The organism is Streptomyces sp. 2323.1, from assembly GCF_900221035.1.
Taxonomy (GTDB): Bacteria; Actinomycetota; Actinomycetes; order Streptomycetales; family Streptomycetaceae; genus Streptomyces; species Streptomyces sioyaensis.
The window spans coordinates 4,118,498-4,230,801 of sequence record NZ_LT907981.1 but is presented as its reverse complement, the minus strand read 5'-3'; the positions used below and the strand labels follow the sequence as shown (position 1 = coordinate 4,230,801).

The window sequence follows — 112,304 nt, the reverse complement described above, 5'->3', positions numbered from 1 at the left end:
CGCCGAGCCACCCCCGACCCACGCCCCCACACGCCGCCACACAGCCTCGCGGGCATGCCAAATGCACCACGAGGTGGCGATGGGGTAGAGTGTGCGACGATGTTCCGCTCTCGATCAGAGCCGGAATCACGCGGGTGTAGTTTAATGGTAGAACATGAGCTTCCCAAGCTCAGAGCGCGGGTTCGATTCCCGTCACCCGCTCCATAGTTGAGGCCCAGGTCAGCGACCTGGGCCTTGTTTGTTGTCTAGACCGCGCTAAGCGTCGCGCACCAGATCCGCACCAGAAGGCTCACCGGAAGGCTTTTGGCGGGCCTTGCTGCGGGCGGCCCGCACAAGGTCGTCCAGGCCGCTCGCGACTTCCTGTTGCCGCTCAAGGTCCGAGTGCTGGTAGATCAGTGCGGCCTTCTCCGACGACTGGCCGGCACGGACCATCGTGTCCTTGAGGGTGGCGCCGGATCGGGTCGCCAGGGTGTTGCCGGTGTGACGAAGGTCGTAGAAGCGGAAGCCCTCCGGCATGCCGACGAGCGCGCATGCCTTGCGCCATTTCCGCCCGAAGGTGGACCGGCGGAACGGCTTGCGCTTCTCCCCCACGAACAGCAGTCCGTCCGGCCCCTTCGCCGCATACCAGTCGAGATACCGCCGAAGGTCGGTCCGCGGAAAGGCCGCCCGCGCCGTCGCTCTGGGCATCCCGGTGACTGTGCAGATGCACGAGCCGCCGAAGTCGAGGACGGATTCTGAGGCCTGCGACACCTACCAGCTACGCGACCTCAATCCCACCCACACCCTCCTCGTGGCCAGTTGGTCCACGCCGCACAGTGACCATGCGCCCGTGCCCGGACCGGTAGCGACGCGTGCCCCGTCACGCCGGAGCCGGAAACCGACGCACGTCTTGGCTGTGTCGACTACTTCGGGGGGCATTTACCAGTGTTCCCAAGAGGTTATGGGGTGCCGGGCAGTTGATCAACATCGTGGAGCTCTGCTGTCGCTCGGGCGCACGAAACGCACTCGCGGTCGGACAGTGATCAGGTTGCAAGGAGAAGCGCTGCGCCATTCGGGCGACATCTGGGTCCTCCCTCTATCCGGGGCCCGCCGGTGACGCCTTGAATAGCAATAGTGAGTCCGGAGGTCGCCCATCCCTCTCGGGGACTCATGTTTTTGCCGGTTGGCCGATAGCGGTCAGCGGCATTGCCTGATGGGCGCTCCTTGGACGGCTGGCCAGTTGCCCCTCCCAGCTGTTGGCTGACTACCGGTCAGCCTTTGGGAGCACCTGCCTGGATCCACGCAGACCTAGATCGCGAGGGCTCAACATGGGCAAGGGTTTTCAGCCGAAAAGACATCAACTGCTTTGAGTCGTGGTGAGTGGAAATCAACTCACGCTGCCGCTCCGCTGAATCCGACAGTACCCGTATTGGCGGATCCCATCCAAAGCTGGGCTCCACCGACCGCTAGCACGCCCAAGTCACCGACTCGGGCGACAACTCCGCCGGTTTCCAGGCTCCCCCTGTTCTCCATCAGACCTGGCTGCCGGACACCTCGGCGTCCAGTACAGGCGACGATCCGGCATCAGTCGACCTCCGGTACGGCGTCGCCAGGAGCAGGCGGTACGGGCGCCGACGCCTGAGTGCGCTCAGGCAGCTGTGGCGAGTGCGCTCACCACGCTCGGTCGAAGCCTTCATGTTCATCCCGGCGCGCAGCACATGGCACAGCTCACCCGTGCCCAAGGCGCCGGTCGCAGCGGTGCAAGCGCGCCGCTCTCCCACAGTTCCAGGGCGGCATCAGGGCTGCCCCGGAAGCCTTAGGAAAGGAAACCCACGATGGCAACACTTGTACCTCTGGGTACCGCTGCCACCTTCGGGGTGCTCGCCAACACGGCGATCACCAACACCGGCCCCACCGTGGTCGCCGGCGACCTCGGAGTGAGCCCCGCCGGTGCGGTGACCGGCTTTCCTCCCGGAACGGTCACCGGAACCATCCATCTGAACGACGCTGCCGCGGCGCAGGCCCAGGCCGACCTGTTGACCGGGTACGCCAACGCGCTGGTACAGCCGGTCACGGCCACTGTCCCGACGGAACTCGGCGGGACCACCCTGACCCCCGGCGTGTACAACTCCGCCTCCGGCACGTTCGGCCTCAACGGGACACTGATCCTGGACGCTCAGGGCAACCCCAACGCCGTCTTCATCTTCAAGACGGCCACCACGCTCATCACGGGAGCCGCCGGCAACGTCAGCCTCATCAACCAGGCAAAGTCCGCCAACGTCTTCTGGCAGGTAGGCAGCTCCGCGACACTCGGCGCCGGCTCCACCCTGAGGGGCAGCATCCTCGCCTTCACCTCGATCACCGCCACGACCGGTGCCATCGTGGACGGCCGGCTGCTGGCCCTCGGCGCCGCCGTCACGCTGGACTCGAACGCGGTCACCGTGCCGCCCCTGTCCACTTGCTCGGTGGTGGTCCAGCCGGTGGCCGGGCCGGTGGTCGTCGGGCAGCCGACCCCCGTATCCGCTGTGGTGACCTGCAACGGTCTGCCGGTCTCGGGTGCCTCGGTCACCTTCAACGGGGGTGCGGTCCCGGTGACCGCCACCACCAACGCGGCCGGTATCGCCACCGGATCGCTGACCTTCAACACCGCCGGGCCCGCCACGGTCACCGCCACCGTCACCGCGGCAGGCACCGGCTGCGCGTGCACCGGCGTCGTCTCCGCGCCCCTCCCCATCACCGTCACTCCGCAGACGGGCCCGCTGAGCGTGTCGCCCGCCTGCTGGCGGGTCAACCTGCCCTTCCCGATTCCGAGCCTGTTCGTGGCAACGTTGACGGCCACCCTCACGCCGGCGCAAGCGGGAGTCACGGTCACCTTCTACGTCTCCGGCCTGCCGGTGGGCACCGCGGTGACCAACGCCGCCGGTGTCGCCACCCTCAACGCCGGCCTGTCCATCCTGCAGATCAGCGCCAGCTCCTACACGGCGGTCGCCACCGTCGGCGGCGTCACGGTCCAGGCGACCAACACCCTGAGGCCCTGCTTCCCGCCGGTGTGACCGGCCGGCGCCCGATCGGCCGGGGCCGCATGACGGGCCCTGCTGCCGGTACTCGCGCACAGGTCTGGTCACGCAGTGCAGCCCCTGACCTGACGGCCTTCCGGTAAGCGGCCGGCCCCTCAAGGGGGTCTCCCTCAAGGGCTGTCCCCCGTCGTGGAAGGACGGGGGACAGCCCGACTCAAACTTACCGGTGAGCCATTCGGTACCACGCCCGTCGGCAGGACGGAGACAGGGACGGACAGCCCCAAGTGCCGGTGGTGCGTGGACGGCTCACAGGTGAGGACCGGGGCCGGTGTTTGCTCCGGCATCGGCCCCGGGACAGCCGAGCGGCCGAAGCCACACCGCACTCAACGGCCGGCCACCCATCACCCGCGTGAACAACGCTCCAGGTCAATACACCTAGGGCCTGTCCGGTGGATCAGGGTCGAGCCACCTGATCATCGCCGAGCCCAGGGGCGCGCTCACGGCCCGCGGCACGGTCGTCCGTGCCATCGGCGCGCGGTCCAACGCGGCGGTCTTGGTCAGCATCGGCAGGGGGTGGTGCCCAAGCGGCGCACGGCCCGCCTCCACGAACGCCTGGTCTCGCGGGGTCGGTGGCCGTCGGCCGGAGTACGGTGAACACATCGGGATATTCGAGCGCTCCCATCCTTGCCGGAGTCGGAAGGCCGGCGGCCCGGCCAGGTCGTCTCTCGCCCGTCGGTAGCTCGCCGCGGACAGCACGACAAGGGCGATGAGGACGCCAATCCGTTCCATGACCGGCGGCGGTAGGTGTGAGCTTTCGCCTCGCCCCCTGGGCACCTCGCCTGGCAGAGAGGCCGGCATGAGACCGATGGACGAGGTCTGAGGAAGCCGGGCCTCAGATACGCGGCTGCGACCGAGTCGGCTCCTCGACCAGGCGTCCCGGCCCCCTCGGCCACGATCAGCACGGCGCAATTTCCCCAAAGGTGGCAGTCATGGCATCACTAGCCGACCGGAAGGCGTACCGCGAAAAGATCATGCAGGCGCTGTACGAGGCCACCGAAGGCAACCGCCTTCTGGGCGTCACCGGAGCGAAACTGCTCCAGGAACTCGCGATCTCCGAAGAGGATCTGGCGGCCGCCTGCGCCTATCTGATGGGCGAGGACCTGATCACGGTCGACTGGGCCTCGGGCAATACGCCGGACATGGTCACGCTGACGCACCAAGGCATTCGACGCATGGAGGCTGAGGAAGAAGCGCACGGGTGACGCAATGCTCAGGCGGCGTCCGGACCGTTCGACTGCCGCATCGTCCGTAAAGCCGAGCGATGCGGGTGGGGCCGGGCGGACGAGGAAGTCACGGTCCCGGTCTCATGTGCGGGCCCCGGATGAGACGGCACGAGGAATCTGTCCAGTGGACGGCAGCGCGTGCCCTTACCGGCGGAGTTTCGGAGGATCAACCCATCCGGCCGTCAGTGCTCGGGCTGTGCGAGGGGTACTGGTGAACCATGGCCGGCACCTTCACCACCCGCACGATCAACATCACAACAGGCTCCACCGAGACCCTGCACGACCTGACGAACGCATGCTCCGCGTTCCTCCGGGAGGCCGCTCACGGGCGAAACGGACTGCTGAACATCTTCACCCGCCACGCGACGTCCGGACTGGCCATCATCGAGACCGGCGCGGGCAGCGACGATGACCTGCTGGCGGCCCTCCGCGACATTTTTCCCGCGGACGACCGCTCGCAAGACCGCCCCGGCAGTCCTGGCCTCAGCAGCGCCCCCATGCTCCCGGCTCTGGTCCCACCACACGCCACGTTGCCCGTGGTCGACGGTGAGCTTGAACTGGGGGCCTCGCAGTCCGTCGTGCTGGTGAGCACCGACCGGGTCAGCCCGGAACGCCAAGTCCGGCTGTCATTCCTCAGCTGACCACGCGCCCCTGCACCTGGTCTTCGTCCCCTTCGACGAGGCGATTCTCCGGCCGTCCACCCCAAGATCTCCTGTGCCGTTCACTCCGTCGCTCCGGATCGGTCCGGCGGGCCCTAACGGGAGTAAGCTGAAGCTACCGAGGGCACTCCGTACACCAGCTTCCATGCTCGTGTCGTTTTCGGCGATTCACGACACCGGGCCGGTTGCGGTCGGCCCGGGGCAGGGTCCGCGTCATGACCACGACCATTCGGTATCCGCCTGCGGTCGAAGACCGGACCGCCGCTTCGCCGCCCCTCCGACTCATGCTGGCGCCGGCCGGTACAGCTCCGGCTCTGCTCGACGGTGCGTGGTGGCCCCGCTCCCGTGACCTCACGACGGAACTGCCCGCACTGACGGCCGTCCTCGACCCGCTGTGGGGGCGGATCACCCACGTCACGGTGAACCCCACGTTCTGGCCGGTCATCCCACGGAAGGTGCCCGTCGACGGGCATGTGGTGGGTGTCGGCTGGTTCAAGGCCGAGCAAGATCCCCACAAGCTGCTGCTGCTCTCCTACACCGTCGGCCGCTGGGACCTCCTGGTGATCCCGCCGGAGACCAGCCCCGCCACGGCCGCCCGGCTCATGGCCGAGGCCGCCGATCCGCTGGGCACCCTCACCGCGAGCGCCCTGATGGACGAAGCGGAGCAACGCCGGCTCGCGGAGGAGATGGAGCTGTCCCTGGTTTCGGTCTGGGACTCCGAAGGCGGCCATGGCGCAAGGCTGCCGACCTCACGTTCCCCCGCCCAAGCACTCGTTGCTCAGGTACCAGAGGCGACGAAAGGTATCTGAGTGCCGTGTCAGTCATCGCGAGTGTGGCGTCGATCCCGCAGCCCGCTCCGGAGGAAAGCCCCGGACCAACAACCTGGGGCTTTCTCTTCTCCGGATCTTTCCACCGCATGCCGTTCAGCCAGGTGCCCTGAAGGAGTCTGACACGCCGCCACTGGCTCAATGAGCCCTTTGGCCCGGTTGGCTGGGTCACGCTGTGCGAGTCGATCACGGTGGTTTCCGGAGCCCGTGTGCACAGTCGCATGAGGGGGCCTGCCGCTGGGTCCTTGCGCGGCCGGCGGCCGCCGAGCAGGGCGTGAACCTGTGCTCCAGATCCTCGCCGAGCGGGAGGAGCCGAAGGGCCGCAGCGGACTCGAACACTCCGACCGTCGAGTGCGGCAGGGCCTCGTTGCCTCCCGTCTGCGCTCAGTCATGCGCGGACCGGCTCACCTTCCCCTCACCCTCATCGAGACCCGCACACAGTGCTACCGGAGCCAAGCCACCGAAGTCGAACGCCAGGCCTCCCGGTGACTGACCCATTGGAGACGGCCGGCCCGGCGGGTGAAGTCGCAATGAGGCTGCTGGTGAAAGGGCATGGGTATGGCGGCAGGTGAGCAGCAGGCGGGCAAGGGCGCAGTGGACCGCTCGGAAGGGTTCGGCGAGCGACTGCTGGGAGTGCTGCTGGATCGGGCGCACGAGATGCCGCCGCAGTTGATCGCCCCGCTGATCGCGGAAGTGGTGGCGAGGGTCGGCGGCCGTAACGTCTCGATCCTCCTCCAGGACTATGCGCAGCTGCTGCTGGTGCCCCTGCCAGGCAGGCGGCTGACCGTCGGCCGGTCCGAGCTGATCGGTGAGTCGCACGCGGGCACAGCCTTCCTGTACGGGGCCCCTGTCGAGGTACCGCAGGACGACGGCGTTCGGATGTATCTGCCGTTGCTGGACGGCAGCGACCAGGTGGGCGTGCTGGCCCTCACCCTGGACACCGTCGATGACGATGACCGGCGCTTGTTGCGCAGACTCGCCGGCCTCGTCGCCGACATGCTGGTCACCAAGCACAGCTACACCGACCAGTTCTTCCTGGCCCGGCGCCGCGAACCGATGAGCTTGGCCGCGGAGATCCAGTGGTCCCTGCTACCGCCGCTGGCGATGTCCGTCCCGCAGGTCGCGGTGGCGGGAATCCTGGAGCCCGCCTACGACGTCGCCGGCGACAGCTTCGACTACGCCCTCAACGAGGACATCCTGCACGTGGCCATGGTCGATGCGATGGGCCACGGCCTGGATGCCGCCACCATGGCGACCGTCGCCATCGGCGCCTACCGGCACGCCAGACGCGCCGAAGTCGGCCTGTCCGAGATCTACGCGTTCATGGACCGGGCCATCGCCGAGCAATTCGGGCCCGACCACTTCGTCACCGCGCAGATGATGCGTCTCAACATCACAACGGGCCACCTGCAGTGGGTCAACGCGGGCCACCCCGCACCGCTGCTGATCCGCAACGGCAAGGTTGTCCGGCAGCTGGAGAGCCCGACCACCTTGCCGGTCGGCTTCGGTGGTGAAGAGCCCCAGATCAGCGAGCAGTTGCTGCAACGCGGCGACCGGGTGCTGTGCTTCACCGACGGCCTGATCGAGGAGCACGAAGCCGGCGAGGAGCAGTTCGGCGAGGAACAACTCATCCACTGGGTCGACCGCATCGAGCACACGGAGAAGGGAGTGCGGGCGGTGGTGCGCTCGCTCTCCCACACCCTGAAACAGGAGCGGGGCGGGAGCACCAGCGACGATGCGACCCTCTTCCTGATCGAGTGGCGCGGGGGCGCCGCCGACCACCTCGCCGTCCTGGAGTGAGCCGACAGCCACTGCTGACGGCGCCGTGGCGCCGGCGCCCCCAGAAGCAAGTCTTTCACCCGGGCTCCGGCCGCTCCATGTTCTCAGGCTGCAGTGGCCCCCCGCCCTTGGCCAGCCGCCCCGTCACTTCGGCCAGCGCGGCGGCCAGCCGAGCGCGCACGGTCCGGGAGTCGCGGACACTGCGGCTGTTCTCGATGTGCAAGAAGGGGACGCCACTCTCCGCCGCCGTGCCGGCCTGCACGTTGGTGGTGCCTTCCAGCCGACCGCAGTCCTGGTCCCACGCCCGGCACACCCTGAACCCGGCGGAGGACAGCGGGCGCGCCGCCTCGCGCACCCTGGGGCCTGCCTCGGCCGGCCCCGCTGACACCACCACGTCGCTGCCCGGCAAACTGTCGTCGGCGAAGCCGTGCACCTGAATACCGGGGATCCGACGGGCAGCCAGCGCGGCGCACACGGCGTTGAAGACTGAGTCCTGGCGGTGCGCCACATCTGCCGAGTTGCCGCGGCCCGAATCGCGGGTGGTGCCCGCCAGCACCAGGACCCCGCCGGGGGACCGGGAGAACAGCTCCGCGCCGAGCAGTTCGGTGTGCTGGTCCGAAACCGGGTGCGGCACCTGTGCGCTCCATTGCACGCGCCGGCTCAGATCGACGAACACCTCGCCCCAGCCTCGCGGTTGCACTCGCTGCCCGGTGGCCTCGGCGACCTGGGCGACCATCCGGTGCGAGCCCGCCAGACGCACGGTGCGGACCGTGTAGCCGGCCTCGGACAGTGGTTCGCGCGCCGCGTCGAGTCTGCCGTCGACGATGTCCGTGATCCCCTCGCTCACCAGCGCGCGTTCGGCGGCGTCGGGGATCCGGTACTCGTGATCAGAGGGGAAGTGCCGGATGTAGCCACGGATGTGCTCCTCCAGGTCGACCGTCGCCGCGGCGGCCGGGGGCCGGTGCGTGGCTCGGACCGCGAGGGTGATGAGCGTCGCCGCCACGCCGAGGACGAGTAGTGCGGCGAACGCGAGGAAACGCCGGTTCCGCAGCCTGCGCACGGCCCGCTTCACGGCAGTGGTAAGGACCACCGTTTCACCTGTCCTTTGCTCTCAACACCCGGATAAGTCCCGCCATCTGTAAGGGAGTAAGGATCGTCTGGGAAGGTTGATCGCCAGCACCACTGCCTGATCGTCACCCGCCCTCTGCGGGACAGGCTGGCTGCAGACATGACCGGGGGGCTTGCCGTGTATCGACTGTGCCGCTACTTCTCCGCAGCGGTGCTCCTGTTCTACGGGTTTGCCAAGATCAACGGCGCCCAGTTCACCGTGCTCGACTCGGAGCTGGACAAGCCGATGGGGAAGGTGTCCGGCTTCTGGCTGACGTGGCACTATTTCGGCTTCTCACCCGTTTTCGGAGCGGTCATCGCCCTCGGCCAGATTGTGCTCGCACTGCTGCTCTGCTGGCGGCGTACAACCCTGCTGGCCTCCTGTATTGGCCTTGGCATGATGACCGTCATCCTGCTGATCGACGTCACCTACGGAGTGGACTTCCAGGGGACGGCCATGGCATCGCTCACGGCCGCGTCCCTCGGCTTCATCGTTGCTCAGCATCGCGGGGAGCTCCTTCGGCTGTTCTGGACGGAGCGGATGGCGGAGCAGCCACCCACACCGCGCAGCCGCCGAGTAGCCAAAGCTGCTGCCCTGACGGCGCTCCTCGCTACAGCAGGAGCCGGAAGCTACTGGATCGCCAACGAGAACAACCGCCTACCGACTCCGCTCGACGGGGCTTGGAGTGTCACAGGGGGCCGGTACCAATCCCCGGGAACGGATCAGCCGCTCGACAAGGTGTACTTCGAGCGCAATCGCGCCTACATGGCGGTCTTCCGATTTGGCGACCAATCGGCACAACATCACTTCGAGGTCGACCCCTCAACCAAGACACTGAAAATTTGGGAGCATTGGCTCCACAAGAGCGATCCAATATTTGCAGGCACATATAAGTTCAGAGGCGATGACCACCTGCTGATTGAAGGACACTTCAACAGGAGCGGCTCTCCAGCCCAGCTGGAGCTGACACGCGCCCCTTCCACGCGATGAGCGCAGCCCGTCCCTCACACACCGCGGGGTCCCCCACAGCACGGGCATCGCGCGCTCGCCACGGGCCTGAAGTGCAGTGGCCTGACCCTCCAGCCCGTACAGGGCGAACGGCCCGATGCGCGGGATCAGCTTCGCCTCGTACCAGGCACGGCCCTTGGCCTTCTCGCCGATCCGGCGCGTGAGGTACCCGGCGGCCAGCGGGATTCCCAAGAAGATCAGCACGCTGCGGGCGATCTCCCACACGGACACGCCCCCAGGCTCTCGGCTCTGCTCGAGCAGGGAAGACCCCGTCTCGCCGGCCTGCTCAAGGCCGAGCCACCCGGGCAGCACGGACAGATAGAACCAGCCGAGCGCCGAGAACGCGATCACCTGGAACACCGAGCCCAGTTCAGCAGCAGCGAGGGCAGCAGCAGGCGGCGGATTGGGGACTCCCCTGCTCGACCGGAGTCGAGAGCTTGGGGACGGGTGACGGCGTGGAGCCGGTCGTAGCGCACCTTGGCGACCATCCACGTCTTCCACGTCGAGGGTGCGGGCGGCGGCCACGCCCCAGGCAAGCAGTTCATGGCCATCAAAAGCACGCGCGGCGTCCACAAGGAGCACATGACACTGCCCGTCCTCGACGGCGACGACCCCTTCGAACCACGACGCCTGCGCCCGCGCGGAACCTAGGCCCGCGTATGCGTCGTCGGCGCCATGAGCGCCCCGCTCGGCGGCGACCGGCTGCGGATCCGACGCGGCGGGCGCCGTGAATACAGGGCGTGAATGCGGGCAAAGCGTGACATACAGGACCTTGCCTTTATCGCCTTTTGACCTCTGGAGATAACCAGGTACTGTGCAATGCATGGAACCTGACATCGCAGGTAAGCCCGCCGCAGGCAAGGCGGAGAGCCAGCTCCGCAAGGGGGTGCTGGAGTACTGCGTGCTTGCGATCTTGCGGGAGGGCCCGCGCTACGGCGTGGAGCTGCTCGAAACCCTCGGCGCGGTGAACGGCATGGTCACGAGCCAGGGGACGATCTACCCCTTGCTGTCGCGGCTGCGCCGTGACGGACTGGTGGAGACCCGCTGGCAGGAGTCCCCCAGCGGGCCCCCGCGGCGCTACTACGAGCTGACACCGCCGGGGCATGCGGCGCTGAAGGAGTTCACCGCCATCTGGCCGCACTTCCGTGACGCGGTCGACCACTTCATCACCGTCTGACAGGAGACCACCATGACGATCACCGAGCACCCACTGGTGAAGAACTACCTGGCCACCGTGGCGCGTGAAGCGGCCGCACTCAGCCCGGAACGCCGCAACGAGCTGCTGGCCGACCTGGAGGAGCACATCGCCGTGGCCCTCGCGGAGGAGTCCGCCTCCGGCGACGACGAGGTCCGCACCGTGCTCGCACGCCTCGGCGACCCGCGCACGATCGCGGCGACCGCGCTCGGCGAGGCGCCCCCCGCTCCGCGAGTGAGCCGGGTACCCATCGTCGTCATCCCGATACTGCTGTGGATCATCGCTCCCCAGACGGTCTTCGCCCCGCCGATCGTCGTTCTGGTGCTTGCGGTCGCCCTGATCGGCACGCTCTGGTGGCTGTGGACCGCGCCGCAGTGGCGCAACCGGGACAAGGTGATCGGAACGGCGCTCGCCCTCGCGCCGCTGCTGTTCTGGGTGGTGCAGTTCGTGGTCGCCGCAAGCGGGCTGCACCTCGGCCTCGGAGCGTTGTTCATCCCGGTCGGCCTGGCGGCCCTGGCCCTCCCGACCGCCGCCTGCGTCTATCTGATCTGGGCGGGGTGGCGTCGGGCGTGACGGAGATCGACCTGCTGCCGATCGGTACGGCCGTGCTGCGCTTCCTCGCACCGGCCGACCCACAGACGCCGGCGACGGTGGCTGCGGCCGATGGCTCCCGCACAGGTGGGTAACCGCCTCTCGCCTCCCCCCACACACCTGGTGCGCCACTCGCCCCAACCACCAGTCACCACACGTCGGCCCGACCGACGAACTCTGAGAAATCCCCACCCCAGCAAGAGGAGAGAACAATGCACACGCATCTCGCACACCAGATGGCCCTTGCCCCTACGGGCGACATCGTGTTCGGCTGCGCAGCAGCTGCCGCGGCCCTCGGCGTTCTCGCGGTGTACTTCAGCGGCCTGCTCAGCATCGTCAGGTCCGACCTCACCGGCGGGATGAAGCTGGTCTGGGTCGTTTTCGCCTTGGCGGCTCCCTTCCTCGGGAGCGTGCTCTGGTTCTTCATCGGCCGCCCCGATGCCCAGCGCCGCGCAGGCATCGTCTGAGGGCGCGCCTGTCCCCAATCGTTATGCGGGACTAATGGGATGAGCGATGTACTCCACGACATAAGGGTTTTGGGATGTCTTGACGGACTCCCGAGGTCACAGGAAGCTGAGCCGCCCCCCACGGCAACCCCTCCCCTTCACCGTTGGACTGCCCATGCGATCGCTTGTTTCCGCAGGCACACTCACGGCCGCCGTGGCCGCGGCCCTGCTGCTCTCCCCTTCCGCTTACGCCACCGCCCCCGGCGACAACGGCACCGTGAAGATCCACGACGCCAAGACCGGTGAGGAGCTCCGTAAGAACGAGCCCCACGTGTGCACCTTCTATCTCGACGCCTTCGGCTTCGACGGCGCCCAGCAGGTCGACTGGCACATCGAAGCCTGGGCCCCGACCGCCGACGTCAAGGGCGCGACCGTGAAGTCCGGTTCCCTGACGCTCGACGGCGAGGGACACGGCCGTACGCAGGACCAGTCCCTGCCCGACGGCCACTACAAACTTTTCTGGAACTTCGACGGCGAGCACGGCCGCGCCAAGCACAAGGTCTTCTGGACCGACTGCAAGGACAACTCCCAGCCGGGCGGCGGCAAGCCCTCGGCATCCACCAGTCCCTCCGGCACGGCGCAGCCGACCGCGGCGCCCACCTCGTCGGCCCCCGCGGGCACCACCCCGACGTCCCCGGCTTCGACTGACTCCCCCTCGTCGGCACCGTCCGCGCCGTCCGGCGGCGACCTCGCAGAGACCGGCAACGACGCGCCCGTCGGCCTCCTGTCCACGATGGCCGCCGCGCTCGTCGTGGCCGGCGGCTACCTCGTGATCCGCCGCCGCAAAGCACAGCAGCACTGACACACCGGTGCCCCGTGCTCGTACCGAGCACGGGGCTCACCCGCTCCATAGTTGAGGCCCAGGTCAGCGACCTGGGCCTTGTTCTTGTCCGGCGGGACCCGACCCTGAGACCCGTACTACCCAGCAGCGGGGCGATTCCCGCTTCCGCAGCAGGGCCAGGGGGGACGGAGCGCCGCAGCGCCCCAGTCCGGTGCCCGGAGGTGATCAGAGGCTGCGTACCCGCCCGGCGATCAGGTGTCCGGCGAGCAGATAGATCGCGGCAGGCAGACCGTAATTGAGGGCGACGCGCAGCCCTTCGGTGTCCATGGTGAAGATGTCCCGCGCCCACCAGGCGAGCGAGTCCGCCATACCCTTCACGAACTGGACGAAGACGTTGCCCTGGTTCGCATCGAGCAGGTAGAGCACGATCCAGAGCCCCAGGAACGCGGCGGCCATGTCGGCAATCGTATGGATGATCAGGGCCGCCCGCTGTGCGGCGGTGCCGCCACGGCCGCCGCGGTACCGATCATTTACGGGCAGGGATTCGGGGCTGTGGCTCATGGGAGTCGCAATCTGACGTACGCAGCGCATCGACGGGGACGGAGAGCGATCGCGGCCAGGGCGGCCACCCCCCACAGGAGTCACCCTGGCCGTGATCACACACGGGGGCGCTCGCGCGCCCGTATGCAGTTCTGCGCCGCAGGATGCTGCCGCGTTACCCGGCCAAGCGATACGTCCGATACGCGCGGACATATGTGCTCTTTCAGACGCCTGGTCGTGCGGGTGTGACAACCGATCAACCGGTGACGCAGGAGGAGTAGCCGACTGGTCATCGGCGGACGCGGATCCGACGTTCCCCCCGTGCCGGCGGATCCGCCACACGGCGCGGGCGGTGCCACCTCCCCCCTCGGCCCCGCCCGCGCCGGTCAGCGCTCGCCGGTCAGTGCTCGCCGGTGACGGTGACCGGGTCGTCGTTCTTCAGCTGGTCCACGAGCTGCTTGACCTTCGGCCGGTCCCACTGGAGGTTGCCGCCGACGCTGCCGGAGACCGGCATGTTCATCGACTTGCCCTCGCCGCTGTTGACGTCCTTCATGGCGAAGAACATCTTGCCGAGCAGGTAGGGGTTCATGTCCTTGTCGACGACGAGGGTGTCCAGGCCCGCGCCCATGACCGGGTAGAGCTCGAAGGGGTTCAGGACCGTGGCGGGCGAGGCCGCCTGGTTCGCGAGCGTCGAGAGGAACTTCTGCTGGTTCTTCGTGCGCTCCAGGTCGCTGGTGGCGAAGGCGTGCCGGGTACGGACGAAGGCGAGCGCCTGGGCTCCGTCGAGGGTCTGCTTGCCGGCCTTGAAGTCGGCGCCCGACCACTTGTCCTGGAAGCCCTTGTCGAGATTCATCTCGACGCCGCCCATCGCGTCCACCATGTTCGCGAAGCCGGTGAAGCCGATCTCGGCGTAGTGGTCGATGTGCAGCCCGGTGTTGTACTCGACCGTGCGGACCAGCAGTTGCGGACCGTCGAAGGCGTAGGAGGCGTTGAGCTTGTTCGCGCCCATCGCGGGCTTGATCTTCCCGGACTCGGAACCGCGGAACTGCGGGATGGTCACGTTCGAGTCGCGCGGCAGGGAGATCAGCGTCGGGCCGGCTGCGCCGACGTGCAGGATCATCATCGAGTCGGTCCGCTGGCCCGCCTCCGCGCTGCCGCCGGTGTGCAGGCTCTTGCGCTGGGCCGCCGACATGCCCTTGCGGCTGTCCGAGCCGACGATCAGGTAGTTGGTGCCCTCGCCCGCGGCCGGGCGGTCGATGACCTTGCTGAGGTCGACCTCCTTGCGCAGCTTGGAGTCCGCCCAGAAATACGTGCCGGCCGCCACCACGAGCAGGATGACGAGGACCGATATCAGAATCCGCTTGAGCTTGCCGCCCCGGCGTGGGGCCGGCCCGTACTCATATGGCCCGCCGTCTCCGGAGTGGGGCGGCGCCGCGGAGCGCTGGGTGGGAATGCCAGGGGCGGAATTCGGCGGGCGTGCGGCATGTGCGGGCTCATACGGATCCTGGAAGTCGGCGTACCTGCCGTGGTGCCTTGGATTCATGCCCGGCAGTGTGCATTCTCCGGTTGTCCCGTACGCAACCCAGGGAACGACTCAGGGAAGACTGTTTCCGACCTGATGCACAGCGCCCGAGGGAACCGGCTGCAATGTCCTGCCAAATACGCAAGGGGGCGACTGAACGGGCAGCCACGGCCGATTACGAGAATTCGGGCAAGCGGCGGAAACCGGCGCCCCCTTCGCTCCCCGGCTCAGCGCATCACTGTCCGGCTCGGCACCCTCACTGCACGACTGTAGAAGTGTAGAACGAGTGCAGAACGAGTACAGAACGAGTATGCGGCGCCGATCGGCGGCCGGAGCGCGTATCGCGATTTCCGGGAAATTCGCCGCGCAGGGAGAGGGGAACTTGGGGCGGGGCGGGGCAGCGGGGCAGTCGCCTCGGCGCTCAGGGGACACGGGCCGTCTGCGCCCCGCGAGCCCCCTGAGCTCGGCGGAAGCACCGTCAGAGGCGGCGCAGCCAGGCGGCTGCGCCATGCCCGACCGCGAGGTAAACCAGGGCGGGAAGGGCGTAGTTGAAGAGCACCCGCAGCCCTTCCGTCTCCATGATGAAGATGTCCTGCGACCAGCCGGCGAGCCAGTCGGCCACACCGTGCACGAAGCCGACGAAGACATTCGCCTGATTCGCTTCGAGCAGATACAGCAAGATCCACAACCCGAGAAATACCGCGGCGACATCCGCGAGGCTGTGAATGATCAAGGCGAGTCGGTTCGCTCCGACGCCTTGCTGGTTTCCTCGCCAACTCTCCCTGGTGCGGGAGGTGGTGTGCGAAGCGGAGTGGTACGGGTCGGCCGGGGCGGGATGGTGCGACGCGGGTGAATTGCCAGGATACGGAGCGTGCGCCCCGGCATTCGGCAGCGGAGCCGTATCACCGCCAGCCGGCGAGTGTGATCCGCCGTAGTGGGGAGAGTGTGAACTGGAGCCGTATGGGCGATTTTGCGATATGCCGTCATTGGGGTAAGTCACGGTGCCGCGCATTGCCCGTTGAACGATTCCAAAACTCCCTTCACCGCTATTTCACATCGAACTCCTCGGACCGCCACTGCGCAGTCGACGGACCGATGGCGCGGGCGGCCGGGGGGACCGCCCGCGCCACGCGCGGCCACTTGAAGCGGGGGGACCGCAAACATCAAGGCACCGCGCGGCCGAAAACGATCGGCACCACCCCCTGCGGCGCGCCGGGCGAAAGTGTCACACCCGGCTGCGGGTGCCTCGCAAGCAGGAGCTCAGGCGCGGGGCAGAACGGACCGCACCGACTCCGGTGAGCGGCCCAGCACTGCCGTGCCGTCGTCGGCGGTGATGATCGGCCGCTGGATCAACGCGGGGTGGGCGGCCAGCGTCTCGATCCACCGGGTGCGGTCCGCCGCTTCGCGCGGCCACGCCGCCAGGCCCAGTTCGGCGGCGACGGGTTCGCCGAGGCGCGTGATGTCCCACGGCTCCAGGGCCAGGCGCCGCAGGACCGCTTCGAGCTCGTCCACGGTCGGCGGCTCCTCCAAGTAGTGCCGCACCGTGTACTGCGCGTCTTCCGCATCGAGCAGCGACAGCGCGGACCGGCACTTGGAGCAGGCGGGGTTGATCCAGATTTCCATGGGGTCGGTGTCTTTCGGTTTCGTCCGGGCGAAGCGGCGCCCCGCCCGGTGGGGTCAGGTGAGGCCGGCCAGGGCCAGGAATTCGCTGCGTGAGCGCGCGTCGCTGCGCAGGGTGCCCAGGAGGGTGGAGGTGAGGGTGCTGGAGCCGGTGGCCTGTACGCCGCGCAGGGTCATGCAGGTGTGTTCGGCTTCGATGACGACGCCCACGCCCTTGGGCTCCAGTTGGGTCTGCAGCCAGTCGGCGACCTGCTTGGTGAGGCGCTCCTGGACCTGCGGACGGCAGGCGAAGTGCTCGACGACACGGGCGAGTTTCGACAGGCCGAGGATGCGGCGGCCGGGCAGGTAGCCGACGTGGGCGGTGCCGACGAACGGCAGCAGATGGTGTTCGCACACCGAGCGCACGGGGATGCTGCGGGCCAGGACGAGCTCGTCATAGCCCTCGTCGTTGGGGAAGGTCGTCAGGTCGAACGGGCGGGGGCTGAACAGCTCGGCGTAGGCGCGGGCCATGCGCCCCGGCGTTCCGTGCAGGCTCTCGGTTTCGGTGCTGATGCCGAGGGCCTGCAGGAACTGTCCGGCGGCGCGCTCCGCGGCGGCCAGGTCGATCCCGTCGGTTTCCTGGGCGACGCGCAGCGCGGGCTGCGCGGGTACCGGTATCTCAGGATCGCCGGATGCCAAATGCAGGGCGGTCTGGGGCTGCTGGGTCATGTCAGCTGCCGCCGATCCCGAGCGCGGTGAGCAGGACCAGGACCACGGTGACGACGGCGAAGAGGCCGTGTCCTACGACCACCGGTACGGGGAAGTACCCTTCGGCGGGCTCGGACTGCTGCCCCGCGGCGGCCGCGGCGGCGGCTGCTGCGGAACGTGCCCGGTAGACCGGGATCCAACGCGCCAGCATCGTGAAGCCGAGCAGGGCGACGGGCACCAGCAGGCCGAAGGCGGTCCAGGCAAGGACGTCCTTGTCCGTGATCACGTAGCTGATCCAGACGACCAGGCCGACCGCGGCGAGCGCGAAGTGCCCGAAGAGTACAGGGACCGGCAGGCGGCTGTTGCCGGCCTTGGCACCTCCGCGGGAGAGCCAGGTGCCGAGCATGTAGAAGCCGCCGAGAGCGGTGATCACCCAGGTGATGAGTGCGGCGATGTCCATGAGGACTCCTCGTAGTGCAGTGGATACCCGCTGTGGTCACAGCTGTTTACGTGGCCACGCTGGTGGAGGTGATCAGTCGGTAGGGCCTGGCGGGGCGTGGGTGGGGACGAAGCCCTCGGCCTGGGTGGTCTCAGCGGCGACCCGCACGCCGTAGCGGTAGGCAAGCTTTCCGCCGAGATGGCCCGAGAATCCCAGGGCCACGAGGCTCACGGCGTTCAGCGCGAGCATCCCGCCTCCCACGCCGGCGTCGGAGCTGTGACCGGCGTGCCGCCACAGGAAATTGGCGGCGTAGGCGGCGGTCACCAGCAGGTTCAGCGTCATGTGGACGAGGCCGACGCGGAACGCCCGGGTTCCCGGCGGGATGGCGAACAGGTCCAGGAAACCGACCAGGGCCGCGGCCAGCGCGCCGATCACCCCGAGCGCGATCAGCCACATCGCCCCGCGGACCAGGAAGTCCGGGTCCCGGACGAGGTGCGAGGCGATGTCGAAGACCAGGCTGCCCACCCATGCCCCGATCGGGACGGTGACCAGGATCGGATGGAACGGGTGCCCGTACGGTCCGGCCAGCGCAGGGCTCACCGGTCGCTTGGCGCGTTCATGCGACACATCCACCATGCTGACCACCTCCAAGTTTCACCAACAAATCTTGGTCTTATTCGTCGGAGGCGTCAAGGTGCCCAGCTTCGGCACCGTGCCGAACGGGGATTCGTCGGTTGCACCTATCGGTGTACGCGTTACCGTGAGGACGTGACCTCTGACGAAATGCCGCAGACCCCCGCAGGTGACGCGGCGATCGAGTCCGTCAGCGTCCTCGGCGAGGACTCCCGGCGGCAGATGTTCGCGTTCATCCGGCGTCAGCGCCGCCCCGTGACCCGGGACGAGGCCGCCGCCAGCGTGGGCATCTCGCGCAAGCTCGCCGCCTTCCACCTCGACAAGCTCGTGGACGCCGGCCTGCTGCGCGCCCGGTACGAATCACCCGGCGGGATCCGGAAGGTCGGCCGCCAGCCCAAGGTCTACGAACCCACCGACAGCCATATCCACGTCAGCATCCCCGACCGCCGTCACGAACTGCTGGCCGATCTCCTGCTGGAGGCCGTCCTGACCGAGGACGACGGCGAATCCGCGACCGACGCCGCGGTGCGCACAGCCGGCCGGCGCGGCCGGGAGCTGGGCGAGAGCGAGCGGGAGCAGACCCGCCCCGGCCGGCTCGGCGCGGAACGTGGCCTGAGCGTCTGCGAGCGGATGCTCGACCAGCACGGCTTCGAGCCGGTCCGCGAGACCCCCACCCAACTCCGGCTGCACAACTGCCCGTTCCACCCCCTGGCAGCCAAGGCGCCCGAGCTGGTGTGCGGCATGAACCATGCCTTCATCGCCGGCTACCTGGAGGGCCTGAAGGTCAGCGGCGTGCAGGCGATCCTCGCCCCGCGCCCCGGGGAGTGCTGCGTACAGCTGGGCCCCACCAAGGGGTGAGGGCCAGCCCTCGCCCCGTATCCACGGACGGCGTCGGCCGAAAGTTCGCGGCTAGACTCGGCCCATGACTGAGTTGGACACGATCACCAGTAATTCCGATCCTGCGGTGCAGCGCATCATCGACGTCACCAAGCATTCACGGTCCAACATCAGGACGACGTTGATCGAGGACACCGAACCGCTCATGGAATGCCTCCGGGCGGGGGTCCAATTCATCGAGGTCTACGGGAGCGACAACACTCCGTTCTCCCCCGAGTTGCTCGATCTGTGCAGGCAGCACGAGGTGCCCGTCCGGCTCGTCGACTCCTCGATTGTCAATCAGTTGTTCAAGGGGGAGCGGAAGGCCAAGACATTCGCCATCGCCCGCGTTCCCCGCCCGGCCAAATTCAGCGATATCGCGAAGCGGGACGGGGACGTCGTCATTCTCGACGGCGCGAAGATCGTCGGGAATATCGGGGCGATCGTGCGGACCTCGCTCGCCCTCGGGGCTTCGGGAATCGTGCTCGTCGACAGCGATCTCACGAGCATCGCCGACCGACGTCTGCTCAGGGCCAGCCGGGGTTATGTCTTCTCGCTCCCCATCGTGCTCGCCAGCCGCGAGGAGGCCGTCTCCTTCGTCCAGGACAGCGGCATGCGCTTGATGGTGTTCGAGGCCGACGGCGACCTCGAGGTGAAGGACCTCGGCGACGACCGCGAGCGGCTGGCCTTGACCTTCGGCAGCGAAAAGGGCGGCCCGTCGGACCTGTTCAAGCAGGCGTCCGCAGCCTCGGTCTCCATTCCCATGGCCAGCTCCACCGAGTCGCTCAACGTCTCCGTGTCGGTCGGCATCGCGCTGCACGAGAGGGCGCAGCGGAATTTCGCCGTCAGCCGGTGAGTCGCTGCTGCCCGAGCAGCTCATCGAGGTCGTCGGTACCCGCGTGCAGAAAGCGTCCGGCGAGCGGATCCAGCTCGCCACGCGCCACGCGGAGCACCGCCGCCACGAAACGGGCGGGGTCCGTCCAGTCCTCGCGGCCCGCACAGACGGCCATGGAGAGCGTCATATCGGTGCGCACCATGCCAGGACTGATGTCGAAGAGGTGGACCCCGTGTTGCCTGAGCGGGTCGGCCACGACCGCGGCCAGGGCCAGCAGGGAGGCCTTGGAACCGCTGTAGGCGGAGTAACGGACGTCCCCCTTCACCGCGAAGATGGAGCTGACGTTGACGATCCGGCCCGACTGGCGCCGGATCATCTCCTGGCCCACCGCCTGGCACGCGTTGACGGTGCCGCGGACGTTCGTTTCGAAGACCTCCCACCAGTGCTCGGGATCGGCTTCCCAGAAGGGAGTCTCGCCCTGGTCCACGAGCCCGGCGTTGTTCACCAGCAGGTCGACGGGCCCCAGCGTGGCATGCACCGCCCGGGCGGCTTCCTGGATCTCTCGTGGGGAACGGACATCCGCCACGCAGACGGTGGTGGCGGCCCCGTGCCGTGCGCAGGCGCGTGCGGTGTCGTCCAGCCGCCGCCGGTTCCGCCCGATCAGCCCGACCGCCATGCCCGCTTCGGCGAGTCCGACGGCGAGGATGCGGCCGAGGCCGCGCCCCGCGCCGGTGATCAGCGCTACCTGCCCGCGCAGGGAGGGGGATCCAGCGCTCACCGGGCCGCCTCCACAGCGAGCTCCCCGAGGGCGCCGGCACCGCTCATGATGGCCTCGCGATCTCGCCAGTGCGCCCAGAACGCGCCGGTGTACCCCTGCCTGTTCAGGCTGGTGAGGAACGGGTTGTCGGCGTAATTGTTGTCGTTCTCACTGCTGCCGGAGATCGTCGGCAGCATCACTCGATAGTATTCGGATTTCGGAATGTGGTCCCAGAGGAAGTCAACCGAGGCCCGCCAGATTCCATTGGGGCTGCCCACCGTTCCCGGAGCTTCCGGGAGGTCCGGAGAGAAGTAGCAGACCAGCCGGAATTCCCCGGATTCGTCGAACATGAACTGCCGTTCGTACTCGATGGGGCTGCTGCATTTCCTCAGCGGCTTCAGGACGATCGGCCGGGTCGCGTTGTTGGACTGCAGTCCGGGGACCGTACGGACCCCGTCACACTGCTCGGCCAAAGAGATCGCCAGATCCATATAGGGAAACAGCCGAAGCCCGAGGCTGAAGCCGGTGACCGTCGCGTCCAGCGCCATCATCCGGTCGACGCACTCGCGCATGGTCTCAAGGTTTTCTCCCGGCATGCCGAACAGCGCCTCGACCATCGTCAGCATCCCGTAGCGGTGGCTGAGCTCCACCAGCCGTACCGTGTCGCTGAAGTCGTAGTAGCGCGTGCCCTTCCCGGTCACCTTCCAGCCGTCGAGCATCTCGGGGCGCACATGGTCCGCGCCGACGTTCACCCCCGCACAGCCGGCGGCCGCCAGCAGCTCCGCGTATTCCTCGTCGAAGGGCGCGGGCTGGCAGTAGACCCAGAGCCGGAGGTCGCGCAGCGGACTGGCCATGTCACCCTCCCGGCGCCTGATGATCTCCCGCAGCAGGCTCTTGCTGTGGGAGATCGAGAGGTTGAATTCGCTGTCCGTGGTGTGCAGGTCGTAGATGCCCTGGGCGGTCAAGGACTCCATCTCGTCCACCACCGCGGCCACGCCACGGCGCGCGAACTGCGTGCCCTTGGCGTCCGGCTCCACGCACTGCGTGCATTTGTAGACGCAGCCGTTCTTGGTCAGGATGCTGCCCAGGCCCCCCTCCCGGTAGTAGCGCAGGTTGTCGATCTTGTACGGCTCGCCGGACCGCCGGGTGTAGGAGCGTTCGGTCTCCGCCTGCCACGCCCGGCTCTCGTAATGGCCGACGGCGCCGTACGACAGGGGCGCGGGGGCCGCCAACGGCACGGGAGCGGCTGCCGTGCGTGAGTTCAGCACGGGCGGGGGCACCCTGGTGACCTGCCCGGGGCCGTGGTTGATGAGCAGTCCCGGGATGTGGTCGGCACTGCGCCCCTCGAAGAGGGCCTGCGCCAGGTCGCAGATGATCTTCTCGCCCGGTCCCTTCACACCGAAATCGACATGGAAGTAGTCGACCAGGGCGAACGGCATGGTCGAGAACCCCACGCCACCGGCGATGACAGGAGCCGCGGTCAGCCCGCGGACCTCGTCGATGACCGCCTTGTACCCGTCGATGAACGGGCGTTGCTCAAAGGCGTACACGGTGTCGGTGTTGCGGCAGGTGACGCCGACCAGCAACGGGCGGCTGGTTCGGAAGTACTCCCGGAGCGTTTGTTTCCAGTCAGCCACATGGAACGTCAGGTCCAGTACGTGCGTTTCGAATCCCGCGGCCTCGAGCGCCGTGGTCAATACGTCCAGCGCATAGGGCGCGATAGGCGGATAAATTTGGTTGGGGTTGATCAGCGTAATGATGCCTTTGTGTTCCATTGGCTTCCTTCTTACGGCCGGGCGCCGGCGCCGCCCGCAGTCGATACGCGCGGGGGCTGGGAGGTCTCCAGGACGTACTCGGTGACGTGACCGTCGGGGTCGGCGTCGATGGGGTCGGGCAGCGGTTCGGTGAAGGTCAGGGTGTCCCCTGGGGCAACCGCCGCGGCCGGCCAGCACAGGGGCTGGGACAGGTCGACGTAAAGGGGCTTACGGATCCCCGCGCCGGAGGCGGAACGGGCGGCCATCACCGGGCGTTTGTCGGCCCGGCCACGCACCACGTCCCAGGGGTCCGGGAGCGTCGTGGTGCGCAGAAACGACCGTCGGGGCACGCCCGTTCGCGCGCACCAGCGATGCCAGGCCAGTGCCCCCTGGGCGGTCCCCGCCGGCGTCCCGCTGGGGAGCGCAGCACCAGGGACTTTCCAGGTGCGCCGGCTCAGGACGAGGCGCCCCAGGGTCAGCCGCGGGTAGTGGCGGACGGTGGCCGAGGACTCCGGCTCCGCCAAGGCGTCCACGTGATCCCACAGCGCGAGCGTCGCGCCGGACGCCGGCCCGAAGCGGCTCAGCCACCGGTACAGCCCGGGCGCCACGGTGGCCAGGGTCGAGTTGTGCGGGACCGGAAACAGCGGTCGTCCCGGGAAGCGGTCGCTGAACAGCAGCATCCGGCCCCCCACCGCCTGCGCGACACAGGCGGACAGGTCGATGCGGGCCTGGGGGTCACACTCCAGCGCCCGTCCCGGATAACTCAGCGCGGCGGGCAGCAGCAGCGGATGCTCGTTGACCGTGGCCCCGAGCAATGCGGAGACGTCGACCGGGACCCCGCCCTCCTGTGGCGTCTCCGCGCTCGCCGCCCACGCGCGCAACTCGGCGATCCGGGACGTGTCGAGGTCGGCGGCGACCCGGGCGGCAAAACGTCCATAGCCGGTGCCGACTCCGTTGACCACCACCTGGTCCCCGGCGAGTTGTACCGGCCACGCCGCGCACGCGAGGTCCATGACGGCGTCCGGCAGCCCCGCCGCCACCGCGTCCAGCAGGCCGGGATCGCATCTCACCTCCGCGCCGGGCCGGCCCGCCGCCGCGCGAAGCCCGTCGAAGAGCCGCTGACGGAGTGCGAGCACCGCCGCCAGCTCCTCGGCTCCACAGTCGACGAGCAGGGCATCGGCTTCCTTACGGCCCGCGTCGAGGAACCACTCGTACGCCGTCGGCACGGGCACCGGATCCGACCCGAAGCGACGCCGGAACGCGATCACGGTGGCCAGTTGGAAGGGCAGCTCGAAGCTGAGCAACGGCACGATGCGCTGGACCCGGCCCAGGTCGGCGAGCACCTCCGGGGAGGTCCGCAGGATGCCGTCGTCGGCCCGGACTCCCACGACGTCCTCACTGACCGCCGCACGGTCGGCCGTCCGGACGCCGATCCCCAGGGTGTGGGAGAGGGCAGCGATACCCTCCTTCGCGCTGCGCAGTGCGGCGGTGCGCGCCGCACCGGCGGTGGCGCACGCGTCCTCCGCGTCGCGCAACGCGCAGAGCGCGTCGTGCACGTCCTGGGCACGCCGGGCCCCCTCCCCCTCGGAGCCCGGCGCCGGGGCCGTGGCGCCGGCCACCGCGCACAGCGTCCGGCGGCCGTGGGTCGGCAGGCGTGGTCCGGCCTCCAGCAGCCCGCGCTCGATGAGGCGGGCAAGAGTGTCGGGCAGCGCGCCACCGGGCGCGACGGTGTCCAGGCGGACCGGGTCCCGTAACTGGTGCAGCGTGCCGGCAAGCGCCGCTCCGCACCGCGCGGACAGCACCCGCTCGGTGCCGTTCGCGCCGTTCACCAGCCAGGTCACGCGCAGGCCGTCGGGGTGTTCGCGGACCGCCGCGCTCGGGTTGGCGGTGAGCCACAAAAGCTCCGGCCGCAGGCTCCGGTAGCCGCCGGTGGCGATCCACTGCCGCACCCACTCGACCACGGCGCGATCCACCCGCACGTGGCTGCGCGGCGGGGTCGTCGACGCACCCCGGAAGAGCATGTCGGTGGTGGCGAATCCGGCGAACGGCGTGGGCTTGGTCGCGGCGCGGTGCACCAGGCGAAGCAGCGTGAGGGCTCTGCGCCGGGTCTTCTTCCCCGCGGTCGCCGCCAGCACGCCGACCGGTCCGGCGGCCAGCAGGCCGGGCACCGACAGCTCGACGGACCAGGCGATGTCCGGGTCGCGCAGCACCGCGTCCACGGTCGCGCCGGCGGTCCGGGCCAGTGTCTCCAGGGCCAGGCCGAGGTCTCGTTCGGACGTGTCGCGGGAGGCCAGCGTGCGCGTGTACTCCGCGATCCGGTCGGCGGTGGCCGCGTCCACCGGCAGCCCCGTCGGGAGCGGCCGGGCGTTGAACGCGGCGCGACGCGCCCGCAGCACGTCCCGGCGCTGCTCCGCGCGCACCGTCGGCACCAGCGTGCCGAGGTGGTCGGCGAGCACGGCGCCACGGCTGTGCGAGGCGTCCTCGGCAGCGGCCCAGGCTCCGGCCGCCTGCCACACCCCGTCGCTGCCCAGATCCCTCACGACGGAACCCGGCAGCCGGCACCGCCGGCGCACCGCGACCGGGCCCAGGGTGACGCGGTCGGTGGCCGGTGGTGCGTCGTACCCGCTCACTGCCGCCATGCGATCTCCAGCGGCAGGCTGTCCAGTCCCCGGTGGAGGAAGTGCGGCGTCCATGCGGGCTCGGCCGCGAGCCGGAGCCCGGACCACCGCCGGCCGACCGCTTCCAGCAACACCCGGCCCTCGGTGCGCGCCAGGTGCGCGCCGAGGCACACGTGGCGTCCCTCGCCGAAGCTGACCCCCGCGTGGTCGGCCTTCGCGTCGCTCGTGAGCAGCTCGTGATTGGCCGCGCCGAGCATCACCCTGATCATGTCGCCGGGGCGGATGCACTCCCCTTCGAGGGTGCATTCCTCCTGTGCCACCCGGACGGTGAACGTGAGGGGGGATTCGCCCAGCAGGAGCCGGTCCACCTCTGCCGAGGTGTCCACCTCGCCGGCCGACAGGCCCGCCAGCAGCCCGGGGTGGGTGGCCAGGCGCAGCAACAGGCCGCTGAGCATGTTGCGGGAGGTGTCGTGGCCGGCGATGTAGAGGCTGAAGACGTTGGCGAGGACCTCGGTGTCGGACAGCGCCTCCGACGTGTCCCGCGCGTCGACGGCGAGTGCCAGTACGGAGTCGGGCATGAGGCGGTCCGGGGTGGCCATCCACCGCTTGACGAGGTGGCCGAGTTCGTCCACCCGCGTCAGCGCCTGGCCGACCTCGTCCCCGGAGGGCTGCCCGGACGCCACGCCGCCGCCCCTGCTGATCACTCGGCAGAGCTCACTGACCTCGTCGCGGTCGCCCTCGGGGATCCCGACGAGGTCGCCGATCACGCTCACCGGCAGGCGCGCGCTGATCTCGGCGACGCCGTCCATGGTCGGACACCGTTCGGCGTCGTCCAGGAGCGCTGCCATGGCGGCCTCGATCCGAACGGTCCGGGCGCGGACCGCCCGAGGGGTGAAGAGGCGTCCGAGGAATCGGCGCAGGCGGGCGTGGCGGTCTCCCTCCGAGGCCAGCAGCATGCTCTGGAAGAAGCCCGCGTGGCTGCCGTTCTCCGACCACTCCGACTCCGGTGGCGGGCCGGGCAGGCGGAAGCGGGGATCGCGCAACACGAGACGCGCGAGTTCGTAGCCGGTCACCACCCAGGTCCGGTCGGGTCGGCTCCACACCAAGGGGCCCTGGCGGTGCATGCGTTCGTAGAGGGGTGCCGGGCACCTCAGCAATGCCTCGGTGACTGCCGCACGAGTGGGTCCGGTCGTCATGCCATCACGTTCTTTCTCAGCGAAGCACCTTGCCGCGTGCGTCATAGGCGGCCTCGTCGGCCGGCCGGCAGACGACCTGGTGCGGTGTCACGGGGGCGGGAAGTCGTCGGCAGGCGTCGCGGACCCGGTCTTCGGTGACGTCGCCCATCGCGATGACGGTCAGGCGATCGCCGGACCGGGAGCGGTCGACGGATACCGAGGCGTCCTTGACGCCGGGCAGCGCCCGGACGGCGGCGGTGATCTCCCGCGGGTAGACACTGACGCCGTCGACCTTGACCAAGTCGTCCTTGCGGCCGTCCAGGACGAAGCCGCCGTCGGCCGGATGGACGAGATCACCGGTGGTCACCGCGCCGTCCGGCCGGGTCGTCAGCCGCCCCCCGGTCACCGCGAACCGGGTGTCGGGGCCCCTTGTCCACAGCGTGCCGACCCCGTCCGGCCCGATGTCCTCCAGCCACACCGGCTTGCCCGGCAGCGGCGATCCCACGTAGCCGTCGTCGTGCACCGCACGGTCGACGGTGACGAGTCCCGTTTCGGTGGAACCGAGCATCGTGAGGAACCCGCTGCCGGGGAATCCCGTGCTGATGCGCTCCGCCCGCTCCGGGGTGAGGCCACCGCCGGCGGGGACGAAACACGTGTCGGAGAAGGTGCGTTGCCCCGCCGCTGTCCGGGCGCCCAGCACGGCGAGCGCCGGCGGCGCCAGGCACACCCCCGGCCGCCCGGCCAGCTCGGGGATCGCCGTCTCCCACGCACTCGGCCGGAACAGCACCAGGTCGCGGCCGAGCAGCACGGCCGGCGCGACCACCATGTAGAAGGCAGCCGCGAAATCGATCGCGGCGCACGTGGCGAACACCTCGGCCGCGGCGTACTCCGGCATGCCGTCGACGTACAACTCGACTGCGGACGCCACCCCGTGGGGCCGGCCGAAGAGCAGTTTCGGCCGCCCGGTGGTGCCCGACGACGCCGTGGCGTAGGTGGGGCCGTCCACACCGGGCGGTGGCGCCGCATGCGGCCCGGCCACCAGCAGTTCCCCGTCGCCCACGGCCTCGGGCCCGGCGGCGCCCCACTGAGCGGGGTCGCCCAGCACCCAGCGGGGCGCGGGGTCCATCAGGCCGAGCGCGAGCAGCCCGACGATCGACCGTTCGCCGCCGTTGGAGGGCACGACCCATCCGTGCGGCACCTCGGGAAGTGTTGCCACCAGCTCCTCGGCCCGCGCCAGCAGCGAAGGCCAGGAGTGACGTCCGCGCTCGGTCACCACCCCCGCGTGGGAGCCGCGCAGCACGGGTTCGGCCTGCTTCAGCCATGCTCCGAGATCGCCCATGTCACCCACTCCCTGATGGTCGTCGGGCCCCGGAGTTCCTCGGGGACGATCACGCCGTTCTCCTTCAGCACCACGAACGTCACTTCGCGCTCCAACGACGTCAGCGGCCGGTCGAGGTCGTCCTCTTCGAGTGCTTCGGTCAGCACGCGGGTGAGCGCCGCACCGTCGGCCGCCGGCGGGGAGCACACCACGCGGAGCCGCCGTGGCATGTCGAAGCGGATGTGCCGGACCCGCTCGATCTCCTCGTCGGCCGGCGCGGCATCCGGCGCGAGGTGGTGCAGCGCCTGGAAGAGCTCCCGCGCCTGGTGGCGGGCGAGTCGGGCGCCGAGGCAGCGGTAGGCACCCCACCCGAAGGAGAACAGCGCCCGGCCGGCCACCGGGTCGTCGTCCAGCCGATTGGCGTCCGCGACCCGGACCGAGATGACCTGGCCGGACCGGAACTCGTGACCGTCCAGGTGGAACGGCTCTTGGACCACCCGCTCCAGCGTCTTGAGCGGGGGCTCCGCACGGAGGGCTTCCTCGATCAGATCCTCCCGGCTCACGGCGTCGGCGAGCGCCCCCGGCGTGCCGAGGATCCGCACGGCGGCGTTCCCGAGCATGCCGGCCACCGTTTCCAGGGAGGCCTGCACGAGCATCACGGCGTTGGCCTCGATGTCCTCGTCCGGCAGGTCCAGCGTCCCGGCGTGCCAGGCGCCGAGCACCGAAGCCGGGGGCGCGGCCGCCCGGGCGGCCGCGACGATCTCCCGGACCCGGACCAGCGCGGCATGGCCCGCACGGACCGCCTCCGCGGGGTCGTCGAGCCGGGCGGCGTAGGCGACCAGCGCGACCTGCTGGCTCAGCTTGTGCAGCCGCCGGTAGTCGTCGTCCCTGAAGCCGATGAGCCGCGCCCCGATGCGGACCGCGTACGGAAACGCCACCGAGGTCATGAACTCGCCGCCCCCGGCCGCCGCGAACCGGCGCACGATGTCCTGGGCGGCCGCCCGCAGGTCCGGCGTGAGGGCCTCGATCGCGTCGGCATCGAAGAATCCGCCGAACGCCTTGCGGAGCACCTGGTGGCGTGCGGGGCCGGTCTGCAGCATGACGCGTTCGGCGAACGCGGCGATCTCGTCGACCTGGGGGCGCAGCTCGTCGGACAGCTTCGTGACGAGGTGGGCCATGACCGGCTGCGGTTCCAGGACGCCCAGCCGGTGATCGCCGAGCAGCCGGACCGTCAGGGAGCGACTGCTGACCACCCAGCCCAGGCCATTGGGCAGGGGGCTCAGCCCCTCGGGAGTCTCCGCGGGGGCGGTCGAGGCTGCGGTCTCAGGGGAATGGGTGCGGCTCATGCCGTACCTCCTCGATGGGGAACTCAACGGGGCCCATGCCGTTCCTGGCCCGGAACGCCTGCAGGGTCCGGGGCGGCGGCAGCCGTCGATGCCGGTGGCCGAAGGTCATCGGCACCGTCCCCGGCACGATCGCCTTCACGCAGCTCAGGCCCAGGCGATCCAGTTCGCTGGTGGTGTGGTCCACGACGAAGACCTCGTGTCCGTCGCGCCGCGCTGCCGCGAGCATCGCGGCGAGATCCGCTGCGACGTCGCCGGTCGGCTGAAGGGAGGTCACGGCGGGCGAAGGGGCCGGCGGTGTCCCGTCCAGGAGGAAGGAGAACCGCGGCCGGGCCCCGGGCAAGGCTCCGACCAGGGCGTGGTCCTCCATGCGGCGCACGAGATCGGGGGCGCCCAGAGCCTGCTCCAACTCGGGGCGGCGGCGCTGGTATTCCACCGTGATCACCGGCGCGGCGGCGGCCATCTCGTGGACGGCCCCGAGCAGCGCCTTCTCCACCGTGAGTCCCGAGCCCGCGGTGACCAGCGTCGCCGGCCGCTCCGGATCGGGTGACGTCGAGACGAGCAGGGCCACGGGGACGTCGAAGGCACCGAGGGCCCGAAAGGCCCGAAGGTCACGGCCGGTACGGTGCCGCACCGTCTGCACGGCTCGGGCGGCTTCGCCCGTCAGCCGGCCGAGGTCGATCTCCGGCAAGGGCGTCCCGGAGTACCAGGCGCACAGAAAGGCATCGCGCTCGGCCACCTCCAACAAGGCGGCCAGCAGGGCCTCTTCCACCCCGGATCCCAGTGCGCACCCGTTGGAGTTCTCGTAGACGAACCTCGGGCCGGTGTCCGGGCGCCTGGTCGCGCCGTAATACGCGACGTGGAACGGCACCAGCGCCGGCCGTCCGGTGTGCGCCGAGTACGCCTGGGCCCACCCCGTCCGGGTGTCCGGCGTGAACGGCGTGTACTCGAATCCGGGCTGCTGGTACGCCTCATCGGGGTGCAGGAGCAGGGAGCGGGGGTCGACCGCGTCGTCGAGCTCGGCGAACGCAGCGAAGCGGACGGGGTCGCGACCGCCGCAGTGCCACCCGGCGTACCGCTCCAGTCCTTCCAGGATCGCTGCGGGCCGCGCCCCCGCGTAGTCCTCGGCCCGCCCGATCGCGACCTCGTCGAATCCCCAGACGGTGGGCACCCGCACCTGCGTCGACGGCAGGGCGGCCCGGTCGCCGACCGCGGCGGACCTGGTGATGCCCGACCACGCGTCGAGGTACTCCTGCTCCAGCCGGTCGGCGTACCGGGCGGCCGGGACGCGTCGGGCCGAGCCCACGCCGGTCGTGGGGAGGGGCCTGGAGAGGTCGGGAAGCGGTGGCGGCAGCGGGCGGCGGGTGCCCAGGCAGTGCGGTGAGGTGCACAAGGTGTGCGGGAGCGCCGGGTGCCAGTCGCCGGTCAACCGCGCGGGCCCGACCGCGAAGGCGGCCTCGACGCCGCGCGGGGACGCGCCGGCGGCCAGCCGCTCCGCCTCGGCCCGCACCACAGCAGCCACCAGGCGCTCGACTCCGGGCGGCAGCCAGCCGCCGCGCCGTGCGGACAGCCGGCGCGGGACGGCCTCTGTCCCCGTGGGAACGCCCTCGGGACCGTCTGCCGCCCGTACGCGCAGCGCCAGGCACTGCGGGCACCCCGGGTGACCGGGGCGCATCACCGGGCCGACGACGACGCGGCCGCGGAGCCCGTAAACGGGCAGGACGACCGTGTCCGCCGCCGGGAGGTCCGAGAGGTCGGCATCCCAGTCGAGGTTCACCACGACGACCGGGCGACCGTCCCCGGCCGCGGGCACGCCGTCCCCGGCCGCGGGCACGCCGTCCACGGCCGCGGGCACGCCGTCCACGGTGCGGACCTCGACGGCGTCGCCGACCAGACGGCGCAACTCCGCCGCGGGGTCGTCGGGGAGGCGCGGCGCCCGGCTGGGCGACGTCAGCGTTTCACTCATACCGCGTGTCCCGAAGCCAGGACGACCCCGGTCAGGTCGGCGGCGACCAGCGGCGGGAGGGCGGCCTCGCGCCAGGCCAGGCCGAGCGCGGACGCGATCTCGTCGACCCGGCGCTCCGCCGGGACCGTTCCCGTCCACGCCGTCACGGCCGGCACCTCGTCTTCTTGCCCGAGTTGTCCCAGCGCCAGTGCGGCCATCAGTGCGCGCTCCTCCGCCTGGTCGGGGTCGAAGCCGGTCCGGGTGACGGTGCCGTCCACCCGGGCCCGCCACAGTCCGCTCGGATGGCGCCCGGTGCTGAGGTCGACGTCCCTGCCGGCCAGTTCGGCCAGCGCGCGGGCCCGCTCGGAGCGGACCGTGCCCTGCCGGCGTTCCGCACCCGCGTCGTCCAGTGCCGCGTCGTCCAGCGCCGCGTCCGCCCAGCGGAGCAGGGCGCGGGCACGTGCCTCGCCGCTGTCCTGGCCCACGCCCACGACGGCGTCGCCCTCTGGGGGAAGCGTCGCCTCGACCGCGGTCAATGCGGCCTCGGCGCGGGCGTCGGCCACGGATTCCGCCACGATGACCGGGCCGCCGGCCGAGCCGGTCGGCTCGTCGCGCCCCGGCGGGTTGATCCGCAGGCGCAGCGCCGTGAGGGGGAACTGCGGAAGCTGTTCGGGGGTGCAGGAGAACAGCGGGCCGAAGCACCGCGCACCGAAGACCGATTCGGGGTACCGGGTCCGCCGACGGGCCGCCGGAGCGATCGACGGGTCCGCCGGGCCGGCGTGCACCGCATGCCCGGGGCACCCGGGGTCCGGATCGACGTCCGTGCGCCAGATGCTGAGCCGGGTCAGGTCCACCACCACGCCCTCACCCAGCACGGCGTCGTCGCCGCCGGCGACGTACTGGAACACCTCCTGTGCCAGCACGGTGGCCGCCACCGACACCGGTACGTGCCCCAGCCCGTCGGACTGCGGCAGCTCGACGGCCTGGTGGGCCAGACGCCGCCAAGCGCAGCGTATGCAGGCCCGGCCCGACCGGGGCACCTGCCCCTTGAGGAGCATCGCCTGGCCGCGGACCAGCGCTGCCCAGGCGCCACTGCCGAGAGCTTCGGCCCGGTCCAGCAACCGCCAGGCATCGTCTTCTTCTCCCGGGGAGAAGACCCCGATCACGGTCCGTCCTTCGAGGTCCCCGTCCGGACCGGACAGGCGTATGGGCGCACCCTGCCGGCCGAAGTCCTCCGCGAGCTCCTGCAGTTCCTTCTCCGGGGCCGTGTCCAGCAGCATGATGTCGCCGAAGCCGGTCTCCATCAGCGTCGTCGCCAACGGCCCCACCCGCTCGACGGGGCCCGCCACGGCCAGCGGGTGCCGCCGGGCACGGGCGAATCCCTCCGCAGGACGGGGAATGAAGTGGCGCAGGAACTCCGCCTGTTGCGGGAAGAGACGGGCCGACTCCGGGTCGTCGGACCCTTCCTCGACGGGTTCCCGCCGCAGCACCTTCCGCTGCTCCAACGCCTTCAGGAGGGTGTCCACGAAGGCGGCCTGCTCGGGCTTGAGCGCGCCGAGGAGCTCGTCGGGCACCACGCCACGGTCCAGGAGGGGGGCGAGTTTCTCCACCCAGGTCGCGACCGTCTTGCCGCTCAGGGTGAACGATCCGTCCGTCGTACGGATCCACACCCCGTTCGGCACCGGTACGTAGTAGGCATCGGCGCGCAGACGCAGCACAGTGCCGGTCATATCCCACCCCCGTCGCCCGCCGGTGCGGCGAGCGGACTCAGACTGTTCTCCAGATACAGGCCCCGGCGGTAGCCGCCCACGGGGACCATCAGCAAGGACGTCAGGCGTCGGGCCCCCAGTCCGAACGCCTCGTCGAGCACGCCGCTGACGAAGCCCAGCACCGGGTGTGCGGACCTGCCGTCCCGCGCCGCGCACACGGCCAGTCGCTGGGCGAGGACGCCCGCCAGCAGATGCTGGGTGCGGTAGCCGACCGGACCACTGGCACCGCGGTGCGGCTCGGTGGCACCGACCATGACGGCGATCAGCGGTGCCTGCCCGACGTTCATGTAATGCGCGAACATGCTCCGCTGGACCACTGGCCCGAAGTCCCCCTCGGCAAGCCGGGCGAGCCGGCGGCCGTCCTGGTGCGGCACGTAGGCCCCCGGGGGCACCCCCGGCACGGACCGGACGACCAGCACGCACCGCGGGTGCGTCAGGCCGTTGCCGTCCCCGCTCCCGGTCGCGTCGCAGTCCAGCGGGGCGAGCACCGTGGTCAGCCAGTCCGCCAGGACGTCCGCGGGGAGCGGTGAGCCCCGGAGCTGCTCACCGAGGGCCGACCGGGCCCAGGAGTCGGCGACCGACACCGGCCGTCCGGATACCGCGGGCAGCTCCGCGTCCACCCGGTCGGCCACGTCCTCCAGCGCGACGGGCGGGAGGTCGATCGGCCGGCCGGGGCGTCCGGCCGCCAGGCAGGCGGCGTGCATGCGGCGGGTACCGGTGGTGGGGCCGGGAGGCGCGGACGCCCCCAGCCAGCGGGGCCGTCCGACCGGAGCCGCCGCGCCGACGGCCCGCCCTCGCTCCGCCTCGGCCGGGTCCCCCAACGCGATGTCCACCACGGCCGGGGCGGCCTCTTCCTCGGCATCGAGCCCGAGAAGGTCCGTGATCCGCCGCTCGTCCACGCCGAACGCCACACGAGCGCGCAGGTTCCACGACCGGGCGGCGAGCGCGAACTGACCGACCACCGCCCCGGTGTCCATCGCGCCGAGCCGGTAGGAGAAGTCGCCGTACTTGAAGTAGTTCTTCCACAGCGGCTGGGTGAGGACGATCCGCACGCTTCCCGCCGGGGGCGTCAGCTCCGTCGGCGGCCGGCCGCCGGCCAGCACCGCCAGGGCATGGCGCACCGCGTCGTAGTGGTACATCCCTGCGTCCAGGCCCTCCGTGCCCGCCGTGACCACGTAGCACTCGGCGGGGTACGTCACTCCGCCCGAGGGCATGGCGCGGCGGAGCTGGTAGTGGGGGTTGCGGTGGACCGGCGTGGGCTCCTCGGGGCTGCTCTTGGCGATGCCGTCGGGATACCACCGCACACCGGTCAGGCCGTAGCCGGCCTGGAGCAGCGCGCCGAGCCGGGTGGCCGGGTCGGACGCGGCGAACGCGGCTTCCCCGGCGGGGCCACCGGCCGCGACCGCCCGCGACATCGTCGGCAGGTCCCGCCGGGGCAGGTCGACGTACCAGCGGAAGGGGCTGGGGATGTTCCGCCAGTCGATCTGCCAGTGCTGCGGGTGGACCTCCTCGTAACTGCCGCGGAGCCTGCGGACGAAGCCGTCCACGCCCGCGTCGTCGAACGGTCCGCTCTCCGACGGGTCGCCGGAGAGCGGCGGTGCGCCGGTATCGGCCGCCGTCATCCGGAGACCTCGGCTTCCGGCTGCACCGACCGGATGAGCTCTGCCGCGTCGAGGTCGTACTCCTCCTCGAAGGCGCGGGCGATCAGGTAGAAGAGCGTGTACCGGTCGGCCAGCAGGAAGCCCAGCCGGTAGAGGTGCCAGTTGGTGTACGCCTGGGCCAGCCGGGAGGCCAGGAACCGGCGATCCTCGCGGATCATGCCCTGGTAGTACGTGTTGTCGGCGATGGCCCGGTGGATGCCGGCCACCGGGGGCTCCGGCAGGTCGGCGAGCCATTCCACCTTCGGCCTGCGGTAGAGGCCGTCGGGCGACGGGGTGAGCTTGGCCGTTTCGGCCTTCCGCGGGGTGGCGTAGAGGTAGAAGCGGCCTTCGTCGAAGCCCTTCCGGATGTCCGGGAGATAGCTGCGCAGCCGCACCGACCACTCACGGGCCAGTTCGGGGACGTCGGCCAGCTCACCGTCGGGGTCCTGCATCTGCTCGACCAGGTCGCGCAGGCGCGGCCGCAACAGGTTGCGGTTCTGCTCGTACCGCTGGGCGTGCTTGGCCCGGGTGCCCTCCGGGTCCCGGATCAGCAGCATGTAGCCCTCGAACGTCGCCAGGTAGGAGAGGTAGCCGGCCTTGAAGCCGAACTTGGCGACGGGCGGCGGCAGATGGGGGGCGAGCAGCAGGCCGCTGCAGACGAGGAAGTCGAAGGCCACGGCGAGGCGGAGCGCTCGATCGCCCCGCGTGGCACGGAGGGTCCGCAGCGCCAACGGAGTGGTCTCGGTCCAGAACGCCTCCGCCAGCCCCAGTCCGGCTTCGCCGCCCAGCCAGTCGTGCTCGTGGTTGTACGGCTGGTGCTCGAAGGCGTCATCGGTTCCCGCGGGCCCGATGTGCTCCATGATCCGGGACTTCAGGCGGCGTTCGACCGACGGGCTCTCCGTCGCGAAACGCAACCGCAGGAACGGCCGGCCGCCATAATTTTCCCGCAGGTAGAACCACGACGCCGTCTCGCCGAGCGCCACCGACTCCTCCAGCGTGGGCGCGGCCACGTCGAGAAGGAGGTCTTCCTGCACCGACCACGGGACGCTGACGGTGAGATCCTTTTGTTCACTGCTGGACATGGCACTCATCCCTGTCGTCGTGTGCCGCCGGGCCAGGCTGGCTCGCGCGCTGCTCCTCCGCCGCCCGGCAGGCCAGGTAGGCGACGAAGCATTCGCCCTGCGGGCGGACGTTCATCCTGTTGTTGGTGGTGTGGAGGTACTGGCTGACGAGGGCCGCGAGCGCCACCACGGGGGGCGCCGAGCGGTCGGTCTCCGCCGGCCACACCCGCCCTGCCGCCACGAGCGGACGCAGCCGCTCGATGGCCTGGGCGAGCGTGCGCTCCCACCGCTCGCCCAGTCCCTTGCCGATGGGTTCGCCGGTGTCCAGGCCGGCGATGAGCTTCGCGTAGTCCGCGCGCTGCAACTGGTACTGCTCGTCCCAGGCGGCAAGCAGGCGGTCGTCGGAGACGTAGGCGGCCCAGCGCTCGTGATAGGTGCGGAGGAAGAGGGCGCGGTCGTCCCGCCCGAAGCCCAGCGCCCGCGAGGCCAGGAGCAGCAGTTGGAGGGAGACCCCCAGGCGCGCCCGGTCGTTGCGGACCAGCCGGAGCACCTGCCCGGTCAGCAGCGAGCTCGCGTGGAAGACGTCCTCCGCGATCTCGACGCCTTCCGGTCCGCCGTACTTGGCCGTCTCGGGCCGGTAGGCGATCCAGCGGACCGTGTTCGGCGGTTCCGGGGTCCGCACCAGGGCGTCGGAGGCGTCGCCGTGCTCCAGCTCGCTGAGGTGGCGGAGCGCTTCCCCCAGCCGCACCGGATCCGTATCAGCGGGGCCGGGATGCCGCTCCAGGTAGTCGACGATCCGACGCTCGACCTCGGCCCGGACGTCGTCGTGCTGCTCCGGTGGCACCTGCATCCGGAGCCGGACGTGCGGGCCGCGCTCCCAGTGGCGCAGGTAGAAGTGGCGCTCCAGGCGTCCCGCGCGGCGCAGGTCGTCGACCATGGGCAGGAGGAGATCCGTGAGCAACGGATCGGTGTCGCCGTGGTGGAAGACGTGGCAGGACAGCCAGGAGTGCGCAGTGTGGGTACTCACCGTGCCCCCTCAGTGGTCTCGATGATGAACTCCTCGGTGAGCCGGTCGCCGTGGCCCTGTGCACCGTCGTCGCCCACCGTCGGCAGGCACTCCTGGAACGTCATGTCGCCCTCGCACCGGCGCAGTGCCCGCTGCCAGGCGCGCACGCTGGTGACGCTGGTGAAGTCCAGGAAGGTGGGCTTGCGTTCGGCCGAGGTCGGGAAACGTGCGAGCGTCTTCGCCCAGGTGTGCTGCTCCTCTTCCGACACCGGGACGAGCGGATCGGGGAGGGTGAACCCGCGGTAGAAGACACGGTCCGGGAGCCCCAGCGACTCCCGCCAGCGCCGCACCTCCGCGAACGCGTCGGCGCCGTTCCGGGTGGCGACGTCCGGGAGCCGACCGGCGGGCACCTTCCAGGTCCGGCGCGCCAGGACCAGGCTCCCGGAACGGACCCGCGGGTAGTGGCGGACGGTGTTCGGGTCACCCCGGCGCTGATCGACCCGGTCCCACCAGGCGAGGTTGGCCAGGCTGCCCGCGCTGAAGAAGCTGAGGAACTGGTAGAAACGCGGCGCGAGTTCGTTGAGCAGGAAGTTCAGCATCACCAGCCGCAGGGCCGGGCCGTCCTTGCCCCGGCGGAGCAGCAGCCGGCCCGTGCCCTCGTCGAACTCGACCCAGCACTCTTCCAGGGAGATGCCGGGGTCCCCGCCCCACTCTTCCGGGGTCGCGCAGGGGTAGCGGAGGTAACTGCCCAGGAGCGCAGGGTGCACATTGGCATTGATGCCGAGCACGGCCGAGAGGTCGGTGAGGGGCGCGGAAGCGCGGTCGTCCTGGGCGATCTCTGCCCTGACCAGCTCGCCGAACCCGCCGTCGCCGGCTGCGGCGTAGGAGGGGAGGAACCGTGAGAGGGCACGTCCGAAGCCGATCGAGCCGCCGTTGACGACGAGCAGTCCGCCGTCGGGGGACGCCTGGTGCTGCACGTTCCAGCTCGCTCTGGACCACCGGGGTATCCACGGCGGAAGGTTCTCCGCGAGCTCCGCGGCCCGCTGCGGATCGATCACCGCTTCGGCGCCGTCGTCGGGGCAGGCCAGCTCGAACACCGCGTCCTGCAGGGTGCGCAGTTGCGTCGGCATCGGGGCGGAGACATCGGTCAGCCGCTGGGTGAGCAGGAGCTGCACCTTGGCCGAGGACAGCGCCGCGAACAGGGTGAGGAGCCGATGCGGGCCGGGACCGAATCGCGTCCTGACCACGTCGGCGACGATCGCCCGGACGTGGGCGGCGTCGTCGAAGAGCGGAAGCAGTCGGTGCCAGTGGGACAAGGCGGGCAGGTGCCGCTGCCATCGGTCGGCGGCCTCGGTGCGTGGGCGGGCCACCACCGTGTCCTCATACAGGAGCGTGCGTGCCGCATCGATCGGTGGAGTGGCGACGCCGCACCGGTCGGCGACCTCGGCGACGTGCCGCTTGACCTGGGCGATGAGCTCCTCCCGCCGGTCGAGCCCGGCGGTCTCGAACGCGGACTCGGCGGCGGCCATCCGGTCCACACACTCCCGGAGGCCGGCGTCGCCGTCCTGGGGAAGCAAGGCGACCAGCCGCGCCATGGGGTGCGGGTGCTGGTCCCCCACCCCCAGGTCGCGGGCGAGGACGCCTTGCTCGATCAACGCGTCGAGCTCGGTGTGCACGGCGGTCGGCGCCGCGTCGGGAAGCTCGGCGCACCGTGCCCGTACGTCCCGCTCGGGTACCGGGGAGTCCGCCGACAGCGCCAGGAGTTCCGTGACCACCGCACTGGACGGGACCCGGACGAGCCGCTCCTTGGCGGCCGGCTCGTGGGTGCCGTCCCGGCCCCGGAGGAGGAAGACGACCCCCTCGCCCGATGATCCCACCACCGGTGCCCGGCGCAGAACCGCCGCGGACCGGAACGCGGGATGGCCGGCGAGAGAGCGTTCCACCCAGCTCACGAGCTGGCGGGGCAGCCGGCAGACGGACACCTGCGCGCCCGCGTCGAGCGCTGCGGTGGGCGCGTCGGCCGCCGCGTGCTCCTGGAGGAGCACCGGTTGGGTGTGGACCAACTGGCCGAAGGGGGACGGTTTGAGAGCGCTCCGCGTCAGCAGGTTGATCACGGTGGACTCGGTCATCCGGTCCCGTTTGCCGTGCGCGGTGCCGTCGGCGACCGCGGTGGCGTAACGGTCCATGTTGTGCAGCAGGCCGTCCGCGCTCAGCTGGGCACCCGCGCGCAGGGAGCGGTCGAGGGCCGCGGAGGCGAGCACCTTCTGCTCTGCGCGGAGCGCCGCCTCGTACGCATCCTCCAACCGGGCAGTGAGGTCGTCGCGCGCAGCGGCCAGGGCACGCAACTCCGCGGCACCGGCCACGCCGGCCCCACCTGAGGGGGCAAGGGCGTCGAGCGCGGCCGCCGGCACGTCCGCCGCGCGGTGCAGGCGTCGTCGCAGCGCGAGCACGGCGCGGCGCTCATCGCGATCGGTCAGGACCGGTACCAGCGAGGTGAGTTCCTCAGCCACCCTCGGCGCCCGGTCCTGCCAGTCGCGCCGCAACTCCCTGAGCTCGTCGCAGAGGCGGGCGACCTCGCGCGAGGAGAGCTGAGCGACGACATCGACCGGCTGCGAGCAGACGCGCACCACGCCGTATCCGGCGTACTTGATCTCCGGGCTAGACATGGGCTGCTTCCTCGGCTTCCCCGGCTTTCCCGGCTTCCGCTGCAGAGACGTCAGAGTGCTCGGCCCGGTCGGCGGCGCGCCGCCGCTCATGGAAGGCGGTGCGCCCGGCGTCGATGCGCGCGGCGAACTCCTCGACGGTGGCGGCGAAGACGCGCGGCGCATCCACCGGCACGACGTGTCCCGCCCCGGCAACGACCGCGACGTCGGCGCCCGCGGCCGCCGCCGGACCGATCGCGTTCCGCTCGTTCTGCAACAGCGCCCCGTTGACGAGTTGGACCGGGGTCTCGGAGCGCTTGAGGTCCTCCACGTCGGGCAGCCGCAGGCACCCGTCGGAAAGCTCGTCGAAGGTCGCGGTGAGCAGCTGCTCCCACTTCTCGCCATGCAAGTCGGCAAAGTGGTTGCGGGAGCCTTGCTGGTGCGCCGCCATCCTGGTGAAGCCCGCCAGCCAGCGATTCAGCGTGTCCGGCGACACCAGGAACGAATACCCCGACATGACGACCCCGGCCACCCTGCTCGGAGCTCTCTCCGCGGCCCGGAATGCCACGGCGGCACCCAGGTAGGAAAGCCCCACGACGACGGGCGGTTGCGGCTGTTCGCCGATCGCCTCTCGGACGCGGTCTATCGCCGCCGCGGCGGGGTGCGACGGGACCTCGCCGCCGGCTCCGTGGCCCGGAAGACGTATTTCGGTAACGGAGTGACTCCACCAACGCCGGCACCCAGCATAATGAGCATCCTCCGTGCCCAATAGACCGTGCACCAGGATTACGGGTCGCACGTGATACCAGCTTTCTGTTACCGGAAGCAGAGCATGGCTGGTCAAAGCCGAATTCATATCCCGGCGCCGTGACGGTACCCCGTCCGCGCACGCCAAAATCACGCTCCATGCCCGGCCTCGCCTCGACCGAATTAATGGACCTGGTCTCGGCCACATGAATGGCCGGATAAACAGTCGCCGCAGGGCGTAAAAGGGAATGCTGAACACAGGCTGGACCTCAGTGGTCCCCGGACGCCGTGATCAGGCATAGTAAAGGTGGTGACAGGGGCCGCCGGCCTGGCCGCCGATCGGCTCCCGTATCGCCCTGGCACGGGAATATCACCCGAGCCGGAGCCCCGGACCTGCCCGATTGGAGCGGGCAGGTCCGAGGGCGCCGGGGGGCGGACCCCGCGTCGGTGATCAGCTCAGGAGCTGCATCTACCGGAGCAGATGCAGGTGGTGCACGAGACGGAGCTGATCAACGTGACGGCAGCCCTCGCCGTCGAGCAGCGTCTCGTCCGGGTCTCGCTGATCTCCAGAGCGCCGGCATCCAGGCCCGTCAGGCCTTCCACGCCGACATCCTGACCGACGGCGGCAACAGTGCTCATGCCGTCCACCCCTCCTTTTCCTCAGCCGCTGGGCCCTCGGGCCTGCCAGATTGGAGCAGGCAGGACCGAAGGCCGCGGGGTCAGACCCCGCACAGCGACGTGGTTCAGGAGCTGCAGCTGCAGGTGCAGATGCAGGTGGTGCACGAAGCGGAGGAGACCATGGTCACGGACAGGTCCTCGCCGTCGAGGAGCGTCTCGTCCATGTACTCGCTGATCTCCAGGGCATCGACATCCAGGCCCGTCAGGCCCTCGACACCAATCTCCTGGCCGACGATGGCGGCAGTGCTCATGCCGTTCACCTTACCTTTCGGCAAATTTGCGGTCGCGTCGATCGCGCCGCACGCAGCCGGCCACGGAAAACTAAATTTGCAGCCGGCCCCCCGGGACTCTTGTCACCCGGCTGAGGCCGACCATAAGCATCGGGACTTCTGACGCACAAGGGGGCTATCCCGAACATGATGATGTGACGCACGCCACATCGACAAAATCCTCCGGCAGCCCCCAAGAAGATCACTTTGAGGTGTTAGATTCGCCTCGGTGATGCGTTACTTCACGTCGTTGATTTCGGACGCATTGGCACCTTGAAGCCCGGAGGGCATCGGTGCCACACTTGGGGGATCTGCAATGAAAGTAGCTAGTTGTTCAATACCGGACGACACGGCTCTCGCGCGATTCCGTGACAGCGGGAAATACACCCACGCCGAAGCAGCGGAATCATTAATTCCGGACCAGGAAAAGGTTGATGCGAGAGAGCTCGCCCGACTGGCCATGGACCGCCCCAGCCTGACACCGGAGCGGGCGTTCTGGCTGGTCGACCTCTGGATCCGCGTCCAGGCCCTGGTCTTCCGCCCTTTCGGGGTCAAGCCCAACACCATGCGCAGCACGCGGGACCAGCCGCTGCCCAAGGTGGGCGAACACCTCGGCCCCTACGAGGTGTTCGAGGCGAGCGAGCGCGAAGTGCTCCTCGGCGACATGGACAAGATGCTCGAACACCGGATGTCCTTCATCGTCGACGGCGGCAAGGCGTACATCGGTGTCGTGCTGCGCACCAGGAACAAGGCCGGCGAGGCCTACTGGAACCAGTTCCGCCACAACCAGACGCAGATCCTGCACTGGTCGCTCCGTCGCGGACTGTCCCGAGCACTCGGGGACGACGACTACGCGGCCGAAGCCCATTGAGGCAGCCGCGGACCGGTGGTGCCCCTTGCCGGGCGCGCCGCCGCCCGGCTCCGGCGAGAAGAGCACGATGTCGAGTTTGATCGAGACCGCCCATTGGATCGCCTGCGCCAGGGCAGCTGAATCGCTCCGTCCCGACCGGTTGTTCCAGGACCCGCTCGCGGTGGAGTTCGTCCGTCGCACCGAACCGGACCTCTACGCTCAGCTGCGGTCCGAACCGAGTTCCCGCTACGACGTCCTCGCCGTACGGACCACGTTCTTCGACGAGTGCCTGTTGCGTGCCGTGACCACCGGTCCGGCCCGGCAGGTCGTCGTGCTGGCCGCCGGCATGGACGGCCGGGCCTTCCGACTTCCCTGGCCACCGGGCGTCACCCTCTATGAAGTGGACCTGCCCGAGGCGGTCGAGGAGAAGGCCGCCTTCCTGTCCCGCACCTCCCTGACCGCCGACCGGTGTCACCGGGTCGCGGTCGGTGCCGACCTCAACGCCGACTGGTCGTCCGCGCTGGTCGACGCGGGGTTCCGCAGGGACCTCCCCACGGCGTGGCTGGCCGAGGGAGTGCTCTACTACCTGACCGAACCGCAGGTGAATGCGGTGGTCGACCGGGTGACCGAGCTCTCCGCCGCCGGCAGCGCCTGCTTCCTGGAGCAGGTCAACACCGACCTGTACCGCGCACCGTGGATGCAGGAGTGGCTGCGGAAGATGCGGGACGAGGGGCGTCCCTGGCGGTCCGGTGTGGCCGACCCCGAGGCGTGGCTCGCCGACCGGGGCTGGCATGCCGTCGTGCGGGAGCCCTGCGATCTGGCCGAGGCGGCAGGGCGGCTGGTCCCCAGGACACCCCCGCGCGGCACCCCCGGAGCAGCCCGTACCTGGCTGATCTCGGCCGACCTCGCGGACCCGGCACCCTCCGGGTGAGCACCCCTACAGCTGGAGTCTTTATGCGACCTCTGATCACCCAGCCGACACGGCAACGGTACGTCGCGATGGCAGAGGAGCTGGCGACGGCCTTCCGCGAGCGGGCTGCCGAGTACGACCGGAAGGCCGAGTTCCCGCACCGGAACATCGACGAGCTCCGGGACGCCGGCTATTTGGCCTTGACCGTCCCGCAGGAACTCGGCGGTCTGGGCGGCACCCTCGGCGACATGGCCCTGGCCCAGGAGCGGCTGGCCACCGGATGCGCCTCCACGGCGCTCGCCGTGAACATGCATCTCTCGATGGCCGGCCAGATGGCCAGAAACTGGCGGACCACGGGTGACGAGCGCGCCCGGCGGATGCTCATGGACATCGTCGACGGACGGGTGCTCCTCATGGGGGCCACCGCGGAGCCCGGGCACGCGCTCGTCCGGAGCACCGGGGCCAAAGCCCGCAAGGTGGCCGGCGGTTACCTGGTCACCGGGGACAAGACCTTCGGTACCGGCTCGGCCGTGATGACCCACATGACGTCGATGGCGGAGTACCGGGAACACCCGGACGGTCCGCACGTCCTGGTGTTCCGCATTCCCGCCGACAGCCCCGGCGTCCGTGTCCTGGACGGCACCTGGAACACCTCGGCCCTCCGGGCCACCCGCAGCGAGAACATCGAACTCCGCGACGTCATGGTGCCGGAGGAGAACGTCCTGACGAGCTTCCCCGTCGGCACACTGGACGGGTCGCTGCTGCAGACCGTGTGGGGCTGGGCCATGCCCACGTTCGCGGCGGTCTATCTCGGCGTGGCCGTCGGAGCGTTCGAGCAGTGCGTGCGGGACGTCCTGAGCCGTGGCTGGGAGGACCGGCCCTACGTGCGGGCGGAGATCAGCGAGTGCGAGGCCCTGCTCGAAACCTCCCGCGCACTCATCGAACGGACCACCCGCGAGGTCATGGGCAACGGCCTGTGGAACGACCTGAGCATCCAACAAGGCACGGCACGCGTCGTGTTGGCCAAGACCGTCGGCACCAACCACGCCGTGGAGATCGTCGACCGGGTGATCAGGATCATCGGCACGCCGGCGCTGCGGCCCGGCTCGCTGTACGAGCGGGCCCACCGGGACGTGCGGGCCGGGACCATGCATCCGTACAGCAACGCCGACGCATGTGACCTGATCGCCGCGACCACGCTCGGTGCCGAGGTGGCCCCGACACACCCGCCCCGTCTGGACCGGCTCGCCGAGCCGACTCCCGACGGCAATCCCTGATCAGTACACCGGAAGGCGACCACCCGTGGACCGAGAAGCCGCGCTGCACCTCATGGACCATTTCCTGGCGGCGTACAACGAAGGAGATCCGGAGCACTTGGACCGCTGTCTGCATCCGGACTACCGGCACCCCAACCCGGCGGTCGAGCGCGGTATCGAAGGGATGCGGGGGGCGGTCCGTCGCTGGGCGGCGTCGGTGGAGGATCTGCGGCTCACCCTGGACGACCTCGTCGTCGAGGGGGACAAGGTCGTCGCACGCATGACCTTCAGCGGCCGGCAGGTCGGCCCGATCCTGGACATCCCGCCGTCCGGCAAGCGCTTCTCGGTGGGGCTCATCGACATCTTCCTCGTCGAAGACGGCCTGTTCGCCCAGCACTGGGACGAGATGGACCTGCTCGGGCTGCATCGACAGCTCGGCGCGCTGCCGGCCTGACGGGCGAGGGGAGGAAGAGACGATGTGTGGAATCGCGGGCTGGGTGGCCTTCGAGCGGGACCCCGGCGCAGAGCGTGCCGCCGTGGAGGCGATGACGGACACCATGGCCTGCCGGGGCCCGGACGCCGGGGGCGTCTGGTACGGCAGCCACGTCGCCCTGGGGCACCGGCGGCTCGCCGTCATCGACCTCGTGGGCGGCGCGCAGCCCATGACCGCTGAGGAAGACGGCGAGGTTGCCGCCGTCATTTCCTACAGCGGAGAGGTCTACAACTTCGCCGAACTGCGGAATCAACTGCGCTCGGCCGGCCACTCGTTCCGGACCGCCAGCGACACCGAGGTCGTGCTCCGCGCCTACCTGGAATGGGGGACCGACTTCACCCGGCACCTCACCGGGATGTTCGCCTTCGCGCTCTGGGACGCACGCCGCCGGGAGCTGCTGCTGATCCGTGACCGGCTGGGCATCAAACCGCTCTACTACTACCCCACGCCGGACGGCGTGCTCTTCGGATCCGAGCCGAAGGCGATCCTGGCCCATCCCGAGGCACGGGCCAAGCTGAGCTCGGCCGGCCTGCGGGAGCTCATGACGTGGGTGAACACCCCGGGACACGCGATCTTCGACGGCATGTTCCAGGTGCGTCCAGGACACCTCGTCCGGGTCTCCCGCGGGAATCTCACCGAGACCGCCTACTGGGGTCTCCCGGCACGCCCGCACGACGATGACTTCGACACCACGGTCAGCCGGGTGCGTACCTTGCTGCAGACGGCCGTCACAGGACAGACCGTGGCGGACGTTCCGCTGTGTTCGTTGCTGTCGGGCGGCCTGGACTCCAGCTCCGTGGCGGCGTTCGCCGCGGAGGCGTTGCGGCCGAGCGGAAAACCCCCTCTCCAGTGCTTCTCGGTCGGCTTCGCCCCGTCCGGCCGCGAGGCGATGCCGGTTTCCGGTGGGTCCTCTCTCGCCGACGACGCCGGCTATGCGGCGAAACTGGCCGGCCACATCGGCGCCCAGCACGAATCCCTCGTGCTCGACGCGAAACTGCTGTCCGATCCCGCGGCCCGCGCCGCCGTGCTCCGTGCCCGCGACCTGCCACAGGGCCTCGCGGATATGGACACGTCCTTGTACCTGCTGTTCAAGTCGATCCGGCAGCGTTCCACGGTGGCGCTGTCCGGCGAAGGCGCCGATGAACTCTTCGGTGGCTACCCCTGGTTCCACGATGAGCAGGCGATCCGTGCTCAGACGTTCCCCTGGATGCACGCGGCCGGCGCCGGTGCCGCCCAAGGCCCGGCGTTCCTCGACCCCGCGCTGCCCGAACGTCTCTCACTGGACGAGTACCGCGCCGACAGTTACGCCGCAGCGGTCGCCGCCGTCCCCGTCCTGCCCGGGGAGCCGGAAGATGACCGGCGCATGCGCAGAGTCAACCACCTCTTCCTCACCCGCTTTCTTCCGATGCTCCTGGAGCGCAAGGACCGCATGAGCATGGCCGTGGGCCTGGAAGTGCGGGTGCCCTTCTGCGACCACTCCTTGGTGGAGTACGTCTTCAACGTTCCGTGGTCGATGAAGTCCTTCGACGGACGCGAGAAGAGCCTGCTGCGCTCGGCCATGGCCCCCGACCTCCCCGAGCCCATTCTCACCAGGAAGAAAGAGCCCTACCCGACGATTGCCGATCCGGCGTACGACCAGCTGCTCAAGGGCAGGCTGGGCGACCTCATGGACGATGCCGGGGCACCGGTGCGCGCGCTGATGGACGAGAAGAGCGCCGCGGCGGCCTTCACCACCGTGCAGAAGGCCTCTCCGGAGGAACTCCGCTTTCTGCGGGTCGGGTTCGAGTCACTGATAAAGATCAATGACTGGATGCGCGACTACCAGGTCGAACTCGCCGAATGACGCCGCACGCCGGGCCGACGTGCGCACGGCGGGGACCGCACCGCAAGGAAACAACGCCAACGAAAGGGGAGCGAGAGCGATGTCCGAGGAGACAGCGCGCCGGTTCGCCGGTGTCCGTCACCCGATCCACACGCACATATGGCCGCATCCGACGCCCAGGTACCTTGCGGTATTCGTCCACGGCTACGCCGACCATGCCGGCCGGTACGGACATCTGGCGAGCGCCCTGAACCGGCACGGCGCCGCGGTCTACGCTCCGGACCACATGGGAAGCGGGCGGTCGGACGGCGAACGCGCACTCGTAGCGGACTACGACGAACTCGTCGACGACGTCGGCACCGTCCTGGACCAGGCGCGCGGCGATCACCCGGGCCTCCCCGTCGTCATGATCGGGCACTCGATCGGCGGGATGGTGGCCGCCCGCTACGCGCAACGCCACCCCGACGACCTTTCCGCACTCGTCCTCGTCGCGCCCGTGCTCGGCTCCTGGCACACGGCCACGTCTCTCCTGGCCTTCGACGACATTCCCGAAATGCCGATGGACGTCGGCTCGGTGATGTCCCGGGACCCCGCCGAGGCAGCGCGTTACAACGAGGACCCGCTGATCTGGCACGGAGCCTTCGTGCGGAGAACCCTGGAGTCGGTCGTCACCTGCCTGGACCGGATCAACGACGGCGGAGGCCTGTCCTTCCTGCCGACCCTCTGGCTGCACGGCGACGCCGATCCCCTGGCCCAGCTCGAAGAGACCAGAAGCGGAATCGAAAAGATCCGCGGTTTCCACCTCACGGAACGGGTCTACGACGGAGCGCTGCACGGCATCTTCCACGACTCGGACCAGGACCGCGCCCTCGCCGATACGACAGCGTTCCTCGACGACGCCCTCACGGTACCTACGCACCCCTGAAGTCCGCCGGACAGCGGCACGATCATCGAGGAAGGAATGTCATGACGCGAGTCGCTGGCCCGGCACATCCCGAAGGCAAGCATCAGCTTTCCCTGAACGAGTTGCCGGCCGTCCCCCTCGCCAACCTTGAGGACATACTCCGGGAGTCACTTCACGGGGCGAATCGCTACCCCGACCCCTTCTCCCGCCAACTCACCGCAGCGATAGCCGACCTCTTCTCCGTACCGGATCACGAGGTGGTCGTGGGCCCCGGCTCCGCCGCGATCCTGCAGCACGTCATCCAGTGGGCGGCGCCCCGGCGTGGCGACGAGGTGATCTACGCCCGGCCGGCCTTCGACGCCTATCGCCTGGTCGTGAGCTCAGCGGGAGCCGAGCCCGTGGAAGTTCCGCTGAAGGAACACCGGCACGACCTGTCGAGGATGCTGGAAAGCATCACCCCCCACACCCGCGCTCTTGTGCTGTGCAATCCGCACAACCCCACCGGGACCGCAATCGACGCCGCCGCCATGCTCTCCTTCCTCCGCGAGGTCCCGGAGCACGTGGTCATCGTCCTGGACGAGGCGTACCACGAATTCGCCAGAGGCCAGGACACCCTCAACGGGCCGGAGGTGTATCACGACCTACCCAATATGGTGGTTCTGCGGTCCTTCTCGAAGGCATACGGGCTGGCCGGACTGCGCGTCGGTTTCGCACTTGCCCCGCAGGACATGGCACACACCTTGCGCAACAGGCTGTTGCCGTTTTCGGTGAGCACGATCGCGGAAGCCGCGGCACGAGCCGCCCTCGCGCGCAGGCCCGAGGTCCTTCGGCAGGTGGATCGCGTCATCGCCGAACGAGGCCGCCTCGTCGAAGGGCTTCGCCACCAAGGCTGGGACGTCGCGCCGTCCGCGGCGAACTTCTGCTGGCTGCCGCTGGGTTCCAGATCCCCTGCGTTCGCCGCGGCGGCAGCTCGACAGGGGATTCTCGTGCGGGCCGTCGGAGAGGAAGGCGTGCGCATCACGGTGGGCGAGCCGCAGGCAACTGACGCGTTGCTGCGATTCACTGCTCAATTCGCCGCAGAGTCGGCAGGGTTGGCGTCGGCGTGACCCCGACCCTCGGCTGACCCGATTCACGCAGCGCCATCAGCACGAGAGCGACGCAGGCCGCGCGCGTGCCGGTATTCGCGCGTGAGGATCTTCAGCACGGCGGGAACGGCGGGGCGGGCAGGGGCCTTCAAAAGCCCCGGGCCCTTGGCCCCGGCCGCTTTCGTGGTGGCCTCTTCCAGGGCTATCAGGGCCCGGACGAAGGGGCGGTTGGCGGGCGGCAGGAACCCGGTGACATGGCGGCTGGCGGCCAGGTCGGTGCGGGCCTGCTGGAGGAGGTGCCGCAGCAGCGCGCGGACTCCGGGGGTGTCCTGGGCCTGTATGAGGTCGGTACGGGTCACGCCGTGGCTCAGCAAGGTGTCCTGAGGGATGGTCAGCCTGTCGTCGGCCAGGTCTTCGGCGAGGTCATTGACGAAGTCGAGTCGCTGGCTGCCGTCTATGTAGGTGCGGCAGGCAGCGAGGTAGCCGGCGGGTTCGTCACCGGGCACGAGCAGGCCGGCGACCAGCATGAAAGCCGGCAGCGAGTAGGCGTCGAGGTAGCGCTGGTAGTCCGACTCCGTGGCGAAGCCCGTGCATTCGAGGTCGGTGGAAGCGGTGCGGAGAAAGGCCCTGACATGCCCGAGGAAGCGGGGGTGACAGGCGCCGGTGTGCAGGAGCGGGCGGATCACGGGGTGGTCGCTGGCGCCGATGGCGATGGCCTCGTTCACCTCTTCCTCCCATGCCGCGTAGGCGGCAGCGCGCTGGGGCAGCGGGCCGCGGTCGAGGAGGTTGTCGGTGTGGTGCATGAAGGCGGTGGCCGCGATCAGGTGGGGCGCCAGGGGACGCGGCAGGAGCAGAAGGACCGCGATATAGGCCGCGCGCTTGTAACGGGCTACCAGCGAACGCTGCCGGGTGAAGTCCTCGCGCAGCTGCGGGTCATGAATGCCCGCGGCATCCAGCCTGGTGGTCCACATACTCATCCGGCGTTCCTTTGTGGTGCGGGGGGGCAGTGCTACGCAAAGGTAGTGCTCTGCGCCACCGCAGGCACTTCACGGGCTGCCTCGCCCGCCCACCGCCACGCCGCCGGTCCGGCCCGGGGCCCGGGCCGGACCGGCGGCTCTCCCTAGTGCGCCTGGATCGACTCCAGCATGTTCAGCCGTGCGGCCTTGCGGGCCGGCCAGATGGCCGCGAGGACGCCGATCAACAGGGCCAGCGCGAGGAAGAGGCCGAGCTTGGCCCACGGCAGGGCCGTCTCGTACGTCGGCATCGACGAGGTCATCAGATGGCCGCCGGCCCACGCCAGGAAGGTGCCCGTGCCGATGCCGAGGAGCGCGCCGAACAGCGAGATCACCACGGACTCCAGGCGGACCATCTGCTTGATGCCGGAGCGGTCGAGTCCGATGGCACGCAGCATCCCGATCTCCCGGGTGCGTTCGATGACCGACAGGGCCAGGGTGTTGATCACACCGAGGACCGCGATGACGACGGCCATGCCGAGCAGCCCGTAGATCATGTTGAGGACGGTGGTGACGTTCTTGCGGGCTTCCTTGGTGATCTGTTCCGTGTTCTGGACCTTGAGCAGCGGGCTGTTGCCGAGCGCCGCGCGGAGGTCGCGCTCCAGTGAACCGGCCTTGCCGGGCTCGGCCTTGACCAGGATGCTGTCGATCTTGTGGGTGGTGGTGTACGGCAGGACGTCGTGCAGGGTGCCCAGCGCCTGGACCACCGCGGGGTTCGCCTCGTACACGGCGACGATCTTCAGCTTCTTCGTGGTCGGGTGCTGTCCGGGCTCGGTGGTGTCGGTGGCGGCGGCAAGCGTGTCGCCCACGCCGAACCCGTTCTTCTCGGCGAACTCGTCGGACACCGCGACAGTGCCGGCGCGGATGCCCTCCAGTGAACCCTCGCGGAACGTCAGGTCCGAGACCTTGGCAAAGGCTGCCGGGTCGGTACCGGCGATCCCGGCGAACTGACCGCGTACCTGGAAGTTTCCGCCGGTGAGGGGCGCGGCGGTGGCGACTCCCGGCACCTTGGCCACCTTGGCCGCGTCGGTGGGCGCGAGGCCGGTGTAGTTGCTGTTGCTGACCTGGTAGTCGGCGGAGGTGCCATGGGTCGCCTCCTCGTCCATGGCCTGCTGAGTGGAGTGTCCGCCGACGGTGAGACCGGTGATCAGGGTGAGTCCGATCATCAGGGCCGAGGCGGTGGCGGCGGTACGCCGCGGATTGCGCAGCGCGTTCTCCCTGGCGAGCTTGCCGCTGACGCCGAAGAAGCGGGTGGTGAACTTGCCGGTCAGGGTGATCAGGGGGCGGGAGAGCAGGGGGGCCAGGACGATCACGCCGCACAGGGTCAGTACGCCGCCGAGCATGGCGATCAGCAGGTTCGACTTGTCGGTGGTGTCGAGCGTGGCGACATAGCCCATGACCGCCATGCCGAGCCCGGTCAGGAGCGTGCCGAGCACATTGCGGACCAGCAGGGTGCGGGCGGGCGGCGCGACGCCGGCACTGCTGAGCACCTCGACCGGTGCGATCTTCGCGGCCTTGCGGGACGGCAGCCAGGCGGCCAGGACGGTCACCACGACGCCGACCGCCAACGACGCGAGCACGGCCTGGGGCGAAATGACCAGCGGGCCGTCGGGCAGCCCGGCGTCTCCGACATTGAGCAGCGGGTGCAGAGCGGTGGCGATCCCCAGGCCGAGCGCGAATCCGGCGGCGGAGGCCCCGAGCCCGACGAGGGCGGCCTCGATGAGGACGGAGCGTACGACCTGGCGGCGCGAGGCGCCCACCGCCCGCATCAGCGCGATCTCACGGCTGCGCTGGGCGACCAGCATGGTGAAGGTGTTGGCGATGATGAACACGCCGACGAACAGCGCGATGCCCGCGAAGGCCAGCAGCGTCTTGGTCAGGAACTCGGTGTCCGCGGTGATCTGCGCGGACTGTTTGGCGGCCAGGTCGGCGCCGCTGGTGGCCCTGGCCCCGTCGGCGGGGAGCAGGGCCTGCACCCGGGCGGTCAGCGCACGCTCGTCGGTGCCGGGCTGCGCCGCGACCGCGATCTCGTGGAACCGGCCCGGGGTGAGGAACAGTTTCTGCGCGGTCGTGGTGTCGAACAGCGCCAGCGTGCTGCCGGCCGCCACCCGCGGGTCGTCGGTGGTGACGATGCCGACCAGTTTCTTGGCCAGCGCGGGCCCGTCGGTGGCGAAGCGGACGCTGTCACCGATCCGATAGCCGGCCTTCTGCGCGGTCTTGGCGTCCAGGGCCAGCTCGCCACCGCCGGCGGGGGCCCGGCCCTCCTTCAGCGGGAAGCGGCTGTCCTTGCCGTCCTTGCCGGGCTGGTAGTTCGTGGCGAGGTGCTGTTCGGGGTTGTCGGCGTTGACCGGGCGGCCGTCCTTGGCGGCCAGGATGGCCTCACCGTTGACGGTGGGGCGTACGGCAGTGACTCCGGGCAGCGCGCGGATCTTGTGGGCAAGGGCGGTGTCGAGCACGGTGGTCGGCCTGGCCTGCCCGCCCTCGGCCGGGCCGCCGGCGGGTACGGACTCCGGTTCGGACATCTGCGCCTGCACGGCGACGGCGACGTCCTTGAGGCTGACGGCGGAGGCGTTGCGGAAGGCGTTGGCAGTGGTGTCGCCGAAGACGAGCGTGCCGGAGACGAAGGCGACGCCGAGCAGGACCGCGAGCGCGGTCATCATCAATCGGGCTTTGTGCGCAAGGACGTTGCGCAGGGCTGTACGCAGCATGTGGTGGTCCTGGAGGTGCGCGATACGGAATCGCGAGACGGATGAGGGGGCGCGGCGTGGGAGCCGGCGTCAGCTCGTGCGGCCCTTGGTGTCGAAGCGCCGCATCCGGTTGAGGACGTCTTCGGGCGTGGGGGCGGCAAGCTCGTCGATGAGGCGTCCGTCGGCGAGGAAGACGACACGGTCGGCGTAGGAGGCGGCCACCGGGTCATGGGTGACCATGACGACGGTCTGCCCGAGCTCGCGTACGGACTCCCGGAGGAAGCCCAGGACTTCGGCGCCGGAGCGGGAGTCGAGGTTGCCGGTCGGCTCGTCGGCGAAGATGATCTCCGGTCGGCTCGCCAGCGCGCGGGCCACGGCGACCCGCTGCTGCTGGCCGCCGGAGAGCTGTGCGGGGCGGTGCCGGAGCCGTCCGGACAGGCCGACGGTCGCTACGACCAGGTCCAGCCACTGCTGGTCGGGCTTGCGGCCGGCGATGTCCATCGGCAGCGTGATGTTCTCCAGGGCGCTCAGCGTGGGCAGCAGGTTGAACGCCTGGAAGATGAAGCCGATCTTGTCGCGGCGGAGCCGGGTGAGCTGCCGGTCGCCGAGGCGGGAGAGCTCGGTGTCGCCGATCCGGGCCGAGCCCGCCGAAATGGTGTCGAGACCTGCCATGCAGTGCATCAGGGTCGACTTGCCGGAGCCGGACGGACCCATGATCGCGGTGAACCGGCCGCGCCCGAACTCCACCGACACCGAGTCCAGCGCCACGACGCGGGTCTCGCCCTCGCCGTAGACCTTGCTCAGGTCGGCGGCACACGCGGCGGCCCCGGCGTGGGCCGGGGCCTGGGGAGTTGTGGGGGTGGTGGCTGCCTGCGACATGTCTACTCCTGGAAGGGGTGCTCGACTCGCTTCCATCGTGGTCGCGCAGGCGGCCGGATCCGTCGCTCTCAGGTGGGGGATCAACGGCCTGCCGAAGGGCGGAATCGCCGGGCGGGCGTAAGCCCCGAGGCAGACCCCGCCTCTGCCCAAAGGATGACCTCGCGGGTGCCTGAGGGATGACCTCCGCCTCGTCAGACGGCCCTTAGGCCCTGACGCGGTCCGCACCGCCCTGTGGGGTGGCCGTCCGGAAGGCGCGGGTCAGGTGGTGCTGGAGCCGGACGTGGCGGAACTGGTAGACCGCGCCGGCCTGCCGCAGCACGCCGCGCCGGTGGGCGTCCGCCAGGAAGGCGCTCACGTTCCAGGGCAGCCTCCCGGTCAGCGGCAGCCAGATGCGGGAGAGGGCCACCCACTGCCCCCAGGCGGTCATGCTGAGTGCGTACGCCAGCCCGCCCCCCAGACCGCCCACGAGCCCGAAGGCGACCCAGCTGGCGATGTTGAACCAGCCGCTCCAGTACAGCACCCCGCCCATGACCCCCAGGACGAGTGCGAGCACGAGCAGTTGGAAGAGCGCCGTCGTCCGGTTGGTGTGCAGCAGGTCAGGGGGGCTGACGACGGTTTCGATGTCGATGGGGCCTTCCAGCCCGGCCATCAGCACGTACGCGAGACCGGCCGACAGGCCGTACAGGAGCGCGGCGTTGAGGCCCTGGTCGAACCTGGTGGCGAGGAAGGCCGTGACCGCGCTCCCGGGCGAATCCCGCACCGCGACCACGAGCGCGAACTCCAGCGCGGCCATGAGCCAGGTCAGGGCCCCCAAGCCGAATCCGCCCGCGAGCCCGATCGCCATCCGAGGGGCGAACTCCTTGCGCATCTCCGTCACGCCGCCGAGCAGCCGTACGCGGACGCGCGACGGCTCACATGCCGCCTCCCCGTACCTGTACCCGTACACGATCCCGAAGGCCAGAGCGGACATGGAGGCGAACGAGAACCCGTTCACGAGCCCGTTCATGAGTCCCATCACGGGGCCGAACCCGAACGCGAACCAGGTCACGCCCCACATCACCAACCCGTCCACGAGCCCGAAGGCCAGACCGGCCACGAGCCCGATCACGCACCTGCGCGACGAAAGACTCAGGCTGTCGCCCAGCTGCCACCAGGCGAGATCGCGGGTGCCGGGACGGTCCGGGTGCGGGGCGAGGTCGCGGGTGCCGGGTCCGTCCACGTGCCGGGCGAGATCGCGGGTGCCGAGCCGGTCCAGGTGCTGGGCGAGGTAGCCGAGCCAGTGCAGGACGCGTGCACGGCGAGCGGGGGACTGATCCTGGTAGAGGGTGGGGACGAAGTTGTCCAAGAGGTGGTCTTCAAGCGCCTCCCGCGTGCCTAACGGGCTCTCCAGCAGCTCGGACGGCGTGCGGTCCGGGGTGTCGCTGTAGAGGATGCGGGCGAGCGCGACCATCAAGGGAGTCGTCAGCACCGCGGCGAGCGCGGCGCCGGCCGGGTCCTGCGGATGCTCGCGCAGGGACCTGAGGACGGGCTCCCACACGGTCGAGGTGGGCGTCGCCTTGCGAGCCGTGCGCGGCAGGTAGTGCTCCAGGTCGGCCGGGGAGAGGTCGGTCAGTTCGACGACCGCGGCAGCGGTGAGTGCCTTGGTGTGCTGCACGGCGGTGGCGTACTCGTCGCGACGGCTGGTCAGCAGCAGATGCATGGCCGCGTGGCCGTTGAGTTTCTCCAGCGCGCGGCGGTGGAGTCCGTCGGCGATCTCGTCGAAGCCGTCCAGGACGGGCAGGATGCGGTCACTTTCGACCAGCTCGGCAGCGAGCGTCGAGGCGCCGGGGCCGGGGCTCATCACCGCCAGTCCGGGGTAGTCACGCTCCAGTTGGCCGGTCATCCAGCGGCGCAGGGGCATGGCCGGGTCCCACGACGCGAGGCTGAAGATCACCGGCACAGGTTCGGCCGAGGCGGTCCGGGCCTTCAGCAGATCCAGGACGAACCGTATGGCCAGAATGGATTTCCCCGATCCCGCCCGGCCCAGCACCACCAGCCGTCCGGACGGGATCCGCCGGTACACGTCCACGATCTCGTGCAGTTGACCGGCCAGGGGCAGGGGGCCGGGGACGGGGAGCGCCCCGGGCCGGGCGGCGCAGATGTTGGACCAGTGGTCCATCAGCGCATCGGACGCCAGTTGCCAGCGGACCGGCAGCGGGATCGGATCCCGGACCTTGCGCTGTTCCTCCTCGTCCCGCCACTGCTTGCGGACCGACTCCGCGAGCCGGTCCGCGGCATCGTCCAAGGTGCCCTTGAACGTAGGGGGCATCCGGACGTCGTTGAACGTCACCTGTTTGATCACGTCGGCCATGAGCGCGTGGCCGTACGTGATCCCGCTCAGCTCGTTGTGTGTCCCGCCCGCGCGCAGTGCCGGCCGGCCCGCCGGTGCGCCGCCGCCGATTCGCCGGCGGCGCACCTCACGGACGACCAGCACCACCGCCAGAGCGAGGACGACGGCCCGGCCCCACGGCGCGTACCGGGCCGGGACCAGACCGTTCCCCGCCACCACGATGCCGCCGGCCAGCAGCAGCACCCGCACGACAGGCACCATCGCGCCGAGCGCCGCCGTGGCCGGTGACGGCCGTTTCATGCCGCTGCCCCTCCGCCGTGGAGCGCCGCCGGCCGGCCTTTCGCACTGCTCACGGGTGCCGCAGACGCTTCATGATCAGCTTCACGTAGTCGTTCATGTCGGCCTGCAGGCACGGGAACTGGGCGTGCTTGCCGGTGCAGCCCTTGGCCCACCTGCTGCCGTCGCCGTAGTCCACGAAACGGTACGGAATGCCGGCCGCCTTCAGATGCTCCGCCATCGTCGCGGTCGTCACCTGCGCCCCCTTCTCGAACGCGGCCTGGATCGGGTTGTCCAACAGGTTGCCGCCGTCGCCGGTGTACAGCGCGACGCCCATACCGCGCAGCGCCTTCACATGATGGGCGGGGCTCGCCTCGTTCCAGGCGCCGTCCAGGGGCCACAACGGCGACCCGAACCACGCGTCGGGTGCGGCGTACGGCTTGCCGTACGCCGGAACCACTCCGCTGCCGACCACGGCGCCGCGCCCCCAGGGAGACTGGAGGTCGAGGTCGGCGGAGAAGCTGCCCGCGTAGCGGAACAGGTCCGGCCGGTCCTCTGCGTAGTGGAACGCGCCGAAGCCGCCCATCGAGTGGCCGACGATCGCCCGGCCCGCCTTGGCGGCGATGGTCTTCAGGTTGGCGTCGATGAACGGGATCACCTGCTTGAGGTGGAAGGTCTCCCAGTTCTGGGGGCCGCGCGAGCCGGGGTTGCGCCAGTTCGTGTACCAGCCGTGGCCGCTGCCGTTCGGCGTCACGGTGATCAGCGGAGCTCCCTTGGTCGCCTGTTCGGCGATGGTCTTGGTCCACAGGGAGTTCGGGCGGTCGCCGGCGCCGTGCAGGTGGTACAGCACGGGATAGCGGGTGGCGGCGGCACCGTTGTACCCGGTCGGCAGGGTGACCATGAGGACGTGCTCACCCGAGACCTGGCCCTCCATCGCGTCGTAGGCCGGGACCTTCCGGGACTTCACCGTGATGACGAACGTGCGCTTCTCGGGGCCCGCCCACTTCGGCTGGCTGACGACGGTGAGGCCGAAACCGTCCGCGAAGTGCGGTGGTGCGGTCGCGGCCTGCGCGGCGGGCGCGGCCGGCCCGACCATGCCGAGCGTGGCGACGAGGCCGACCAACGCGGCACCCCAGCCACGTAATACGGCCCTGGACAGGATCTTCATACGCTTTCCCCCGTTTTCGAATGCGGACCCGCGCCGCGAGCTGAGCGAGCGGATACGGATGAAGGCGCCCACCCACGTGGTGCGCCCGGAGACACCGGAGTGCTGTGCAGTGCTGAGCAGTGCAGTGGAGCGGAGTGCTGTGGAGTGCTGTCAGTGCAGTGGAGTCTGTGCAGCGTTGTGCGGTGGTGCGCAGTACTGGGGTGCCTGGACAGATCTGATTTCAGATGGTGGAGCGGTTCGATGAGGGTGTCAACCAGCCCCTATGCCAGGGGAATTGGCGTTCGAACGGAACGTGATGCCGGCATCCGGTCGGCCGGAAGTTCCCGGCCCGGGCCGCTCGCCGGGGCTCCACCAGGGCATTTCCACGAATCGTGGGCGAGTGCAAAGTGCGAGGCGCAGAAATAACTCCGCAGCGAGGCCATTCACCAGTACCGCGACACCACCTGGCGAAGACCGTGACAGCCAGCAGAAGCCACAGCTCAGTGCATGTACAGGTCATTTGGAGCCCAACAGGCCGCTTGGCGCCAAGAATTCACGCCGGAGAGAAGTCACAGCAAGCTCATTACCCTTAAAGCAATGACATTTCGGTCATAGACCCTATACGCCGCTGTTACACAACAGCGACTCGCCTGATGGGTTCGCCTCGTAGCTTATGCCGTGTTGCTGCATATACCGGACAGGACGGTTCATGTGGCACAACTAGTAAATTCCTAGGTTTACGCAGGAGGAACCCCTACATGCGCACCAGGCTCCGTAGCAGTCTCGTACGTACCGCCGCCATTACTGCCGTCGCGGGTGGTGCGGTCCTTGCGCCGACTGCCTCCGCCATGGCCGACGATGCAACTCCGGCACCGAAGTCCTCGACCAGCACCCCGGAGGCCCAGGCAAAGGCAGAAGCCGACGCGAAGGCCAAGGCCAAGGGCAACGCCGGCGCCAACTCCGAAGCCGGCGCAAAGGCAGAAGCCGACGCAAAGGCCAAGAGCAACGGCAACACCAGCTCCGAAGCCAGCGCTAAGGCCGAGGCCGATGCCAAGGCCAAGAGCAACACCCACACCAACTCCGAAGCCAGCGCAAAGGCAGAAGCCGACGCAAAGGCCAAGAGCAACACCCACACCAACTCCGAAGCCAGCGCAAAGGCAGAAGCCGACGCAAAGGCCAAGAGCAACACCCACACCAACTCCGAAGCCAGCGCAAAGGCCGAGGCCGACGCAAAGGCCAAGGCCAACGGCAGCGCCCACGCCGGCTCCGATGCCAGCGCAAAGGCCGAGGCGAACGCAAAGGCCGAAGCCGGCGCCAGGACTTTGGTCACCACCAAGGCCGTCTCCGAGGCCGGCGCGAGCGCCAGCTCGAGCGCCCACGCGAGTGCAAGCGCCAACGCCAACGTCTCCGTCAAGGTCTACGTCGATGCGCACGGCCAATACGCCGCTGAGCTGTGGAGCAAGGACGCCAAGACCGGAAAGACGGTCAAGTGCGGCACGATCGACAAGGCCGGCCAGACCGTTACGTGGAAGAACGCGCAGTACACCCTCAAGGCTGACGGCAGCATCGTGAGCGCCACCGCCAACGGCAAGAAGGTCACGCACCAGCTGACCCGGTCCGAGGCGAACGCTGCCTCCAAGGCGCAGGTGGCAGCCAAGGCCAAGTCCCGCGGTTCGGCGGTTGTGCCCACCGCCGGCAGCAAGCAGGTCAGCCAGGTTCCGACCGGCTCCGTCGCCGCCGGTTACGAGCAGCCGGCCGACAACGGGGGCAGCAGCCTGATGGGGGTCGGCGCCGCTGCCGCCGCGTCCGCGGCCGGTCTGGGCTTCGTCCTCAAGCGCCGCATAGGTGCCGGCCAGGCGGGTTGATCAGCAGCATCGAAACCAGAGCGTGAGGAGCTAACCGACCGTGCTTTCCCTAGGTAACCTCCCGCAGGCTGTCAGGACAGGCTTCCTTGCGCTCGCCGCAGCCGGAGTCCTGGCGGGAGCCTCCGGCTGTGGCACAGCCGATGCCAAACCCGCCCCAGATATCAGCGTGAAGTCCACTACCGGTCAAGCTCCGCAAAAGCCGGCCAAGCCGCTGAGCAAGTCCACACCGGTCAGCCTGGATATTCCCGACGCCAAGGTGAAGGCGAACCAGGTCCTGCCGCTGGGCCTGGACAGTTCCGGTCAGCTGCAAGTCCCGCCTGCTTCGCAGGGAAACCTTCCCGGCTATTACACCAAGTCGGTCACCCCCGGCGAAGCGGGACCGGCCATCATGGTCGCCCACTACGACACCGATAAGGGCCCGGCGCTGATGAAGAACGCGGGGGACATCAAAATCGGCTCGGAGATCAAGGTCGGACGCCAGGACGGAACCACGGCAACATTCAAGGTCCGACAGATCCAGCAGGTCGGCAAGGACGGCTTTCCCACCCAGAAGGTGTACGGAAAAACGGACCGCCCCGAACTACGACTGATCACCTGCGGCGGCCCCATCGTGAAGGGCCATCGCGCCGACAACATCATTTTCTACGCCGACCTGGTGACGTGACGTCAATCGGAGCCCTGACGGCCCACCATGAGCTGCCCCGCCACGATCTTCCCCGCACGGGACACATCAGGTGAACCCGACATCCGGCGACACAGTCCCATACTTCCGCGGCCTGGCAACCCTGCGCATTCTCTCCGCAGAATGGGCACGCGCCCGCCGCTGAATCGCGTTTCACGGGGAGTGCGCCCGCCGAGCTCCGCTTCCCGCGGTCGATATGCCCTTTGAGTGGCCCCGCCGGCACCCCGCCACAATCCTTGGCCACCCAAAAGTAGGTGAAGGAGTTGTCACCGTCCCGTCGAAAATGCTGCTTGCCGACATCACGTGATACCCGACCGTCTACGGAAATAACCGACGGGTCCGGGATCGCCGGGCCGCCCGTGGGCGTGGTTTGATCTCGCGGCAATCGGAAGTTGCAGATCCGCTTCCGCTTCCGGGTATCAGAAGTCGTCAGAACGGCAGGGTCACTTGTCGCGTCGGTCGGCCGATACCGCTCAGGATCACCACGAACCACGAAGGGAAGGGCCAGTCATGCGCAAGGACTCCATGCCCCAGAACGAGGTCCACGAGATCGCCGACAGCGAGCTGGACAACGTCTCCGGCGGAATGCTCGGTGCCGGAGGAAACCTGACGGGCGACGGAGCCCCCTCCCTGCCCGGTCTGCCGGCTCTGCCCGCCCTGGGCGGCTCGGTCTCCGGCGGCGTGAGCGGCCAGATAGGCCCCGTCTCCGGCCAGGCAGCTTTTTCCGGCGGCGCCGGCCTCTGAGCCTCTCCACGAGGTGACCCCCGGGTTGTTATTACTCGCCCTTCGGGTCCAGCCGCATTCCAGTGGGGTGGTCATGGGCCCCGGAGCCGTCGCTCCGGGGCCCTTGGCCTGCCACCCGACCGCCGCTTCAAGGGCTGTTGACCCGCTATCAGGCCGAGGCGCCTGACGCTGCCGGCCAGCTCGGTGGCAACCTGCGCGACCGCACGCGTGCGCGGACCGACGGGAGGGTGGCGCCGGAACAAAGTCCGCACAGCGCCCCGGCACAGCCCCGCTAAGGTCGTCGGAATGAACCGTACGGACCGGCTGTACGCGCTCGTCGAGGAATTGCGCGCCGCCTCGCCCCGGCCGCGCAGTGCCCGGTGGCTCGCCGAGCGCTTCGAGGGCAGCAAGCGCACCATCGAGCGCGATCTCAGCGCGCTCCAGCAGTCCGGTGTGCCGGTCTTCGCGGAGCAGGGACGTACCGGGGGCTACGTCCTGGACAAGGGACGCACCCTTCCACCGCTGAACATCACCCCGGCCCAGGCCACTGCCCTGGCCGTCGGACTGCATGCCCTCGGCGGGACCCCCTTCGCCGCGGACGCCCGCGACGCCCTGCGCAAGGTGCTGGCCGTGATGCCGGAACCGGAGCGGGCAGCAGCCAACGAGTTCGCCGCGCGGGTCCAACTCCTGGTGTCCCCTTCGCCGTCACCCGAGGTGCCGCGCGTCCTGCGGGACGCCCTGTCCGCCCGCCGCGTGCTGCGGCTCGTCTACGCGGACGCGCGGGGCGCGACGACCGACCGGCTCGTCGAACCGCTGGGGTTCCTCGGCGGCGAGCAGTGGTACCTCATCGCCTGGTGCAGGCTGCGCGATGCCGTCCGCGGTTTCCGGCTCGACCGGATCCAACAGGCCCACCGGCTCGATGAGACCGCGCCCCCGCGGCTGGTCGACCTCGCGGAACTGGACACCTTCGGCCGGGAGAAGGCCGGTCTGAGCGAGGTCGTAAGGTCCGGTTAATCACCGACGGAACGGTGTCGCCGGAGCGCTGGAGAGTGGTGCCCACAGCAAGCGGAGGGCCGGCCGGCCCCAGCGGAAAGGCACCCCCATGACCACGCACGCCCCGACGACCGATCTGACCCGCGACCACGCCAGCAGCCTGTTCGACCAGTGGACGGCGCTGTGGAACGGCGAGTTGGCGCTCGCCACGCGGATTCTCACCCCCGGCTTCCGCATCGGCTTCGGAGGCATCCCCGCCGGCGACACCGACGCCTTCCACGGGCCCGACGACCTCGCCCCCTACATCGCCACGTTCCGGGACCGCTACCCCGCTCCTGGCCCGCGCTACGCCGTCGACGGCACCCCCGTCGTGGACACCGGGACCGGACACGTCGTTGCCCGGTGGACCGTCGACGTGCCGGACCCCGAGGGGACCGTCGTCACCAAGAGCGGCATCGACATGCTCGCCCTCGACGGCGGCCGCATCGCCAGGGTGTGGTCGATCACGGGCGCCCGCCGCTTCGCGCCGTGACCGTAGGGCGGCCCCGGCCGGCACGGACGCACGTACCGACGGCCGCCGTCCGTGCCCTCCGGAGGGACACCTCAAGGGTTCCGCGGGTCACCTGATGGCCGGTCTCCGCTCGGCCCGGGCGTCAGTCCGCGGCGGGGCCGCCCTGGTCCGTGCCGAGGGGCTCGGTGACCGGCTGGGCCCGTCCGGTGCCGGTGTCGATGAGGATCTGCCGGGCCTGGTCGGGGTTGTCGGCCCGGACGGCTCTGGCCATCGCGGCGCGTGCGGCGGCGGGCGTCGCATGCGGCGGGACCACCAGCAGCGAGAAATAGTCCTGCTCGCCACGGGTGATGAGGACGGTGTCATCGCCCACCGGGAACGAGTCGATGTGGACGACCCGGTCGTCGATGACCAGACGGGTGGGGAGGGACTCCCAGGCGTCGGCGTCCAGGCCGACGCGGGTGACCGGGCCGAGGTGCTCGGTCAGCGCGCTGATCAGGCCGGGCAGCTCGGCGGCGATGTCGTGGGAGCGCGGCCACCACGCTCCGTCGAGAATGCCCTCGCGGGCACGGGTGGTCTCCAGCCTGAGGAGCGCTGTCCCGGCCCGCACGGACGCATGGAACGCGTCGGGCAGCTCGGCGCCGTGGGAGATGTCGGACTCGGCCATGGGTGGGTGCCTGTCTGCGGGAGACCGGACGTCCGCCGGCGCCGGGCCGGCGTCGGCGTGACTGGGCAAGCCGGCGGCCTCGTCTTCACGGTACTCCGTGACGGCCTCGGCCGGTGCCGCGCGGCAGGCCATCTGCCCTGCTCAGGCCACAGACCCGGACGTCTCGGAAGGCGTCGGGAACGGTGCCCGGAGTAGGGTGAAAGCACCGGGAGCGCTTCGCGCACCGGCTCCCCCGTTGGTGTCGTTCCCGGCGAGCAGCAACACCGGGACGCGGTGGCCGCGAGCCCGGGGACAGGTCGCCGTATGACCGAGCAGACCAGCAGCGAGAGCACCGTCCGTGCCCGCCGGCGCGCTGCCTCGGCCCGGCCGGCGCGGCTTTCTTTCCCTCCCGATGGCGTTCCCGGTTCCGCTGCCCGGACGCCGCTCGGGGTGCCGTCGGCACGAAGGACGTGAGCGCATGGAGACAGTTGTCACCGTGGCGGCCATCCTGGCCCTGATCACCGTGGTCGCGTACCTGATCAACCTGCGCAACGGGCAGCAGGACGGCCCGGCGCGGCACGTCGGACGGGGCACGGCGGCCGCCCGCAGCGGGGCCCGGCCCTCGCGCGGGGGCCGGAACGCAGCGCGCCGACGGGCAGCCGGGCTCGGCGAGCCGCCCACGTTCCCGCCGGGAGGCGCACGATGAAACCCACCCAGCCGCTGCCTCCTGCCGGGCAGGCCGAGGTCCGTATCGTCGCGGCGACGCCGGAGGTCGCCCGCATGATCGCGGAGGCGCTCCGCAGCCGCTTCGCCGCCACCGAGCAGCGCAGCTACCCCGCCGGTGGCGAAGGCGCGACCCGCCTGCACCTCACGGTGGACACCACCCACACCGCGGAGCCGCCCCGGTCCTGGCTGGTGACCAGCAGGTCTTCCGGGTCCGACCGCCTCCAGGCGGACGAGATCTGAGGATCCGGTGCCGGTCGCGGCCGGGCCGCCCGCGAGGCGCATGCCGTACCGAAACGAGGAGCGAGCGGCAGCCATGGCAACACTGCACGAGCGGAAGAGCTACCGCAGAGCGGTCTTGAATGCGCTGTACCAGGCGACCGAGGAGAACCGTCCGGGCACCACGGGGTCCAAGCTGCGCGAAGACCTCGGCCTGCCCGAGCAGGACCTGGCCGCGGCCTGTACGTATCTGGTGGGCGAAGGGCTGGTCGAGGTCGACTGGACGACGCACCACACGCCGGCGATGGTCACGCTGACGCATGAGGGCATCCGGCAGATGGAGGCCGAGGAGGAGGAACGGGAGGCGCGCGCGGAGCACGGCTGACCAGGCGGCCGTGCGCGCAGCCGCGGGGCCGCTCTCGCCGGCCCGCCGTCCGCGACGGTCAGAACTGGAAGCCGGGCAGTTCGGTGGACTCCGGCGGCGTGGGGGCGGGGGCGTTCACACAGGTGAAGCCCAGGCGGGTCAGCGCCCTGGTCATCTCGCCCGCCGTGAAGTCCCGGCGGTCCTGCCGGGTGATCACCGCACCGACCTGCTTGACGGGGTAGGTGCGGCGGCCGATGACCACACAGGGGCCGAGGGCGGGCTCCGGCGTGATCCCCGCCATGAGCTGTTCCACCTCACTCTTGACGAAGTCGAAGGGGAAGTGGGCGATAACGCATCGCATGGTGCCTCAACAGGGTTGAAGGGACGGCCCGGCGCTTCCTGCCGGGTCCGGATCAATGCGGCCGCTCATGGCGTGAGCGGCCCTGAAGGACGGGTTCATGCGGTCGCGCCGCCGCGGGAACGGTCCCGCGGCGCGGCCGCCCGCCCGTACGCCGACACGGAGGAGCGACGCCCCCGGCCGGAACCTCCCCGCCGGCGGCGCGAGGCCGTGGTGCGCGGCGCGTTCTGCTGCGCGGCCGGGGCGGCGAGGGTGACGGGGATGCCCGAGGGGGCCCGGGCGCCGGTGATCCGGCTCAGTTCGGCCTCACCGGAGCGCACCTTGGCCGTCTGCGGGGTGATCCCGGCGTCGGCCATCAGGCGGTCCATCTCGCGGCGCTGGTGGGGCAGCACGAGGGTGACGACGCTGCCGGACTCGCCGGCCCGCGCGGTGCGCCCGCCGCGGTGCAGATAGTCCTTGTGGTCGGTGGGCGGGTCCACGTTGACGACGAGATCGAGGTCGTCGACGTGGATGCCGCGGGCCGCCACGTTGGTGGCGACCAGCGCCGTGACGTGGCCCTCCTTGAACTGGGCCAGGGTGCGGGTGCGCTGCGGCTGGGACTTCCCGCCGTGCAGCGCGGCGGCCCGCACGCCGCTCTTCAGCAGATGCCGGGTGAGCCGGTCCACCGCGTGCTTGGTGTCGAGGAACATGATGACGCGGCCGTCACGGGCGGCGATCTCGGTCGTCGTGGCGTGCTTGTCGGCGTCGTGGACGTGCAGGAGGTGGTGCTCCATCGTGGTCACCGCCCCCGCGGAGGGGTCGACCGAGTGCACGACCGGGTCGTGCAGGTAGCGGCGGACCAGGGCATCGACATTGCGGTCCAGGGTGGCCGAGAAGAGCAGCCGCTGACCGTCGGCGGGCATGAGGTCGAGCAGCGCGGTGATCTGCGGCATGAACCCCATGTCGGTCATCTGGTCGGCCTCGTCCAGCACGGTGATGGCGACGCGGTCCAGCCGGCAGTCGCCACGCGCGATGAGGTCCCGCAGCCGGCCGGGGGTGGCGACCACGACCTCGGCGCCGTCCCGCAGGGCACCGGCCTGACGGCCGATCGACATGCCGCCGACCACCGTGGCCAGCCGCAGCGCCAGGGCGCGGGCGTAGGGCGTGAGCGCGTCCGTCACCTGCTGGGCGAGTTCCCGGGTGGGGACGAGGACGACGGCCAGCGGCCGGCGGGACTCCGCGCGCTGTCCGGCGGTACGGGCGAGCAGGGCGAGGCCGAAGGCCAGGGTCTTGCCGGAGCCGGTGCGGCCCCGGCCCAGCACGTCCCGGCCGGCCAGCGAATTCGGCAGCGTGGCCGCCTGGATCGGGAACGGCACGGTCACGCCCTCGGTGCCGAGCGCCGCGAGGAGCGGCCGGGGCATGTCCAGCTCGTCGAAGGCGGCGACGGCCGGCAGCGACGGGGTCAGGGACGCCGGGACGCTGTACTCACTCTGCGGCCCGCCGGAGCGGCCTTTCCGGCCGGCCGAAGGGCGGGAATTCTTCCCGCGGGTCGATGTCTTTGCGCGGTGGGGCGTCTTCGAACGCTCCCGGGCGGTGGGGCTGCCCTGACCCGTGCGGGCGGGGCGGCCGTTCGTACGTGCTGCGCGGTTCATGGTGAACCTTCCTCGGTCGAGAGCGACACGTACGAGGAATCTCGGCCCTGCGGACCACACGGAGAATCGCCAGACGAGTCGAACAAAATATGAAACAGGTCCGGCTGCGAACGAGGTTTTCGAGGGATGCGCGCCGGGAATTCGCGGAATTCAGCGCAGCGGCCCGTCCGATGACTTCGGAAGGCGGGCTTCGAAAACGGGACTCGAACGGCAGGACTCGAAAGCCGCGACGTCGGCAGGTAATGGCCGGATACGCCGTCCCCGCGGCGGCCGTCCTCGGTAGCCGTCCTCCCGGACGGCGGACGCCGCCCGGAGCGGCACGGCTGCGCGGGCCGCGAAATGACAAGCGCTGGGGCCCGCACCCAAGGCGCGGGCCCCAGCGTTGCACGCTTCAGCTTCAGGCGGGAACGATGTTCTCCGCCTGCGGGCCCTTCTGGCCCTGGGTGACGTCGAAGCTCACCTTCTGGCCCTCCTGCAGCTCACGGAAGCCCTGGGCGGCGATGTTCGAGTAGTGGGCGAACACGTCAGCGCCGCCACCGTCCTGCTCGATGAAGCCGAAGCCCTTTTCCGAGTTGAACCACTTCACGGTGCCAGTAGCCATATCTTAATTTCTCCTTCGGGGAATGCTTTGGACCCGCACTGCGCGAGCCTCGCGTCGCCGCGATGATTGCCCCACCCGGAAAAATTCCGGCTACACAAAACGCTCCCACCGGCTCAGAGCCGACCGAAGCGTTGAAGATTTTGGGAACCACAACTGCAACTGATATCGACAGTAGCACGGCTCATACAACGCCGCACAGAGGTTTCCCGGCCGACCGGCCACGAGCCCGGAAGCGGCGCCCGCACACCCGTAATTTCTCCCGTCGCGACATGAGATATTCATCGCCATTCGACGCCGAATCCATGTACGCCACCCCCGCAGCCCAGGCCCCGACCGGCCCAAATCTATAGCAGCCGCAATAGACATTCTTCACCGCCAGCGGATAAGCTCGGGCGCGCAGCGCGAAGTCGTCCGGCAGGACGGCCACGGACTGCGGAGAAAGCACTGCCTGGCAGCAGGGCCACGGAGTGCGCCCCCGATCCCGGACGCGGCTCCCCGGGCGGACAGGCGGAGACCGACCCCGGTGGGGCCTGGGTGCACACGGACCGAGGCCCTTCGATGCCCAGGACGAAGGGTGCGCATGGCTCCGGAACCCCGGCCGAACGCCGCCGACCATCTCGACGACGACGATTACCCCGCCTACACCATGGGCCGCGCGGCGGAGTTGATCGGCACCACGCCCGCCTTCCTGCGGACACTCGGCGAGGCCCGGCTCATCACCCCGCTAAGGTCCGAAGGCGGCCACCGCCGCTACTCGCGCTATCAGCTGCGCATCGCCGCCCGCGCCCGCGAACTCGTCGACCAGGGCACTCCGATCGACGCCGCCTGCCGCATCATCATCCTCGAAGACCAGCTCGAAGACGCCCTGCGCCTCAACGACGAGCTGCGCCGGCGTGAGGGTCGGTCGGATCGGGCGGCTGGGTCCTGAGGTCAGGGGTTCGGGGGCTGCTGACGGGCGGGGCGGGGGCTGCTTGACCGTCGGCCCGGGCGGGCCCTGACGGCCGGTTCGAGCGGCGGCTGACGGCCGGCGCCGGGAACGCGGGGTCTCCGTGGCGCGAGGAAGCCGTGCGGATGGCCGAATTGACGTGGTTCCCGGGGCGCGATTGCCCAGGGACGCGGTTTCCGTCGGATGCGAATGCTGGGGGACACGGTTTCCGAGGGGCACGGGGCCGGCGGATGCGGTTCCCGGCGGACGGACTTTCCGGTGGACCCCTTTCCGATGGGCGCAGCTTCCGGTCTCGCCCTGGTGGCTCCTTCCCCTCGATGTCGCTTCGCCCCCGGCCCGGCAGCGAAGTTTTTCCGCAGCTCCTCCGGATTCCGCCGTGCGTGACGATTCCTCAAAACCCCTATCCTGTAAGCGATTCCCGCAGCTGTGCCGGGTTTTATCGTGGCGAGGCCGGGAAGATCATGTAACGCACCGCGAGGCTGCGGCAGGCCCACTCCCCGGCGGGGCGGGCGGGCACGGCCCCGGATACGGCCCCCGTCGTGCACGCCCCGGGAGCGGGCAGCCTCCCCACTCACCGGAGCGAATTCTCCGCTATGGGGCGGACATCCGGGAAGTGAATTGCCGTCCCGTATAAGGGGGATCGGCCGACGTCGCCAATTTCCTTGGCGCATCCCGGTATTCGTCTGGACATGTCCGGAGCGGAAATACCGGCAGGTAAGGAACCTGCACGGAAGCGTTACAAGCTCTACTTGTTGCCTTTCCGTATGTGCCGTTAGCGTTACTGGCCGCTCGATCCCGCGTGCGAACGTGAAAAAACGTCGCCGGCGTCCCTGGCGGCGCAGCCAGCACAGAAAGATCGCAGATGGATTACTGCTCGTCGTGCCGTCGAAATCTCAATGGGGCGCTGGTGTGCCCGGGATGCGGTGATTACGCCCCCGACATCGCCCCGCCGCTGACCCACCGCCGCAATACCTCCCAGCTGGATGCGGCCGCCGCCGCTCCCTCATGGGAGGCCTGGCCGATGCGGGAGGATGATGACCCCGCCTCGTTGTCCGGCCTCGGTGCTCCGTACGCCGGCTACGCGCCCGAGGGCGACGCCGCGTACGGCGCGTCGGAGGCGGCGGCCGAAGGAGCCGGTACGGCCGGCGATCACGAGGGCGGCGCCCCCGACGGGCTCGGCCGGGCGGCCCGGCGCCGGCAGCTGGCGCGCTGGAAGAAGTACCGCCGGCGGGCCGCGGCCGCCACGGCCCTCGCCCTGGTGGGCGGCGGCCTGACCGCAAGCCTCCTGCAGCACAAGCCGGCCACCGAGCACGCCCAGGCGGCCGCGGCACCGGATCCGACGGACGCGGCCACGCCCCGGACGATGAACACCAGCGCGTCCTCGAAGGAGCCGGACGGCCATCCTTCACGGCATCACGACAACCGCCCGTCCAGGAGTTCTGCCAGCCGGCACCCCACCGTGGCCGGCACGCCGTCCGCCGCCCCGACGAGCCCGCGGCCGGCCACCACCACCGCTCCCGCGCCCCGGCACTCCGCGGCCCCGCGCGCGACCCCGCACACCACCTCCGCGCCGGCCGGGACGCCGCACGACAACCACGGCGCCGCGGCAGCACCGAAGACCACCCCGCCCCCGTCCGACTCCCAGCCCGGTACGGGCACCGCGACGACGAGCCCCGCACCGACCGCGCCGACGGCCGACCCGACCTCGCCGACCTGCCTGCTGGGAGTGGTGTGCGTCGGCTGACCGCTCCGGCGGCGCCTCGGCGCTGCTAGGACCTGATGGCGAAACTTCGGCGTTGCCGCTGGTCCCAGCCTGTACGCCCCTATGTGCCCTTGCGGGGCGCCCTCGTGTGAGTCACCGTCACATTTGGCAGTTGCCTCTGACAGTGCCACGAGTGGGGAGACGCCGAGCTGCGCCAGGGCGATCGCCATCTGCTGTGGCACCACCATGAACCGCTTGACCTGCCGGATGCTCGGCGTTCGGCCTAGGTGTGCTGTCCAGTGGTCCCGGTTCAGCGGGCGCGGCGGCGGCCGGCGGGTGCGGCTTCGGCCGGTTGCACCGCTGCGTGCGGGCCGGCGGACGGGGCGGGCGACGGCGGACGGGTGCGGGACTTGAGTACCTGGACGCCGATGGCGAGCGGGACGCCCAGCAGCAGGACGTAGAAGACGCCGATCTTGCGCACGTCGTCGAGGAAGAACCAGAGGGCGGTCAGGGCGGTGAACCAGAAGGCCACCAGGGCGAATCCGCCGGCCCGCTCGTCCCGGTACCCGGCGGCCAGGCACAGTGCGGCCGCCACACCCAGCATCAGCGCGAGGATGACGTAGTGGGTGTCCCAGCCGATATAGCTGCGGGCGAGTTCGGAGAACACCGCCACGGCCTCCGCCACCGGGCCCCAGGCCACCGCGCACGCCAGCCGCGCCGACCAGAGCAGCAGCACGCCCCCCGCCACCGCGGCGAGCAGGGCGACCCGGGAGAACGCGCTGCCCTCCAGCACGTCGCTCCGGGAAATCACCAGCGACAGCAGACAGCCGAGCAGCGCGACCGCCCCCTCGGCCGTCGGCCGGAACACCACCCGGCCCGGTCGCCGGCGGGCGGGCTGCGGCGCCGGCACCTCGTCCGGGGGCGCGGGCGAGGCGACCACTCCCGCCCGGGGATCGCGTGCCGTGGGTGTCGGGACGGGGGCCGGCGGGGTGGCCCGGGCCGCTGCGCTCAGTGCCGTACGCATCGCGGCGGCATCGGCGAAACGGTCCGCCCGGTCCTTGTGCAGCGCCCGGACGATCACCGCGTCCACGGCGGGCGGCAGTTCGGGGCGGAGGCGTGACGGCGGCACCGGGTCCGCGGTCAGATGCTGGTGCATGACGGAGAACGGGGAATCGCCGGTGTACGGGGGACGCCCGGTCAGCAGCTCGTAGAGCAGACAGCCCACGGCGTAGAGGTCCGTACGGTGGTCCGTGTCGCCGCCCTTGATCTGCTCCGGGGCCAGATAGGCGGGGGTGCCGACGGCCACACCCGTCCCGGTCAGCCGGGTGGCCACCTCGCTGAGGGCCTTGGCGATACCGAAGTCGACGACCTTGATCCTGCCCGTATCGGCGAGCATGACGTTCGCGGGCTTGATGTCCCGGTGCACGATGGCGTGCCGGTGGCTGTGCTCCAGCGCCTCCAGCACCTGCCCCACGACATCGGCCGCCTGCGCCGGCGGCAGCGCCCCGCCCTTGAGGACGTGACTGAGGGTCGTGCCCTCCACGTACTCCATGACCAGATAAGGCTCGGCGACACCGCCGGAAGCGTCCTCGCCGACATCGTGCACGGTGGCGACGCCGGGGTGGTTGAGCGCGGCGGCGGCATGCGCCTCGCGCTGGAAGCGGGAGAGGAATTCGGGCTGCAGCGCCAGTTCGGCGGAGAGGGTCTTGACGGCGACGGTACGGCGCAACCGGTGGTCGTGCGCGCGGTACACCGTTCCCATCCCGCCGTGCCCGAGCTGCTCCACCAGCTCGTAGCGCTGCCCCAATATTCTGTTCTCCACCGGGTTTCCTCCACGGACCGCCGACGCCGACACGCCGGAAGACGCCCCTGAGTGCGGGCGGGTTCCGCCGCGGCACGACCGCCCGGCCCGCTCCCCCGCCTGCTCCGGCGCCAGCCGGACTAGGGCGTGTCTTTTGGATCAGCCCGGATCAGGCCGCGGCGTCTGGTGCACTGCGTTCGCTGCGCTCACTCCGTCTCGGCTCTTCATTCGCTGTACGGATGCCGAGCTGCATCGCAAGGCGGAGCGTCGCCCTCGGACTGGGTGTCCGTGGGTGATGCGACAACGCCGCGAGGTGCCGTGCCAGACGCCGCGGGCCCGGGCTGATCCAAAAGACACGCCCTACGCCTCGTCCCAGGTGACGGGGAGCCGTTGGACGCCGTAGATGCCCATGTGGGGGCGGAGCGGCACCTCCTCGGGCGGGACCGCGAGCCGCAGCGTCGGGAACCGGCGGAACAGTGCCGGAAACGCGATCCGCATCTCGACCCGGGCCAGTTGCTGGCCCAGGCACTGGTGGATGCCGTGGCCGAAGGCCAGATGCCCGGTGGCCTTGCGGTGCAGATCGAGGGTGTCGGGATCGGAGAACCGGGCCGGGTCGCGGTTGGCGGCCCCCACCGCGAGCGTGACGGTCTCCCCTGCCTTGATCAGTTGGCCGTCCACCTCGACGTCCTCCAGCGCTGCCCGTGCCCCGGTGTGGGCGATGCTCAGATAGCGCATCAGCTCCTCGACCGCCTGGTCGGCGAGGCCGGGGTCGGCGCGCAGCGCGGCGGCCTGCGCGGGGTGTTGCAGCAGGGCGAAGGTGCCGAGCCCGAGCATGTTCGCGGTGGTGTCGAGGCCGGCGGCCAGCAGAAAGCTGCCGATGCCGGCGAGTTCGGCGTCGCTGAGGTCGGTGGTGGTCAGATCGCTGAGCAGATCGTCGGTGGGGCGGGCGCGCTTGGCCGGGACCAGTTCCCGGACGAAGTCTCCGAGGGCTTCGAAGGCGGTGAGCTGGTCCGCCACCGTCGCATCCACATCGCTCACCGCCGCGGCATGCCGCTGGAAGGCCTCCCGGTCGGCCTCCGCAACCCCCAGCAGTTCACAGATCATCAGCGCCGGTACGGGGTGGGCGTACGCCGCCACCAGGTCCACCGTCGGTCCCTGGCGCTCCATGGCGTCGAGGTGCTCGGCGGTGATCTGCTCGACGCGTGCGGTGAGGGCGCGCATCCGGCGGACGGTGAACTTGCCGGCGAGCAGCCGCCGGTAGCGGGTGTGCTTGGGCGGGTCGATCCCCGTGAGGTCGCCGGCCGGTGCCGGGGGCAGGGCGCCGCCGGGCCCGCCGTCGAGGAGCGGGTAGTGCATGAGCTCGTAGCGGGAGCTGAAGCGGGTGTCGGCCGCTATCGCCCGGACCGCGGAGTGGCTGGTGGCGAGCCAGCCGACGTGTCCGTCGGCGTAGTGCAGCCGGCTGAGCGGCCGTTGCTCGCGGAGCTGGGCGAGTTCGGCCGGCGGATCGAAGGGGCAGCCCGCGGGGCGGGTCAGCGGCAGCGAGACGGGATCGAGGAGCGGTGTCGCCTCCCCCGGTGTGCGCTCGGGTAACGGTGCCGGCGGTTCGTACTGCATGGCGTCCTCCGGTGCGAGGTGAGGTGAGGTGAGTGGACGTCGCCGTAGGACTTGGTCAGTCGCGCCGGAGATCGTCGACGTAAGGCGTGAGGTTCCTAACGCCATAGTGGCACCATCATGGCGCCATTTCAAGACCCCATGGCACATGCATGGCGCCATGGGGTCGGAACGGCAGCGCACACCGGACGCCCCTTCGCGGGCCCGGCACCCGGGAGCCCCGCCCCGCGGCTCGTTCGTGTGTACGAGCTATGGTGTGCCGCAATCTGTTCCGGTGCGGTGAAGGAGACCCGCGGTGTCCGATCTTGGACGACTCGTGGCCGACCGGTACCGGCTCGTGGAGCGCGTGGGCCGCGGCGGCATGGGGACGGTGTGGCGGGCCGAGGACGAGGTGCTCGGCCGGCCGGTCGCCGTGAAAAAACTGCATGTACCGCCCCACCTCGAGGACGACGAGGTGCGCACGCTGCACGAGCGCACCCGCCGCGAGGCCCGCAGCGCCGCCCGGATCACCCACCCCAATGTGATCGTGGTGCACGACGTCGTCGACGACGAGGGCCTGCCGTGCATCGTCATGGAGTACATCCCGTCGATGACGCTGGGCGATCTGCTGAAGCGCGACGGTGCGCTGCCGCCCGGCGAGGCGGCCCGGATCGGCTGCGGGATGGCCGCCGCGCTGCGTGCCGCGCACGAGGCCGGGGTGCTGCACCGGGACGTCAAGCCCGCGAATGTGCTGCTCGGGAGCGCGGGGCGGATCGTCCTCACCGACTTCGGGATCGCCGTGCAGTCCGGCACGCCCTCGCTGACCAGGACCGGTGAGCTGGTCGGGTCGATCCCGTACCTCGCGCCGGAGCGCCTGCGCAGCGGGACCACCGAGCCCGGCCCGGCCTGCGACCTGTGGTCGCTCGGCGCCACGTTGTACGAGGCCGTCGAGGGCCGTCCCCCGTTCCGGCGGGACACCGCGATCGAGATGGCCTACGCCACGGTCGTCGAGGCCCACGACCCGCCGCGCAACGCCGGCGGCCTGGCCCCGGTGATCGAGGGCCTGCTGGTGAAGGACCCCGGGGAGCGCATGGCCGCACACGAGGCCGAGCGCCTCCTCGGTCAGGCAGCCGCCGCGCCGGCCACCGGCGCCCCGCCCGCCCGGACCGACCACACCCAGCCGTCCGCCCTGCCCGACTCCCAGCCGTCCTCCCGGACGTCCGCCCTGTCGTCCTCCGAGCCGCTCGTCCGGCTCCACCACGCCCAGGACCCGGCCCCGGCCCGGAAGGGCAGCCGCGGCCGGCGGGCGGTGCTGTGGGGCGCCGCGGTGGTGACGGCCGGCGCCTGTGCGACGGGCGGGGTGCTGCTGTGGCCCCGGGGCGGCGCCGGCGCCACGGACGCCCGGCCGCCCAGGCCCGCCACCAAGGCGGCGAGCCCCAGCTTCTCCCCGGCGCCGTTGCCCGCGGGATACCACCTCGAAAAGGCGGGCCCGGGCTTCTCCCTCCCCGTACGGAACGGCTGGGCCCGCCAGGACCCGCCCGGCGGTGAGGTCGCCTACGTGGACCCGACCGGGCTGGTGGGCCTGCGGATCAACGTCGCGGAGTTCGCCGGATCCGATCCGGTCCGGCACTGGCGGGAGACCGAGGAGGCGCAGACCCGCCGGGACAACCCGGGCTATGAGCGGGTACGGATGGACGCCACGACCTTCCGCGGGCGGCCCGCGGGGTACTGGGAGTTCACCTTCCAGGGCCGGGCGCGCGGCTACCGGGCGGTGGAGCTGGCATTCAGCGGCACCGACGGCACCCAGTACGTCATCTACCTCTCCGCGCCGGACACTCAGTGGAATCAGTACCGGCCGGTCTTCGACAACGCCGTCAAGGGAATCCGCCTGAGCGCATAGCCGCCGGCGCCCCCGCACAGCGCGACGAGGGTGAGCACCGCACAGACGGGATGGCACCAGCCGAGCGTGGCGAGGTACCAGGGCCGGCCGAACTGCGTGATGTCCGGCTGGGCCAGCTCCAGCCAGTGGATGGGGTACCCGGCGAGGACGGTGCACCAGGCCAGCAGGGCCGCGGTGTGCGCGGCTGTCCGGCGCGGGGTGTGGGCCAGCCACAGCACGGCCGCGGCGGCCCAGACCCAGTGATGGCACCAGGAGATGGGGCACAGCAGCAGGCCGGAGAACTGGACGGCGAGCAGCGCGCCGAGCCGGTCGCCGCGGCGGGCCGTGCGCACCACGGCCGTCAGCGCCAGCAGCACCGCCGGGACGGCACAGAACCACCAGGGGGCGGACCAGCCGACGTCATGGCCGAGGGTGCGCGACAGGGCCCCGCGCAGCGACTGGTTCAGTACCGAGCCGACCGGCCCGACGCGGGCGGCCGCGCCGACCTCATGGAGCCAGAAGTCGGTGGCGGACCGCGGGGCCGCCCACCAGCCGGCCGCGACCGTGGCGAGGAACACCGCGGCCGACCACCACACCGCCGACCAGCGCCGGTGCGCCAGGAAATAGAGGCCGGTGACCGCGGGGACCAGCTTGATGCCCGCGGCGAGGCCGACGCCGAGGCCCGCCGTCGCCGCCGTACGCCGCCGGACCGCGTAGCCGACCAGCGCCGCCAGCAGCAGATTGACCTGCCCGAACGCGAACGTGACGGCGACCGGTTCGGTCCACAGCAGGGCGGCGCTCCACAGCAGCACCCGGCGGCGGTGCCGGGCAGCGGGCGCGGCCGGGTCGGCCAGCCGCAGACAGCAGTGGACCAGCCCGCACAGCGCCGCCATCGAGGCCGCGGTCCACACAAGGCTCGCCACCGGCCAGGCGACCCCGCCGAGCGGGAGGAAGAGCAGGGCGGCGAAGGGCGGATAGGTGAACGGCAGCGGGAACAGATCGGGGCCGGGCAGATGGAGGCGGAAGGCGTACAGATCGCCGGTGCCCAGATGCGGGGCCGCGGCCCGGTAGACCCGCAGATCCACCATGCCCGTCCGCAGGCACGCCGGGATCCACATCAGCAGCAGCAGCGCCGTGGCGGACAGCAGCAGCACCGCGCCCGGACGGCGGACGAGCAGATTCCGCGCCGCCTCGATACGGCGCCGGCCCGGTGCCGTGCGCAGCTCGCCCGCCCCGCCCGGAGGGACGCGGACCGCGCGGCTCACGCTCCCCGGCCCGTCTGCCGGCCGGGCTGTGCGAGGCGGTCCGCCGCACGGTGGCCCGCCGTCCCGGCCGCCTCGTAGACGCTGACGGCGAAGGGCCGGCCGGTGCCCCGTTCCACGTGCTCGGTGACCCGGCACAAGCCCGCCACCTCGATGTACGCACAGAATCTGCGGGCCTCCGGCCAGGGGTGCACCAGGACCAGCAGCCCGCCGGGCGCCACGGCCGCGGTCAGATGGGCGCAGGCCCGCCGCAGTTGCCGGGGCCGGCCGAGGTAGTACAGCAGCTCGGCGCAGAAGACGAGGTCGTAGCGGTCCGCCGGCGGCGCGGTGACGATGTTCAGGCGCACGAACCGGGGGGCGGGGCCGGGGACGGGCGTACGGGCCCGGGCCAGGGCCCGTTCCGAGATGTCCGCGCCGGTGACGTCGGCGTGCGGGTAGGCCGCCGCGAGGCGATGGGTGAAGGCGCCCTCGCTGCACCCCACGTCCAGGATCCGCCGGTAGGGACGCGCGGGAAGCTGCCCCAGTGTCGTCGCGTACTTGAACTGCTCGTAGTCGTCCACGGCCAGCCCCCACGGGTCGGGCCGCCGGTGCCACCAGTCGAAGTACCAGTGCAGCAGCCGTCCCTGGCCACGGACGCCGAGGAGGGAGAGCGCGGCGAAGAGCGTGCGGTGACAGCGGTCGAGGACCCGGTGCATGAAAACCTTCCGGCCGTTGTGGTGGCCGCGCTCCCCGGCGGCCGCCGGGCGTAGGGGGCAGCTCGGCGCGTCAGCGGGTGACGTCGTCGTAGGCGTGGGCGAAAGCGTCGGTGACCACCGGCCAGGTGCAGTGCACCGGCTCGGTCTCCCAGTTGTGGGCCGCCAGGCTGCGCCGTGCCCCCGGCGTACGGGCCAGCCAGAGCACCTCGTCGGCGAGGGCGAAGGCCGAGTGGCCGCACAGGGCGCCCTCACGGTTGTGCCGTACGAAGTCGGCGACACCGGTGTGCTCCCGGGCGAGGACCGGGAGCCCGCTGGTGCGCGCCTCCAGGGCCGCGATCCCGAAGGACTCCCGGCAGGACGCGTTGACGAACAGGTCCGCCTCGGACAGCAGCTCCCGGACCTCCCGGGGCTGCAGACGGCCCACCAGGCGGATCCAGCTGTCCATCCCGTGGCGGCGCAGATAGCGCTGTATCGGCCGGAGGCTCGGCCCGGCACCGGCGAAGGTGGCCCGCAGCGCCGTGCCCTGCCGGGACATCCGGGTGTGCGCGGAGTGCAGCGCCGCCAGCAGCTCCATGGGTTCCTTGCGCGGGACGAGCCGGCCGACGGCGACCACGTGCACCCGGCCGTCCTGCCGCTCCACCTCGGCGCGGGTGCGCCACCACGCGGCGTCGATACCGTTGGGAATGACCCGCGGGGCGAGGTCCGGAAGCGCCTGCCGGACCAGCCGGGCCGCCGATCTGCTCACCGTCGTCACGGCGACCGGAGCGGCGGGGCCGTGCCCGGTGCGGCTCAGCAGGCGGTACATGCAGCGCACCACGGGATCCCACATGCTGTGGATGGTGGCCACGGCCGGGATGCCCCGCCGCCGCGCGCAGGCCAGCGCCGCCCAGGCGAACGGGGAGGCCGCGCCCAGGTGCACATGGACCACCCGTGGGTGACGCCTCGTCAACAGCCGGTCGATCGCCTGTCCCGCCCTGGGGTGAACGGGCAGCTGCCCGGGCAGCCGCGCGGTGATCCGGTGCACGGGAAACGGCCATGGCGCCTCCGGGTCCCCCGAAGCGGCGGGCGTCGCGGTGGCGACCTCGGTGGCCAGACCCGCCCGGTGCTGCGCGGCGGCCAGGGCGGCGACCTGGATCTCGATACCTCCCGTCCGCGGCGCAAAGCAGTCTGAAATGTGAAGGATCATGGCTGCACTTCCGAAATCTGGCGTGAAGTCCACCAGTATGGGGTGGTACATCATGCTTCGTGCGACATACGTGTTTGTTCTTCCACGCCCATCCGGACGACGAGGCATTGCTGACCGCCGGCACCATGGCGGGCCTGGCCCGCCGGGGCCACCGCGTGGTGCTGGTCCTGGCCACGGCGGGCGAACGCGGCCTGACCTCGGCCGCCTTGCAGGACAGCGGCCTGGGCGGGGTGCGCCGCGCGGAGGCCCATGCCTCCGCGCGGATCCTGGGCTGCGCGCGGGTCGCCTTCCTCGGGTACGCCGATTCCGGGCACTTGGGCACCCCGGCCGCCCCCGCCCCCGGCGGCGCGCAGCCGTTCGCCTCGGCCGACGTCGGCGAAGCGGCCGGCCGGCTGGCCGCACTGCTCACCGAGGAGCGCGCCGACCTGCTGACCGTCTACGACCCGGCCGGCGGCTACGGCCATCCGGACCACGTACAGGTGCACCGCGTCGGCTACCGCGCCGCCCAACTGGCGGGCACCCCGGTGGTCCTGGAGGCCACCGTCGACCGGACCCTGCTGCTGCGCGGACTGCGGGCGGCCTCCTGGGTCCACCGCTTCCCGCCCGAGTTCGACCGGGACTCCTTCCGGCAGGCGTACGGCGCCCGCGCCGACATCACCCACCGGATTCCGGTCAAGCGGTACTGGCGGGCCAAGCGCGCCAGCCTCGCCGCGCACCTCAGCCAGGCGCAGGGCGGTGACTCCGAACGCACCCTGGCCGCCCTGGGCCGGCTGCCCGGGCCGGCCTTCCGCCAGGTGCTGGGCACCGAGTGGTACATCCAGCGCGGGCTGCCCGCCGGGCCCGTCCTGCGCGATCCACTGGCCACACTCGCGGACACCGCGCCGACGGCAGCGCGCCGATGAGGCGGCGGGCCGTACGCCTGCCGACGCTCGCCGTGCGACTGCTGGGCCTGCTCTCCTCCGCCACCGGCCTGGTGCTGCTGGCGCTGGCCGTGCCGAAGGCGGCGGGCACCGACTGGGCCGCGGTCCGGGGCCAGCTCGGACACCTCAGCGGCCCCGAGCTGGCGCTGATGTGTGCCTCGGCGGCCGCCACGCTGTGGAGCTACACCTACGTCCTCACCGCCGCGCTCCCCGGGCTGACGCAGCGTCAGGCGCTGTTGGTGCACTGCACCGGCAGCGCCGTCAGCAATCTGCTGCCGCTCGGCGGCGGTGCGGGGGTCGCGGTCACCTACGCCATGACGCGCCGCTGGGGGCACCCGCCGCGCGCCGTGGCGGTGTGCGTGGCGCTCACCGGGGTGTGCAACGTGGCCGCCCGGCTGTTCCTGTCGGCGGTGGGCGCACTGTTGTTGGCCCGGACCGCGGTGCCCGGCATCGGCTGGGCGGCGGCCGCCGGCGCGGTGGTCCTCGTGCTGCCCGCGGCGTACGCCGCCGTCCGGCCTGCCGTACGCCGCCGGGCGCACCGGGGCCGCCGGCCGGGCGCACCGGCGGGCGCGGCGCGGCGCCGGATCACCGCGCACGCCCGGCGGCTGGCGGCCGGCGTGCGCGCCGGCCGGGACGTGCTGCGCCGGTCCTGGCCGCAGTTGGTGTGCGCGATGGCCGCCACGCTGGCGGCGCAGGGCGTGCTGTTCCTGGTCTGTCTGCAGGCGGCGGGCGCCCGTACGGGGGCGGGGGACGCGCTCGCGGTGTTCGCCGCCAGCCGGCTGCTGACCCAGATCGCGGTGACGCCGGGCGGGATCGGCGTCACCGAGTGCGCCGCCGCCGTCGCGCTCGTCGCCCTCGGCGGCGCCCCCGCCGCGGTGGCCTCGGCGATGCTGCTGTTCGCCGCGTTCACGCATCTGCTGGAGATCCCCCTGGGCGCGCTCACCGGCGCGCTCTGGCTGCTGCGCCCGGGAGGACGGCGGCCGGCGCCCGCACCGGCCGCACCCTAGGCGCCACTACAGCCAGCGCCAGCCCCGCCCCGACGGCGGCCGCGCATCCGCTCGCCCACGTGGGCCCCTGCCCCGAGGGCATCACCACCAGCGTCAGCGCCACGACTGCCGCCTTCGCGCCGGGCCGCGCCAGCCGCCGCCAGTCGGCCGCCGCCAGCGGCACCAGCGCCCACAGCACATACCAGGGCTGTGCCACCGGTGCGGCGACCACCAGCGCCAACAGCCCGGCCCCCGCGGCCCGTTCGGCACCGGCGTGCGGGGCGCGCCACACCCAGTAGCCCACCGCGGCCAGGCCCCCCAGGAGTCCGGCCAGCCGCGCGGCCGTCATCGCCCCGCCCGCCGTACCCCACCCGAGCCCCTCGGCGAGCCACCCCAGCAGATGGCCGGCGTCGGTGCTCAGGGACAGCACGGTGTGCACCGCGGCGGGCGTCCGCAGGGTCCACAGCCACCCCCACCCCTGGCCGCACACCGCCACCCCCGCCACCAGCGCACCGGCCGCCACCCCGGCGAGCTGCGCCGCCTGCCGCCACCGCTGCCGCGGCCCGTCCCGCCCGGCCACGGTCACCGCGGCCGCACACAGCAGCGCCACCACGGCGGGGGCCTTCACCAGCACCGCCGCGGTCAGGACGGCGGTCCCCAGACACCAGCGCCCACGGCGGAACGCCAGCAGCCCGGCGAGCACCAGCCCGAGCATCAGCGCATCGTTGTGCGCCCCGCCCACCAGATGCAGCAGCACCAGCGGGTTGAGCGCCCCGGCCCACAGCGCGCCGGCCGCCCCCGGACCCAAGGTGTCCGCCAGCCGCCCCAGGGCCCACACCAGCAGGCCCACTCCGGCCAGCGCCACCAGTCGCAGCCCCAGCACCGCGGCCACCACGTGCTGTTCTCCGGTGACCGCCACCACGGCGCGGGCCGCCGCGACGGACAGCGGGCCGTACGGGGCCGGCGACTGGTGCCACATCCCCGGGACGTTGGCCGCGAGCCGACCGCCCAGCGCCGCCGGGCCCAGCGCGTACACATCCAGGCCGCGGCCCGCCAACGCGCCCTGGGCGAGATAGCTGTAGGCATCGCTGCTGCCCACCAGCGGCCCCGGCACCAGCGGCAGCGCCCAGCACCACAGCGCCGCCCGTAATTGCCGCCGCTCGACGACCGCACCGGACGCGAGGCGACTGCCCAGCTGCCACCAGGCGGTGAGCAGCAGCACCAGCCCGGCGTAGGAGGCGGCCATGCACATCCAGGTGAGCGACTCCCCGCGCCGGCCCCACACCCCGTCCGGCACTCCCGGCGGCAGCGCCCCGGCCGCCCAGGCACCGGCCCCCAGCAGCACGGACCCCAGCGCGCCCAGGAGCACGCTTCCCCGGACGGTGATCCCTGCCACGCTCATCCGGCCAACCTAGAGCGGAGCAGGGGCCGCGGCGGCGCACCCGGCCGGGCAGGTCGCCCGTCCGAGGGCGAGTTCGTGGCGGCCGCGCCGGACGGGGCGCCGTCCCCCCCACCCCCGAACCCACCCCCCGCCCCCTCCCCCGAAGGGGGAGGAGGGGGAGGGGGCGGGGGAGAGCTCTGGGGAGAGCATTGAGACCGGACGCCGCAGCGGCCGGACGCCGCAGCCGTCGGACGCCGCAGCCGTCGGACGCCGCAGCCGTCGGACGCCCGCCGGGCGCAGCGGTTCAGTCCGCGCAGTGGGTGTCCTGCTGCGGGCGCCGGCCCGTCGTCAGGAACGCGGTCACGGTGCGGTCGCCGCAGGCGTTGCCGTTGCCCAGGTAGGAGCCGTGGCCGCCGTGGCCGACGGTGACCAGACGGGTCCGGCCGCCGAGCGCCTGACGCATCTTCAGGGCGCCGGCGTACGGGGTGTAGGGGTCCCGGAGGTTCTGGATCATCAGGAGGTTGGCGGGGCCGTCCGCGGTGATCCGCGTGGGCTTCCCGGCCGGCGCGTCCTTCCAGAAGGAACAGGCCGAGACGTTCGCCGGCATCCCGGCCGTGAGCGGGTGCCGGGCACGGTCGGCGGCCACCGCGCGCCGGTAGGCGGGGACCGACGCCGGCCAGCGCACGTCGTTGCAGGTGGCCGCCATCACGCCGGACGCGTCCTGGTCCGGCAGCGGCCCGGCGAGGGCGGCCGGCAGCACCGGCTCGGCGTCCGGGTCGCGGGCCGCCTGGACGAGCCGGGCCACCTCCTCGAAGAGGTCGTTGCCGGCGAGGGCGTTCTGCATCGCCTGCCGCAGCCGGTTGCCGGTCAGCGGGACGCCCGGCGTGGTGGACTGCTTCGGCGCGCGGTCCAGCTCCGCCGCCAGCGCGAGGAACAGCGGCCGGACGTCCTCGGCCCGCCGGGCCAGCCGCAGTTCCTTGCGGGCCGGGTCCGCCGCCCAGGCCGCGAAGTCGGGGAACCGGTCGTCCGCGCCGACCGACGTGTTCGCCAGCCACCCCCGCGCCACCCGGGACGGATCGGGGTCGCCGCTGCTGTCCAGCACCCAACGGTCGGTGTGCTGCGGGTACTTCTGCGCGTACACCGCCGCCACATAGGACCCGTACGAGGAGCCCCAGGCCGACAGCTTCTGCTCGCCCAGGGCGCGGCGGAGGCGGTCGATGTCCCGCACCTCGTTGGCCGTGGTGATGCTGCGCAGCACGGCCCCGCCGTGCCGGTGGCACGCCTCGGCGATCCGCCGGGACCGGGCGACGTTCTCCGTGATGTCGCCGTCCGCCCGCGGCCAGGACCGGAGGGTGACCAGGTGCCGGTCCGCCGGGTCGAGCCGGCAGTTCGCCCGCGAACTGCCGCCCACCCCGCGCGGATCGAAGCTGACCAGGTCGTACGCCCCCGCCATCGCCGTGCTCAGCGCCGCGCCCTTCTCCGTCATCCGGCGCAGCCCGGATCCGCCCGGCCCGCCGGGGACGACCAGCAGCGTGCCCCGGCGCACCGCGGGCCGCTCGCTGCGCACCCGGGTCACGGCGAGGCCGAGCTGCGGGCCGCCGGGGTCGCGGTAGTCGAGCGGGACGGGCAGGGTGGCGCACTCCTTGCCGGCCGGGTCGTGGGGCCCGGCGCACGGCCGCCACTGAAGCGCGGGGGTACGGACCCCGGCGGCGCCGGCCGGCTGTGCGGTGGTCACGGTGGCGGCGAGGGCCGCGAGACAGAGCGCGAGCACCCGTGCCCTGGGGGCGTAAGTCGTCATGAGGCAAGGGTGGTTGACCCCTTCACCCCTGCCCATCCGGCAGTCCACAGCTCCCGGGGTGGGGTTGACCTCAGCACACGGGGGACGAGGCCCGCGCGGTGGCGGTGCTCCGCTGCCGCGTTACTCGCCGATGCCGATCAGCGCCAACGTGATGTTGTCGGGCCCGCCCGCCTCGATGGCGGACTTCCACAGTTCGAAGGCGGCCCGGCCGCCGGTGTGCTGCCGCAGCAGCTCCTCGACCTCGTCCTGGGGGACATGGTCGGTCAGGCCGTCGGTGCACACCAGATAGCGGGCGCCCGGGGCGAGCGGCGCGGTCGCGACGTGCGGGACGACGGCGCTGAACTCCCGTGCCCCGCCGAGCGCCTGGGTGACGAGGGAGGTGGTGGTCCGGCCCGGTGCCGGCGCCGGGCTGTCGTCCACGCTCACCTGGCACAGGCCGTCCGCGGTCGCGTCCAGCACCCGGCTGTCGCCGACGTTGAACACCAGCACCGCATCGTCCCGGACGACGGCGCCGGCGACCGTGGTGCCCATGGTGCGCAGCTCCGGGTCCCGGTCGGCGGCCGCATACACCGCGTGGTTGCAGAGGTTCAGGGCGTCACGGACGGCCTCCTCGCTGTCCAGTGACGGCCCGAACGCCGCCAGTTGCCGCACGGTCAGGGCGCTGGCCACCTCCCCGGCCGGCTGCCCGCCGATGCCGTCGGCGACCGCGACGACCAGCGGGGTGCCGAGCGGGAACACCAGGGTCTGCGGGTTCTCGGTCACCGTGCCGCAGAGCGTCCAGGGGCCGGCCACCAGGCTGTCCTCGTTGTGCTCACGGACCAGTCCGGTGTGGCTCAGCGCGGTCACGGTGACGTACTGCATGGACGCGTCCCGACTCCGGTGCTCCGCCACGGCGGGCCCGTGGCATGCCGTGCCCCCATTGTCGCGCCGCCGCCCGGCCCCGCGCGCGCTGCGCCGTACCCGCCGGTCAGCGGGTGTCCTTGCCGCTCAAGGTCGAGCGCTGCATCAGCCGGGAGACGTCCTTGCCGGTGGCGATCCCCACCAGCCGCCCGTCCTCCACCACGAGGATGCGCGCCCCGGTCCGCAGGCTGATCCGGTCGAGCGCCGTGCTCAGCGGCTCGTCCGGAGCGGCGACGGCGCACTGGGACAGCGGGATCGCCACCTCCCGCACCCGCAGGCTCTCCCGGCTCGCGGCCGGGACCGACGCCAGCCGGCGCAGCTGCACGACTCCGCTGGGGCGGCCGTCGAAGTCGACCAGCGGCAGCGCGGAGTACCGGGAGTGCACGGCGACCTCGTCGATGAAGCGCTGGACGGTCAGCCAGTCGGCGCCCGTCGTCACCGGGCTGGACATCGCCTCGGCCACCCGTACCCCGCGCAGCGCGGTGTGCAGCGCGGCACGGCGCCGTTCCGCCCCGGCGACGACCATGATGAACAGGCCGACGAAGACGATCCACAGCCCGCCCGGCGCGCCCCGCAGCACGGAGATCCAGCCGGCGGCCACCAGCAGCAGCCCCATGATCTGCCCGCCGCGGGACGCCGCCAGATCCGCACGGTCCCGGTCCCCGGTACGCCACCACAGCACGGCCTGCACCACCCGGCCGCCGTCCAGCGGCACGGCCGGCAGCAGGTTGAAGACGCCCAGGAACAGATTCGCCCAGCCCAGCCACGCCAGGACGACGGAGGGCACCGCCCAGCCGGACAGCCCGTGCAGCCCGAATCCGGCGCCGAGCGCGATGCCGCCGATGACCAGGCTGGTGAGCGGCCCGCTGACCGCCACCGCGAAGGCCGCCGCCGCGCTCTGCGGCCGCCCCATCCGGGTGGTGCCGCCCAGCGCCCACAGCGTCACGTCCTCGACGGAGATCTTCTTCCGCAGGGCGACCGCGGCATGCGCCGTTTCGTGCAGCAGCAGGCTGCCCATGAGCAGCGCGGCCCCGACGACCCCGGCGAGGGCGTAGACGGCGTCCGAGCGCCCCGGCGTCCAGACGGGCAGGCCCTGCCGGCCGAGTCCGTACGCGAACAGGCCCACCAGCAGCGGCACGCTCCAGTGCATGCGCAGCGGCACCCCGACCACACGTCCCACCCGGACCGAGCCGTTCATCGTCGTCTCCTGCCGGCCCGGCGCCCGGCCCCCGCGGGGCAGGCCTCGTCGGCCTGCGCTCCGGGAAGCGGCCGCCCGGCCCTCACCTCACCATTGTCGCGCGCGGAACCTACGCTGGAGAGACGGAAAGCTTGGCCGGCCGTCGGACGGTGGCCCCGTCCGCCGGCACATCACCGCGGGAGGTGCGACATGGGGCACAGCCACCACTTCCACCTGGACCAGGGTGACCACTCGATCACCGTGAACGTCGGGCCCGGCCGGGCCGGGGAGGTCGAGCTGCTGGTCGACGGCAAGGTGGTCGCCTACCAGAAGGAACACAGCGCCGGGATGAACGTCCTGACCGGCGAACTCCCCGAGGAGCCCGTCCACCCCTTCCGGATCCTGCTGCGCCAGCCGCATCTCGTCCCCTCCATGCCCCGCTGCACGCTGGAGCTGGACGGTGTGGAGCAGCCCATGCCGGAGCGGCTCGTCCTCTGAGCGCACCGCCGGGCGGCCGTCCCGGCTCGTCCTCCGAGCACGCCGCCGGGCGCCCGTCGGACGACGTCCGCACGTGTTGGGCCACCCGGCTGATTGTGGCCGCCGAGCGTTTTGTTCCCCGCGGGTTGAACGACGGTGCGGGACGTCAACGGCAGGACGATACGTCTGGCATCGGACGGACGCGGAGGCGAGGAGCGACGTGAGAAGAATTGCGCAGGCAGGGACCATCGTCGGGGCATGCGGACTGGTGATGCTCGGGGGCGGCGTCGCCCAGGCCGTGTCCGTTCCGGGTGAGTCCCTGCTGTCGGCCGTGGCAGGGGCCGACGTCGGCACCGTGGCCGGCATGATCTCCGGAGTCATCTGCAACAACCGCCTCGCCGACTTCAACTACAAGTCGCCGGTGTTCCGCTCACCGCATCCCTGTATCAACGGACCGGTCCACAGCGGCAACAGCCTGAACAGCGGCAACTTCCTCAACCACGGGAACCCCAACAACAGCGGCAATCTCCACAACACGAACGGGTCCACCAACAGCGGCGACAGCGTCACCGGCGCGTCGAAGGACAGCGGCAACAACCTGCAGCGCATCCTCAAACTCCACTGACCCGGACCGGGCTCCGGCCCGGCCATGGGCCGCGGTCTTCGCGAGCCGACCCCCGATCGCCCGGCGGCCTCCGCCGGGCGATCGCCGTTTCCGGCCCCGGTACTGACGCGCGCGCCCGGCCCGCCGCACCACGACTCCGGCCCCGGACGAGCCGGGGCCGGAGGGCGTGGCGGATCAGCGTCGGATCACAGCCGCTGCTTGCCGCCGCGGCCGATGTGCTGCTGGTTGTTGCTGGTCTTGTTCTCGGCTCCGGTCGTGCCGCCCGCGTCGTCGTTGGTGTTGCCGTTGACGTTGGTCGGGCTACCGCTGTTGCTGATGTTGCCGGACAGGTGGACGTTCTGCGAGTTCCGGACGTTCCCGCTGTTCAGCGGCCCGTTGATGCAGATCCTGGAGCGGCGCGAGCAGTTGAACCCGGCGTGGAAGCTGGCAAAGGTGTCGCTGTTCCACACGCCGCCCCCGTCGTCGAACGGCCCGTCCCATGCCTGGGCGGGCGATGCCCCGCCGACGGCCAGGAGCAGACCGCACGCTCCCGCAATCACGTAATTGACCCGTGCCATGTTCTTCACTGTGTGCTCCTGCACCTCGCGGTTGGTACCCCGCGGTCTTGCTATCGGCCCTGCCCCCATCCACCAAGCCTGTGCAACGGCCCGTCCCGCGCATTCACTCTGACCGATCACCGGATTCACCGTGACGGCCCTGGGACGGCACACCAACGGACGCCGGGGGCCCTGCCGTCAGACCGGCAGCCACAGCCGCTGGTCGGGATGGATCAGGTCCGGGCCCTGTCCGAGGGTGTCCCTGTTCAGCTCGTACAGCGCCTTGGTGCCGCCCGGCGCGTGGGTGCGTGCGGCGATGACGGAAAGGCAGTCACCGGGGCGCACCACATAGCTGGGCGCGGCGGGGCCGGCGACGGACCTCAAGCTGCGGGCCGGGGTGGCCTGCGGGCGGGCCCGAGCGGCCGAGGCGGATTCCTGGTCTGCGGGGCCGGAGCCGCCCTCGGTACGGTCGCCGCCCGAGGTCACCCGGGCACAGTTCGGCCAGGCCGACAGGCCGCGGTCGCGGACGATGCGCTCACCGACGGCGATCTGCTGGGCGCGGGTGGCGAGGTCGGCACGCGGGGCGAAGCGCTCGCCTCCGTACGCGCGCCAGGTGGCGAGGTCGATCTGCAGCCCGCCGTGGTAGCCGTTGCCGGTGTTGATGTGCCAGCGGCCGCTGCTCTCGCAGGCGGCGATGCGCTCCCAGTCGGGCGCCGGTGGACCGGCGGGCGCACCGGTCGCCGCGACGCCCCGGCCGGCGAGGCCGAGGACGCCCAGCGTGACCAGCAGCACGGACAGCAGCGTTTCGACGGACCGTTTGGCAAGGTGCGACGGCATGACGTTTTCCTCCGCTGTGCTCCGGCAACGCCGTGGCGGAGTGACTCGCCACGACCGGTGGGCACGCACCAACAAACCCGGCAATATGGCTTTTGGCGTGCTGAAGGAGCGCGACATGCACGTGTTTCACCCGGGTGGCCACGCACGGGCCCGGTTCGGCGGGCGGCAGGCGGACAGCCGGGGTGCCGCGCGGCGACGGCGTCTCGTACGGGGTGCGGCGGCCCGGCATACGGCCGGGCATCGAGCGCCGCGACGGCACCGTCGTGTACCCGTCGTGGACCCGTCGTGGACCCGTCGGGCGCAACGGCAGCGAGGTACGCCGAGGCTCAACCTCGGTGTACCGCATCGCACTTCACGCGTGCGTCGAGAGCACGGCCCCGTCACCTGACGGCGGCGGCTCACCGCGCACAGGCGGAGTCCGCACAGCCCTGCGCGGTCATGCCGTCGACCACTTCCCGCTCACCACCCACGGAAATCCCGCTACGCATGCGCTGCGTGCGGTTCTCGGGCTGGAGCTGGGAGGGTCCGGGACCGGTGCCCCGTGGGGGCTGGGCCGGAGAACTCCGGGCGTGGTACGGGTAGTTCAGGTCTGCCTGCGGACCGGCTGTTCCGGATGGACCAGCGTCTGCGGATGTTTCACGTGGAACATGTCTGCGTCGGTGTCAGTTCCTGCGTCTGCGTCGTCGGTTCTGCGCCTGTGTCGGTTCTGCGCCTGTGTCGGTTCTGCTTCCGCTGCCGGACCGCTCCTCGGCGCGGAGCTGTCACACGCCTTGCCCGTCCCTTGTCAGGGCGTCAGGGCATCAGGCCGTCAGAGCCGTCAGAGCCGTCAGACCGACGAATTCTCGCGTCCAGATCGGCTGTCGCTGGGTTCAGATGACGCCGGCCGTGTGCGCACGATTGCGGGCCGCCGGGATAACCGCGCCACGCGCGTCGGCATCGGCAGCGCTCGCGGTGGCGGTCGCGTTGGCCGTCACGGTCCCGTCCTGGTCGGCGCAGGCGTCGGCCGTCAGTGGCGCAGCGGTGTAGGTGCGCCGGCTGCGCATGCCGGGTGAGGTGCCGTGCGCCTCGGCAAGGATGCGCTGCTTGATCGTCGGCGGCAGCTCGGGCCGCGGGAACCTCCGCCGGGCGTAGCCGGCCTGGCCGTACAGCGGTACACCGCGCGGAGCGGGCACGGACGGTGCCCCCGCTCCTGGACCGCGGTCCGGTGCGCCGCAGCCCACCGCCTTAGGGACCTCGGCGCCCGGGGCCTCGGTGCCCGCGCTCTCCTTGCCCAGGGTCCGCTCGTACAGTGCGGCGTCCCGGCGTGCCGCCGAGGCGGCCGCGGAGACACCCAGTGATGCCAGCAGCTTGCCGAGCACGGCAAGGCACACCGCCCAGAACTTCATGACCTTGGTCGCAGCCATGGCCCCTCACTTTCGGTCAGGATCTCCCCGAGAGATCCGTTGCGTCTGCTTCCTTCGTGCTGTGGTGCATCGCTCCAGAGGCGCCGCTTCCGGTGCACCGCTCAGATGGCGTCGCTTCTGTTGCGTTTTCTTATGATGAGTACGCAATGGGAGGATTCACGGACCGACGCCCCCGGATCGGCGTTCTTCTGATGAACACCACCCGTACGCAGTAGCCACGGCCGTGGAGAGGCGAGGAACAGCAGGTCGCGGGCCCCGGCCGGCCGGGGTTTCGGCCGCTTCGCAGCGCCGGCCGAGGTGCCGGCGGGTGCGCCGGGCGGATCCCTGGGGTAAGGCCCGGGCTCAGGCCGGTGTCAGCTCGCCCGTGCGCGCCATCTGCGCCATCATCCGCACGCCCGCCGGCTCGGGGATCCCGGGCGGGATGATCAGCAGGTCCCAGCGGCCGTGGCCCATCGAGACCAGGCAGACGGTGTCCGGGCCGGGACGGCCGGTGGTTCTGCGGAGGCGGACCACATGGCCCTCGACGAGGATGTGGGCGGGGAGCGCGGGCCAGGCCTTGCCGTTCACCGTGGCGTGGGTGATGCGGGGCCAGTCGAAGGGCAACGCGGTCAGCAGCTCGGGGAGTTCGGCCAGCAGATCGGCCGAGTGCGGCCACCAGACCCCGTCGATGCGCCGCGCCGTATCGGTGTGCGGGGCGAAGGTCAGGCGGGCGACGGGCGGGGGCGCGTGGTGCCGGTGCGGGGCCGGGTGGGGGTGGTCTCCGGCGACGGCGGTCATGTGGTGCTCCCGATGCGGCGGGCCGCCATCCGTGCCGGGTCGGGCCAGCGCACGTCCCATACCCAGCCGAGCCGCTCGAAGAGCCGGATGACGGCGGCGGAGACATCGACCTGCCCGCGGTCGACGCCGTGCCGGGCGCAGGTCGGGTCGGCGTGGTGCAGGTTGTGCCAGCTCTCGCCGAACGACAGCAGGGCCAGCGGCCACAGATTGGTCGCCCGGTCGTGGCGGCGGGTGCGGAACGGCCGCTCACCGATGACATGGCAGAGCGAATTGACGCTCCAGGTCACATGGTGCAGCAGCGCGATCCGGATGAACCCCGCCCACAGCAGGGCGGTCAGCGCGGTGACCCAGGTGCCGCCGAGCGCCCAGCCGAGCGCGAAGGGCAGGCCGAGGGTGAGCAGGCACAGCACGGGGAACGCCCGGTCCACCGCCCGGATCCCGGGGTCGGCGAGCAGATCGGGCGCGAAGCGGCGGTGCGAGGTGGGGTCGTCGCCGAAGAGCCAGCCGATGTGCGAGTGCACCAGTCCGCGCAGCTGACCGCGCAGGCTGGTGCCGTAGCGGTACGGGGAGTGCGGATCGCCGGGACGGTCGGTGTAGGCGTGGTGGCGACGGTGGGTGGCGACCCAGTCGATGACATCGCCCTGGAAGCTGAGCGAGCCGGCCAGGGCCAGGGCGATCCGCAGCGCGGGGGCGGCGGTGTAACTGCCGTGGGTGAGGCCGCGGTGGAAGCCGACGGTGACGCCCAGACCGCTGATGACGTAGAAGACCACCAGCAGCACGAGGTCGGTGAGGTGGACGACGCTGCCCCACAGGAGGGGGATCCCGACGGCCAGGCCGACGAAGGGGGCGACGACGATGATGCCGGTCACGGTGACGTACATCCGGCGGCCGCTGCTCGGTGGGGACTCGGCGCCGCTGTCGGGGAACGGCGAGGTCCCGTCGTAGTCCCGAGCCGGCGGGAGGCCGCGGGCGGTGGACGTCACAGGTCGCTTCCCGCCTTGCCGGAGGGCGGCGGTGGACCGGCGATGTGCGCTCCGGGAGGGGGAGCACCGCCCTGCCTGAGCTGTCTCCGCAGCCGCCTCGACCGTTTCCAGTCCGCGTACCGGTGGTGGGCCATCCGCCCGGTGTTCTGCGCATTGAGCCGGGCGAGGAACAGCACTCCCAGCGCGACCAGCGCCAGCAGCACGACGACGGTCCACAGCGTCTGCATGGTGCTCACCTCGCCGAATACCTCGGTCACCCGCGGCATCCCTCGGTGGTCCGGTGCTTTCACGGTACCCCGAGTGGGCGCAGTGAATCCCTGTACGGGCGCCTATAGGAGGCTCTGGGCGGTTATCGCCAGGCATGGGCTGCATTCCGGTCGCTCCGGCAAAATCTACAGGGGTGTAGAAGTACGCTGAGGGGACCTGCCGCGGCGGGCTCCGGCCGGGCGGCGCCACCCGGCCGGATCCGGCCGCTCAGTAGGATGCTGCGGCGTCCCGGACCTCGGGACATCCGGCGCGACGGGAGGCGACGGCATGGGCGGGAAGTCCTTCGGAAGGCCGCCGGGCGGTGGGGGGAACCCCGGCCGGGCAGCGCCGGAACCGGAGGAGTTCGACGGTGGACGCGAGCGCGCCCGCCGTCGCGGGCAGGGGCAGCTGGAGGCCCAGGTACTGGCCGCGCTGCACCGTGCGCCGGGCCCCGCCGGCGCCGCCTGGGTGCAGGAACGGCTCGGCGGCGACCTCGCGTACACGACCGTGATGACGATCCTGTCCCGGCTGCACGCCAAGCAGGCCGTCACCCGCGAGCGGTCCGGCCGCGCCTACCTCTGGAGTCCGGCCGCCGACGAGGCCGGGCTCGCCGCCCTGCGGATGCGCCGCGTCCTGGACGGCGAACCGGACCGGGACGCCGTCCTGACCAGCTTCGTCTCCACCCTGTCCGCGCAGGACGAGCAGCTGCTGCGCACCCTCCTCGACCGCGCCGCGGAAGCCGCGGAAGAGGTCCCCGCCACGGCCCGGACCCCCGTCCCGGACGACGCCCCGGCCGCTCCCGCCGGGTCCGGCCCGGCCCCGGGACCCACCCGGCACCACCCCTCGGACGAAGCACGCGGAGGCTGACCGGTGGGCGTCTTCGTGTTCCTGCCGCTCGTCCTGCCGCTCACCGCACTGCCGATCGCCCGGCTCGCGGAACAGCATCTCCATCCGCGGGCCACCACCCGGCTGCTGACCCTGCTCGCCGCGGTCCTCGGGCTGTGCAGCACCTTGTGCCTGGGGCTGCTGGTGGTGGTCGGCACCGCCCAGCTGCCCGGCAATCCGCTGCCCGACGGCTGGTCGGACCCGGAGGTGCGGGCCGCGGTGCCGTTCGCCGAGGTCGCCGGCACCGCCGCGATCCCGCTGCTGACCGCGGCGCTCACCGTGTGCGGCGCCGCGCTGCGCCGGCACCACCGCATCCGGGCCCGCGTCCACCACGCCCTGGACGCGCTGCCGGCCGGCGCCGACCCTGCGGTGCTGCCGGACGACGATCCGTACGCCTACGCCGTGCCCGGCGCCCCCGCCCGGCCCGGACGCCCCGCCAGGCCCGGCCGGATCGCGGTCTCCCGCGGGATGCTGCGCAGCCTGGACGAGGACGAGGTACGCGCGCTGTTCGCCCATGAGCGCGCCCATCTGACCTGCCATCACCATCGTGCGCTGCTCGCCGTACGCTTGGCCGGCTGCGTCAACCCGTTGCTGCTGCCGCTGCGTTCGGCGGTCGCCTTCGCCACCGAGCGCTGGGCGGACGAGGAGGCCGCGCAGGTCGTGGGCGACCGGCGGCTGACCGCCCGGGCGGTGGGCCGGGCGGCGCTGGTCGCGCGGGCCGCTCCGCATCCGGAGCTGGCGCACTTCGCCGGGCCCGAACCGGGGCCGGTGCCGCGGCGGGTGGCGGCGCTGCTCGGCCCCGTGCCGCCGGCCCGCCCCTGGCCGCCGACGCTGACCCCGGCGGGCCTGGCGGCCCTGGTCGCCGCGGCCGGCACCGCCGCCTCCGCGCTCTGTGCGCTCAACGCAGCCGTCGCGCTGTTCGTAGTTCTGAAGGCGGCAACGCCGCTCTGAGTGCACACTGACCCATGACCCGTACCGGGCAGGCACGGCGCACAGCGCGGTGAGCCGCCCCGTACCCGGCAACTTCTACACGACTGTAGAACTTCCCGGTAGAGTTGCGCGCACTGCGCAACAGGCGCGTCCAAAGGGGGAGATGGCGACGAGGTGCGGACTCCTGACCTGGGAATGCCCGCCTCCAGAGGCGGAGGTGCAATGGGTCTATCAGCCGGTGGAGGTCCAATACCCGGACGGCGGATGGGCATTGGGCCGGATCAACGCCTGGTGGACGGACGGGGCGGGCGTGTTGTGGTGCCGGCTGCGGACCCTGCCCGGCGGTGCGTGCCCGCAGTGGCTGCGCTACGACCCCGAGTCGATCCTGCTCCTGCCCAGCACCGGCCTCTGACCCGCTCCTCCCTGCCCGCCCCGCCGGCCCGTCCGGCCGCCGCGAGCGCCCCCTCCCCCGTACGGCATCACCCGCATCAGCAGCATCAGAAGGACCAGAAGGGCCACCGGCGTGCATGACAGGCAGAGGCACCAGCAGACGGCCCGGCGGGGCACCGGCGGCGCCCCCGGCGCGCCCCCTGCCGCCGGTGACGGCTCCCGCGGGCCCGACAACTCCCGTGCGTCCGGCGCCTCCTCGCGCCGTAAGCCGGCCGGCCCGGCCGACGGATCCCGCGCCGGCTCCCGGAGAGCGGGCCGGCCGGACAAGGTACGGATGACCCGCCGCGGCCGCATCGTCGTCTGGACCGGCGGCGTGCTCGGCGTGGTGCTGCTCGGCACCGCCGGCGTCGGGGCGTGGGTCTATCAGCACCTGGACGGCAATATCCACGGCGTGGACATCGGGATCGACGGCGCCCGGCCGGTCAACCTCAGCCCCGGCTCCAAGAACATCCTGGTCGTCGGCTCCGACAGCCGGGCCGGCGCCAACGCCAAATACGGCCGGGGCCTGACGACCATGCAGTCGGACACGCTGATGCTCGTGCACATCGCCGCCAACCGGAAGTGGGCCACCGCGCTGTCCTTCCCCCGGGACTCCTGGGTGCAGATCCCCGCCTGCACCCGCGGCAACGGCTCCCAGTCGTCCCCGCACCACTTCAAGATCAACGAGGCGTTCTCGATCGGCGGGGACTCCGGCGACATCACCAAGGCCGCGGCCTGCACCATCAAGACCGTCGAGAAGAACACCGGACTGCGCATCGACCACTTCGCCTCGGTCGACTTCCAGGGCTTCAAGGGCATGGTCAACGCGCTGGGCGGCATAGAGGTCTGCCCCAAGCACGCCATCCACGACAAGAAGGCCCATCTCGACATGGACGCGGGCTGCCAGAACGTCCGGGACGAGAAGGCGCTCGGCTACGTCCGCACCCGCTACAGCGTCGGCGACGGCTCCGACCTCGGCCGGATCGGCCGCCAGCAGGAATTCATGAAGGCCCTGGGCGCCAAGGCGCAGGAAAAACTCACCAGCCCCGGCGAGCTCTACGACTTCCTGGACTCGGCCACCAAGTCCCTCACCACCGACAAGGCCCTGGACGGCGTCAAGCCGCTCTACGACCTGGCCTCGACCGTCAAGGACATCCCCTCCGACCGGCTCACCTTCGTGACGGTCCCCAACTACTACCGCGAGGCCGACGTCCCCACAGACAAGGCCAATGTGGTCTGGCAATACCCCCAGACCAGCCAGCTGTTCAGCGACATCGCGCACGACCGGGAGCTCGGCGCCGCCGGGAAGAAGAAGCTCGCCGAGGCCGCCAAGAACCCGGTGACCGCCCACTCCGTGCAGGTCCGCGTCCTCAACGGCACCGGCATCCCCGGCCGGGCCGCCTCCGCCGCCGACCAGCTGCGGGGGCTCGGCTTCACGGTCATCGCCACCGGCAACGCCCCGTCGACGGACAAGACCACCCTCAGCTACCCGGCCGCCCTCAAGACCCAGAGCGAGGTGCTCGCCGCCCGCCTCCCCGGGACCAAGGCCACGGAGTCGGCCCAGGCGGCCCCGGGCGCGGTGACGCTGACGATCGGGCCGGACTTCCGGGCGCAGGAGTAGCCAGGCCCCGGCCGGACCCCGGCCGCTTTTGCCGTTCGGGTCCGCCGGGCGCCACAGCGGGCGCGCCGCCGTCCGTCAGGCGCGCAGCCGCTCCACCGGCCGGGCCGTGTGCACCTCGATGTCGTGTGCGGCCCGCTGCAACAGCTGATGGCTGAGGTCGGACATCGCCCGTGCCACCGCCAGCTCGTCGCCGATGTCGGGGACGTTCTCATCGGCGGGATTGCAGCGTGCCGTCCCCTGGCCGACGAGCTGCCCGCCCTCTTTGCCCCGCAGCCGGGCCTCGGCCCGGACCTCGCTGTCGATCTCGGTGATGCTGATCTCGGCGTTCCATGTCTTCGTGCCGGTCACCGGAAGCCTCCTCGTACGCCCCCCAAGCAGCACATGAACCGCCCCCACACAAATCGTCGCACCGGCCACCACCGGCCGCACCTGGGGCGGTACCTGGGGCGATCCGCACCATGATCAGGGGGTTTTCCCCATGGTGGGGCCGTGTCCCGCCGCTCTAGCCTCACGTCGGGCACTGGACGGGCGCACCGCCCGCCGGACCAACTACCGACCACTTCCGGGGGAATTCATGCGCATGCGGGTCCGCTTCACCGCCGTCGTCGCGACGGCCGGCATCGGGATGTGCGGCCTCAGCGCCTGCGGACTGGTGCCCGGCAAGACCTTCCGGGACGACGCCGAGGTCGCGAAGAAGATCACGTCGATCCGGCTGGACAACACCTCGGGGGGCCTCACCGTCCACGGCGGCAAGGGCGGCGGCGCGGTCTCGGTACACCGGTCGGTGACGTACCACGGCGACCGGCCGCAGGGCGCCACCCACCGGATCGAGGACGGGGTGCTGGTGCTCGGCGGCTGTGGCGAGCACTGCACGGTGGACTACACGGTCCAGGTACCCGCGGGCCTCCCGGTGAGCGGGGAGACCGCGGACGGGGGGATCGACCTGTCCGGCGTCGGCGCGGTGCAGGTGACCACCAGCAACGGGGGGATCGACCTGGACGGCGTCACCGGCCCGATCGACGCCACGACGACCGACGGCGCGATCACCGGACACGGGCTGTCCGGCCGGCAGATCGCGGCCGAGACCTCCAACGGGGCGATCGACCTCACCCCGGCCACCGCACAGAGCGTCCGGGCGAAGACGTCCAACGGCAGCATCACGGTGACGGTGCCGAAGGCCCACTACCGCGTGTCCGCGGAGACCAGCAACGGCGACAAGCACCTCGGCGTCGTCCAGGACCCGGCGGGGCGCTACCGCCTGGACCTGACCACCAGCAACGGGGACATCACCGCGAAGTCCGCCTGACACCGGGGCCGTTGGGCCGGCGGGCGGGTACGGGGTCGCCCCGGCCCCCCGGCCGGGGCGGCCCCGCGCCCGGGTCAGTCCTCGCCCTCCAGCTCCCCTTCGGTCTCCAGGAACGCCTCCCGCAGCGCCGCCAGCGTCGCGGCGTCCGGCTTCTCCCACATCCCGCGGGACTCGGCCTCCAGGAGGCGCTCGGCGATGCCGTGCAGGGCCCAGGGGTTGGCCTCCTGGAGGAACGCGCGGTTCTCCGGGTCCAGGACGTAGGCCTGGGCGAGCTTGTCGTACATCCAGTCGGCGACCACGCCGGTGGTGGCGTCATAGCCGAACAAGTAGTCCACCGTGGCGGCGAGTTCGAAGGCGCCCTTGTAGCCGTGACGGCGCATCGCCTCGATCCAGCGGGGGTTGACCACCCGGGCGCGGAAGACCCGCGAGGTCTCCTCGACCAGGGTGCGGGTGCGGACCGTCTCGGGCCGGGTCGAGTCACCGATGTACGCCTCGGGCGCCTTGCCCTTGAGCGCCTTGACGGTGGCGACCATCCCGCCGTGGTACTGGAAGTAGTCGTCGGAGTCCGCGATGTCGTGCTCGCGGGTGTCGGTGTTCTTGGCGGCGACCGCGATGCGCTTGTAGGCGGTCTCCATCTCCTCCCGGGCCGGGCGGCCTTCGAGGCCGCGGCCGTAGGCGTAGCCGCCCCAGACGGTGTACACCTCGGCGAGGTCGGCGTCGGTGCGCCAGTCGCGGGAGTCGATCAGCTGGAGCAGGCCCGCGCCGTACGTCCCCGGGCGGGAGCCGAAGATGCGGGTGGTGGCGCGCCGCTCGTCGCCGTGCGCGGCCAGGTCGGCCTGGGCGTGGGCCCGGACGAAGTTGGACTCCGCGGGCTCGTCCAGACCGGCCACGAGCCGTACCGCGTCGTCGAGGAGGCCGATGACGTGCGGGAAGGCATCGCGGAAGAAGCCCGAGATGCGCAGCGTGACGTCGATGCGGGGGCGGCCCAGCTCGGCGAGCGGGATCGGCTCCAGGCCGTTGACCCGGCGCGAGGCGTCGTCCCAGAGGGGGCGGACACCCAGCAGCGCGAGGGCCTCGGCCACGTCGTCGCCGCTGGTGCGCATCGCGCTGGTGCCCCACAGGGACAGGCCGACCGACTGCGGCCAGTCGCCGTTGTCGCTGCGGTAGCGCTCCAGCAGGGAGTCGGCGAGGGCCTGGCCGGTCTCCCAGGCGAGGCGGGAGGGGACGGCCTTCGGGTCGACGGAGTAGAAGTTACGGCCCGTCGGCAGCACGTTGACCAGGCCGCGCAGCGGGGAGCCGGACGGGCCGGCCGGCACGAAACCGCCGTTCAGCGCGTGCACCGCGTGGTCGATCTCATCGGTGGTGGCGGCCAGCCGCGGCACGACCTCGCGGGCGGCGAAATCGAGGATGTCGGCGACCGCGGACGGGTGGCCCGCGGCCACACCGGCCACCGCCGCCGGGTCCCAGTCCGCGTCCTCCATCGCCTGCACCAGGCCGCGGGCGGTGTCCTCGGCCGCGTCGGCGGTGGTACGGGTGGCCGCGGACTCGTCCAGGCCGAGCGCCTCGCGCAGACCGGGCAGCGCGGACCGGCCGCCCCAGATCTGCCGGGCGCGCAGGATCGACAGCACGAGGTTCACCCGCGCCTCGCCGGTCGGCGCCCCGCCCAGGACGTGCAGTCCGTCGCGGATCTGGGCGTCCTTGACCTCGCACAGCCAGCCGTCGACGTGCAGCAGGAAGTCGTCGAAGCCGTCGTCGTCGGGGCGTTCGTCCAGGCCCAGGTCGTGGTCGAGCTTGGCGGCCTGGATCAGCGTCCAGATCTGGGCGCGGATCGCGGGCAGCTTGGCCGGGTCCATGGCGGAGATGGCCGCGTACTCGTCGAGCAGCTGCTCCAGGCGCGCGATGTCGCCGTAGGACTCGGCGCGGGCCATCGGCGGGACGAGGTGGTCGACGAGGGTGGCGTGCACCCGGCGCTTGGCCTGGGTGCCCTCGCCGGGGTCGTTGACCAGGAAGGGGTAGACGAGGGGGAGGTCGCCGAGGGCGGCGTCCGGGCCGCAGGCGGCGGACAGCCCGGCGTTCTTGCCGGGCAGCCACTCCAGGTTGCCGTGCTTGCCCAGGTGGACCATGGCGTCGGCGCCGAAACCGCCGTCGTCGGCGGAGGCCGCGATCCAGCGGTAGGCCGCCAAGTAGTGGTGCGAGGGCGGCAGATCGGGGTCGTGGTAGATCGCGATCGGGTTCTCGCCGAAGCCACGCGGCGGCTGGATGAGGATCAGCAGATTGCCGCGGCGCAGGGCGGCCAGCACGATGTCGCCCTCGGGGTTGCGGCTGCGGTCGACGAACATCTCGCCGGGCGGCGGCCCCCAGTGCTCCTCGACGGAGTCGCGGAGTTCCTGCGGGAGGGTGGCGTACCAGCGCTTGTAGTCGGCGGCCGGGATCCGGACCGGGTTGCGGGCGAGCTGCTCCTCGGTGAGCCACTCCTGGTCGTGGCCGCCGGCCTCGATGAGGGCGTAGATCAGCTCGTCGCCGTCGCCGGACACCAGGCCGGGGACCTCTTCGGTGCCGAAGTCGTAGCCGTCGGCCTGCAGGCGGCGCAGCAGTGCGACGGCGCTGGCCGGGGTGTCCAGGCCGACCGCGTTGCCGATCCGGGAGTGCTTGGTCGGGTACGCGGACAGCACCAGCGCGAGGCGCTTCTCGGCGGCCGGGATGTGGCGCAGCCGGGCATGGCGCACGGCGATCCCGGCGACCCGGGCGGCGCGCTCGGGGTCGGCGACGTACACCGGCAGACCGTCCTCGTCGACCTCCTTGAAGGAGAACGGGACGGTGATCAGCCGGCCGTCGAACTCGGGGACCGCGATCTGCGAGGCGGCGTCCAGCGGGGAGAGGCCCTCGTCGTTCTCCTCCCAGGCGCTCCGCGGCCCGGTCAGGCACAGGGCCTGGAGGATCGGGACGTCGAGCGCGGCCAGCGCACCGGCGTCCCAGGCCTCGTCGTCCCCGCCGGCCGAGGCGTCCGCCGGCTTGCTGCCACCCGCGGCGAGGACCGTGGTGACCAGCGCGTCGGCGGCCCCCAGGGCCTCGATCAGCTCCGGCTCGGGAGCGCGCAGGGAGGCGACGAAAAGGGGCAGGGCCCGGCCGCCGGCCGCCTCGATCTGCTCGCACAGGGTGCGGACGAAGCCGGTGTTGCCGCTCATGTGGTGGGCGCGGTAGTAGAGCACCGCGATCAGCGGGCCGCTGTCGTTGCGGGAGTCCCACTCCAGCGGCCCCCAGGACGGGGCGGGCGCCGGCGGCTCGAAGCCGTGGCCGGTCAGCAGCACCGTGTCGGAGAGGAAGCGGGCGAGCTGGTCGAGGTTGGCGGGGCCGCCGTGCGCGAGGTAGGCGTGCGCCTCGGCCGCGATGCCCACCGGGACCGTGGACTGCTCCATGAGCTGAGCGTCGGGGGCCTGTTCACCGGTGAGCACGACGACGGGGCGGTGCTGGTCCTCGGCGAGCAGCAGGTCCAGGCCCTCCTGCCAGGCGCGGATGCCGCCCAGGAGGCGTACGACGACGAGGTCCACGCCCTCCAGCAGGGCCGGCAGCTCGGCGACGTCGAGGCGGGCGGGGTTGGCGAGACGGTACGGCACCGGGCCCGTGGCCGCGCGGGCGCTGAGCAGATCGGTGTCGGAGGTCGACAGCAGCAGAAGCATGCGAGCGCAGGCCTTCCTCGGGGTGTCCGCGCCCCGGGTGGTCGTATGGACGGCGGGAGTTCCTGACTCACCCGGCACCTGCCGGGTTCACAGTGGCGGGACCGCGCCGGATTTGCACCGGGCTTCCTCCCTGGGGTCCACGACCCCACGCCGTCGCTGGCGTCCGGCGGATCAGCCGACCCACCGACCTGCATAGTAAGGGCTGGACCCGGGGGAGGTAAGCGGGCCTTTGCGACGGGCGGCCCGGGGTGGCCGCGAGGGGGTCCGGGGCACGGTTCCGGCGTGCACCGTCGTAGGTATGCTCGCCGCCATGCCGCCCTCCCCCTCGATACGCCCCCAAGGGGCCGAACCGCCCATACGGGACCGCGGTGACGCCTGCCCGGGAGCGCTGCGGCTGCACTCCGCCGCCGACGGGTACCTAGCCCGAGTGCGGCTGCCTGCCGGTGACTTGACGGTGCGTCAGGCAAAGGCGCTGGCCGACGCCGCCGACCGCCTCGGCGACGGCCACCTCTCCCTGACCTCACGCGGCAACGCGGAGCTCCGCGGCCTGCCCGACGGCTGCGGCGCCGAGCTGGCCGCCCTGCTGCGCGACGCCGGACTGCTGCCCTCCGCACGCCACGAACGCATCCGCAACATCCTCGCCTCCCCCTTGGCCGGACTCGACCGCAACACCCCTGCTGATGTGCGCCGGTGGGCCCGTGAGCTGGATGAACTCCTCTGCACGAGTGAGCGGGCGACCGCCCTCTCGGGCCGTTTCCTCTTCGTCCTGGACGACGGGCGGGGCGATGTGGCGGGCCTCGGCGGGGATGTGAGCTTGGTCGCAGAAGCGGACCGGGCCGGGGAGTCCGCCGGGTCCGGGGGCACCGCGCTGCTGCGGGTCGGCGACGATCCGGCGGCGCTGCGGATCGCCGGCCCGGACGCCCCGCGCGCCGCGCTCGCCGCCGCCGAGGCCTTCCTGACCGCCGCCGAGGCGAGCGGCAGCGGCGCCTGGCGGGTCCGTGAACTGCCCGCCGAACAGCGGCTGACGGCCCGGGAGGTGGCGGCACACCTACACGAAACCGGCATCACCCCCACATATGTGACGCAGCCACCGGCACCCCTCCCCTCGCCCTCCCCGGACTCCTCGGCCCCCGGCATCATCGACGGCCCCGACGGCACGGCCTCGCTCTGCGTCCTGGCGCCGCTGGGCCGGCTGACGGTCGCCCAGTGGCGTCTGCTGAGCGCCGTCGCCGCCGACGACGGCTGCGGCGCGCTGCGGCTGACCCCCTGGCGTGGCATCGTCGTCCCCGGGCTGCCGGCCGGCACCGCCGCCTCCCGGCTGTCCGCGCTGGCCGCCTCCGGCCTGATCACCGACCCGGACTCCCCCTGGCACCGCCTCGGCGCCTGCACCGGACGCCCCGGCTGCGCCAAGTCCCTCACCGACGTCCGCACCGACGCCGCGGCCGCCGTCGCCACGGGCGCCCGCGTCCCCGACGCCCTCGCCGTACCGGACGGCCTGCCCGTCCACTGGTCCGGCTGCGAACGCCGCTGCGGCCACCCCCACGGCGCATGGGTGGATGTGCGGGCAACAGGGGAGGGCTACCGGGTGGCGGTCGTCCGGCCGGAGCCCGCACCGGCCCCCGACGACGCCCCGGCGCCCCCGGCACCACCCCCGCAGCACCCGGCCCCACCAGGCCGAAGCCACACCCCATGAGCCAGCCCACAACCGACAACCCCGAGGCCACAGTGACCGCGTTCGACTACGAGAAGGACGGTGCGGCGATCTATCGCCAGTCCTTCGCCACCATCCGCGCCGAGGCGGACCTCGGCGGGCTGCCCGCCGACGTCAGCCAGGTCACGGTCCGCATGATCCACGCCTGCGGCATGGTCGACCTGGTACGCGATCTGGCCTTCACCCCCGGCGTCGTGGCGAGCGCCCGCGCCGCGCTGCGCGCCGGCGCCCCGATCCTCTGCGACGCCAACATGGTCGCCAGCGGCGTCACCCGCAAGCGGCTGCCGGCGGACAACGAGGTGCTGTGCACCCTCGCCGACCCGTCGGTCGCGGACCTGGCCGCCCGGATGGGGACGACCCGCAGCGCCGCCGCCCTGGAGCTGTGGCGGGACCGGATGGACGGTGCCGTGGTGGCGTTCGGCAACGCCCCCACCGCCCTCTTCCGGTTCCTGGAGATGATCGAGGAAGGGGCGCCCCGCCCGGCCGCCGTCATCGGCATACCCGTCGGCTTCATCGGCGCCGCGGAGTCCAAGGACGCGCTGATCGCCCATCCGTCGAAGCTGGACCACCTGGTGGTGCGCGGGCGCCGGGGCGGCAGCGCCATGGCCGCCGCCGCGATCAACGCCCTGGCGAGCGAGGAAGAATGAGCGTGAGCGAGCAGCAGGCACCCGGCAACGACGGCACCCGGCGGGCGGCCGCCCCCGGCCGTCTCTACGGCGTCGGGCTCGGCCCCGGCGACCCGTCCCTGATGACCGTGCGGGCCGTACAGGTCATCGGCGAGGCCGACGTCATCGCGTACCACAGCGCCCGGCACGGACGCTCCATCGCGCGCGCGATCGCCGCCGAGCACCTGCGCGCCGACCACATCGAGGAGGCGCTGGTCTACCCGGTCACCACCGAGTCGACCGACCATCCCGGCGGCTACCGGGGCGCGCTGGACGAGTTCTACGAGGCCGCGGCGGCCCGCCTCGCCGCCCACCTCGACGCCGGCCGCACCGTCGCCGTCATCTCCGAGGGCGACCCGCTCTTCTACGGTTCCTACCAGCACATGCACAAGCGGCTGGCCGACCGCTACCCGACCGAGGTCATCCCCGGCGTCACCTCCATCAGCGCCGCCGCGGCCCGCCTGGGCAGGCCGCTCGCCGAGGCCGACGAGGTCCTGACGATCCTCCCCGGCACCCTGCCGGAGGAGGAGCTGACCGCCCGTCTGGCGTCGACCGACGCCGCCGTCGTCATGAAGCTCGGCCGTACCTTCCCCACCGTGCGCCGCGCCATGGAACGCTCCGGCCGCCTGCCGGAGGCCCACTACGTCGAACGCGCCACCATGTCCGGCGAACGCACCGAAAAACTGGCCGACATCGACGCGGAGACGGTCCCGTACTTCTCCGTCACCGTCGTCCCCAGCCGCATCGCGAGCCCCCCGCCCGAGGCCGCTCCCACGCCCGGCACCGGTGAGGTGGTCGTCGTCGGCACCGGCCCCGCCGGCCCGCTCTGGCTGACCCCCGAATCCCGCGGCGCCCTCGCCGCCGCCGAGGACCTCGTCGGCTACACCACCTACCTCGACCGCGTCCCGCGGCGCCCCGGCCAGCGCCGCCACGCCTCCGACAACAAGGTCGAGTCCGAACGCGCCGAACTCGCCCTGGACCTGGCCCGGCGCGGCCACCGGGTGGCCGTGGTCTCCGGCGGCGACCCCGGCATCTTCGCGATGGCCACCGCCGTCCTGGAGGTCGCCGCCCAGGACCCGTACCGCGCCATCCCCGTACGCGTCCTCCCGGGCGTCACCGCCGCCAACGCCGCCGCCGCCCGCGCCGGCGCCCCCCTCGGCCACGACTACGCGGTCATCTCCCTCTCCGACCGCCTCAAGCCCTGGGAAGTCATCGCCGAACGCCTCCACGCGGCAGCCGGCGCCGACCTGGCCCTGGCCCTCTACAACCCCGGCTCCCGCACCCGCACCTGGCAGGTCGGCAAGGCCCGCGAACTCCTCCTGGAACACCGCGCCCCCGACACCCCGGTCATCCTCGCCCGCGACATCGGCGGCCGCGAGGAATCCGTCCGCACGGTCCGCCTGGCCGACCTCGACCCACAGCAGGTCGACATGCGCACGATCCTGCTGATCGGCTCCTCCCAGACCGAAACGGCCCGCCGCGCCGACGGCACGGAGATCGTGTGGACGCCGCGGAGGTATCCGGAGAACTGAACCGGCCGCCACAAGGGCGGCGTCGGCTCAGGCGTTGAGGTCCAGGACGCGGATCGGTTCGCCGTCCCATCTCTTCGGGGAGGTGGTGGCGACTATCGCTCCGTCGGGACGGTCGGGCGTGGGCTGGGCTGCGTACTGGCTGTGGGCCGCGGCCCACGTCTCGCGTCCCGCCAGGGCCAGGGCTGCAGGCAGGTCCAGGTCAAGGACGGTGATGCCGGGCAGGGCGGCGAGGTGCTCCGCGGTCCCGGGCCGTGTCCGGTCCGCCTCGACGAGCGCACACGCCGGCGCATAGAGGTACCAGCCGGGTTCGGCGTGGGCGCGGTGGATGAGGCGGGAGGCGAGGACGTTGCCCTGGCCTGCCGCGGTCATCGCGGTGTCGTCCAGGACGATGTGCAGGGCGTCGCTCACCGGCCGGTCACCTGGGCCAGACGCCGGTCGAGCTCACCGTCCAAGTCCTGCTGCTCCGCAGCACTCGGGGCATACCCGTTCCACTTCTTCAGCGCCGTGCGGGCCTTCTCAGCGCGCTCCGCACGCTCAGCCGGGGTCAGCAGGGTCTCCGCCAGACGCGCCAGATAGGCACGCAGCGACAGGCCCTCGGCAGCCGCTATGGCGGCGAGCCGGTCCCTGGATTCCTCAGGGATACGGATATTGGCATCGGACATCGTCGTGCTCCTTCCCAAGCCACCAGGGTACGGGTACGTACCCGTACCCTAGCGTGCCCCGCACCTCGCCCGGCAGCCTCAGCCGAGCCGGCCGTCCTTCACCCCGCCTATGAAGCCCGACCAGACAGCAGCCGGGAAGAGCAGCACCGGGCCCTCGGGGTTCTTGCTGTCGCGGACGGGGACTGCACCAGGGAAGCCGTCGGCGACCTCCACGCAGTTGTCGGCTCCGCCGTCGCTGTAGCTGCTCTTGCGCCACATGGCGCCGACCAGGTCGGGGATGGTGTTCATGGCCTGCTGTCCTCCACCAACTGCCGGATGAATGCTGCTGATTCGGGCGGCGAGAGCGCCGCGTCGCGAAGCTGATCGTAAGACAGGCGGTATCGCTCAACCTCGGCTGGCTCTTCGAGCAGTTCGCCTGACTTGTTGCCTTCCAGGTAGGCAACAGCGCTACCGTCCGCCACCCACAAGAGCCACAGTGAACCACCCATCAGGCTATGCACCCCGGCGGCCAAGGGAAGCACCTGGATGGTCACGTGCTGGGCCTCGGCAGCCTCTGAGATGCGCACCAATTGGTCATGCCAGATCTTGGGATCGGGCACCGGGCGCCGCAAAGCCGACTCGTCAAGGATGATCCGGACGTTCGGCGGTCGATCACGCTGCAACAACTCCTGCCTGCCCAGCCGGGCGGCGACGGCCTCTTCGAGCTCGTCGGGGCTTACGGGCGTGGGCGAAGACGACAGCGAGAAATTGGCGAAGTCCTCGGTCTGCAACAGCCCAGGAACCGTGATCGCGTACGCATGCAGGATCGTCGCCTTCGCCTCCAGCTGCATGAACAGCCGGTACTTGTCCTTGAAGGCATCCAGCCGCGCCAGCTTCCACAGTCGTACGAGCAGCTCGCCCGTTCCGTAGACCCGGTCCAGCGTCTCCATGACCGGCAGCTTCGAGAGGCGTTCGCCGGTCTCCAGGCGGTGCAGATAGGTGCGGTCGTAGTTGGTTTCGTCGGCGAGCTGGGCCAGGGAACGGCCTGACTTGCGGCGTAAATGGCGGAGTTCGCTGGCGAGTACCGCACGAGCGGAATCTTCATTTTCGGGATTGCGTTCGACCATCTCAACTCCCTTTGTTGCCCTGCATGGTGACAACGTCGGATATCTATCGAGATCAGGCTGCGGGCGACAACTCTAGGGCTGCACAAGAAATTTGGCGGTCCACTCAGGACCGATGACCCGAACGGAGAAGAGAGAAAATGGGAATGGCGGAGCGCAGTCCGGCGGCCGGGCGGATCAGGGACGCCGAGCAGGCACGGGACGAGCTGCGGGCGGCGCTGAAAGACGCGGGGATCACCCTCCCGTCGCTGGGGCTCGACATCGTCTCGCTGGCCGGGGACTTTCCGCGTCCGCTCGTGGACCTGGGGCGCTGCACGCCCGATCTCGCACGCCGGATCGCCGCATCACTGCGGAAGGATGCGCCGTGAGTGAGGAGACGGAGACCGAAGACAACGAATGTGGAGGGGAAACACCGCCGGAAGACGATGAGCCGGACGGGACCGACCCCCGGGCGGAATTACGGCAGCGGGTTCGCGAGGTCAATCACCTCAGTCGGAACCGGCCCCGCTGAGAATTCCTCGCAGCCATTCCACCGCCCCCTCCGGATCCGCCGCCACCGGCACCCCCTCCGGCACGGGCGGCCGCTGGACCACAACCACCGGGAGGCCCGCCTCGCGGGCCGCCGTCAGCTTGGCGGCGGTCGCGGCCGCCCCGCTGTCCTTCGTGACGACGACGTCGATGTGGTGCTCCCGCAGGAGGGCCCGTTCGCCCTCCACCGTGAAGGGGCCGCGGTCGAGCAGCACCTCCATCCGGGGCGGGAAAGGCGGCTCGGGGGCGTCGACGGAGCGGACGAGGAACCAGAGGTCGGTGAGGTGGGCGAAGTGGGCGAGGCCCATGCGGCCCGTGGTGAGGAAGATGCGGCTGCCGAGGGCCGGGAGGGCGGCGGCGGCCTCGTCCAGGGAGGTGACCGGGTGCCAGGTGTCGCCGGGTCCCGGTACCCAGCCGGGCCGGCGGAGGGCGAGCAGGGGAACATGGGCGGTGACGGCGGCCCGGGCCGCATTGCCACTGATCGTGTCGGCGAAAGGATGGGTGGCGTCGATGAGCGCGTCCACCGCGTGCGCGCGCAGCCAGCGGGCGAGGCCCTCGGGGCCGCCGAACCCGCCGATGCGGACCTCCCCGACGGGCAGCCGCGGCGCGGCGACCCGGCCGGCGAGCGAGCTCGTCACCCGCAGGGACGGGTCCGGCACGAGGAGGCCGGCCAGCCGGCGGGCCTCGGTCGTACCGCCGAGAATCAGGACGTGCCGCACCGGGCGGGCTGCGTCGTTCATGGGATGTGAGTTCCTCCGTGGCTGAAGCGCAACCGCAGGGTACGGGGCCGCAGGGTACGGGGAAGGCCGCGGGCGGCCGCAGTGCGCAGCTCGCGCACACCGGGCTGCGGCACGGCTGGACGACCGGTGCCTGTGCGACGGCGGCGAGCACGGCCGCGTACGCGGCGCTGCTGAGCGGTGAGTTCCCGGATCCGGTGACGATCACGCTGCCGAAGGGGCAGACGCCGTCCTTCGCCCTGGCGGTGGAGGAGCTGGCGGCGGGCCGGGCCTCCGCGATGGCGGGTGTCGTCAAGGACGCGGGCGACGATCCGGACGTCACGCACGGGGCGCTCGTGCGCGCCACGGTGCGTCCGCTGCCCGCCGGGTCCGGCATCGTCTTCCGGGCCGGGCCGGGCGTCGGGACGGTGACCCGGCCGGGGCTGCCGCTGGACGTCGGCGAACCGGCGATCAACCCCGTACCGCGGCAGCTGATGCGGGAGCATCTGACCCAGGTCGCGGGGCGGTACGGCGGCGTGGGGACGGGCGCGGAGCCGGACGTCGAGGTGGAGATCTCGGTCGATCACGGGGAAGAGATCGCCCGGAGCACCTGGAATCCGCGGCTGGGGATCCTGGGCGGGCTGTCGATCCTGGGGACCACCGGGATCGTGGTGCCGTACTCCTGCTCGGCCTGGATCGACTCCATCCGGCGGGGCGTGGATGTGGCGCGGGCCGCGGGGCGGCGGCATGTGGCCGGGTGTACGGGATCGACCTCGGAGAAGGTCGCCGTCGCCCTGCACCACTTGCCCGAGGACGCCCTGCTGGACATGGGCGACTTCGCCGGCGCGGTGCTGAAGTACCTGCGGCGGCACCCGGTGGACCGGCTGACGGTCTGCGGCGGGTTCGCCAAGCTGTCCAAGCTGGCGGCGGGGCATCTGGATCTGCACTCCGCGCGCTCACAGGTGGACAAGGGATTCCTGGCGGAACTGGCCCGGCAGGGCGGGGCCGACGAGGCGCTGGCGGCCGCGGTGGCGGAGGCCAACACGGGCCTGGCGGCACTGCAGTTGTGCGCCGCGGCGGGCGTGCCGCTGGGTGATCTGGTGGCGGCGCGGGCGCGCGAGGAGTCGCTGGCCGTGCTGCGGGGGGCGCCCGTCGCGGTCGACGTCATCTGCATCGACCGTGCGGGGATGGTGGTGGGGCGGGCGGAGCCGCGGGGCCCCGGGGACACCGGCCGTGGAGAGCCCCTCGGGTGAGGCCGTGGAGGGCCCCTCGGGTGAGGGGCCTCCCCGCCTCGGCGGTCAGAAGTTGCGGTAGCCGCGATCGAAGTTGTTGTTGCGACCGAAGTTGTTGTTGCGGTAGCCGCCGCGAGCGTACCGGTCCAGACCGCAGTGGCCCGTTCTGCCGGTGAGCACACCCAGGGCCGTCTTCAGGGCACAGGCCGTCAGCCGGAGCGGGTTGTTGCGGTGCCGTCGACCCTCGTTGCGCCCGTCCCGGCGGTCGTGCCGCCGGTCCCGGCGGTCGTTGAACCGGCTCGGCGTGTCGTAGGTACGGCTCGGAGTGTCGTGCATCCACGGCGAGGTGTCGTCGGTCTGCGCCGGGGTGTCCGCCGCCATCGTGGGGTTGTCCTTGCCGTCCGCGACGGCGACGGGGCCGCCGACGAGCGTCAGCACGGTTGCGGCGCCTACCAGGCCGGCGGCGAGTTTGGTACGCATCGTGGCGTACTCCTTTGCTCGGCCCCCCTTGGGTGTCGCAGCTTCCTTACCGGCCCCCGGGAGCCAGGAAACGGACATTCACCCCGATGCGGTGAGATCACCCACCGGACGGTCCCGATGGCACCTGCCCCTTCGGCGTGTCCGCCGGCATCCGCGCTACGGCGTGTCGGCCGGTACCTGCCCTCCCGCGCGTCCGTCGACTCCTCTGCCCTACGGCGCGTCCGTCGGTTCCGCCTTCGGCTCCGGCGCCGCGCACGGCGCATGCGGGCGCTCCCGGTCCGTCGAGTAGAGGTGGCTGTCGCGGAACTGCGCGGCGCCCAGGGTGCGGCCGACGAGGATGACGGCCGTCCGCACCACGCCCGCGTCCTTCACCTGGCCGGCGATATCGGCGAGGGTGCCGCGCAGCACGAGTTCGTCGGGGCGTGAGGCCATGGCGACGACGGCGGCCGGGCAGTCGGCGCCGTAGTGGGGCAGGAGTTCGGCGACGACCCGGTCGACGTACATGGCCGCCAGGTGCAGCACCAGCAGCGCGCCGCTGCGCCCGAGGGTGGCGAGGTCCTCGCCCTCGGGCATGGGGGTGGCGCGCTGGGCGACGCGGGTGAGGATGACGGTCTGGCCGACGGTGGGGACGGTCAGCTCGCGCTTGAGGGCGGCGGCCGCCGCGGCGAACGCGGGGACGCCCGGCACCACGTCGTACGGCACACCGGCCGCGTCCAGCCGGCGCATCTGCTCGGCGACCGCGCTGAAGACGGACGGATCGCCGGAGTGCAGCCGGGCGACGTCGTGGCCCTCCTCGTGGGCGCGGACCATCTCGGCGGTGATGGTGTCCAGGTCCAGCTGGGCGGTGTCGATGAGCCGGGCGCCGGGCGGGCATTCGGCGAGCAGCTCACGCGGCACCAGGCTGCCGGCGTGCAGACACACCCCGCAGGAAGCGAGCGTCCGGGCGCCGCGCACGGTGATCAGGTCGGCGGCGCCGGGGCCCGCACCGATGAAGTGGACGGTCATGACTGTCGGTTCTCCTGCGAGGACGGGATCGGAGGGGCGGAAGGGGAACCGGCCGGGGGACCGGCCAGCGGCTTGACCGCCGACCACTGGGTGACCGGCATCGCCTGCCGCCAGCCCGTGAAGCCGCCGACCGGCACCGCGTGGGAGACCGCGAGCCGGACCAGTTCGCCGCCGTGGCGGCGGTGGCGGTCGGCGAGCAGCGCCTCGGATTCCAGGGTCACCGTATTGGCGACGAGGCGGCCCCCGGCAGGCAGCGCCGCCCAGCAGGCGTCGAGCAGGCCGGGGGCGGTCAGCCCGCCGCCGATGAACACCGCGTCCGGCACCGGCAGCCCCTCCAGCGCGGCGGGCGCGGAGCCGGTGACCACGCGCAGCCCCGGTACGCCGAGCGCCCGCGCGTTCCGGCCGATGCGCTCGGCGCGTACCGGGTCCCGCTCGACGCTGACGGCGCGGCAGCTGCGGTGCGCCCGCAGCCATTCGACGGCGATGGAGCCGGAGCCGCCGCCGATGTCCCACAGGAGTTCACCGGGGGCGGGCGCCAGCGCGGCCAGGGTGGCGGCCCGGACATGACGCTTGGTCAGCTGCCCGTCGTGCTCGTAGGCGGTGTCGGGCAGGCCGGGGACGGTGGACAGGTGCGGGGTGCCGGGCGCGCGGACGCAGTCGAGCGCGAGGACGTTGAGGGCGTCGCCGGGCGGGAGGTCCCAGTCGGCGGCCACGCCCTCGGCCGTCCGCTCGCGGGCGCCGCCGAGCTGCTCCAGTACGCGCATCCGGGTCGGGCCGAAGCCGTGGGTGCGCAGCAGCGCGGCGACCTCGGCGGGGGTGTGGGCGCCCGCGGACAGCACCAGCACCCGGCGGCCGTCGTACAGCGCCCGGACCAGGTTCTCGGCCGGCCGTCCGACGAGCGTGACGACCTCGGTGTCCTCCAGCGGCCAGCCGAGGCGGGCGCAGGCGTAGGAGACGGAGGAGGGGTGCGGGAGGATGCGCAGCCGGGGGACGGCGCCGGGGTCCGGCCCGTCGGCGGGGGCGCGGCCCGCCTGCTCCGTCAGCACCTCGCTCAGCGTCCGCCCGATCCCGTAGAACATCGGGTCGCCGCTGGCCAGCACGCAGATCCGGCGTCCGGCGTACGCGGCGAGCAGACCGGGGACGGCAGGACGCAGCGGGGACGGCCACGGGACGCGCTCGCCGGTGCACTCCACGGGCAGCAGCGCCAGCTGGCGGGCGCCGCCGATCAGCACCTCGGCCGCGCACAGGGCCTGGCGGGAGGCGGCGGGCAGCCCGTCCCAGCCGTCCGCCCCGATACCGACGACGGACAGCGGATCGGGAGCGGCCGGGGCGGACGGTGCGGGGCTCACTGCCGGGTACCTCGGGGGTCGGGAGGGGACGAGATCGGACGGGGTCGGACGGGATCCGGCCCGGAGGACGGGAACCGACCGGTCCGAGTGGGGACGGGAGCCGAACTCTACTGACCGGTCGCCTCGCCCCCGCCCGCGGGGAGCCTCCACCGAAACCACCCCCACGACCCCGCCCCTTATTGCACATGGCTTGCACTTGCAATATCTGCCTAATATGGGCCGCCGGGAACGAGAAGGGGTGGTCGCTCAGTGGGCTCACCGGTGGTGCTGGGCATCGAGTCGTCCTGCGACGAGACGGGCGCCGGGCTGGTGCGCGACGGCCGGCTGCTCGGGCAGGCGCTCGCGTCGAGCATGGCCGAGCACACCCGGTTCGGCGGCGTGGTGCCGGAGATCGCCGCCCGCGCGCATGTGCACGCCCTGACCCCCGTCGTCCGCGGCGCCCTGGACGAGGCGGGGCTGCGGGCCGCCGACATCGATGCCGTCGCGGTGACCACCGGCCCGGGGCTGTCCGGCGCGCTCCAGGTGGGGCTGGCCGGTGCCAAGGGGCTGGCGTATGCGCTGGGGGTGCCGCTGTACGGCGTCCACCACCTGGCCGGGCACGTGGCCGCCGACACCCTCGCCCACGGCCCGCTGCCCGACCCCTGTGTGGTGCTGATCGTCTCCGGCGGCCACACCTCGCTGCTGCTCGTCCGCGACCTGGCCCGCGACCGCATCGTGCACCTCGGCGACACCCTGGACGACGCCGCCGGGGAGTGCTTCGACAAGGTCGCCCGGGTCTTCGGGCTGCCGTACCCCGGCGGCCCGGCCATCGACCGGACAGCGCGCGCGGGGGATCCGTGCGCTGTCCCCTTCCCGCGCCCGCTCACCACCGGCCCGCCCGCGGCTCGCTTCGCCTTCTCCTTCTCGGGGCTGAAGACCGCGGCGGCCCGGTGGGCGGAGCGCCATCACGCCGCGGGCCGCCCGCTCCCGGTGGCCGACGGCGCGGCCGCGCTCCAGGAGGCGGTCGCCGACGTCCTGACCCGCAAGGCGGTGGCCGCCTGCACCGAACACGGCGTACGGACGCTGGTCGTGGTGGGCGGGGTGGCCGCCAACTCACGGGTGCGGACGCTGGCCCAGGAGCGCTGCGCGGCCGCCGGACTCACCCTGCGGGTGCCGCCACTGCGGCTGTGCACGGACAACGGCGCCATGATCGCCGCGGTCGGCGACCTCCTCGTCCGGTCGGGCGCCGCACCGGCCCCGCTGGACGTCTCGGTCGATCCGTCCGCGCCGCTGGAGTACGCGGCGCTGCATCCGGTGGGGCGGGGGGTGGCTGCGGTGTGACCCCGGGCGGTCCGTCGGCCGCCCTACCGCCTCACGTCAGCAGCGTGAGCAGGAACTGCCCCGCGAACAGGAACGACGCGCAGAAGCCGACGACCGCCGGCAGCCACTGCCAGATGCCGCGCGGGGCGTCGAAGCACACCAGATGGCCGAGGACGGCGAGCACGCCGGTCAGGGCGCCCAGCCAGAAGGGCAGGCCGTCGTGGTGGGTGTACAGGATGGCGACGGCGGCCAGCAGACCGAGCACCGCCATGATCTGGCCCCTGCCGGGCGCGGGCCGCCGGGTCTCCCCCGTAGCGCTCATGCCGCCGGATGCTACCCGCGCCGGACGGGCCGCGGCCGTTGCCCACGCCGGACGATGCAGGGCGGCCGGCCTCCGTTTCCCGCTCTCCCTCCCCCGCCTCGCGCACCGCTCTGACCAGGCACGATCAGTCGTTCGACGGTAATGACAACGGTCACCGGTGCAGCCTTTGGATCTTTCGCCGAAGTGTTGTTTGCTTCCCACCAGGAGCCAGGTGTCAGCAGCCAGGAAGGAGGCGTCCATGACCCAGCACGCCCACGCCCAGGGGCACGACCACAGCCATGCGCACGGTGTCTCGGCGGACGCCGACCGGCGCTGGCTGCGCGGGGCGCTCTTCCTGCTCACCGGCTATCTGGCGATCGAGGTCGTCATCGGTGTCGTGGCGCAGTCCCTGGCGCTGATCGCGGACGCCGCCCATATGCTCACCGACGCGGTCTCGATCGTGCTCGCCCTGATCGCGATGCGGCTGGCCGCGCGCCCGGCCCGCGGCGGGTACACCTACGGGCTCAAGCGCGCCGAGATCCTCTCCGCGCAGGCCAACGGCATCACCCTGCTGCTGCTGTCGGTCTGGCTGGGGTACGAGGCGGTCCAGCGGCTGATCACGCCGCCCGCGGTGACCGGCGGACTGGTGCTGGTCACCGCGCTGGCCGGGGTCGTGATCAACCTGATCTGCACCTGGATGCTGTCCAAGGCCAACCGCTCCAGCCTGAACGTCGAGGGCGCCTACCAGCACATCCTCACCGACCTGTTCGGGTTCGTCGCCACCGCCGTCTCCGGTCTGATCGTGCTGACGACGGGCTTCCGGCAGGCGGACGCGATCGCCTCGCTGGTGGTCGTGGCGCTGATGCTGCGGGCCGGTACGAGCCTGGTGCGCGAGTCCGGCCGGATCTTCCTGGAGGCCGCACCGGCCGGCGTCGACCCGGACGCGCTGGGCGATCACCTGTGCGCCGCGGACCAGGTCGTCGAGGTGCACGATCTGCACATCTGGCAGATCACGTCCGGCCAGCCGGCGCTGTCCGCGCACATCCTGGTGGAGCCGGGCGGCGACTGCCACAAGGTCCGCCGCAGTCTGCAGGAGCTGCTGAGCGGGGAGTACGGCATCGCGCATGCCACCCTCCAGGTCGATCACGTCGGCGAACAGGGCGCGCCCGACGACGTCCTGACGCTCGGCCCGCGG

General features: G+C 71.5%; 104 protein-coding genes, 1 tRNA gene, 3 pseudogenes and 1 riboswitch (1 of these 109 cut by a window edge). Of the genes and pseudogenes, 48 read left to right on the top strand and 60 right to left on the bottom strand.

Annotation, left to right across the window (positions count from 1 at the left end; all coding sequences use genetic code 11):
• Positions 1-130 precede the first annotated feature (130 nt).
• Positions 131-204 (top strand) — tRNA-Gly (locus tag CPH93_RS18045).
• Positions 205-255: 51 nt separating this feature from the next.
• Here CPH93_RS18045 and CPH93_RS18040 read toward each other — a convergent pair.
• Positions 256-663: pseudogene (locus CPH93_RS18040) on the bottom strand (tyrosine-type recombinase/integrase); the annotation flags it as partial.
• Between the two features lie 1,151 nt (positions 664-1,814).
• Between CPH93_RS18040 and CPH93_RS18035 the strand changes: the two are divergent.
• The 5 genes from CPH93_RS18035 to CPH93_RS18010 all read left to right on the top strand — a co-directional run bounded on the left by CPH93_RS18035 (position 1,815) and on the right by CPH93_RS18010 (position 7,565).
• Positions 1,815-3,032: an ice-binding family protein gene (locus CPH93_RS18035; RefSeq protein ID WP_093483980.1), complete on the top strand. Its 1,218-nt coding sequence runs from the start codon at positions 1,815-1,817 to the stop codon at positions 3,030-3,032.
• Positions 3,033-3,985: 953 nt separating this feature from the next.
• On the top strand, positions 3,986-4,258 hold the full coding sequence (locus tag CPH93_RS18030; protein ID WP_096213463.1) for a hypothetical protein: 273 nt from the start codon (positions 3,986-3,988) through the stop codon (positions 4,256-4,258).
• Positions 4,259-4,497: 239 nt separating this feature from the next.
• Positions 4,498-4,920: a YjbQ family protein gene (locus CPH93_RS18025; RefSeq protein ID WP_093483992.1), complete on the top strand. Its 423-nt coding sequence runs from the start codon at positions 4,498-4,500 to the stop codon at positions 4,918-4,920.
• A 233-nt stretch (positions 4,921-5,153) separates the two neighbouring features.
• On the top strand, positions 5,154-5,747 hold the full coding sequence (locus tag CPH93_RS18020) for a DUF5994 family protein (protein WP_093483993.1): 594 nt from the start codon (positions 5,154-5,156) through the stop codon (positions 5,745-5,747).
• A 576-nt stretch (positions 5,748-6,323) separates the two neighbouring features.
• Positions 6,324-7,565 (top strand): PP2C family protein-serine/threonine phosphatase, encoded by a 1,242-nt coding sequence (locus CPH93_RS18010; RefSeq protein WP_093483994.1) that lies wholly within the window; start codon positions 6,324-6,326, stop codon positions 7,563-7,565.
• Between the two features lie 55 nt (positions 7,566-7,620).
• On the opposite strand, the gene CPH93_RS18005 is transcribed toward CPH93_RS18010, so the two are convergent.
• On the bottom strand, positions 7,621-8,634 hold the full coding sequence (locus tag CPH93_RS18005; protein ID WP_159395028.1) for a hypothetical protein: 1,014 nt from the start codon (positions 8,632-8,634) through the stop codon (positions 7,621-7,623).
• Positions 8,635-8,772: 138 nt separating this feature from the next.
• On the opposite strand from CPH93_RS18005, the gene CPH93_RS35825 reads away from it, so the two are divergent.
• Entirely contained in the window at positions 8,773-9,642 is an 870-nt protein-coding gene (locus CPH93_RS35825) for a hypothetical protein (protein ID WP_159395027.1), read from the top strand.
• Positions 9,643-9,732: 90 nt separating this feature from the next.
• Here CPH93_RS35825 and CPH93_RS18000 read toward each other — a convergent pair.
• Positions 9,733-10,050, bottom strand: a pseudogene (locus CPH93_RS18000) (hypothetical protein); the annotation flags it as partial.
• 153 nt (positions 10,051-10,203) lie between these two features.
• On the opposite strand from CPH93_RS18000, the pseudogene CPH93_RS35455 reads away from it, so the two are divergent.
• The 5 genes and pseudogenes from CPH93_RS35455 to CPH93_RS17980 all read left to right on the top strand — a co-directional run.
• Positions 10,204-10,371: pseudogene (locus CPH93_RS35455) on the top strand (urease accessory protein UreD); the annotation flags it as partial.
• 112 nt (positions 10,372-10,483) lie between these two features.
• Positions 10,484-10,837 carry a PadR family transcriptional regulator gene (locus tag CPH93_RS17995; RefSeq protein ID WP_096213460.1) on the top strand — a complete coding sequence of 118 codons (354 nt, stop codon included), beginning with the start codon at positions 10,484-10,486 and terminating at the stop codon, positions 10,835-10,837.
• Positions 10,838-10,849: 12 nt separating this feature from the next.
• Positions 10,850-11,428, top strand: a complete 579-nt coding sequence (locus tag CPH93_RS17990) for a DUF1700 domain-containing protein (protein ID WP_093483998.1) — start codon at positions 10,850-10,852, stop codon at positions 11,426-11,428.
• A gap of 230 nt (positions 11,429-11,658) precedes the next feature.
• A complete protein-coding gene (locus tag CPH93_RS17985; RefSeq protein ID WP_093483999.1) occupies positions 11,659-11,913 on the top strand; it encodes a PLD nuclease N-terminal domain-containing protein in 255 nt (84 codons plus the stop codon).
• 154 nt (positions 11,914-12,067) lie between these two features.
• Entirely contained in the window at positions 12,068-12,754 is a 687-nt protein-coding gene (locus tag CPH93_RS17980) for an LPXTG cell wall anchor domain-containing protein (RefSeq protein ID WP_096213459.1), read from the top strand.
• Positions 12,755-12,958: 204 nt separating this feature from the next.
• Here the strand turns inward: CPH93_RS17980 and CPH93_RS17975 are convergent, their stop codons facing one another.
• The 7 genes from CPH93_RS17975 to CPH93_RS17945 all read right to left on the bottom strand — a co-directional run bounded on the left by CPH93_RS17975 (position 12,959) and on the right by CPH93_RS17945 (position 18,177).
• A complete protein-coding gene (locus CPH93_RS17975; protein ID WP_096213458.1) occupies positions 12,959-13,294 on the bottom strand; it encodes a hypothetical protein in 336 nt (111 codons plus the stop codon).
• A gap of 379 nt (positions 13,295-13,673) precedes the next feature.
• Positions 13,674-14,816 carry an LCP family protein gene (locus CPH93_RS17970; RefSeq protein WP_231976877.1) on the bottom strand — a complete coding sequence of 381 codons (1,143 nt, stop codon included), beginning with the start codon at positions 14,814-14,816 and terminating at the stop codon, positions 13,674-13,676.
• A gap of 457 nt (positions 14,817-15,273) precedes the next feature.
• Positions 15,274-15,528: a hypothetical protein gene (locus CPH93_RS37610; RefSeq protein ID WP_096213457.1), complete on the bottom strand. Its 255-nt coding sequence runs from the start codon at positions 15,526-15,528 to the stop codon at positions 15,274-15,276.
• 527 nt (positions 15,529-16,055) lie between these two features.
• Positions 16,056-16,418, bottom strand: a complete 363-nt coding sequence (locus tag CPH93_RS17960) for an ArsC/Spx/MgsR family protein (protein ID WP_096213456.1) — start codon at positions 16,416-16,418, stop codon at positions 16,056-16,058.
• Between the two features lie 54 nt (positions 16,419-16,472).
• Complete coding sequence (gene folE, locus CPH93_RS17955) at positions 16,473-17,123, bottom strand: GTP cyclohydrolase I FolE (RefSeq protein WP_096213455.1); 651 nt, start codon at positions 17,121-17,123, stop codon at positions 16,473-16,475.
• A gap of 1 nt (position 17,124) precedes the next feature.
• On the bottom strand, positions 17,125-17,562 hold the full coding sequence (locus CPH93_RS17950) for a hypothetical protein (RefSeq protein ID WP_096213454.1): 438 nt from the start codon (positions 17,560-17,562) through the stop codon (positions 17,125-17,127).
• 72 nt (positions 17,563-17,634) lie between these two features.
• Positions 17,635-18,177, bottom strand: coding sequence for a DUF2231 domain-containing protein (locus CPH93_RS17945; protein WP_096215489.1), 543 nt, complete (start codon positions 18,175-18,177; stop codon positions 17,635-17,637).
• A gap of 132 nt (positions 18,178-18,309) precedes the next feature.
• Between CPH93_RS17945 and CPH93_RS17940 the strand changes: the two genes are divergently transcribed.
• Both CPH93_RS17940 and nshR read left to right on the top strand, forming a co-directional pair.
• The gene (locus CPH93_RS17940) at positions 18,310-19,032 is read left to right on the top strand and encodes a helix-turn-helix transcriptional regulator (protein ID WP_231976876.1); all 723 of its coding nucleotides are present in this window, start codon (positions 18,310-18,312) and stop codon (positions 19,030-19,032) included.
• Positions 19,033-19,096: 64 nt separating this feature from the next.
• Positions 19,097-19,906, top strand: a complete 810-nt coding sequence (gene nshR / locus CPH93_RS17935) for an NshR/TsnR family 23S rRNA methyltransferase (protein ID WP_096213452.1) — start codon at positions 19,097-19,099, stop codon at positions 19,904-19,906.
• Here the strand turns inward: nshR and CPH93_RS17930 are convergent.
• The 15 genes from CPH93_RS17930 to CPH93_RS17865 all read right to left on the bottom strand — a co-directional run bounded on the left by CPH93_RS17930 (position 19,896) and on the right by CPH93_RS17865 (position 40,589).
• The gene (locus tag CPH93_RS17930) at positions 19,896-20,663 is read right to left on the bottom strand and encodes an SDR family NAD(P)-dependent oxidoreductase (protein WP_159395026.1); all 768 of its coding nucleotides are present in this window, start codon (positions 20,661-20,663) and stop codon (positions 19,896-19,898) included. The genes nshR and CPH93_RS17930 overlap by 11 nt on opposite strands.
• Positions 20,660-22,417, bottom strand: coding sequence for a tryptophan 2-C-methyltransferase (gene tsrT / locus CPH93_RS17925; RefSeq protein WP_096213450.1), 1,758 nt, complete (start codon positions 22,415-22,417; stop codon positions 20,660-20,662). Before tsrT ends, CPH93_RS17930 begins: the two co-directional genes overlap by 4 nt.
• Before the next feature lie 11 nt (positions 22,418-22,428).
• A complete protein-coding gene (locus CPH93_RS17920; protein WP_159395025.1) occupies positions 22,429-25,035 on the bottom strand; it encodes a lantibiotic dehydratase in 2,607 nt (868 codons plus the stop codon).
• Positions 25,023-26,210: a cytochrome P450 gene (locus CPH93_RS35450; protein WP_159395024.1), complete on the bottom strand. Its 1,188-nt coding sequence runs from the start codon at positions 26,208-26,210 to the stop codon at positions 25,023-25,025. The genes CPH93_RS17920 and CPH93_RS35450 overlap by 13 nt, the downstream gene beginning before the upstream one ends.
• 16 nt (positions 26,211-26,226) lie before the next feature.
• The gene (locus CPH93_RS17915; protein WP_096213448.1) at positions 26,227-27,528 is read right to left on the bottom strand and encodes an AMP-binding protein; all 1,302 of its coding nucleotides are present in this window, start codon (positions 27,526-27,528) and stop codon (positions 26,227-26,229) included.
• Positions 27,504-28,853, bottom strand: a complete 1,350-nt coding sequence (locus CPH93_RS17910) for a cytochrome P450 (protein ID WP_096213447.1) — start codon at positions 28,851-28,853, stop codon at positions 27,504-27,506. Before CPH93_RS17910 ends, CPH93_RS17915 begins: the two co-directional genes overlap by 25 nt.
• Positions 28,831-30,816, bottom strand: a complete 1,986-nt coding sequence (locus CPH93_RS17905; RefSeq protein WP_096213446.1) for a TOMM precursor leader peptide-binding protein — start codon at positions 30,814-30,816, stop codon at positions 28,831-28,833. Before CPH93_RS17905 ends, CPH93_RS17910 begins: the two co-directional genes overlap by 23 nt.
• Complete coding sequence (locus tag CPH93_RS17900) at positions 30,813-32,525, bottom strand: hypothetical protein (RefSeq protein ID WP_096213445.1); 1,713 nt, start codon at positions 32,523-32,525, stop codon at positions 30,813-30,815. Before CPH93_RS17900 ends, CPH93_RS17905 begins: the two co-directional genes overlap by 4 nt.
• Positions 32,522-34,186 (bottom strand): SagB family peptide dehydrogenase, encoded by a 1,665-nt coding sequence (locus CPH93_RS17895; protein WP_096213444.1) that lies wholly within the window; start codon positions 34,184-34,186, stop codon positions 32,522-32,524. The genes CPH93_RS17900 and CPH93_RS17895 overlap by 4 nt, the downstream gene beginning before the upstream one ends.
• Positions 34,183-35,286: a lantibiotic dehydratase C-terminal domain-containing protein gene (locus CPH93_RS17890; RefSeq protein ID WP_159032229.1), complete on the bottom strand. Its 1,104-nt coding sequence runs from the start codon at positions 35,284-35,286 to the stop codon at positions 34,183-34,185. Before CPH93_RS17890 ends, CPH93_RS17895 begins: the two co-directional genes overlap by 4 nt.
• Entirely contained in the window at positions 35,273-36,292 is a 1,020-nt protein-coding gene (locus CPH93_RS17885; protein WP_096213443.1) for a lantibiotic dehydratase C-terminal domain-containing protein, read from the bottom strand. The genes CPH93_RS17890 and CPH93_RS17885 overlap by 14 nt, the downstream gene beginning before the upstream one ends.
• Positions 36,289-38,937 carry a lantibiotic dehydratase gene (locus CPH93_RS17880; RefSeq protein ID WP_096213442.1) on the bottom strand — a complete coding sequence of 883 codons (2,649 nt, stop codon included), beginning with the start codon at positions 38,935-38,937 and terminating at the stop codon, positions 36,289-36,291. The genes CPH93_RS17885 and CPH93_RS17880 overlap by 4 nt, the downstream gene beginning before the upstream one ends.
• Complete coding sequence (locus CPH93_RS35820) at positions 38,930-39,769, bottom strand: alpha/beta fold hydrolase (protein ID WP_231976875.1); 840 nt, start codon at positions 39,767-39,769, stop codon at positions 38,930-38,932. Before CPH93_RS35820 ends, CPH93_RS17880 begins: the two co-directional genes overlap by 8 nt.
• A gap of 347 nt (positions 39,770-40,116) precedes the next feature.
• Complete coding sequence (locus CPH93_RS17870) at positions 40,117-40,299, bottom strand: hypothetical protein (RefSeq protein WP_159395022.1); 183 nt, start codon at positions 40,297-40,299, stop codon at positions 40,117-40,119.
• Between the two features lie 104 nt (positions 40,300-40,403).
• On the bottom strand, positions 40,404-40,589 hold the full coding sequence (locus CPH93_RS17865; protein ID WP_093484017.1) for a thiocillin/thiostrepton family thiazolyl peptide: 186 nt from the start codon (positions 40,587-40,589) through the stop codon (positions 40,404-40,406).
• Between the two features lie 334 nt (positions 40,590-40,923).
• Between CPH93_RS17865 and CPH93_RS17860 the strand changes: the two genes are divergently transcribed.
• From CPH93_RS17860 to CPH93_RS17830, 7 genes are all read left to right on the top strand, one after another.
• Positions 40,924-41,478, top strand: coding sequence for a DUF2867 domain-containing protein (locus tag CPH93_RS17860; RefSeq protein ID WP_093484018.1), 555 nt, complete (start codon positions 40,924-40,926; stop codon positions 41,476-41,478).
• A gap of 67 nt (positions 41,479-41,545) precedes the next feature.
• Positions 41,546-42,388, top strand: a complete 843-nt coding sequence (locus CPH93_RS17855) for an SAM-dependent methyltransferase (RefSeq protein WP_159395021.1) — start codon at positions 41,546-41,548, stop codon at positions 42,386-42,388.
• Between the two features lie 68 nt (positions 42,389-42,456).
• The gene (locus CPH93_RS17850) at positions 42,457-43,644 is read left to right on the top strand and encodes an acyl-CoA dehydrogenase family protein (protein WP_159395020.1); all 1,188 of its coding nucleotides are present in this window, start codon (positions 42,457-42,459) and stop codon (positions 43,642-43,644) included.
• A gap of 25 nt (positions 43,645-43,669) precedes the next feature.
• Positions 43,670-44,077, top strand: coding sequence for an ester cyclase (locus CPH93_RS17845; RefSeq protein WP_096213437.1), 408 nt, complete (start codon positions 43,670-43,672; stop codon positions 44,075-44,077).
• Between the two features lie 22 nt (positions 44,078-44,099).
• Positions 44,100-45,959, top strand: a complete 1,860-nt coding sequence (gene asnB / locus CPH93_RS17840) for an asparagine synthase (glutamine-hydrolyzing) (protein ID WP_096213436.1) — start codon at positions 44,100-44,102, stop codon at positions 45,957-45,959.
• A gap of 79 nt (positions 45,960-46,038) precedes the next feature.
• A complete protein-coding gene (locus tag CPH93_RS17835) occupies positions 46,039-46,863 on the top strand; it encodes an alpha/beta hydrolase (protein WP_096213435.1) in 825 nt (274 codons plus the stop codon).
• Between the two features lie 41 nt (positions 46,864-46,904).
• Complete coding sequence (locus CPH93_RS17830) at positions 46,905-47,948, top strand: histidinol-phosphate transaminase (RefSeq protein ID WP_093484024.1); 1,044 nt, start codon at positions 46,905-46,907, stop codon at positions 47,946-47,948.
• A gap of 23 nt (positions 47,949-47,971) precedes the next feature.
• Here CPH93_RS17830 and CPH93_RS17825 read toward each other — a convergent pair whose 3' ends face one another.
• The 5 genes from CPH93_RS17825 to CPH93_RS17805 form a co-directional block, all read right to left on the bottom strand.
• Complete coding sequence (locus CPH93_RS17825) at positions 47,972-48,904, bottom strand: squalene/phytoene synthase family protein (RefSeq protein ID WP_096213434.1); 933 nt, start codon at positions 48,902-48,904, stop codon at positions 47,972-47,974.
• A gap of 143 nt (positions 48,905-49,047) precedes the next feature.
• Entirely contained in the window at positions 49,048-51,648 is a 2,601-nt protein-coding gene (locus tag CPH93_RS17820; protein ID WP_096213433.1) for an ABC transporter permease, read from the bottom strand.
• Between the two features lie 69 nt (positions 51,649-51,717).
• Positions 51,718-52,506 (bottom strand): ABC transporter ATP-binding protein, encoded by a 789-nt coding sequence (locus CPH93_RS17815; RefSeq protein WP_093484027.1) that lies wholly within the window; start codon positions 52,504-52,506, stop codon positions 51,718-51,720.
• 202 nt (positions 52,507-52,708) lie between these two features.
• Entirely contained in the window at positions 52,709-55,135 is a 2,427-nt protein-coding gene (locus CPH93_RS17810) for an NACHT domain-containing protein (protein ID WP_197708705.1), read from the bottom strand.
• A 49-nt stretch (positions 55,136-55,184) separates the two neighbouring features.
• The gene (locus CPH93_RS17805; protein ID WP_096213432.1) at positions 55,185-56,279 is read right to left on the bottom strand and encodes an alpha/beta hydrolase; all 1,095 of its coding nucleotides are present in this window, start codon (positions 56,277-56,279) and stop codon (positions 55,185-55,187) included.
• 827 nt (positions 56,280-57,106) lie between these two features.
• On the opposite strand from CPH93_RS17805, the gene CPH93_RS35445 reads away from it, so the two are divergent.
• From CPH93_RS35445 to CPH93_RS17775, 5 genes are all read left to right on the top strand, one after another.
• Positions 57,107-58,123, top strand: coding sequence for a hypothetical protein (locus CPH93_RS35445; protein WP_107470885.1), 1,017 nt, complete (start codon positions 57,107-57,109; stop codon positions 58,121-58,123).
• Between the two features lie 166 nt (positions 58,124-58,289).
• Positions 58,290-58,787, top strand: a complete 498-nt coding sequence (locus CPH93_RS17790; protein ID WP_231976874.1) for a class F sortase — start codon at positions 58,290-58,292, stop codon at positions 58,785-58,787.
• Between the two features lie 528 nt (positions 58,788-59,315).
• Positions 59,316-59,549, top strand: coding sequence for a type A2 lantipeptide (locus CPH93_RS17785; protein ID WP_096213430.1), 234 nt, complete (start codon positions 59,316-59,318; stop codon positions 59,547-59,549).
• Between the two features lie 285 nt (positions 59,550-59,834).
• The gene (locus tag CPH93_RS17780) at positions 59,835-60,542 is read left to right on the top strand and encodes a helix-turn-helix transcriptional regulator (protein WP_096213429.1); all 708 of its coding nucleotides are present in this window, start codon (positions 59,835-59,837) and stop codon (positions 60,540-60,542) included.
• A gap of 88 nt (positions 60,543-60,630) precedes the next feature.
• Entirely contained in the window at positions 60,631-61,053 is a 423-nt protein-coding gene (locus tag CPH93_RS17775; RefSeq protein ID WP_096213428.1) for a nuclear transport factor 2 family protein, read from the top strand.
• Positions 61,054-61,174: 121 nt separating this feature from the next.
• Here the strand turns inward: CPH93_RS17775 and CPH93_RS17770 are convergent, their stop codons facing one another.
• Complete coding sequence (locus tag CPH93_RS17770; RefSeq protein ID WP_096215486.1) at positions 61,175-61,696, bottom strand: DUF5994 family protein; 522 nt, start codon at positions 61,694-61,696, stop codon at positions 61,175-61,177.
• A gap of 457 nt (positions 61,697-62,153) precedes the next feature.
• Between CPH93_RS17770 and CPH93_RS17765 the strand changes: the two genes are divergently transcribed.
• From CPH93_RS17765 to CPH93_RS17755, 3 genes are all read left to right on the top strand, one after another.
• Positions 62,154-62,381: a hypothetical protein gene (locus CPH93_RS17765; RefSeq protein ID WP_096213427.1), complete on the top strand. Its 228-nt coding sequence runs from the start codon at positions 62,154-62,156 to the stop codon at positions 62,379-62,381.
• A complete protein-coding gene (locus CPH93_RS17760) occupies positions 62,378-62,641 on the top strand; it encodes a hypothetical protein (protein ID WP_006604583.1) in 264 nt (87 codons plus the stop codon). The genes CPH93_RS17765 and CPH93_RS17760 overlap by 4 nt, the downstream gene beginning before the upstream one ends.
• Positions 62,642-62,714: 73 nt before the next feature.
• Positions 62,715-63,002: a hypothetical protein gene (locus CPH93_RS17755; RefSeq protein WP_093484033.1), complete on the top strand. Its 288-nt coding sequence runs from the start codon at positions 62,715-62,717 to the stop codon at positions 63,000-63,002.
• 58 nt (positions 63,003-63,060) lie between these two features.
• Here the strand turns inward: CPH93_RS17755 and CPH93_RS17750 are convergent, their stop codons facing one another.
• From CPH93_RS17750 to CPH93_RS17740, 3 genes are all read right to left on the bottom strand, one after another.
• Complete coding sequence (locus CPH93_RS17750; protein WP_093484034.1) at positions 63,061-63,342, bottom strand: SCO5918 family protein; 282 nt, start codon at positions 63,340-63,342, stop codon at positions 63,061-63,063.
• Positions 63,343-63,437: 95 nt separating this feature from the next.
• The gene (locus CPH93_RS17745; RefSeq protein WP_096213426.1) at positions 63,438-64,970 is read right to left on the bottom strand and encodes a DEAD/DEAH box helicase; all 1,533 of its coding nucleotides are present in this window, start codon (positions 64,968-64,970) and stop codon (positions 63,438-63,440) included.
• Positions 64,971-65,367: 397 nt separating this feature from the next.
• A complete protein-coding gene (locus CPH93_RS17740) occupies positions 65,368-65,571 on the bottom strand; it encodes a cold-shock protein (RefSeq protein WP_006604579.1) in 204 nt (67 codons plus the stop codon).
• A 580-nt stretch (positions 65,572-66,151) separates the two neighbouring features.
• Here CPH93_RS17740 and CPH93_RS17735 point away from each other — a divergent pair.
• Complete coding sequence (locus CPH93_RS17735) at positions 66,152-66,499, top strand: MerR family transcriptional regulator (protein WP_093484036.1); 348 nt, start codon at positions 66,152-66,154, stop codon at positions 66,497-66,499.
• 880 nt (positions 66,500-67,379) lie between these two features.
• The gene (locus CPH93_RS35815; RefSeq protein WP_443031393.1) at positions 67,380-68,261 is read left to right on the top strand and encodes an SCO2400 family protein; all 882 of its coding nucleotides are present in this window, start codon (positions 67,380-67,382) and stop codon (positions 68,259-68,261) included.
• Positions 68,262-68,529: 268 nt separating this feature from the next.
• Here the strand turns inward: CPH93_RS35815 and CPH93_RS17720 are convergent, their stop codons facing one another.
• Entirely contained in the window at positions 68,530-70,041 is a 1,512-nt protein-coding gene (locus CPH93_RS17720; protein ID WP_159395018.1) for a protein kinase domain-containing protein, read from the bottom strand.
• 339 nt (positions 70,042-70,380) lie between these two features.
• Positions 70,381-71,634, bottom strand: a complete 1,254-nt coding sequence (locus tag CPH93_RS17715; protein WP_096213423.1) for a cytochrome P450 — start codon at positions 71,632-71,634, stop codon at positions 70,381-70,383.
• A 292-nt stretch (positions 71,635-71,926) separates the two neighbouring features.
• On the opposite strand from CPH93_RS17715, the gene CPH93_RS17710 reads away from it, so the two are divergent.
• Positions 71,927-73,510, top strand: a complete 1,584-nt coding sequence (locus tag CPH93_RS17710) for a serine/threonine-protein kinase (RefSeq protein WP_093484039.1) — start codon at positions 71,927-71,929, stop codon at positions 73,508-73,510.
• On the opposite strand, the gene CPH93_RS17705 is transcribed toward CPH93_RS17710, so the two are convergent.
• The 3 genes from CPH93_RS17705 to CPH93_RS17695 all read right to left on the bottom strand — a co-directional run bounded on the left by CPH93_RS17705 (position 73,456) and on the right by CPH93_RS17695 (position 76,632).
• Positions 73,456-74,754, bottom strand: a complete 1,299-nt coding sequence (locus CPH93_RS17705) for a glycosyltransferase 87 family protein (protein ID WP_096213422.1) — start codon at positions 74,752-74,754, stop codon at positions 73,456-73,458. The genes CPH93_RS17710 and CPH93_RS17705 overlap by 55 nt on opposite strands.
• Positions 74,751-75,446 (bottom strand): class I SAM-dependent methyltransferase, encoded by a 696-nt coding sequence (locus CPH93_RS17700; RefSeq protein ID WP_096213421.1) that lies wholly within the window; start codon positions 75,444-75,446, stop codon positions 74,751-74,753. The genes CPH93_RS17705 and CPH93_RS17700 overlap by 4 nt, the downstream gene beginning before the upstream one ends.
• A gap of 70 nt (positions 75,447-75,516) precedes the next feature.
• Positions 75,517-76,632, bottom strand: coding sequence for a glycosyltransferase family 4 protein (locus CPH93_RS17695; RefSeq protein WP_093484042.1), 1,116 nt, complete (start codon positions 76,630-76,632; stop codon positions 75,517-75,519).
• A 59-nt stretch (positions 76,633-76,691) separates the two neighbouring features.
• Here CPH93_RS17695 and CPH93_RS17690 point away from each other — a divergent pair, with 59 nt between their 5' ends.
• Together CPH93_RS17690 and CPH93_RS17685 are read left to right on the top strand one after the other, a co-directional pair.
• Positions 76,692-77,534 (top strand): PIG-L family deacetylase, encoded by an 843-nt coding sequence (locus CPH93_RS17690; protein ID WP_231976873.1) that lies wholly within the window; start codon positions 76,692-76,694, stop codon positions 77,532-77,534.
• Complete coding sequence (locus CPH93_RS17685) at positions 77,531-78,559, top strand: lysylphosphatidylglycerol synthase transmembrane domain-containing protein (protein ID WP_096213419.1); 1,029 nt, start codon at positions 77,531-77,533, stop codon at positions 78,557-78,559. Before CPH93_RS17690 ends, CPH93_RS17685 begins: the two co-directional genes overlap by 4 nt.
• On the opposite strand, the gene mptB is transcribed toward CPH93_RS17685, so the two are convergent.
• The 4 genes from mptB to CPH93_RS17665 all read right to left on the bottom strand — a co-directional run bounded on the left by mptB (position 78,492) and on the right by CPH93_RS17665 (position 83,815).
• Positions 78,492-79,940 carry a polyprenol phosphomannose-dependent alpha 1,6 mannosyltransferase MptB gene (mptB, locus tag CPH93_RS17680; protein ID WP_159395017.1) on the bottom strand — a complete coding sequence of 483 codons (1,449 nt, stop codon included), beginning with the start codon at positions 79,938-79,940 and terminating at the stop codon, positions 78,492-78,494. The genes CPH93_RS17685 and mptB overlap by 68 nt on opposite strands.
• Positions 79,941-80,223: 283 nt before the next feature.
• Positions 80,224-81,717, bottom strand: coding sequence for an alpha/beta hydrolase (locus CPH93_RS17675; protein ID WP_173909836.1), 1,494 nt, complete (start codon positions 81,715-81,717; stop codon positions 80,224-80,226).
• A 120-nt stretch (positions 81,718-81,837) separates the two neighbouring features.
• Positions 81,838-82,578, bottom strand: coding sequence for a PP2C family protein-serine/threonine phosphatase (locus tag CPH93_RS17670; protein ID WP_096213416.1), 741 nt, complete (start codon positions 82,576-82,578; stop codon positions 81,838-81,840).
• A gap of 106 nt (positions 82,579-82,684) precedes the next feature.
• Entirely contained in the window at positions 82,685-83,815 is a 1,131-nt protein-coding gene (locus CPH93_RS17665) for a site-2 protease family protein (RefSeq protein WP_093484047.1), read from the bottom strand.
• A 189-nt stretch (positions 83,816-84,004) separates the two neighbouring features.
• Between CPH93_RS17665 and CPH93_RS17660 the strand changes: the two genes are divergently transcribed.
• Both CPH93_RS17660 and CPH93_RS17655 read left to right on the top strand, forming a co-directional pair.
• Positions 84,005-84,292 carry a hypothetical protein gene (locus tag CPH93_RS17660; protein WP_093484048.1) on the top strand — a complete coding sequence of 96 codons (288 nt, stop codon included), beginning with the start codon at positions 84,005-84,007 and terminating at the stop codon, positions 84,290-84,292.
• A gap of 250 nt (positions 84,293-84,542) precedes the next feature.
• Positions 84,543-84,896: a hypothetical protein gene (locus tag CPH93_RS17655; RefSeq protein ID WP_093484049.1), complete on the top strand. Its 354-nt coding sequence runs from the start codon at positions 84,543-84,545 to the stop codon at positions 84,894-84,896.
• 185 nt (positions 84,897-85,081) lie between these two features.
• Here the strand turns inward: CPH93_RS17655 and CPH93_RS17650 are convergent, their stop codons facing one another.
• The 6 genes from CPH93_RS17650 to CPH93_RS17625 all read right to left on the bottom strand — a co-directional run bounded on the left by CPH93_RS17650 (position 85,082) and on the right by CPH93_RS17625 (position 89,698).
• A complete protein-coding gene (locus CPH93_RS17650; RefSeq protein WP_096213415.1) occupies positions 85,082-85,462 on the bottom strand; it encodes a hypothetical protein in 381 nt (126 codons plus the stop codon).
• Between the two features lie 168 nt (positions 85,463-85,630).
• Positions 85,631-86,269 (bottom strand): LysM peptidoglycan-binding domain-containing protein, encoded by a 639-nt coding sequence (locus tag CPH93_RS17645; protein ID WP_096213414.1) that lies wholly within the window; start codon positions 86,267-86,269, stop codon positions 85,631-85,633.
• A gap of 869 nt (positions 86,270-87,138) precedes the next feature.
• A complete protein-coding gene (locus tag CPH93_RS35810) occupies positions 87,139-87,672 on the bottom strand; it encodes a DUF6344 domain-containing protein (RefSeq protein WP_096213413.1) in 534 nt (177 codons plus the stop codon).
• Positions 87,673-88,014: 342 nt separating this feature from the next.
• Positions 88,015-88,449, bottom strand: a complete 435-nt coding sequence (locus CPH93_RS17635) for a DUF5994 family protein (protein WP_093484053.1) — start codon at positions 88,447-88,449, stop codon at positions 88,015-88,017.
• The gene (locus tag CPH93_RS17630; RefSeq protein ID WP_096213412.1) at positions 88,446-89,432 is read right to left on the bottom strand and encodes an acyl-CoA desaturase; all 987 of its coding nucleotides are present in this window, start codon (positions 89,430-89,432) and stop codon (positions 88,446-88,448) included. The genes CPH93_RS17635 and CPH93_RS17630 overlap by 4 nt, the downstream gene beginning before the upstream one ends.
• Positions 89,429-89,698 (bottom strand): hypothetical protein, encoded by a 270-nt coding sequence (locus CPH93_RS17625; protein WP_093484055.1) that lies wholly within the window; start codon positions 89,696-89,698, stop codon positions 89,429-89,431. The genes CPH93_RS17630 and CPH93_RS17625 overlap by 4 nt, the downstream gene beginning before the upstream one ends.
• A gap of 268 nt (positions 89,699-89,966) precedes the next feature.
• Here CPH93_RS17625 and CPH93_RS17620 point away from each other — a divergent pair, with 268 nt between their 5' ends.
• From CPH93_RS17620 to CPH93_RS17605, 4 genes are all read left to right on the top strand, one after another.
• A complete protein-coding gene (locus CPH93_RS17620) occupies positions 89,967-90,545 on the top strand; it encodes a BlaI/MecI/CopY family transcriptional regulator (RefSeq protein WP_096213411.1) in 579 nt (192 codons plus the stop codon).
• A 3-nt stretch (positions 90,546-90,548) separates the two neighbouring features.
• Entirely contained in the window at positions 90,549-91,514 is a 966-nt protein-coding gene (locus CPH93_RS17615) for a M56 family metallopeptidase (protein ID WP_096213410.1), read from the top strand.
• Positions 91,515-91,710: 196 nt separating this feature from the next.
• A complete protein-coding gene (locus CPH93_RS17610; protein WP_096213409.1) occupies positions 91,711-91,905 on the top strand; it encodes a hypothetical protein in 195 nt (64 codons plus the stop codon).
• 312 nt (positions 91,906-92,217) lie between these two features.
• Positions 92,218-93,543, top strand: a complete 1,326-nt coding sequence (locus CPH93_RS17605) for an LCP family protein (protein ID WP_093488879.1) — start codon at positions 92,218-92,220, stop codon at positions 93,541-93,543.
• 75 nt (positions 93,544-93,618) lie between these two features.
• On the opposite strand, the gene CPH93_RS17600 is transcribed toward CPH93_RS17605, so the two are convergent.
• Positions 93,619-93,891 carry a DUF1876 domain-containing protein gene (locus tag CPH93_RS17600; protein WP_093484059.1) on the bottom strand — a complete coding sequence of 91 codons (273 nt, stop codon included), beginning with the start codon at positions 93,889-93,891 and terminating at the stop codon, positions 93,619-93,621.
• Between the two features lie 226 nt (positions 93,892-94,117).
• Between CPH93_RS17600 and CPH93_RS17595 the strand changes: the two genes are divergently transcribed.
• Positions 94,118-94,849 carry a DUF4097 family beta strand repeat-containing protein gene (locus tag CPH93_RS17595; RefSeq protein ID WP_096213408.1) on the top strand — a complete coding sequence of 244 codons (732 nt, stop codon included), beginning with the start codon at positions 94,118-94,120 and terminating at the stop codon, positions 94,847-94,849.
• A gap of 74 nt (positions 94,850-94,923) precedes the next feature.
• Here CPH93_RS17595 and cobN read toward each other — a convergent pair whose 3' ends face one another.
• Positions 94,924-98,526 carry a cobaltochelatase subunit CobN gene (gene cobN / locus CPH93_RS17590; protein WP_096213407.1) on the bottom strand — a complete coding sequence of 1,201 codons (3,603 nt, stop codon included), beginning with the start codon at positions 98,524-98,526 and terminating at the stop codon, positions 94,924-94,926.
• Positions 98,527-98,560: 34 nt separating this feature from the next.
• A riboswitch (cobalamin riboswitch) is annotated at positions 98,561-98,721 on the bottom strand.
• A gap of 103 nt (positions 98,722-98,824) precedes the next feature.
• On the opposite strand from cobN, the gene cobG reads away from it, so the two are divergent.
• Genes cobG through CPH93_RS17575 form a run of 3 tightly spaced genes read left to right on the top strand, consistent with a single transcriptional unit; the run spans position 98,825 to position 102,434 of the window.
• Entirely contained in the window at positions 98,825-100,219 is a 1,395-nt protein-coding gene (gene cobG / locus CPH93_RS17585) for a precorrin-3B synthase (protein ID WP_173909835.1), read from the top strand.
• Positions 100,216-100,884, top strand: coding sequence for a precorrin-8X methylmutase (locus CPH93_RS17580; RefSeq protein WP_093484062.1), 669 nt, complete (start codon positions 100,216-100,218; stop codon positions 100,882-100,884). The genes cobG and CPH93_RS17580 overlap by 4 nt, the downstream gene beginning before the upstream one ends.
• A complete protein-coding gene (locus CPH93_RS17575) occupies positions 100,881-102,434 on the top strand; it encodes a precorrin-2 C(20)-methyltransferase (protein WP_096213406.1) in 1,554 nt (517 codons plus the stop codon). The genes CPH93_RS17580 and CPH93_RS17575 overlap by 4 nt, the downstream gene beginning before the upstream one ends.
• A gap of 27 nt (positions 102,435-102,461) precedes the next feature.
• Here the strand turns inward: CPH93_RS17575 and CPH93_RS17570 are convergent, their stop codons facing one another.
• From CPH93_RS17570 to CPH93_RS17555, 4 genes are all read right to left on the bottom strand, one after another.
• A complete protein-coding gene (locus tag CPH93_RS17570; protein ID WP_173909834.1) occupies positions 102,462-102,842 on the bottom strand; it encodes a hypothetical protein in 381 nt (126 codons plus the stop codon).
• Positions 102,839-103,096 carry a hypothetical protein gene (locus tag CPH93_RS17565; protein WP_096213405.1) on the bottom strand — a complete coding sequence of 86 codons (258 nt, stop codon included), beginning with the start codon at positions 103,094-103,096 and terminating at the stop codon, positions 102,839-102,841. Before CPH93_RS17565 ends, CPH93_RS17570 begins: the two co-directional genes overlap by 4 nt.
• A gap of 78 nt (positions 103,097-103,174) precedes the next feature.
• Positions 103,175-103,384 carry a DUF397 domain-containing protein gene (locus tag CPH93_RS17560; RefSeq protein WP_096213404.1) on the bottom strand — a complete coding sequence of 70 codons (210 nt, stop codon included), beginning with the start codon at positions 103,382-103,384 and terminating at the stop codon, positions 103,175-103,177.
• Entirely contained in the window at positions 103,381-104,202 is an 822-nt protein-coding gene (locus tag CPH93_RS17555; protein ID WP_096213403.1) for a helix-turn-helix domain-containing protein, read from the bottom strand. The genes CPH93_RS17560 and CPH93_RS17555 overlap by 4 nt, the downstream gene beginning before the upstream one ends.
• A gap of 143 nt (positions 104,203-104,345) precedes the next feature.
• Here CPH93_RS17555 and CPH93_RS17550 point away from each other — a divergent pair, with 143 nt between their 5' ends.
• Entirely contained in the window at positions 104,346-104,567 is a 222-nt protein-coding gene (locus CPH93_RS17550; RefSeq protein WP_096213402.1) for a hypothetical protein, read from the top strand.
• Positions 104,568-104,687: 120 nt separating this feature from the next.
• Here the strand turns inward: CPH93_RS17550 and CPH93_RS17545 are convergent, their stop codons facing one another.
• Positions 104,688-105,467 carry a cobalt-precorrin-6A reductase gene (locus CPH93_RS17545; protein ID WP_096213401.1) on the bottom strand — a complete coding sequence of 260 codons (780 nt, stop codon included), beginning with the start codon at positions 105,465-105,467 and terminating at the stop codon, positions 104,688-104,690.
• A gap of 17 nt (positions 105,468-105,484) precedes the next feature.
• Here CPH93_RS17545 and CPH93_RS17540 point away from each other — a divergent pair, with 17 nt between their 5' ends.
• A complete protein-coding gene (locus tag CPH93_RS17540; protein WP_096213400.1) occupies positions 105,485-106,696 on the top strand; it encodes a cobalt-precorrin-5B (C(1))-methyltransferase in 1,212 nt (403 codons plus the stop codon).
• Between the two features lie 45 nt (positions 106,697-106,741).
• On the opposite strand, the gene CPH93_RS17535 is transcribed toward CPH93_RS17540, so the two are convergent.
• From CPH93_RS17535 to cbiE, 3 genes are all read right to left on the bottom strand, one after another.
• The gene (locus CPH93_RS17535) at positions 106,742-107,155 is read right to left on the bottom strand and encodes a hypothetical protein (RefSeq protein ID WP_093484073.1); all 414 of its coding nucleotides are present in this window, start codon (positions 107,153-107,155) and stop codon (positions 106,742-106,744) included.
• A gap of 210 nt (positions 107,156-107,365) precedes the next feature.
• Positions 107,366-108,160: a precorrin-4 C(11)-methyltransferase gene (gene cobM / locus CPH93_RS17530; protein ID WP_096213399.1), complete on the bottom strand. Its 795-nt coding sequence runs from the start codon at positions 108,158-108,160 to the stop codon at positions 107,366-107,368.
• Positions 108,157-109,509, bottom strand: a complete 1,353-nt coding sequence (gene cbiE, locus CPH93_RS17525) for a precorrin-6y C5,15-methyltransferase (decarboxylating) subunit CbiE (RefSeq protein ID WP_096213398.1) — start codon at positions 109,507-109,509, stop codon at positions 108,157-108,159. Before cbiE ends, cobM begins: the two co-directional genes overlap by 4 nt.
• Positions 109,510-109,758: 249 nt before the next feature.
• Here cbiE and tsaD point away from each other — a divergent pair, with 249 nt between their 5' ends.
• Positions 109,759-110,829, top strand: coding sequence for a tRNA (adenosine(37)-N6)-threonylcarbamoyltransferase complex transferase subunit TsaD (gene tsaD, locus CPH93_RS17520; RefSeq protein WP_096213397.1), 1,071 nt, complete (start codon positions 109,759-109,761; stop codon positions 110,827-110,829).
• A 31-nt stretch (positions 110,830-110,860) separates the two neighbouring features.
• Here the strand turns inward: tsaD and CPH93_RS17515 are convergent, their stop codons facing one another.
• Entirely contained in the window at positions 110,861-111,130 is a 270-nt protein-coding gene (locus tag CPH93_RS17515; protein WP_040898888.1) for a hypothetical protein, read from the bottom strand.
• Between the two features lie 238 nt (positions 111,131-111,368).
• Between CPH93_RS17515 and CPH93_RS17510 the strand changes: the two genes are divergently transcribed.
• Positions 111,369-112,304, top strand: the 5' portion of a protein-coding gene (locus tag CPH93_RS17510) for a cation diffusion facilitator family transporter (protein ID WP_093484077.1). The gene runs 84 nt beyond the window's last position; the window shows 936 of its 1,020 coding nt (coding positions 1-936); it begins with the start codon at positions 111,369-111,371; the stop codon falls past the right edge of the window.

Excerpts from the sequence above, each read along its gene's own strand:
- CPH93_RS18035 (WP_093483980.1), top strand. The coding sequence starts at position 1,815 with ATGGCAACACTTGTACCTCTGGGTACCGCTGCCACCTTCGGGGTGCTC.
- CPH93_RS18030 (WP_096213463.1), top strand. The coding sequence starts at position 3,986 with ATGGCATCACTAGCCGACCGGAAGGCGTACCGCGAAAAGATCATGCAG.
- CPH93_RS18025 (WP_093483992.1), top strand. The coding sequence starts at position 4,498 with ATGGCCGGCACCTTCACCACCCGCACGATCAACATCACAACAGGCTCC.
- CPH93_RS18020 (WP_093483993.1), top strand. The coding sequence starts at position 5,154 with ATGACCACGACCATTCGGTATCCGCCTGCGGTCGAAGACCGGACCGCC.
- CPH93_RS18010 (WP_093483994.1), top strand. The coding sequence starts at position 6,324 with ATGGCGGCAGGTGAGCAGCAGGCGGGCAAGGGCGCAGTGGACCGCTCG.
- CPH93_RS35825 (WP_159395027.1), top strand. The coding sequence starts at position 8,773 with ATGACCGGGGGGCTTGCCGTGTATCGACTGTGCCGCTACTTCTCCGCA.
- CPH93_RS17995 (WP_096213460.1), top strand. The coding sequence starts at position 10,484 with ATGGAACCTGACATCGCAGGTAAGCCCGCCGCAGGCAAGGCGGAGAGC.
- CPH93_RS17990 (WP_093483998.1), top strand. The coding sequence starts at position 10,850 with ATGACGATCACCGAGCACCCACTGGTGAAGAACTACCTGGCCACCGTG.
- CPH93_RS17985 (WP_093483999.1), top strand. The coding sequence starts at position 11,659 with ATGCACACGCATCTCGCACACCAGATGGCCCTTGCCCCTACGGGCGAC.
- CPH93_RS17980 (WP_096213459.1), top strand. The coding sequence starts at position 12,068 with ATGCGATCGCTTGTTTCCGCAGGCACACTCACGGCCGCCGTGGCCGCG.
- CPH93_RS17975 (WP_096213458.1), bottom strand. The coding sequence starts at position 13,294 with ATGAGCCACAGCCCCGAATCCCTGCCCGTAAATGATCGGTACCGCGGC.
- CPH93_RS17970 (WP_231976877.1), bottom strand. The coding sequence starts at position 14,816 with ATGAATCCAAGGCACCACGGCAGGTACGCCGACTTCCAGGATCCGTAT.
- CPH93_RS17960 (WP_096213456.1), bottom strand. The coding sequence starts at position 16,418 with ATGGAAATCTGGATCAACCCCGCCTGCTCCAAGTGCCGGTCCGCGCTG.
- folE (WP_096213455.1), bottom strand. The coding sequence starts at position 17,123 with ATGACCCAGCAGCCCCAGACCGCCCTGCATTTGGCATCCGGCGATCCT.
- CPH93_RS17950 (WP_096213454.1), bottom strand. The coding sequence starts at position 17,562 with ATGGACATCGCCGCACTCATCACCTGGGTGATCACCGCTCTCGGCGGC.
- CPH93_RS17945 (WP_096215489.1), bottom strand. The coding sequence starts at position 18,177 with ATGGTGGATGTGTCGCATGAACGCGCCAAGCGACCGGTGAGCCCTGCG.
- nshR (WP_096213452.1), top strand. The coding sequence starts at position 19,097 with ATGACTGAGTTGGACACGATCACCAGTAATTCCGATCCTGCGGTGCAG.
- tsrT (WP_096213450.1), bottom strand. The coding sequence starts at position 22,417 with ATGGAACACAAAGGCATCATTACGCTGATCAACCCCAACCAAATTTAT.
- CPH93_RS17920 (WP_159395025.1), bottom strand. The coding sequence starts at position 25,035 with ATGGCGGCAGTGAGCGGGTACGACGCACCACCGGCCACCGACCGCGTC.
- CPH93_RS35450 (WP_159395024.1), bottom strand. The coding sequence starts at position 26,210 with ATGACGACCGGACCCACTCGTGCGGCAGTCACCGAGGCATTGCTGAGG.
- CPH93_RS17915 (WP_096213448.1), bottom strand. The coding sequence starts at position 27,528 with ATGGGCGATCTCGGAGCATGGCTGAAGCAGGCCGAACCCGTGCTGCGC.
- CPH93_RS17910 (WP_096213447.1), bottom strand. The coding sequence starts at position 28,853 with ATGAGCCGCACCCATTCCCCTGAGACCGCAGCCTCGACCGCCCCCGCG.
- CPH93_RS17905 (WP_096213446.1), bottom strand. The coding sequence starts at position 30,816 with ATGAGTGAAACGCTGACGTCGCCCAGCCGGGCGCCGCGCCTCCCCGAC.
- CPH93_RS17900 (WP_096213445.1), bottom strand. The coding sequence starts at position 32,525 with ATGACCGGCACTGTGCTGCGTCTGCGCGCCGATGCCTACTACGTACCG.
- CPH93_RS17895 (WP_096213444.1), bottom strand. The coding sequence starts at position 34,186 with ATGACGGCGGCCGATACCGGCGCACCGCCGCTCTCCGGCGACCCGTCG.
- CPH93_RS17890 (WP_159032229.1), bottom strand. The coding sequence starts at position 35,286 with ATGTCCAGCAGTGAACAAAAGGATCTCACCGTCAGCGTCCCGTGGTCG.
- CPH93_RS17880 (WP_096213442.1), bottom strand. The coding sequence starts at position 38,937 with ATGTCTAGCCCGGAGATCAAGTACGCCGGATACGGCGTGGTGCGCGTC.
- CPH93_RS35820 (WP_231976875.1), bottom strand. The coding sequence starts at position 39,769 with ATGAATTCGGCTTTGACCAGCCATGCTCTGCTTCCGGTAACAGAAAGC.
- CPH93_RS17870 (WP_159395022.1), bottom strand. The coding sequence starts at position 40,299 with ATGAGCACTGTTGCCGCCGTCGGTCAGGATGTCGGCGTGGAAGGCCTG.
- CPH93_RS17865 (WP_093484017.1), bottom strand. The coding sequence starts at position 40,589 with ATGAGCACTGCCGCCATCGTCGGCCAGGAGATTGGTGTCGAGGGCCTG.
- CPH93_RS17860 (WP_093484018.1), top strand. The coding sequence starts at position 40,924 with ATGAAAGTAGCTAGTTGTTCAATACCGGACGACACGGCTCTCGCGCGA.
- CPH93_RS17855 (WP_159395021.1), top strand. The coding sequence starts at position 41,546 with ATGTCGAGTTTGATCGAGACCGCCCATTGGATCGCCTGCGCCAGGGCA.
- CPH93_RS17850 (WP_159395020.1), top strand. The coding sequence starts at position 42,457 with ATGGCAGAGGAGCTGGCGACGGCCTTCCGCGAGCGGGCTGCCGAGTAC.
- asnB (WP_096213436.1), top strand. The coding sequence starts at position 44,100 with ATGTGTGGAATCGCGGGCTGGGTGGCCTTCGAGCGGGACCCCGGCGCA.
- CPH93_RS17835 (WP_096213435.1), top strand. The coding sequence starts at position 46,039 with ATGTCCGAGGAGACAGCGCGCCGGTTCGCCGGTGTCCGTCACCCGATC.
- CPH93_RS17830 (WP_093484024.1), top strand. The coding sequence starts at position 46,905 with ATGACGCGAGTCGCTGGCCCGGCACATCCCGAAGGCAAGCATCAGCTT.
- CPH93_RS17825 (WP_096213434.1), bottom strand. The coding sequence starts at position 48,904 with ATGAGTATGTGGACCACCAGGCTGGATGCCGCGGGCATTCATGACCCG.
- CPH93_RS17820 (WP_096213433.1), bottom strand. The coding sequence starts at position 51,648 with ATGCTGCGTACAGCCCTGCGCAACGTCCTTGCGCACAAAGCCCGATTG.
- CPH93_RS17815 (WP_093484027.1), bottom strand. The coding sequence starts at position 52,506 with ATGTCGCAGGCAGCCACCACCCCCACAACTCCCCAGGCCCCGGCCCAC.
- CPH93_RS17810 (WP_197708705.1), bottom strand. The coding sequence starts at position 55,135 with ATGAAACGGCCGTCACCGGCCACGGCGGCGCTCGGCGCGATGGTGCCT.
- CPH93_RS17805 (WP_096213432.1), bottom strand. The coding sequence starts at position 56,279 with ATGAAGATCCTGTCCAGGGCCGTATTACGTGGCTGGGGTGCCGCGTTG.
- CPH93_RS35445 (WP_107470885.1), top strand. The coding sequence starts at position 57,107 with ATGGCCGACGATGCAACTCCGGCACCGAAGTCCTCGACCAGCACCCCG.
- CPH93_RS17785 (WP_096213430.1), top strand. The coding sequence starts at position 59,316 with ATGCGCAAGGACTCCATGCCCCAGAACGAGGTCCACGAGATCGCCGAC.
- CPH93_RS17780 (WP_096213429.1), top strand. The coding sequence starts at position 59,835 with ATGAACCGTACGGACCGGCTGTACGCGCTCGTCGAGGAATTGCGCGCC.
- CPH93_RS17775 (WP_096213428.1), top strand. The coding sequence starts at position 60,631 with ATGACCACGCACGCCCCGACGACCGATCTGACCCGCGACCACGCCAGC.
- CPH93_RS17770 (WP_096215486.1), bottom strand. The coding sequence starts at position 61,696 with ATGGCCGAGTCCGACATCTCCCACGGCGCCGAGCTGCCCGACGCGTTC.
- CPH93_RS17765 (WP_096213427.1), top strand. The coding sequence starts at position 62,154 with ATGGAGACAGTTGTCACCGTGGCGGCCATCCTGGCCCTGATCACCGTG.
- CPH93_RS17760 (WP_006604583.1), top strand. The coding sequence starts at position 62,378 with ATGAAACCCACCCAGCCGCTGCCTCCTGCCGGGCAGGCCGAGGTCCGT.
- CPH93_RS17755 (WP_093484033.1), top strand. The coding sequence starts at position 62,715 with ATGGCAACACTGCACGAGCGGAAGAGCTACCGCAGAGCGGTCTTGAAT.
- CPH93_RS17750 (WP_093484034.1), bottom strand. The coding sequence starts at position 63,342 with ATGCGATGCGTTATCGCCCACTTCCCCTTCGACTTCGTCAAGAGTGAG.
- CPH93_RS17745 (WP_096213426.1), bottom strand. The coding sequence starts at position 64,970 with ATGAACCGCGCAGCACGTACGAACGGCCGCCCCGCCCGCACGGGTCAG.
- CPH93_RS17740 (WP_006604579.1), bottom strand. The coding sequence starts at position 65,571 with ATGGCTACTGGCACCGTGAAGTGGTTCAACTCGGAAAAGGGCTTCGGC.
- CPH93_RS17735 (WP_093484036.1), top strand. The coding sequence starts at position 66,152 with ATGGCTCCGGAACCCCGGCCGAACGCCGCCGACCATCTCGACGACGAC.
- CPH93_RS35815 (WP_443031393.1), top strand. The coding sequence starts at position 67,380 with ATGGATTACTGCTCGTCGTGCCGTCGAAATCTCAATGGGGCGCTGGTG.
- CPH93_RS17715 (WP_096213423.1), bottom strand. The coding sequence starts at position 71,634 with ATGCAGTACGAACCGCCGGCACCGTTACCCGAGCGCACACCGGGGGAG.
- CPH93_RS17700 (WP_096213421.1), bottom strand. The coding sequence starts at position 75,446 with ATGCACCGGGTCCTCGACCGCTGTCACCGCACGCTCTTCGCCGCGCTC.
- CPH93_RS17695 (WP_093484042.1), bottom strand. The coding sequence starts at position 76,632 with ATGATCCTTCACATTTCAGACTGCTTTGCGCCGCGGACGGGAGGTATC.
- CPH93_RS17685 (WP_096213419.1), top strand. The coding sequence starts at position 77,531 with ATGAGGCGGCGGGCCGTACGCCTGCCGACGCTCGCCGTGCGACTGCTG.
- mptB (WP_159395017.1), bottom strand. The coding sequence starts at position 79,940 with ATGAGCGTGGCAGGGATCACCGTCCGGGGAAGCGTGCTCCTGGGCGCG.
- CPH93_RS17675 (WP_173909836.1), bottom strand. The coding sequence starts at position 81,717 with ATGACGACTTACGCCCCCAGGGCACGGGTGCTCGCGCTCTGTCTCGCG.
- CPH93_RS17670 (WP_096213416.1), bottom strand. The coding sequence starts at position 82,578 with ATGCAGTACGTCACCGTGACCGCGCTGAGCCACACCGGACTGGTCCGT.
- CPH93_RS17665 (WP_093484047.1), bottom strand. The coding sequence starts at position 83,815 with ATGAACGGCTCGGTCCGGGTGGGACGTGTGGTCGGGGTGCCGCTGCGC.
- CPH93_RS17660 (WP_093484048.1), top strand. The coding sequence starts at position 84,005 with ATGGGGCACAGCCACCACTTCCACCTGGACCAGGGTGACCACTCGATC.
- CPH93_RS17655 (WP_093484049.1), top strand. The coding sequence starts at position 84,543 with ATGCTCGGGGGCGGCGTCGCCCAGGCCGTGTCCGTTCCGGGTGAGTCC.
- CPH93_RS17645 (WP_096213414.1), bottom strand. The coding sequence starts at position 86,269 with ATGCCGTCGCACCTTGCCAAACGGTCCGTCGAAACGCTGCTGTCCGTG.
- CPH93_RS35810 (WP_096213413.1), bottom strand. The coding sequence starts at position 87,672 with ATGGCTGCGACCAAGGTCATGAAGTTCTGGGCGGTGTGCCTTGCCGTG.
- CPH93_RS17635 (WP_093484053.1), bottom strand. The coding sequence starts at position 88,449 with ATGACCGCCGTCGCCGGAGACCACCCCCACCCGGCCCCGCACCGGCAC.
- CPH93_RS17625 (WP_093484055.1), bottom strand. The coding sequence starts at position 89,698 with ATGCCGCGGGTGACCGAGGTATTCGGCGAGGTGAGCACCATGCAGACG.
- CPH93_RS17620 (WP_096213411.1), top strand. The coding sequence starts at position 89,967 with ATGGGCGGGAAGTCCTTCGGAAGGCCGCCGGGCGGTGGGGGGAACCCC.
- CPH93_RS17605 (WP_093488879.1), top strand. The coding sequence starts at position 92,218 with ATGACCCGCCGCGGCCGCATCGTCGTCTGGACCGGCGGCGTGCTCGGC.
- CPH93_RS17595 (WP_096213408.1), top strand. The coding sequence starts at position 94,118 with ATGCGCATGCGGGTCCGCTTCACCGCCGTCGTCGCGACGGCCGGCATC.
- cobN (WP_096213407.1), bottom strand. The coding sequence starts at position 98,526 with ATGCTTCTGCTGCTGTCGACCTCCGACACCGATCTGCTCAGCGCCCGC.
- cobG (WP_173909835.1), top strand. The coding sequence starts at position 98,825 with ATGCTCGCCGCCATGCCGCCCTCCCCCTCGATACGCCCCCAAGGGGCC.
- CPH93_RS17580 (WP_093484062.1), top strand. The coding sequence starts at position 100,216 with ATGAGCCAGCCCACAACCGACAACCCCGAGGCCACAGTGACCGCGTTC.
- CPH93_RS17575 (WP_096213406.1), top strand. The coding sequence starts at position 100,881 with ATGAGCGTGAGCGAGCAGCAGGCACCCGGCAACGACGGCACCCGGCGG.
- CPH93_RS17565 (WP_096213405.1), bottom strand. The coding sequence starts at position 103,096 with ATGTCCGATGCCAATATCCGTATCCCTGAGGAATCCAGGGACCGGCTC.
- CPH93_RS17560 (WP_096213404.1), bottom strand. The coding sequence starts at position 103,384 with ATGAACACCATCCCCGACCTGGTCGGCGCCATGTGGCGCAAGAGCAGC.
- CPH93_RS17555 (WP_096213403.1), bottom strand. The coding sequence starts at position 104,202 with ATGGTCGAACGCAATCCCGAAAATGAAGATTCCGCTCGTGCGGTACTC.
- CPH93_RS17550 (WP_096213402.1), top strand. The coding sequence starts at position 104,346 with ATGGCGGAGCGCAGTCCGGCGGCCGGGCGGATCAGGGACGCCGAGCAG.
- CPH93_RS17545 (WP_096213401.1), bottom strand. The coding sequence starts at position 105,467 with ATGAACGACGCAGCCCGCCCGGTGCGGCACGTCCTGATTCTCGGCGGT.
- CPH93_RS17535 (WP_093484073.1), bottom strand. The coding sequence starts at position 107,155 with ATGCGTACCAAACTCGCCGCCGGCCTGGTAGGCGCCGCAACCGTGCTG.
- cobM (WP_096213399.1), bottom strand. The coding sequence starts at position 108,160 with ATGACCGTCCACTTCATCGGTGCGGGCCCCGGCGCCGCCGACCTGATC.
- CPH93_RS17515 (WP_040898888.1), bottom strand. The coding sequence starts at position 111,130 with ATGAGCGCTACGGGGGAGACCCGGCGGCCCGCGCCCGGCAGGGGCCAG.